We start from the raw sequence: 115,343 nt of genomic DNA on the forward strand, positions 1-115,343 counted from the left end.
CCAGTTCGCCAACAAGATCAATGAGCCGGTCGATTTTTTCAGTAGCTACACGGATTGAACTGGATTCACCGTTTGCACTTGGAGCCCCGGCAGTGCGTTTGGCCGTGCCGTGCTTCTCTGCGGTTGCCAGAGACTTGGCAGGATGCACCTCGGGCGGCGCGCCTGCAACAGACTCTGTCGTACTTGCATTCTGCGGGCGCAATTCTTCTTCAGTATCAATGCGCTCTATCTTGATCTCGGCAAGATGCTCCACAAACTCGAAGACCTCGCGCAGCTCTTCTTCCTGCTTGCAAGAGACCATTTCGATTGTCCAGCTCAGGTAACACTGCAATGGATCAAACGCACTGAATTCCGGCAAATTTTCGTGATGCAAGTGCGTAACACAGGCCGATCCTAACTGCGCCAGATTGCGCAGCAATACAATCGGATTTGTGCCGCTTGAAAACATCTCACGATCAGGCCGGAACTCAATCCGGTACATCTTCAGATCGGTGTCACTGCAATCAGCATCGCTATCAGAAGGACGGTCGTCGCTTTCGGCCGCATCCGCTGCCGGGGTGCATTCCTGCTCCGCAAGCGTCTGCAGACTTTGCAGCAAGTCCTGCGCACCTTCAGGCAGCGCCTCTTCAGGGCCAGCATGCAACAGAATGCGCAACACATCCACCGACTGTAGAAGAAGCTCGATGGCCTCATCGGTTACTGGAATCGCGGCAGAGCGTAACTGCTCCAGCAGATTCTCCATGACGTGCGTAAACTGCATCAGGTGGTGGTAGCCAAACGAACCAGATCCACCCTTGATGGAGTGTGCCGAGCGAAAGATTGCATGCAAGGTCTCCTGGTCATCCGGTCGGTCCCGCAAAATCAGTAGGCCCGACTCCAGGATCGCAACATGTTCGGCGCTCTCTTGCAAAAACGTATCCCGAAATTGCGACAGGTCGATTTTCATGGCTTTATGGCAATACCTTTGCAATCGTGTTGAGCAGCTTGTCTGGGTCAAATGGTTTTACAATCCATCCCGTTGCTCCGGCGGCCTTGCCTTGCTCTTTTTTGGAGGCAAGCCCTTCCGTGGTCAGCATGAGAATAGGCTTGTTGCGCGTTGAAGGATTCTTGCGGAGATTCTGAATAAAGATGATCCCATCCATCACCGGCATATTAAGGTCCGTGATGATCAGGTCAACCGTGGTGCCGTTCAATTTATCCAGAGCATCTTGTCCGTGGATGGCTTCAATCACTTCGTAGCCACCCTGACGCAAAGTAAAATTCACCATCTGTCGCATCGATGCTGAATCGTCGACAACCAGAACTTTCCGCACGCTTGGGCTCCTCTTTCGCGTTAGTGTTTATCGATTGCAGTTTCAGGAGAGATTTTGAGTAGATCCGCAGCACCGGCCAGAGCGAACCACTCCTGCAAACTGGAGGAGATGTTTCGCAAGTGCAGGCTCTGTTTCCGGCGCACTTGTTCGTTCTGCATCACAAGCAGAAGCTGCAGCGCATCGGCTTCAAGATAATCAATGCCCTCAAGATCAACTGCCAGGTTTCGACTACAATTGCCATCCGGTCGGAATGTGGCATTCGTTGCAGAGGACTCCTCTGCAAAATAACCGGGCTGCTCCAACATCCACGTATGTATTAGGCCAGCTTCGAGCCACTCTCCAGCACGTGCTGCTTGTAGTGTGGAAACAGTGGCAGAGCCTGTATCCTTTGCGTAAATACTCTCTTCGGTTTTTTCCTGCTCCATCATTCACTCGGAACGCAGTATTCACACACCTAACCCCGGCGAAATCGGAGCGATTTCAGGGATTTGCTGTGCGTTGTACGGGGGTTATCGGCAAATGCAGGATTAAGATCAGTACATAATCGGAGTTGGATGAGCTTAGAGGTAAATAATCTTTTGCATTAAAGCATTGAGGTATAAAAACTTACGGGAGTATTTTATTTTTTTAATGTTTTCCAGAGTGGAGGGGATTGTCTGTACTGTGCGGGGTGGCTTCTTGCTGCGGCAGCTGGAGAAGTGCTCTTATCCCTGCGCCCGATGGCTGTCTGCCTGCAGCGGTGCTCCGAAAAAATTAAGGCTCAGAGTTTTTCTAGGCTTCTACGTCGATCACAGGCTGTGGCTGGCGAGCCAGTTCCCAGGCCTTTACGTACTTCCAGTGAATGTAAACGGAGTGGTTCAAGTGCTGCAGCAGGCCGCCGAGTCCGTCGAGAAATCCAAGCCGGACAATGTAGTTATAAAGGAAGGTTGCGGCCGGATTGAGGATGGCCTGCGCGAACAAGCCTGCAAGCGAACGCGGTGCGCGGCCGGAGGCAACAAGCTGGCGCGCGGCGGCTGAGCTGTAGCGGTTCATATGCTCCACGTACTCTTCCAGCGTGGGGTAGCAATGATGGATCAGATGGCCTTGCAACTGCTTCACTGAGCCCTGATTTTCTCCGGTCAATTCCATGCTTTCGTGCACGGCGCGCTCACGGAAGCAGGCTGTGCCCTTGCGGAAGAGGCGCAGCTTGGGGTCGGGCCAGTAGCCGCCATGGCGTAGTGGCTGGCTGAGGAAATGATTGAGGCGCGGAATGCGATAGGCCTGCGAGGGAATTTCGTCCTGCTGCAGTAACTGCTGAATCTCGCTTTGCAGCGCGGGGCTTAGTTCTTCGTCAGCGTCGAGCGAAAGCACCCAATCGCAGCTGGCGCGGCGGATGGCATTGTTTTTCTGTGCGGCAAAGCCGTGCCATGGCTCGGTGAAGAAGTGCGTATGGGCCTCGATTGCGATCTGCTCGGTTCCGTCGGTGGAACCGGAGTCCACGACGACGATCTCGTCGGCCCAACGAACGCTAGCCAGCGTGCGGGGCAGGTTGGCGGCTTCATTGAGCGTGATCAGAACGACGGAAAGGCTCTTGCGCATAGCTCCAAGGCTAAGATCTTTTGGCGGCGCGGGCAAGTTTTCTCAGGAGAAAAATTTTGCGGCGGCTTGCGCCGCCTGCTGAATGTGGCCAGGACCAATGCGACAGCAGCCGCCCACAATTTGTGCGCCAGCGTCGAACCATGCTTCAGCCTGTGTGCCGTAGTCCTCGGCGTGAGTTTCTCCGCTCCAGCAGCGGTTGGCTGCGTCCCAGCCCTCGCCGGAGTTGGGGTAGACGAGCACGGGCAGGATGGATGCGTGCTTGAGTTCGGCAATGAGCGAGGGAAGCCAGCGTGCGGGAATGCAATTTACGCCAACAGCAACGGTCTGCGGAAGGCTTGCGACCAGGGCGGCAGCTGCGGCGATGGGTTCGCCGTGCGCGAGGTGCTGTGCATCGCGGCAGTTGAAGCTGAACCATGCTTTGAGCTGCGGAAAAGGTTCCAGTGCAAGGCTAGCGGCGCGGGCTTCTTCAAGCGAAGGAAAAGTTTCGAAGGCAAGCAGGTCGGGAGCTTCATCGCCGGTTGCGTGGGCAAGAACTTCGATGCGTTCGCGATGAAAACGGACCAGAGTGTCGAAGCTGCAATCGTAGTCGCCGGTGTACTCACTGCCGTTGTGCAAGGCAGCGCCGTAGGGGCCGAGCGATGCTACTACGAGCACATACTTTTTCGGGAACTCCGCTACTACCTCGCGGGCCAGACGCACGGCGCACAGCAGTGCTGCATCGGCCTGAGAGGCGCTCAGACCCACTTCCGCATAGCCCATGCGAGAGACCTGATAGCTGCAAGTGGCCAGCACTTGTGCTCCGGCCTCAATGTAGGCGCGATGCACGGCCTTTACGCGCTCCGGTTCTTCTTCGAGCACGTGTGCTGACCACAGCGGTCCATCGATGCGTGCGCCTCTGGCCTCAAGCTCCGAGGCCAGTCCGCCGTCGATTACGTGGATGCCGTCAAGAATGTTTTCCGCCGTTTGCATGGGCAGCCTCCTGCGACGATGTTACTCAGGCAGCAGAACGCGGGTCCAGTCCCTGGCGGAGTCGACCCAAACGTCGGGGCTGGCTTCAAGCAGGTTCTGCGGGCCAAAGCCGAAGAGGCAGCCGAGGCTCCATGTGCCGGCATTGCGGGCTACCTGTACGTCGCCCTTGCTGTCGCCAACCATCACGGTGGTGGTGGGTGTTGCGCCGGCTTCGGCAATCAGCTTCAGCAGGCCTTCGGGATCGGGCTTGCGCGTGGCAAAGGTATCTCCGCCGTAGACGCGCAGAAAGTAGCCGTCGATGCCGAGCGCTTTGCAGATTCCCACCGAATGCTTCTCGGGCTTGTTGGTGCAGATGGCCAGCGTCTTCTTTTTTGCGCCGGGCTTTTGTCCCGCTGCCTGCAGGGCTGCCAAAGCTTCGGCGGCACCAGCATAGAGTCGGGTGTTTTCCAGCATGTGCTGCTCATAGTAAGGCAGAAAGAAGCTGAGGGCGCGCTCGAAGAGTGCGGCGTCCACGGTGTCGGGCTTTTGATCGAGTACGCGGCCAAGCGCACGGCGCAGCAGCAGGGGCACGCCGTTGCCCACAAAACTAGCGCCCACTTCTACCGGTAGTGTGCTCATCTGCAGATGGGTGAGTGTCGCGTTGACGCTATTCGCAAGGTCCAGTGCGGAATCGACCAGAGTGCCGTCCAGATCAAAAACGTACAGTTCAATCTGGTCGACCGGAATGGATTGAAGAGTGTGAATCATACTTCGATTGTACGAGGTGGGGTGGGGGATCTGTGAGACGCGGGAGCGCGCTTAGTGTGTGCGCTTTTGCGCTACGGCCACGCGGGGAATGCCCTGCAGGTCAGCGGTAAAGCAGATCTGCGCAAAGCCGCTGGCCGCCAGCAGTGCGGTGATTGGCTCACTCTGGCCGTAGCCGATTTCCATCAGCAGCCAGCCGCCGGGAAGCAGAATTTTGTGAGCTGCGGGAATCAGGCGGCGATAGATGGAAAGGCCGTCTGCGTCGGCGAAGAGCGCCAGTGCTGGTTCGTAGTCGCGCACTTCCACCGAGAGCGAGTCACGATCCGTGGTGGGCACGTACGGCGGATTGGAGACGACAAAATCGAACTGCTCTTCGGCGACAGGGGCCAGCAGATCGCCTTCCAGAAAGCGCACGGCAACCTGAATCAGTGCGGCATTTTCGCGGGCAATGGCGAGCGCGGCCGGGGAAATATCGATGCTGCTGATCTGTGCCAGCGGAAGTTCCGCAGCCAGCGTGATGGCGATGGCGCCGGAGCCGGAGCCTACATCGACGATGCGCGGCGCGGGGAAGGCGGGCGTAAGTTCGAGGGTCTTTTCTATGAGGTGTTCAGTCTCGGGCCGGGGAATGAGCACGCCCGGATGGACACGGAAGACGCGGCCGTAGAACTCGGTTTCGCCGGTAATGTACTGGATGGGCTCGCCCTGCAGACGGCGTTCGATCAAAGAGGAATAGCGTGCTTCCTCCTGCAGGGATTCGTTCGAGTGGGCAATCAGCCATGCGCGGTCACGGCGGAGCAGATGCAGCAGGAGTGCTTCAGCATCGCGTCGTGCACGCTCGGAGTGCGGCCCGTCAAGGAGCCGCACTTCAGCTTTTTTGAGCCACTCGGAGAGCGTCACGTCTTAGTCCCGTTCGCTATCGGCCTTGAGCTGCTCAGCCTGGTAGTAGGTGACCAGCGCATCGACGGTGGGCTGCAGGCGGCCTTCCATTACCAGATCGAGCTGATGGATGGTGAGGCCGATGCGGTGATCGGTCAGGCGGTTCTGCGGGAAGTTGTAGGTGCGGATCTTCTCGCTGCGATCGCCGGAACCCACCTGTGACTTGCGGGCCGCGGAGAGCTCGGCGTTCTGCCGTTCCATTTCCTTCTCGAAAAGCCGCGAACGCAGCACGCGCATGCCTTTTTCGCGGTTCTTGATCTGCGACTTTTCATCCTGGCAACTGACCACGGTGTTAGTGGGCAGGTGGGTGATGCGCACGGCCGAATAGGTGGTGTTCACGCTCTGTCCGCCGGGGCCGGAGGAGCAGAAGGTGTCAATGCGAATATCCTTGGCCTCGATCTTGACGTCCACGTCTTCGGCTTCCGGCAGCACGGCCACGGTGATGGCGGAGGTGTGCACACGGCCCTGGGTTTCAGTGGCCGGCACGCGCTGCACGCGGTGCACGCCCGACTCCCACTTGAGCTGCGAGTAGACGCGTTCGCCTTCGATGATGGCGATCACTTCCTTGTAGCCGCCTATGCCAGACTCGCTGAGGTCGGTAACTTGCACCTTCCAGCGCTTCTGCTCGGCAAAGCGGGTGTACATGCGGAAGACCTCAGCGCAGAAGAGCGAAGCTTCGTCGCCGCCTGTGCCGGCACGGATTTCCAGCACGACGTTCTTTTCGTCGTTGGGATCCTTGGGCAGGAGCAGGATCTTCAGCTGTTCTTCCAGTTCGACGATGCGGGGTTCGAGCGAGGCCATTTCTTCCTGCGCCATTTCACGCAGGTCGGCATCGGACTCTTCAAGCATCAGCTTGGCCTCGGCCAGGGCCTGACGGGCCTGCTTCAGCGCGCGGTACTTCTCCACCGGCTCTTCGATTTCGCGCAGCGCCTTGGCGGTCTTCTGGTATTTTTCGTGATCATTGATCACCTCGGGCAGCGCGAACTGAGACTGCAGTTCGTTCAAGCGCTGCTCCATCTGTTCCAAGCGGTCAAGCATAAGCCCCCTCCGGGGTTTTAAATTTTGTGGGGTGATTTGAAAAAAGGCGCGCGGGGTCGTAATAGCGGTGGGAACCGCTAAAGAAGAGCCGGGATGGGCTGATGAAGAACCACGCTGTTTTTATTTTAGCGCGAAACGGGAGGGCTGCATGAGCCAGCCGGAAGAGCTTTTGTGCCGTTCCTCCAGGCCTGAAGGCGCGGAATCTGAGTCAGATCTGGCATTCAGGGGCCTGAAGGCCCCTGCTCTCTCCGTAAAAGCCCTTATGAAAAACAACCCGTTGGGATGATTTTGAGGCAGTTTACGTGTGATTTTTTGCCCACGAAGTCGAAATTCTACTGGCTGACGACCGGCAGAATCAGTCTGGAGTTGTGGCTGGGGCCGCTGACCAGGGTGATGGTGGCCGGTTTGTAGTCGGTGGGTTTGGCTAGCATGATGTTCTTCACAAAGGTCTGCGGATTGCGATCGTAGAGCGGGAACCAGCTGCTCTGGATCTGGATGAGGAGGCGGTGGCCGGGCTGGAAGACGTGGTCCACGTCATGCAGCGAGAAGCGGTACTCGCGTACTGCGCCGGGCTTGAGGGCTTCGGCCTTCTGGAAGCCGTCCAGGTAGCGGCCACGGAAGATTTCGGCGTTCAAAATGCGCTGATAGCCGCGCATCTTGGAGTCGGGATCGTTGCCGGGGTACTCGTCGATGAGCTTGACGACCAGATCGCTGTCACTGCCGGTGGTGGAGGCGAAGATGTCGGCCACAACCTCACCGGTGAGCGTCAGCGGGGCGGTCAGTGCAGGCAGACGGAAGCTGACCACGTCGCTGCGGTCAGCCACAAAGCGCTGATCTTCCGTGAGCCAGTTGTACCAGTGCGAGCCCTCGCTGTAGGTGGGTTGAATGGGGCGGGGACGGTACGGAACCGGGTTGGCCGGATCGCTCACATAGCTGGCGTGGGCTTCGGCCGTGGGCGCAGTCCAGTTGAGCGTGTTGCCTGCCGCCAAATAGAGGTTGGTGGATTGCGAGGCCTGCGGGGGGAAGTGGGTGTAGCTCTTCCATGTGTTGGAGCCGGTTTGGAAGCTGGTTGTATCGTCCAGTTTGAAGTCAGGCGCGTTCTTCAGATAGTGCGCGAAGAACCTGGCTTCAATGTTGGCGCGGAATTCCTTGCCGATGGGTGCATCATAGTCGATGTTGCCCAGGTGGCGGGAGGAGGAGTTCCACGATCCATGCCGCCAGGGACCGAGGACGAGGTAGTCCTTGTGTTCGCTGTCGTGCGGTTCCAGCCGGGCGTACTCATGCTGCGGGCCGTACATATCTTCCTGATCGTAGGTTCCACCCACGCTCAGGGTAGGAACGGCGACGGTGGTCAGGGCCTGCTCCACGCCACGGGCGGCCCATTGCCGGTCGTAGGTGGGATGTTCAAGGAAGAGCTTCCAGGTGGGCAGCAGGCGGGCCGGAGCGTGGCGCACATCTTCCACAAAGCTGCCGCGTTCGAGGAAGAAGTCATAGCCGTCAACGTTCTTGCCTTGGGCGTCGTGGCCGTAGCTGACCTCGGTATCTTCCTTGCTGGACTCCATGGAGAGCACGTAGTCGTAGCCATAAGACTGACGGAATGCGCCGTTGTGGAAGAAGTCGTCGCCCAGCCAGACGTCGATCATGGGAGCCTGCGGCGAGATGGCTTTCACAGCTGGATGCGGGTCAATGCCGGCCATCATGGCCAGAAATCCGGGGTAGCTGGTGCCCACAAAGCCGGCTCGGCCGTTGTTGCCGTCCACGTTGCGCACCAGCCAGTCCACGGTGTCCCAGGTGTCGGTGCTTTCGTCGAAGTTCTTGCGGCTTTTGTGATTGGTGAGGGGGCGCATCATCACGAACTGGCCCTCACTCTTGTAGCGGCCGCGAATGTCGCCGCAGACGTAGATGTAACCATCGCGGGCCAGCTCCGGGCGTCCGGCCACGAAGGCCTCGCGGCTGGTTCCATCGCAGCCGTAGGGCGTGCGCTGGATGAGGAACGGCAGCGGAGTGTGCACGTCGGAGGGCTTGAGGATGACCACATGCAGCTTAACGCCGTCGCGGGCCGGGATCATGGCTTCGCTGCGCACGTAGTCGTGGAAGAGGTGATGCACGGGCGGACCGGTGCGGGTGTACTCCTGATTCTGTCCCTCGCTGAGGGTGAAGGAGGTTGCGTGGCCCTGGGCGTCGAGCTTGAAGCGGAGAGTGGGACGATGGCCGGTCAGACTGAATTCGGTGGGGCCGCTGGCGCGCAGCAAGGTGGGCGTCATGCGCTCGTTTTCAATGTAGAGCTGGCCGTTGCTGGCATAGATGCTGAAGGGCGTATCGGGTTCGTCGGCATTGGTGTACTCGCCCTCCATAGCCTGCATCTGGGTGGGTGTAAGCACCACCTGGATTTCAACCGTAGTGGGAGCCTTGTCCTGATGGCCACGGCGCGAGGAGGCCGCGCTGCTGGCGGTGGAAAGTGCAAGCGAAAAAAAGAGTGCGGCAACCCAGGCGCGGGAAAAGGACAAAGGGAAACTCCTCGAAAAAGGCAGAATGAACAGACTAGTGGGCGTGGCCGTGATGGTGACCGTGCTCGTGTTCGTGCGCACGGACCATGGCTTCCGGGGGCACGACGCAGCCCTCCAGAGCGCCGCAACCGATGTGCTCGAATTGTACGGTAGTGTGGCTAATGTCGAAGTGTTCGTGCAGGACATGATTGAGCCGGTCAAGAATCACGGCGCTCTCCGACGGTGGAATGTCGGCGATGGTCACGTGGCAGGCCAGGGCGCTGGAGTTCGAGCCAAGGCTCCAGACGTGCAGGTCATGGACGTTGACCACGCCCTCGACGGCCTCCATCTCTTTACGTATTTCGCAGAGCGAGATGCCGGCGGGCGCGCCTTCCAGCAGAATATTCAGGGTTTCGCGAACGATGCCCAGGCTGGACCAGAAGATGAGCGCGGCAATCACCAGGGAGAGCGCCGGATCAATCCAGTTCTGGCCAGTGAAAAGAATGCCGAAGCCACCGGCGATGACGGCGGCGGTGGAAAGTGTGTCGCCCGCCATGTGCAGGAAGGCGGAGCGCAGATTGACGTCGCGGGCCACACCCCAGAGCAGGGCGGCGACCAGGCCGTTCATCAACACGCCGGCAGCGGCTACAACCATCATGATGCGGGGTTGCACGGTTACCGGGTAGGCTAGGCGATGGATGGCTTCAAAGGCGATCCAGAGGGCGATGACGAGCAGGGAGGCGGCGTTGATGAAGGCGGCCAGTACACCGGCGCGCTGGTAGCCGAAGGTACGGGCGTTGTCGGCCGGGCGCGACTGGAAGTAGACCGCCACAAAGCTGAGAGCCAGGGCGAGGAAGTCGCTGGCGTTGTGGCCGGCTTCGCCCAGCAGGGCCAGGGAGTGGGCGCGGAGGCCCGCAATCAGGGTCACAATCACGTAGGCCAAGGTGGCCAGCAGCGAGATGCGCAGTACAGAATGGATTTTGCCGGAGTCTTTACCTTCGGGGGCTGCGTGAATGTGCATAACCGAAGTGTAAACGGGGGCACCGTAGGAACCCATAAAAAGTGCCCCCGTTGCGGAAAACCAGAGTGGCTTACCGGGGTAACTGCTGTGTACGCCAGCCGCCGCCCAGGGTGCGGACGAGTCCTACACTGGCCACGAATTGACGGGTGTTGATGCCGATGGCGGTGCGCTGGTTGTCCAGCAGGGCCGATTCGGCGGTGAGCACCTCAAGGTAGCTGGCTACGCCGCCCTTGTAGCGCTGGTTGGAAAGCTCCAGCGAACGCTGGGCTGAATCGACCGCCTTCTGTTCGACTCCCGCTTCCTCTTCCAGCACCCGCAGGGTGGAGAGCTGATCCTCAACGCTGTTGAAGGCGTTGAGCACCGTGGAGCGGTAGGCATCGGTCTGGGCCTGATAGTTGTGGCGGGCCTGGTCGGTGAGGGCGCGGCGCTTGCCGCCATCGAAGAGCAGTTCGGTAGCTCCAGCGCCCAGTGACCAGAATTCGCTGGGGCCTACCAGCCAGGTTCCGCTGTGATTGCTTTCAAAGCCACCGGAGGCGGAGAGCGCAATGTCGGGATAGTAGGCGCTCTGGGCAATGCCGATCTGCTCGTTGGCGGCGGCTACGCGGCGCTCGGCGGCGGCAATGTCGGGTCTGCGTTCCAGCAACTCGCTGGGCACGCCGACGGGAATCTTCGGCAGAGCCTGTTCGAGTGGCGCGGGAGCGAGGGCAAAGCCGGCCGCGTTCTGGCCGGTGAGTGTGGCGATGGCATGCTCCAGCAAGGCGCGCGAAGCAGACAAATCAACAAGTTGGGCGCGGACGGTTTCCAGCTGGGTGCGGGCCTGTTCCACGTCGGCTTCGGTAGAGACGCCGCCCGCCAGCCGCTGCTCGGTTAGCTCCAGCTGGCTCTGCAGGTTGGCTACAGTGGCCGTCATCATCTTGACCTGGCTGTCGAGTCCGCGCAGCGAGAAGTAGTCGCTGGCCAGCTCCGCATGCAGGCTCAGATTGAGGGTGGCCAGGTCGGCGGCGTTGGCCCGGGCTGTGGCGTGGGCGGCCTCCACGCTGCGGTGGATGCGACCCCAGAAGTCGGGTTCCCAGCTAGCTTGACCGCCCAGTACAAAGTCGTTGTAGTGGGTGTAGCTGCTGTCTTCGGGCCGGTTGGCGGAAAGATCCGTGCGCCCCATGGAAGGTCCGGCGGAGATGGTCGGGAAGAGGCTGGCGCGGGCGGCCCGGGCCTGATCGTGGGAGGCCAGATAAACTTCATTGGCCTGCTTCAGGTCGTAGTTTGCCTTGGTCAGCGCTTCTTCCAGCTCGCTCAGCTTGGAATCCTGATAGACCTCCCACCATTTGCCGCGAGCCTGATCGTCAGTGGGCGTGGCTGCGCTCCATGCGCCGTCCTTTGGCGCGGGCGGAGGAGCGATGGCGGAAGCGCCCAGCTCCTTATAGGCTGCTGGAGCCTGATAGGCGGGTGTGGAGTAATTGGGCCCGACGGGTTTGCAGCCGGTGAGCAGGGCAAGGGCGATCAGCCCCGGCCCTGCAAACGCAAGGGAAGAATACGTGCGGTCGATGCCCATGGTTAGCGGCCTCCAGCGGGATTGGCGGAGGGTTGAACGATGGAAACGGCTTCGCCGTTGAAGAGCGAATCGGGCGGATCCTGAATGACCTTGTCGCCTGCCGCAAGGCCGCTGATGACCTGCACGCTGGAGCCGTCGTCTTCGCCGATGACCACCTGAGCCAGCCGGGCCTTGCCGTTCTCCACTACGCCAACCGTTGTGCCTTCATGGCGGAAGAGCACGGCGGGGGAGGGAACCACGAAGACCGGACCGGCGCTGGGTGCGTTGAATTGCACCTGGGCGAGGGAGCCGGGCAGCAGTTCGCCGCTCTTGTTGTCTACGTCGATTTCCACCAGCAGGGTGCGGCTGGTGGGGTCAATGGCGTCGGCGGTGCGGACGAGCGTTCCCTGGTAGATTTTGCCCGCGTGCTCGGGGAAGCTCAGGTTAATCTTCACCCCGCGCTTGGCGCTGCCGGCGTAAGCCTGGGGCAGGTTGGCGTAGACGCGCAGAGTCTGGATGGCCTGCAGGTGGAAGAGTTCCTTGCCCGCGCCGGAGTCGATCAACTGTCCCACATCGACCGTGCGGGCGGTAATGACGCCGCTGAAGGGAGCGTAGACCTTTTCGAAGGCCTGTAGTTGATGCAAACGGTCGACGTTGGCCTGCGCGGAACGAACCCCCGCCGCCGTGGCGCTGGCCTGATTCACGAAGGTATCGGTGTCCTGCTTGGAGACGGCGTTGGATTTGACCAGGCCGGAGTAGCGGTCGGCCTGGATGTGGGCGTTGCGGGCGTTGGCCTGGGCGGTGGCCAGGTCGGCTTCGGCCTGGGCCAGCTGCTGATCGACCTCAGGGCTGCTGATGATAGCTAGCAGCGCACCCTTCTTTACTTGCGCGCCAATGTCGTAGTACCAGCGGGTCAGGTAGCCGGACGAGCGGGCGTAGATGGGCGAATCGGTGAAGGAGGTGACGTTGCCGGGCAGGGTAAAGGTGCTGACCGGTGCGCCAGCTTTGGGCAGAGCCACCTCGACGGTAGGCGCTGCCAGAGCGTGGGTGCGTTCGGCCAGCACTGTCTGTTCATGCAACTGGCGGACAATGCCCATGCCTGCGGCAACAATGGCTGCGGTCATCAACAGGCCCATGCCGACCACAGCCTTGCGGGGCGAAAGCGAGGCCTGCGCAGGGGCGGTTTCAGGGGAATTATGCGGCTGAGTATGATTTTCCTGGCTCATCGTGTTTACTCCGGAATCTGGTCGAATTCATCGAGTGTGGCGGCTCCTGCACTGGTGCGCATATGCTTGCGGCGGCGTTCCAGATGGCCGTGAATGAAGCTGAAGAAGACGGGGACGAAGAAGAGCGTGGCGATGGTGGCCATCAGCAGGCCGCCGATGACGGCGCGGCCGAGTGGCGCATTCTGCTCACCGCCGTCACCCAGACCAAGCGACATGGGAACCATGCCGATGATCATGGCGAGGGCGGTCATCAGCACCGGGCGCAGGCGGACAAAGCCGGCTTCGAGTGCGGCACGGCGGGCATCGCCCACCAGCGCATCCAGCCGTTCCCGCGCGAAGCTGACCACCAGAATCGAGTTGGCTGTGGCCACGCCCATGCACATGATGGAGCCGGTCAGGGCCGGTACGCTCAAGCGTGTATGCGTCAGGAAGAGGAGCCAGACGATGCCGGCCAGTGCGGCTGGCAGCGCTGAGATGATCAGGAACGGATCCAGCCATGACTGGAAGTTGACCACGATCAGCAGGTAGACCAGCAGGATCGAGAAGATCAGACCGATGAGCAGGCCCTTGTAGCTGGCAGCCATCGTCTCACTCTGACCGCGCAGGGTAAAGTGCGAGCCGCGGGGCAGATCCTTTTCATGTGCTTTTTCGATCTTCTCCAGGGCGCGGGTCACGCTGCCCAGATCGGAGCCGTCAACGTTCGAGTAGATGTCGAGCACCGGCTGTACGTCATAGTGGCTGACCGTGCCCATTTCGGTGGAGGGGCTCAGGGTTGCCAGGTTGCCAAGAATCTGGGATGGAGCCGTCGCGCCGGGTGCGCCCGTGGTCGGACTCATACTGGTGCTGGTTGCCGCAGAGGATGCACTCGATACCGGCATCGCCGAAAGGGCCGCCAGCGAGTTCATTGAGGACTGCGGCGTCTGTACGGCAATACTGTAATCGACTCCATTCTTCGGATCCAGGTAGAACGTGGGATTGGTCTGGAAGCTGCCGCTGAGCGAGATCAGCAAATTCTGGGCAACATCCTTCTGGGTCAGGCCGAGGTTGGCCGCACGGGTTCGATCCACATTGACCTGCATGGAAGGCAGATCGAAGGGCTGCTGAATGCGCGTGTCGACCGCGCCGGGCACGTTGCGGACTTCGTTGAGCATATGCTCGGCAAGAATCCGGTTGCTTTGCAGATTAGGACCAAGGATCTGCAGATCGATAGGCGCGCTGAGGCCGAAGTTCAAAATCTGGGTGACGATGTCGACCGGCAGCGTGTAGAAGGTGACGCCGGGGAACTGAACGGCCAGCGAATGACGCAGGTGATTCACATAGTCGTTGGTCGGGTGGTGGTCCTTGCTGAGCTGAACCAGAATGTCAGCGTCAGCGCTTCCCACGGGAGCCGAGTTGGAATACGACAGGTTGATGCCGGAGGAAGGAATGCCAATATTGTCCACAATATTGACGACTTCGGCGGGCGGAATCTCCTGGCGAATGGAAGCCTCTATGTGGTCGCAGAGTGCGGCGGTTTCTTCAATGCGGGTTCCAGTGTGGGCGCGTACATGCAGTTTGAACTGTCCGCTATCGACGGCAGGGAAGAAGTCCTGACCAAGCCATGGCGTGAGCAGTCCAACAGAGGCGATGGCGAAGCCCAGGAAGGCGATCAGAAAGACGCCGGAGTGGTCAACACAGAGTGTGAGCACGCTCAGGTATCCCTGACGGAACTTCTCAAAGCTGGCATTGAAGATGCGCAGGAAGACGTGGAATGGGTTACGGCTTGTCTGCAGGGTGGCGGCGTCTGCGTCTGAGTGTTCCTTGAGCAGATATTTCGCCATGGTCGGCACCAGGGTGCGGCTGAGCAGATAGCTGGCCAGCATGGCGAAGACCACGGCCTCGGCCATGGGTACGAACAGGTAGCGGGCCACGCCGGTCAGCAGGAACATCGGCACGAAGACGATGCAGATGCTGAGTGTGGAGACGAGGGCAGGAACGGCGATCTGGGCAGAACCGTCCAGAATCGACTGCTCCAGCTCGTGTCCTTCTTCCAGGAATCGGTTGATGTTCTCGATGGCGACGGTGGCGTCGTCCACCAGAATGCCGACGGCTAGCGCCAGACCGCCCAGCGTCATGATGTTGATGGTCTGCCCGAGGGCTGACAGCATGATGATTGAACAGAGAATCGAGAGCGGAATGCTGACGGCGATGATGATGGTGGAACGCCAGCTGCCCAGGAAGACCAGAATCATGATGGCCGTCAGGCAGGCGGCAATGATGGCCTCGCGGACCACGCCATCAATGGCGCTGCGCACGAAGATCGACTGATCGCTGAGGGCGTGAATCTGCAGTTGCGGCGGGAGCTGACCGCGGATCAGTTCGACCTTGGCGCGGATGCCGGCAATAATGTCCAGCGTGGAGGCCGAACCGGTCTTCATGATGCTCAGCAGAATGGCGCGCTTGCCGTCCACGCGTACGATGTTGGTCTGGGGCGGATAGCCGTCCCGCACATGGGCCACGTCGCGGATGTAAATCGTCGTGCCGTTGACCTGCTTGACGGGCATATCGTTCAGCTGATCGACGACCGAGGGCGCGGAATTGGTCTTGACGTCGTATTCAAAGCGGTTGATCTTCATTGTGCCCGAAGGCGCAATGTAGTTCTGTGCCGAGATCGCATTGACGACGTCGATGGGCGAAAGACCATGGGCCTGCAGGGCCTGCAGATTCAGGTCGACCTGAACCTGGCGGGTTTTGCCGCCATAGGGAAAGCCAGACTGGGCGCCTTCAATGGTGGCCAACTGGGTGCGGACCGTGTTCGAGGCCAAATCGTTGAGCTGCTGCTCGTTCAGGCCCTGACCGGAGAAGCCCAGCTGCAGTACAGGTACGCTGGAGGCACTGAACTGCAGAACCAGCGGTGGAGTGGCGCCTGGAGGCATCTGTTTGAGCAGCGTCTGGCAGATGGCGGTTACCTGCGCCACGGCGTTACCAATGTTGACGTGAGGCTGAAAGTAAACCTTGATGACCGAGGTGCCGTTGAGCGTCTGTGACTCGACGTGCTCGATGTCGTTGACCGTGCTCGTAAGAGCTCGCTCACTGGGGGAAGTGATACGGTTGGACATCTCTTCGGGAGAGAGTCCTGTGTAGCTCCAGACGATGGACACGACCGGGATATTGATGTTGGGGAAGATATCCGTCGGCATCGAAAGGATGCTGAACACACCAAGGATAAGAACCAGAAAAGCAGCGACTACGAAGGTGTAGGGCCTACGCAGTGCAAGCCGGACAATCCACATAGGGCAAAAATCCGTTCCGGCACCGGGATCTAAGAAACGTCAATCTCTCCGACAGAGCGCCGTGCGCGCCAGTAGAGCAAGGTGAGCAGGGATCCGTGGGGAGGACTTTCTCCGGCAGCCAGGATTTGTATGCCGGGCGGAGGGCCGCTCGGCAGGGGTGACGCGATTGATAAGGTCCAAATAGCAGCAGGTACCATTATGGTAGACGAAGCTAGTCTGGCCCGAGACGCCGCAATGCAAACGATTGCAACCTGCCCAATCAAACACATCTTAGGGCAGAAAGCATTCGGAAACGATAAAAAGGTTCTGAAATCAATGCATTAGAATTTTCCACTGGCCGCTTCCGGAAGATTTTTCCAGGCCGTGCGTTTTTTCATACCCCGTTGTGCAATTTTTCAAGGACGCTTGCAAGCTTTTCCGGCTTTGTTGCCGGAGAGTAGCGGGCAACCACCCGGCCGGAACGGTCGACCAGAAATTTGGTGAAGTTCCAGCCAATGCGTCCGCCCAGCAGAGGCCCAAAGATGCCGGGCTTCTGGCGCTTCAAAAAACGGTAGATGGGGTGGGTTCGGGGACCGTTGACTTCGATTTTGGCAAAGACGGGAAAGGTGACGCCAAAATTTTTTTGGCAAAAAGAACCAATTTCGGCGGAGGAGCCAGGTTCTTGTGCACCAAATTGGTTGCAAGGAAAGGCCAGAATCTGGAAGCCGCGGGCTTGATAACGGCGGAAAAGCTCCTCCAGGCCTGCATATTGTGGGGTAAAGCCGCAGTGGCTGGCGGTGTTCACCAGCAGCAACGTCTGGCCCTGGAAGGCGCGTAAAAACTGCTCTCGGCCGTCCAGTAAGGGAGCGGAAAGCTGGTACAGCGGAGAAATATTATTGTCCATGACAGGAAAACCTCGGCCGGAGACAGTGCCAACCGGCAAGTGTATACGTCAAAAAGGATGCTACCGGTAACAGAGGGGATTCATGCAAGCCGTAACCCGGTTTGTTCCGGTAGACTGTGGAGTGGGTCCCTCAAGGGGGCCGGTCCGACTGCGGAGAACCTCTGCGGCCGGGAAAACGAGAAGGAAGATTCGGTTCGCGGATGGCTGGTTGCTCTGCCTGTTTGGGCGGGGGGACCGTGGTCCAATATAATCAATCTTTCCTTTCGCAGGATCTGATTTTTCAGCAATGAGGGTGTGCATATTCTTCCCGTGAAGCCGAACTTTGGAACGCACCAGAATTTTCGCTCGCCGCTGGACGCCAGCCCGGTGAAGCCGCAGCGCACCTCTTTCCGGCGCGCGTTGCACAGCGCCGCCCGCTTCGCGCGGACGGTGGTGTTGCTGGCCCTGGCAGTCACCGCTGTTTCGCTTCAGGCGCAGCAGCAGACGATCGAGCAGATCCGCGTGATCGGCAACCGGCGCATCCCTAAAGAGACCGTGCTGGCCCGTCTGTTCACACATGTGGGCGACGCCTACGATCCGATCTCGATCGAGCGCGACTTCAACTCGCTGTGGAATATGGGCTACTTCGAGGACCTGCGCATGGAGCGCGAGGACTCGGAGAAGGGCATCATTCTGAACATCTTTCTGCGCGAGAAACCGACCATCCGTGAGATCAACTACAAAGGTCTGAACGCGGTGTCGAACTCCGACGTGCTCGATCGCTTCAAAAAGGAGAAGGTCGGCCTGTCGGTGGAAAGCCAGTTTGACCAGACCCGCATCAAGCGCGCCGAGACGGTGATCAAGACCTTGTTGGCTGAGCACGGTCACCAGTTTGCCACCATCAAGACCGAAGTGAAGACCATTCCTCCGGCCTCGGTGCAGGTGAACTTCAATATCAAGGAAGGCCCGGTCGTCAAGGTTGGCGAAATCAAGTTCGTCGGCAACGAGCACATGAGCGGTCTGGTGCTGCGCCGCTCGATGAAGAACTTGAAGCCGATCGGCATTCCCTATTCGATCATCTTTGAAGATCTGTTCAGCCAGACCTTTGATGCCACCAAGCTCGAAGAAGACTCGGAGCGCGTGCGTCAGGCCTACCGCGACAAGGGCTATGCCAATGCCGCCGTGGAATCGCCGAAGACGCAGATCCGCGATCAGGGTGGTCTGAACTGGTTCACCTTCCGCCCCAACAAGGGCAAGCGCATCGATATTTTGATGCCGATCGAAGAGGGTGGCCGCTACCGCCTGCACAAGATCACCTTTACCGGCAATAAGGCCGTGACCAACGAGCGGGCGCTGCGTTCTACCTTTGCGGTCAAGGATGGCGACTACTTTAACGCCACCATGATCGGCAAGGGCCTGGAAAACCTGAAGAAGGCCTACGGTCAGCTGGGTTACATCAACTTCGGCGCCATTCCGAAGATGAGCTACGACGAGCAGAAGAAGACTGTCTCGATGGATGTGGACATTGACGAAGGCAAGGCCTTCCATGTGAGCCGCATCGAGTTCCAGGGCAACACCATCACCCGCGACCGCGTCATCCGCCGCGAACTGATGCTGGACGAAGGTTCGGTCTACAACTCCCAACTGTGGGAGTACAGCCTGCTGCGCCTGAACCAGCTTGAATACTTTGAACCGCTGAAGGTGGATCAGGATTCGGAAGCCCATCAGGATGCCGACGCTGGCACGGTCGAACTGCTCCTGAAGGTGAAGGAAAAGGGCAAGAACTCGATCGGCATGAACGGTGGCATGAGCGGCAGCTCGGGAGCTTACATTGGCCTGAACTATCAGACCAACAACTTCCTGGGTATGGGCGAAACGCTCAGCCTGCAGGCCAACATGGGCAACATGAACCGGCAGTTCCTCTTCGGTTTCACCCAGCCCTACATCAAGAACCGCCCGATCAACGTCGGTTTCCAGATCTTCAACAACAAGCAGGACTACAACGCGGCCAAGGGCATGCAGACCACCAGCGGTGCTTCTGCCAACCTGACCTCGGCTGAAAAGTCGCTGACGCAGAACTACAATCAGGCATCGACGGGTATGAACTTCTCGCTGAACTACCCGCTGCGGCGTCACGCCTTCCAGCGGGTGGGCATGACCTACTCGTTGACCCGGTCCTCCATTACTGCATTCAGCACGGCGTCGCAGACCTTCTTCCAGACGATCAGCTTCCGTTCCGGCATTCAGAGCAGCAACGCCCTGAATGGCATTGTGAACAGCTCGCTCTCGGCTTCGTACACCTACAACACAGTCAGCAATCCGCAGCGGCCCCGTTCGGGCAAGGAATATACTGCGGCCCTGCAGTTTGCCGGTTTGTGGGGCAACGTCCGCTACTTTGCGCCGGAAATTGCGGCCAAAAGATACATTCCGATGCATTACCTGATTCCGTCGGAGAATGGCCGGAACATTCTGGCCATGCGTGCCCAGCTAGGTTACGTGCAGGGCTACGGCGGCGAGGTGGCACCTCCGCAGAACCGCTTCTACGGCGGTGGTGAGAACGAACTGCGCGGCTTTGACATGCGCAGCGCTACGCCCTACGGCTACGTGCCCACCCGTACCACGGTGGAGTTGATGAACCCGGATGGCAGCTGCGTACCGCGTGACGCTTCGAATGCGCAGGAGAACCAGTGCATCTCGGTGCCGATCCCGGTCTACGGCATTGCCTCGATCGGTGGCGATACCAACCTGACCACCAACCTGGAATATCGCATTCCGGTCGTTGGGCCGCTGATGTTCGCTCTCTTTGACGACTTCAGCCTCAACGCGGCCGTGAACAAGGGACAGTTGCAGCAGAGTGTGGAAGGCTTCGACTCACTGCTTGCGGCGCAGTATGGTTGCCCGACGGTGGACACCATCAACGGCGTCTGCATCGACGGCATCTCGGGCCACAATGTAGGCTTCAAGCGTGACATTCGGCCGATTTCGGGCACCAACTTTGTGCCCCGCATGTCGACCGGTGCTGAGGTGTCGATGATCATGCCGATCGTCAACGCTCCGTTCCGCCTTTACTACGCCTACAACCCGCTGCGCCTGTATGAACAGCCGTATTGCAACTCTGCTCTGGCCATTGGCAAGAATCAGAGCAACTGCAATACCAGCCTGATTACGCGTTCGATGTTCCCGACGGGTGGCGCGGGTGATTACACCTACGACGAAGTTAGCTCGGCGTATGGCAGCCGGTATGTGTATCGCGAGCCGCGCAAGACTTTCCGGCTTTCGATTTCCACTACCTTCTAACGCTTTGCCCTCCGGCAGAGTCCAGAAAAGGCCGCTCCCAGGGAGCGGCCTTTTCCATTGCGTGCGCCGGGATAGCAAAATCGCAGAAAAGCGCGAATTTACTGCATGAATTCACCACGGAATGGTTTGACGCTCCCACCCCGGCCCCCTATAATCCTTCTAGTTCCTGCTGACGTCTCCGATCGCGTCTTTTTTGTCTGCTCACGTTGAGTGTGTGGAAGAATCCAAGAAACGTGAGGTTGCTCAGGGGCGCGGGAGTGCTTGAAGTGCGCCCGCAACAGCACAGGAATTCCGAAGGAGCTTTTGAATCACATGAAGCGTACGCTTGCACTCATTGTCACGCTGGCCTCGGGACTGGTCCTGAGCGCCTCTGCTCAAACCCCGGCCGCAGCCCCTGCTGGTCCCGCCAAGGTGGCTGTGATCGCCTTCCAGATGGCCGTAGCCCAAACCAATGAAGGCCAGCGCAACTTTGCCGACCTGCAGAAGAAGTTCGAGCCCCGCCGCGATCAGCTGAAGAAGCTCAATGACGAAGTTGAGGCTCTGACCAAGCAGCTGCAGGCTGCCAGTGACAAGCTGGCTCCGGGCGAGCAGCAGAGCCGCGCCGCCGCCGTCGAAGTCAAGAAGAAGCAGCTTGAGCGCGACGCTGAGGATGCCCAGAACGACTACCAGCAGGCGATGCACGAGGTCTACAACAACCTCGCCAGCAAGGTGTACGACGTTCTGCAGGGCTACTCTGAGCAGCAGGGCTACACGGTTGTTCTGGATGTCTCCCTTGAGCAGCAGCCGGTTCTCTACGCCGCTCCCTCGACCAACATCACCAAGGCTGTGATCGATGCCTACAACGCGAAGTCGGGCGTGCCCGCTCCGCCGGCTGCCCCCGAGGCGCCGAAGCCCGCTGCCAAGTAATCGGCACTGAGGTTGCAAAGGCCCCGCCTGAAGGCGGGGCCTTTGTTTTTGTGTTTGAGCAGATTATTTCGCCGGGCAGGGCTTCTGCAGACTACTTACCCTGTAAAAGCCAAGGATTTCATGGGGTTCAGGCGGGGTGCAGCCGGTAAAATTCCACAACGTGGATCAGGGAGCAAAAAGAGGGCGAAAAAGCAGGCCTGAAGCTCTGAAACTGTGGATATTTCTGTGGATATAATTTGGAAAGCCTGGCGAAAAGTTGGGGAATATGCGTTTGCACTATAAGTGTATGTTTTGTTATATGGGGTAAGTCACTCTATATCAATGTGATGTGAATCCTTGATCGGTCCGTAATGGCTATTGACAAGCTGGAAATTTCCGCGAAAGTATCCAGAGGCTTTCCACAGGTGTATGGAAATGCAGCAGGATCAAGGGATGTAACAGAAGAATGTAACAAGCGGAGAATGCCGGGCGTCTTCAGGACAAGAAGACGCCCATGAATGCTATTTCTGTTCTTCGCCGATGCGCAGTACAGCCAGGAAGGCTTCCTGCGGAATATCGACCTTGCCGATGCGTTTCATGCGCTTCTTGCCTTCTTTCTGCTTTTCAAGCAGCTTGCGCTTACGGCTGATGTCGCCACCGTAGCACTTGGCCAGAACGTTTTTGCGCAGGGGGCTGACGGTTTCACGGGCCACAACCTTGGCTCCGATGGCAGCCTGAATAGCCACCTCGAACTGCTGGCGCGGGATCAGCTCACGCATCTTGGAAACCAGGGCGCGGCCGCGTTCGTAGGCAAAGTCGTGGTGGACGATGAGGGAGAGCGCGTCAACCGGCTCACCACCCACCAGAATATCCATCTTGACCATGGGGGAAACCCACTCGCCAGCTAACTGGTAATCGAGTGAGGCGTAGCCACGGGAGACGCTCTTGAGGCGGTCGTAGAAGTCCAGAACGATCTCGTTGAGCGGCAGCTCGTAGGTGAGCAGCACGCGGGTTGGCGTGACGTACTCAAAGTTGACCTGCTTGCCGCGCTTTTCTTCGACCAGTTTAAAGATGCCGCCAACGTATTCTTCGTTGGTCAGAATCTTGGCCGTGATGACCGGTTCGCGAATCTCATCGATGTTGGTCGGGTCGGGCCAGCGCGAGGGGTTGTCGATTTCAAGTACCTGGCCGTCGGTGAGCTTGATGTGGTAACGCACGCCGGGGGCGGTGGTGATCAGATCCAGCTCGTACTCGCGCTCCAGGCGCTCCTGGATGATCTCCATGTGGAGCAGACCCAGGAAGCCGCAGCGGAAGCCGAAGCCGAGGGCGGCCGAACTTTCTGGTTCAAAGAAAAAGCTGGAGTCGTTCAGACGCAGCTTTTCCAGTGCGTCGCGCAGCAGGGTGTGCTCGTGCGAGTCCACGGTGTAAAGGCCACTGAAGACCATGGGCTTGATGTCTTCAAAGCCGGGTAGCTGATGCGCGGCCGGAGCGGCGGCATCGGTGACGGTGTCGCCAATCTTGGTGTCGGCCACGGTCTTGATGGTGGCGGCAAAAAAGCCAACCTCACCGGCGCGGAGTTCCGCAATTTCAACCGGCTTGGGGCAGAGCACGCCCATGGAGTCGACTTCGTAGTTTCTGCCGTTCGACATGAAGCGGATGCGCTGGCCCTTGCGCATGACGCCCTGCATCACGCGCACCAGCACGATGACGCCACGATAAGCATCGAACCACGAGTCAAAGATGAGCGCCTGGAGCGGCGCTTCGTCTTCGCTTTTGGGCGGAGGCAGACGATGCACGATGGCTTCCAACAGCTCAGCGACGCCGATGCCGCTTTTGGCGCTGACGGGAATGGCATCGGTGGCGTCGAGTCCGACGGCCTGCTCGATGGCTTCCTGAGTGCGCACAATGTCGGCCGAGGGAAGATCAATCTTGTTGATGACCGGAATGATCTCAAGGCCGTGATTGATGGCCAGGTAGGCATTGGCGAGAGTCTGCGCTTCCACGCCCTGGCTGGCATCCACCACCAGCAGAGCGCCCTCGCAACTGGCGAGCGAGCGCGAAACCTCATAGCTGAAATCGACGTGACCAGGTGTGTCGATCAGATTCAGCTGATAGGTGATGCCATCTTTTGCCTTGTACATCATGCGTACGGCATGAGCTTTGATGGTGATGCCGCGTTCACGTTCGAGGTCCATGGCGTCAAGCACCTGGGCCTGCATTTCACGCTGGCTAAGCGCGCCGGTCAACTCCAGAAGACGATCGCTGAGCGTCGACTTACCGTGGTCGATGTGGGCAATGATGGCGAAATTTCGTATGTGATGGGTGTCCATGCGGGCAAGGGGAGAGGGAATGAGCGATTTGAACGCGCAAAGCCTCCATGGCATAGCTTATCATCGGCATAGTGCCTTTCGTGAGAAACTCCTCATCGTTGTCGTCGCGTGCGTTCCCAGTACGGAGCGCGAGTTCCCTGTTGCCTGCCGCCAGCACGTTGCTGGGGTTGTGGCTGACAGGCTGCACGCCGACCAGCCGGCAGGCTGTGCCCGTTGCGGAAAAGCCCCAGGCCACGGCCCCGGCGTTGCCGGTTGCAAGTGGTCCTGTGGCCGTGCATCTGACGCCGAACGAGCTGCAGCAGCAGCGCGTGCATGCGCTGACGGAGCAGGTGGAGCAGGCCTACAAGCGCGGCGCAGTGGCCTATCAGAAGGGACGCCTGGCAGAGGCCAAGGCCGAGTTCGATATGGCCGTTGACCTGATGCTGCAGTCGAAGATCGACATCAAGACGACGCCGCAGTTGCAGGATGAGTTCAACCGCATTCTGGATCAGGTGAACGGTCTGGAGATGGAAGTGCTCAAGCGGGGCAATGGATTCACTGCGCAGGAGGAAGAGACGCCGGCGGAAGCTGCCGCGGACGTGACTTTCACCGTGGATCCGAACCTGGTGGCCAAGGCGCGGGCAGAATTGGCCACGACCAAGTCGGATTTGCCGCTGGTGGTGAACGATTACGTGGCGGGGTATATCAACTTTTTTGCCAACACCAAGCGCGGCCACTACACGCTGCTGCACTCGATGCAGCGCGGTGGCCGTTACAAGCCGATGATCGAACGCGTGCTGGCCGAGGAAGGCGTGCCGCAGGATCTGATCTATCTGGCGGTGGCCGAGTCGGGCTTCAATCCACGGGCCATGAATCCGGGTTCTCATGCCGGCGGCATGTGGCAGTTCATGCCCAACGACAAATTCTATGGACTGGCGCGCACGGCGTACGTGGACGAGCGCTTTGATCCGGAAAAGTCGACCCGCGCCTATGCCCGCTACATGAAGTTCATCTATAACCAGCTCGGTGATTGGTATCTTTCCATGGCCGCCTACAACTGGGGCACGGGCAATGTGCAGCACGCGGTGCAGAAGACCGGCTATGCCGACTTCTGGGAGCTTTACCGCCGCAACAATCTGCCGGCGCAGACCAAGGGCTACGTGCCGGAAATTCTGGCCGCAATCATCGTGGCCAATCATCCCACGGAGTACGGACTGGACGAGCTGGCGCTGGATCCTCCGGTGCTGACCGATACGGTGACCATCAACTACTCGGTAGACTTGCGGCTGGTGTCGGATATTGTGGGCGCGCCACTTGAAGAGATGCAGGCGCTGAACCCGAGCCTGCTGCGTACGGTCACGCCGCCCGATACGAGCTTCGATTTGCATCTGCCGGCTGGTACCGCGACGCTCTACGAACAGCGCATTGCGCTGGTGCCGGAGTCGCACCGCAACGGCTGGCGCTATCACCGCATCAGCAGCGAAGAGACGCTGGCCTCGGTGGCAGCCAAGTTCCATGTGAGTTCGAGTGCACTGGCAGAAGCCAACCAACTGCAGGCCGATGCGGACTTGAAGGGCGTTGAGGCGCTGGCGATTCCGCAGGCAGCAGCACCGGCGGTGCGGCAGCGTGGCGCGGTTGTGGAATCGCATTCGCAAAGCTACACAACGCGCAAGGGAGATACGCTGGTAACGATCGCCGATCGCTTTGGAGTTTCTTTGGCTGATCTGCGCCACTGGAACAAGCTGAGTGGAACGAGCGTGAGGATGGAAGCGGGCCGCAGACTGCATGTATCGGAACCGGCTACGGCATCGACCGCAAAGCACGAGAGCGAACATGCGAGCAAGGAAGAGGCCGCGGGTAGCACGGGCCAGACGCCATGCAAGGTGCACAGAAGTTCGCGCCATGCGCATGGAAGCTGCGTAAAGAGTGAACCCAAGGCTGATGGAACGGACAAAAAAGCCGATGTAGCTGAGAAGAAAGAACCGTCGACGAAGCGTTCGGAATCTTCTGCGAAACGTTCAGAAGAAGCCGCGAAGAAAACGGAGCCTGGAGCGAGAGCCGAGACTGGATCGAAGACCGAGACGAAGGCCGGAAGCAAGGCTGAAACGAAGACCGAAACCAAGGCTGAAGCAGGGACGCATCACGCGGGCAGGAGAAGAGCCAAGAAGAAGTAGGCGCAGAAAGAACAAAAAAATGGCGCGGATCGAAATACATACTTGTCATCTGCCCTTGTTTGGTTGCAAGCTATAGCTACAAAGTTTCCCCGTGCAGAGATGGAATGTATTTCGAGCAGGGTGGAAGCGGGATCTGGACAGCGGCGAGCCGCTGGAGGCAAATCGGATGGAAGAAGTATTCGGTATGTACGCCATGAGTGACGGTGAGCCGACGGGCGAGCCGCAGGATCTGAATCTGGTCGAAGACTTTGCCGACGACGACGCGGTGGAAATCGCAGGAATTCTGACGGACTCGGACGATGATGAATTGATCGAAGATGCCGAGATCGTGATGGTCGTTGAGCCGGAGATCGTACCGGTAAAAAAGAAGAAATCTTCGGGCAAGAAAGTAGCCAAGAGGGTTCCGGCCAAAAAGGCCGTAGCCAAGAAGGCAGCCGCGAAGAAGGTTGTGGCCAAAAAGGCCGCGAAGAAGTCCGCCCCCAAGAAGAGCAGCACTGGCGCGAAGGGCGGAAAGGCAGTGGCCAAGAAGGCCACCGCGAAGACAGGCGCCAGCAAAATCACCAAAAGAGGTACTAAGTTGGCAGTTAAGAAGGCAGCAAAGAAGGCGCCCGCCAAGAAGGCAGCAGTGAAGAAGGCTCCTGCAAAGAAGGCGGTTGCGAAGAAGGCAGTGGCCAAGAAGGCTCCTGTGAAGAAGGCCGTCGTCAAGAAGGCAGTTGCCAAGAAGGCAGTTGCCAAGAAGGCTGTAGCCAAGAAGGCTGTTGCCAAGAAGGCTGTAGCCAAGAAGGTAGTTGCCAAGAAGGCTCCCGCCAAGAAGGCTCCTGCGAAGAAGGCAGTCGCCAAGAAGGCTGTTGCGAAAAAGGCTCCTGCCAAGAAGTAGTAAGGCAACGAACCAACCCAGGCAAGCAAAAGAGCCCGGCATTGCGCCGGGCTTTTTTGCGTCTGTTTTCTGGTTCTTCTTCGGGCTTTGGTCGAGAGCCGTGCTACTGCAAAGAGGCCAGAGTGGTGAGCACATCGCTGGACGCCGTGGCCGGACTTACCTTCGTCCATGCGTGTGCGATTTTGCCCTGCGGGTCAATCAGGAAGGTGTTGCGCTGGGCGATGGTCATGCCCAAGAACGAGCCCAGTGAGCCGTAGGCCTGAGTGACGCTGTGGCTGGTGTCGGCCAGCAGACGAAAGCTCAGGCTTTCTTTGGTGCAGAACTTCTGGTGGCTTTCCGGTGAATCCACGCTCACGCCCAGAACCACGGCGTTGCGTGCTTCAAAGAGCTTGAGGTCGCGCTGGAAGTTGTGCGCTTCGATGGTGCAGCCCGAGGTCATGTCCTTGGGGTAGAAGTAGAGCACGACCCACTTGCCGTGAAAGTCAGCGAGTGAAATCTGTTTGCCGTCCTGCGAAGGCAGGCTGAAGGTGGGCGCAAGTTGCCCCGGCGCAGGCAGAGTGGGTGTGGTTTGTGCGTGCAGTGCAACCGCTGAAAGCAGGATGCAGGCGGCAACGATGCGGGAGAAAAACTTCATGAAAACCTCCGGGGAGTCACTCGTACAGTCATTCGATGCGCGAGCTGGAGGAACGGTGGACTATTCTCCGCGGGGGACGGCGACGATGGCAATGCCAGCTTCACTCGCGCGGGTCAGAATCGCCTCGCGGTCGAAGAGCAGGGTGCGACCGGCCTCGACGGAAAGGCAACTGGCTCCGGCGTGGATCATGGAATCGAGGGTGCGCATGCCGATAACCGGAACATCGAAGCGCATATCCTGATTGGGCTTGGCTACCTTGACGACGGTCAGCGCCCGGTCGAGCGTGCTGGAGTCGCCTTCGAGCGAGCCCATGAGCTGGCCAGCGCGGTCGATGGTGGCGTCGGTGCCTTCCATGGCCTCTACGGCGACGCAGGCCTGGGCGGCCACAACGACGGTCTGGCCGATGTCGAAGCCCGCGACGGCCTTGGCCACGCCCATGCCATAGGAGACGTTACGCAGCTCGTCCTCGGTGGGCTGGCGCGCGCTTAAAACGCCTTCCTGTGCCAGCAGCGGCTCAAGATAAGCTGTAGAACTGATCAATTCAATGCCTTCATCGCCGAGCACTTTGGCGACCGCGCCCAGCAGCATGTCGGTGGAGCGGGTGCGCAGGCTCATCAGCAGTTTGGCCAGCTTCCAGTCGGGCCGGATGGAAGAAAAAATCTGCTTGTGCTTGACCTGCCCGGCCATCACGGCTTTGGTGACGCCTTCCCTGTGAAAGGTGTCGATCAGCTTCGAGAGTTCGCCAAGCGAGAGCCAGTGCACGACAATCTGCGGGTCAGCGGCGGCGCGCGCTTCAATCTCAAGGTCGGTTTCTTCCTTGATGGCGGCTACCACCACAGAAATGCCTTCGGCGCGTGCGGCGTCAAGCAGCAGAAAAGGAAAACGGCCGTTGCCAGCGATCAGGCCCAGCTTGTGGTTTGAATGATGTGTCAAGAAAATCCTCTTAGCGAAGAACCCATTCGCCGGTCTGGCGAATCTCGCGGTACATGGCGTCGGGTGCCAGGTCGATCTCGCCCGGCCAGCAAACGGCACCGCTCTCGATGTGAGCCTGACGGAAAACTTCAGGGTCTTTGAGTGTGGAGAAGATGCCAGTCAGATGCGTGGATTCAAAGCGAACGGTGCCCTCGGTGCCATCGGCAAAGCGGACGGCAAGCGCAAGGGGCAGTATCGGTTCGATGGAAACAACATTCCAGTGCATGATCAGTGGCGCTATGGCTTGCGGAGCCAATTTGCTTCGGCACAGTTCCCAATCGGTCATTAGCTCGCCCTGATGCAACTGTGCCGCAGGCCAGATTCAATGCGCGGGCGGGCAGTGTGCCTTCCAGCACGGTCAGGGAATCGATTGCGATTGCGGCTTCATGCTCTCCGTAGATGGCATGAAAGTGTGGAGGGGAATGGTCGTTGAAGTACATGCGAATCAGAATTCCGAAGAAGATGCTGATCGTTGGCATTGATCATCCTCCGCTGTCCAAAAGCATAGCGCGAAGTAGGTTGGGTGGGCAGTTGAAAAAGCCCCTGGGGCTTCAGTTGTTGAAAACAACCCCAGGGGCAGAATCAGGCAACGGAAACGTTACTTGATCACGCCGCGTTGGCTGCTCTCGATGAACTCGGCCAGAAGGGCGGTGTCGTCGCCTTCCAGTTCCTTGATCTTTTCGATGGCCTGCGTGGTGTTCATCTTGCTGGCAACCAGGTAGCGGAAGGCCTTCTGCAGGGTGGTTAGACGTTCCGCAGAGAAGCCGCGCCGGCTGAGGCCAACCTTATTGATGCCGAAGGCCTTGTTTTCGCGTCGTGCCGAGGTCAGGCTGAAGGGCAGCACGTCCTGCGTGACGATGGTGCCGCCGCCGATGAAGGCGTACTTGCCGACGGTGCAGCCCTGATGCACAGGGCAGAACGCACCTACGGTCGAGAAGTCCTGAACGTGGACGTGGCCAGCCAGCGTGGCGTTGTTAGCCATAATGACGCCATCGCCCACGTGGCAGTCGTGGCCGATGTGGGCGCAGGTCATCAGCAGGCAACCGGAGCCGAGGGTGGTAAGGCCGCCGCCGCCCACGGTGCCGCGGCTGATGGTAACCGACTCTCGGATGGTATTGCCATCGCCAATGACCGTCTGGGTTGGCTCGCCCTTGTACTTCAGATCCTGCGGCGGAACACCGATGGAGCAGAAGGGGTAGAGCGTGTTGCGCGCGCCCAGACGCGTGTGACCGTCAATGACCACATGCGAGATCAGTTTGCAGCCTTCGCCAAGTACGACGTCCGGCCCGATGGTGCAGAAGGGACCGATCTCGCAGGATTCGGGAACAACGGCTCCTGGGGCGATGATCGAACTGGGATGAATGCTCACTGGGCAGGCTCCGCAGGAGCTGCAGCAGATTCGGCCGGCTTCTTGGGCACGATCTGGCAGGTCAGCGTGGCCTGGCAGGCCAGCTTGCCATCGACGTAGGCGCTGGCTTCCATGCGGCCCACGCGGGGACGGAAGTTGAGTACCTTGACCTCGATGCGGATCTGGTCGCCGGGCACGATCTGGCGGCGGAACTTGGCCTTCTCAATGCCGGTAAAGACGGCCAGCTTTGAATCGCGGTCTTCGAACTCGCTCATCATCAGCACGGCGCCGGCCTGAGCCATGGCTTCAATCACCAGTACGCCGGGCATGATGGGCACGCCAGGAAAATGCCCCTGAAAGAAGGGCTCGTTGATGGTGACGTTCTTGATGGCAACCAACCGCTCTTTGGGGTCGAATTCGACCACACGGTCGATGAGCAGAAAAGGGTAACGATGCGGCAGGAGATTCATAATCTCCTGAATGTTGAAGATCATTCTCGCACTCCAGGGCGCGGCCCGGTGGGCGTGCGCGCTCGTTCTATTATAAATTGCGCGAAGCTGAGCGTGAGGTTTCAGCTTCCAGCCTCTAGCTTCCATCCTCTAGCACCTAGAACCTCCGTTCAAACTCCCGGAAGCGCCGTTCCAGCTCCCATTCGGCGGCGGCTTTTTGGCTTTGGTCGAGCAGAGCCTTGCAATTGCTCGACGGCTTGCCGCTGCCGGGTTGGTCGGCCTTGCAGGCGGCGGTGAGTGTGGTGAAGACGTCGGGGCTGGCCCACAGGTCCGTGCCGGGCAGAAAGTCGTGCGCCATGCCGGTGCGGGCCAGCTGCTTCAGCTCGTTGTAGCTCAGTTTGTAGTCGAGCGCGGCGCGCACGTACTCATGGGTAATGTCGATGCGGCTGACGCCCTCGTCGTCGGTGGAGAGCGCGACCGGCACATGGGCGGCGCGATAGAGCGGGAACGGGTGCGCCGCGCCCTGGACGCCGAGAATGCCTTCGTTCGAGCTCAGGTTGACTTCCACCATTACGTGCCGGTCGGCCATTTCCTTGAGGAGCTGGCTGGCGTTGTCTTCGTGCATCACGTCCACGCCATGGCCAATGCGCTGGGCGTGGCCCAGTTCGACGGCCTCACGGATGTGGAAGCGCATGCCCTCGGGTGGCACCAGGTCGCCGGCCAGCTCTCCAGCATGCAGGGTGATGGGAACCTGTGGGTAGACCGAGTGCAGGTAGTCGAGCATGCGCATCTGCAGGGTGTAGTCGCGCATGGAAAGATAGCCGTCTTCGGGCATGACAAAGTTGATGCCGACGAAGGTGTCGTCGTGGGCGGCCATGGCGGCGGCGATGGTTTCAAAGCCGAGCAGCGTCTGGGCAAAAACCTGCTGGGGCGGATTGCCGCGCAGAATCTGATAAATGAAACGCACCTGCACCTGACAGGCGGGCGCGGCCTGCGGACTTGCGCAGTGCTCCAGCTGGCGGCGGCCGGCTTCGGCGGAGCGCATTTCTTCGCGTCCGGTGGCAATGTCTTCGCGCAGGCCGCTGGCCAGCATCTGTTCACGGAGGTTGGCAAAGTCAGGCTCCCCGGCAGGCCAGCCAAGCATTTGGGCGGCTGCAATGGCGTGGCTGAAGGGCGGTGTTTGCATCAGCTCAAGATATTGCTGGTTCTGGGCGGCGGAGCGGCTGGCCACTTCGTCGACCCATTCGGCGGCATGGCCTTTTTTCAGCCCGGAAACCCGACCAAACGTGGCAAAAAACTGGTCGTGGCCGCTCCAACTGGCGCTGGACACAAAGCTGCGCATGGAGAGGGCGTCAACGAGCTTGTCGTAGAGCACCTGCGCAGAGGCGCTCAGGTTGCCGCTCAGCTCAGTGGCAGGCACCTGCTTGCCTGTGCAGGGAGCTTTGACGATGGCCAATGCATCGGGATCAATGCAGGCACCGTCTTCGGCAGCTTCGCGGAGGAAGGTTTCGGCGTAGACCGCGCCGCTCAGGTGGACGTGCAGGTCAGCGCCCTTGGGAAAGCCGACGAGGAAGGCGCGCAGAGCTTCGGGGCCTTGTGCGGCGTCCTTCTGGTAGGCGTGATCGGCGCGGAGCTCGGCAGAGTGCTGGGGCGCGGGATTCTGGGCGGCAGCGGTGACTGCAAGGCCAAGGCAGAGAAGCAGTGGGGTGGCGTGTTTCATGATTGTTCCCCAGTGTAGAGCAGCCGGCATGCGGGGGAAATGACTTTACAAAGAAGTTTTCCACTGCCCGAAGCGGTCAGGTTTGGCGTTCTGCCGCTTGCTTGCTATACTAAGAAAGTTGTTGCAGGACGTTGCTCGAGGAAGTCTCCTACCCGCCCGGGTTACACGGGGAACCAGAGAGAAGATGCAGCAAAATTTGCACTGAGGCCAGATAGCTCAGTGGTAGAGCGCGGCCCTGAAAAGGCCGGCGTCGGCGGTTCAATCCCGTCTCTGGCCACCACTCATTTTTCTTTCCTGCAAAAACATTTTTTCTTTGAGGCAATTGCCGCGCTCGCGGATTTGCGCAGAGGTGCAGTGGTCTGGTCCGCGGCCCTGAAAAGGCCTGCTGTCGGCGGATCAATCCCGTCTTTGGCCACCACTTCTTTTTCTTCCTTTTTAAATTCTTCTTCCCCAAGGCAAGCTCCGCGCTCGCGGAGTTGCGCGTGTTTTTCCAGCTTCCAAAAGCGGGAACGGGGGGCACCCCCATCCGGCAGGGTTGCGATAGATCTTCACTCGTTTAGCCACAGGAGAACGTAACCTCGATCAGGTTACCTGGGCGGTTTTTGACTGCGACCAAACTTACGCCGCCTTCATCCAATCTGTGTATTCTTGGCATAGGAGTTTATCGAGAGACTTGCAAAGGCTGCTTCCTAAACGGCTCCGCTTTACCGGCTTTGGCTGGAAGGCGGTGTTGTGCCTGGCGCTGATTGCGCTGTTGGCCTTTGCGCAGGTCGCTCACGTCCACATTACCGAGACCGATCTGGATCATTGTCCGCTCTGCGTTGTACTGCAGACGGCGGCTCCGGTGGCCTTTGCCGTGATGTTGATCGTGCTGGTCGAAGTTGGCCGTCGCACGCCGCGCTATGAGCGCATCGCTGTAGTTTCGCGTTGTCGTTCGCGCCAATTTATACGTCCCCCGCCAGAAAACCGCTAAGCGTCCTCAGAACCGTAAAAATTCCTGCGTCCTTGTGACGCGCGTATGGGCCTGTATCTTGTGCGGTCCTGTCTGGACGTTTCCTCATGCATCGAGGCGCGACGGCATGCTTTGCCGTTGTTGGTGAATTGTATTGATCAGGGTTTCAAGGAGCACTTCATGCCGACCATTTACGGCAAAATCTTTCGTCTTTTTTCCCTTTTTGTAGTTGTTGGTGTTGCACTTCAGGTCCATGCCGCGCAGGGCGGAAACGCCGGTTCGGTGCGTGGTTCAGTCACTGATCCCAGTGGGGCGGTGATTCCCGGTGCCAGCGTACACCTCAGCAGCAGCATCAGTGGTCTTTCCCGCACGGCTACCAGCGGCGCCGACGGCCAGTTCGAGATTGCCAACATTCCGTTTGCCACCTATCGCCTGAATGTATCGGCGGCCGGTTTTGCCGCGACCTCACAGAGCGTGGATCTGCGTTCGGTGGTGGGCAGCACGGTGAAGGTGATTCTGCAGATTGCCTCCTCCAGCACCACGGTTACGGTGGAGTCGTCCGGCGATCTGGTGGAGAACGATCCCACTTTTCATACCGACGTGGACCGCGACCTGTTTTTGAAGGTGCCGCTGGAAAGCCAGTCCTCTTCGCTCAGTGCGCTGGTTACGCAGACTACACCGGGCGTTGCGGCGGATTCCAATGGGCTGTTCCATGGTCTGGGCGATCATGCTTCCAACTCGTTCTCGGTCGATGGCCAGTCCATTACCGATCAGCAGAGCAAGGTTTTCAGCAATCAGATTCCCTCGGACTCGATTCAGTCGCTGCAGGTGATCAGCGGTGCTCCGCCGGCGGAGTACGGCGGCAAAACCAGTCTGGTGATTGTGGCCACTACGCGTTCGGGGCAGGGAATCAACGTACCCACCGGCTCCATCGGCACTTCGTACGGCTCATTCGGTTCCACCAGCGGCAACTTCGATATTTCCTATGGTGGCAAGGACTGGGGCAACTTCTTTGAGGCTGACGCGCTGAACACCGGCCGCTTCCTCGATCCGCCGGAGTTCAAGGTCTTCCACGCCAAGGGCAATGAGCAGAACTTCTTTGACCGCATTGACCGCACGCTGACGCAGGTTGACTCGATGCATCTGGACCTGAACTTCAGCCGTTCCTGGTTCCAGACGCCAAACGCCTACGACAATCTGAACGTGCAGAATGTGGTGAGCGGCGGCACGACGGCCGATCCAGTCTATGCGAATGTGGGCAATACCGATCAGCACTCCGAGATCAAGACCTTTAACGTTTCGCCGACGTACACGCGCATCGTCAACGACAGCTCGGTGCTGAATGTGGGCGCGTTTGTGCGCCGCGATGAGTATCACTACTACCCCAGCGGCAATCCGCTAGCCGACCTTGGCCCGACCAATCTGCAGACCTCGTCGATCAAGCAGTCCCGCACCCTGACCAACGCCGCCGTGCATGCTGACATCAGCTATGCGCACGGTATTCATAGCGTCAAGGCAGGCGTGCAGTACGGCCAGACTTTCCTGCGGGAAAACGACTGGCTGGGCGTGGTGGATGCCGAACTGAACGCGCCCTGTGTGGATGCGAGCGGTGCTTCGGTGGCCGGATTGTCGTCCACGGCGCAGTGCGCCACCTATGGCTACAGCGTGAACAGCGCCTATCTGACGGTGCTTGCACCTTACGATCTGACGCGCGGCGGCAGCGACTACTACTTCCACGGTCAGACCGACGTGAAAGAGCTGGCGCTCTATGCCGAGGATCAGATCAAGGCTGGTAACTGGCTCTTCAATCTTGGCCTGCGTGAAGACATCTATAACGGACTGACCAAGGCCAACCAGCTTGAGCCGCGCGTGGGCATTGCCTACAACGTCAAGCCCTCGGCCACGGTGCTGCGCGCCAGCTATGCGCGCACGCTGGAAACCCCGTTCAATGAGAATCTGGTGCTGTCGAGCAATGGTTGCGCCGACGCGGTGCTTTCGCCGCTGCTCAGCTGCAGTTCGGGTGTTTCCAGCACCATGGCTCCCGGCTATCGCAACGAGTTCCATGCCGGATTCCAGCAGGGCATTCACGGCTGGGCGGTGGTCAGCGGCGAGTACATTTGGAAGTACACCCACAACGCCTTTGATTTCAGCGTGCTCGGCAATACGCCTATTACCTTCCCCATTGACTGGCACAACGCGAAGATCCCCGGATGGGCGATGAACGTGAGTGTGCCGGAACGGCACAACTTCAGCGCTTATGTGGTCATGTCTTCGGTGGCCGCCCGCTTCTTCAATCCTCAGGTGGCTGGCGCGGGCGCTACGGTCGCTACATCGAACTCGGCCTTCCGCATCGACCACGATGAAAAGTACAACCAGGACACCCACCTGCAGTATCAGTTTGGCCGTCGTGGTCCGTGGGTGGGCTGGAACTGGCGTTACGATTCGGGCATGGTGTCCGGTTCCGTGCCTTATGCCACCAGCAGCAATGGTACGGTGGACCTGAGCGGCTTGACCTATGACCAGCAGGCGCAGGCCGGGTTGACCTGCGGCGGTGTGGAGGCTACGCGCACCAAGGGCTTCAGCTCCTGCGCGGCCTCGCAGTATGGTTCCACGCTGGTTTCGATTCCCGCGCCGGGTACCGAGAATGACGACAAGAATCCGCCGCGCATTGCGCCGCGCAACCTCTTCGACGCCTCACTCGGCAAGCAGAACATCTTCCGCGCCAACCGCTACAAGGTGGATTTGACGCTGACCGCCATCAATCTGACCAACAAGTACGCGCCTTACAACTTCCTGTCGACCTTCAGCGGCACGCACTATGTAACGCCGCGTGACCTGTCAGCCAAGGTTTCGCTGAACTTTTAGTCGCTGGGAGCGCAAAACCTAAAAAGGGTCTTCCTCCGGGAAGGCCCTTTTTTGCAGGCTCCGGCTGTTACACTGGCGGGCAGGGAGGTCGTCGTCAGGACCTATGGTAGAGCTGCTTCCGTCAATTCTTTCTGCTGATTTTGCCCGTCTGGCCGAGGATGTGGCCGCGGCCGAGCGTGGCGGCGGCACGGTGATTCACGTCGATGTGATGGACGGACACTTTGTGCCCAACATTACGCTGGGTCCGCCGGTGGTCAAAAGCCTGCGCAAGGCGACCAAACTGCCGCTCGACTGCCATCTGATGATTACGGACCCCAACGATTATGTGACGGCCTTTGCCGATGCCGGAGCCGATTGGCTGAGCGTGCATGTGGAGGCTTGCCCTCACCTGCACCGGACGCTGGAGCTGATTGCCAGCCACGGCATGAAGCCGGGCGTGGTGCTGAACCCCCATACACCGGTCGATTCGCTCCGCCTCATTTTGCCCATGGTTCACCATGTGCTGGTGATGAGCGTGAATCCAGGCTTTGGCGGGCAGAAGTTTATTCCCTTTTCTTTGGACAAGATCCGTCGGCTCCGTGAGCTGCGTCAGGAACTTGGCTTGAGCTATAAAATCGAGGTGGACGGCGGAGTGGCTCACGATACGGTGGCTTCCATCGTCCAAGCAGGAGCAGAGCTGCTGGTGGCTGGCAATGCGGTTTTCGGCGGCGGCAAGGCCGAAGAGAACGCCCGGTCGCTGCTTCAGGCAGCCCGTACCGCAGCCGGCGAGTGATTTTTCCTGTTTTGGTGGGCCTCCGCGGCCAATCAAAAATACGGGATAGGGTCCGGCAAGGTAGAATTTTACCGATGAGCAAGTTAGGGGCGGGAGTGTGTTTATCGGCTCCCCGACCCGCATGAGGTGGTATGAACCGGTTGTCAAAAAAGATCGCAGCGGTGGCGCTGGCAGTTCTCGTACTGGGCTCGGTCTCTGGCCAGGCTCGCTCGCGGGAGCGGCTGAAGCATAAGCATAAGAAAAATGAGGATTTGAGCGCCAATCCCCTGGGGAACGTGCAGTCCAAGCAGCCGGATAAGGAGCTCTACGACAAGGCTATGATCGCCTTGAAGAAGGGCCGCTTTGACGTGGCCCGGCTCGATCTGCAGACGCTGCTGAACACCTACCCGGACTCCGAGTACCGCATGCGCGCCAAGCTCAGCGTGGGCGACAGCTGGTTCAAGGAAGGCGGCACGGCGGCGCTGACCCAGGCCGAGGCCGAGTATCAGGATTTCATCACCTTCTTCCCCGACGCGCCCGAAGCGGCCGAGGCCAAGATGAAGGTGGCCGACATCTATTACGAGCAGATGGAGAAGCCGGATCGCGATTTCAACAACGCCCAGAACGCCGAAAAGCACTACCGGGAGATGATCAATATGTTCCCGGATTCGGCCCTGATTCCGCGCGCCAAGCAGAAGCTGCGCGATGTGCAGGAGGTTCTGGCCGAGCGTGAAGCGCAGATCGGTCTTTACTACAACAGCCGCGACAACTATAACGCGGCCATCGCCCGCCTGCAGACCGTGGCTGACGCCTATCCGCTCTATTCCAGGAGCGATGAGGTGCTGCTGGGCATTGGCGACGCCTACTCCGGCATGGCCCGCAATGTGCAGATTGCCCCGAACATTCCGGCCAAGCTGAAGGAACGGCTGACCGCGATGTATCAGGAACGCGCAGCCGCAGCCTATACCAAGGTGATTACCCGTTACCCGATGGCAGCGCACGTGGAAGACGCACGCGACCGTCTGGTGGCCATGAACCGCCCGGTTCCTGAGCCTACGCAAGAGGCCATTGCCGAAAGCGAAGCCGAGGAGCAGAGCCGTCAGCCGCTGCACTTTACCGAAAAGACGCTGGGCCTGATCAAGCATGGTCCGACGGTGGTGGAAGCGGTGCACGTGGGCGAGCCCACACTGACCGATCCCAAGCGTGTTCTGGCCTCTGACGTGGCCAAGGACAACATGGAGATCTTCCAGCAGGCGATCAATGCCGAGCATCCGGCGGCGGCGGCTGCCAAGCCGACCGGCGTGAACGAGCCTCCGCGCAGCGATGCTCCTTCACAGGCTCCGCTGCAGATGGCTGCCCCCGAGGGTGGTTCGGGCGTGGGCGTTTCGATCGTGAGCGCGCCGAACTCCGACCCCAATGCGGTGGTCAAGCCGGTGGGCGACAAGACGACGGCTCTGCCCGCCGCCGACAAGCCGACCGAAGCTCCGGATCAGGTGAACGAGATCACCAAGCCGCAGCAGAGCTCCGCCACGGCCGACAACGGCAAAAAGAAGAAGGAGCCCAAGGTGGACCAGAGCGACGAGTCCTCCAGCAAGCACAAGAAAAAGAAGGGTCTGAGCAAGATCAACCCGTTCTAGCCTTCTTTTGCGCAGAAATACAAAAGGCCGCTTCCTTTGGGGAGCGGCCTTTTGTATTTCTGCTGGAATATTCATCTGACGTCGCAGTGCCGGGCCACGGAGTCACGGTAAGTTGTTTTCCAGATACCAGCCACGCGAAGCAGTTAGCCGCACCGCAGGTGCCCATCTGGTAAAGTGAAGGGTGGTCCCATTACTGGGAAATGCTGCATTTTGTGTGCATTTTTTGCCAGAATCCCAGGAGCCCTCCAAAAAATTATGTCCCACGAACTGCCGAAGACCTACGATCCGACTGCCATTGAAGACCATTGGGCCGAGTATTGGGTGCGCGAGAATCTTTTCGCCGTTTCCAGTGCCGCAAGCCACGTTGATGTCGCTGCCGGAAGCGAATCGCCCGCGAGCGCAGCGAGCAATTGCCTGGACGGCGCCTCCTTTACGATTTTGCTGCCGCCGCCGAATGTGACCGGCCGCCTGCATATGGGCCACATGCTCAATCAGGCGGAGATGGACATTCTGACCCGCTGGCGCAGAATGAGCGGACGCAAGGCGTTGTGGGTTCCCGGAACCGACCATGCCGGTATTGCCACGCAGATGATGGTGGAGCGCCAGTTGGCCACCGAGGGCAAAAAGCGTCAGGATCTGGGTCGCGAAAAGTTTGTGGAGCGCGTCTGGGAGTGGCGGGCCGAGTACGGCGGCGCGATTCTCGGGCAGATGAAGCGTCTGGGCGCGTCGGTGGACTGGAGCCGCGAGTACTTCACCATGGACGAGCGTCTATCGGTGTCGGTGCGCGAGGCCTTCGTCAAGCTCTATGAGCAGGGCCTGATTTATCGCGGCGCTTACATCGTGAACTGGTGCCCGCGCTGCCAGACGGCCATCAGCGACTTGGAGTGTGTCCACGAGGAGCAGAAGGGCCATCTGTGGGAGATCAAGTACCCGGTCATCGACGCTGCGGGTGTTTCCACGGGAGAATTCCTGACCGTGGCAACGACGCGGCCTGAGACGATGCTGGGCGACGTGGCTGTGGCCATTCATCCCGAGGACGAGCGTTACCTGCACCTGCACGGCAAAAAGCTGCGCCTGCCGCTGGTGGGCCGCGAGATTCCCATCGTTCTGGACGAGTGGGTGAGCCGCGACTTCGGTACCGGTGCGGTGAAGGTGACTCCGGCGCACGATCCCAACGATTTTGCGCTGGGCGAGCGGCATCATCTGCCTTCGATCAACATCATGGACGACCGCGGCCACATCAATGAAGATGGCGGGCCGTATGCGGGTCTTGATCGTTACGAAGCGCGCAAGAAGATCGTGGCCGATCTGGACGAGCAGCATCTGCTGGCCGGCATCAAGGACCACACCAACAACGTAGGCCACTGCGACCGTTGCAAGACGGTGGTGGAACCGCGTCTGTCCACGCAGTGGTTCATCAAGATTCAGCCGCTGGCCGACAAGGCCAAGCAGGCCGTGCGCGAAGGCCACATCAAGTTCACGCCGGAGATGTACGAGAAGACCTACTTTGAGTGGATGGACAACATCCATGACTGGTGCATCAGTCGTCAGCTCTGGTGGGGTCATCGGATTCCGGCCTGGCACTGTGCCGATTGCCACAAGATCACCGTGGCCAAGGTGGATGCGGCAGCCTGCTCGCATTGCGGTTCGACCAAGATCACGCAGGAGACCGACGTGCTGGATACATGGTTCAGCTCGGGTCTGCTGCCGGTTTCGGTCTTTGGTTGGCCGAACATCACGGCGGAAAACCGCGCCGACTTCGACGCCTTCTATCCCACCAGCCTGCTGGTGACCGGCTTTGACATTCTCTTCTTCTGGGTTGCGCGCATGATCATGCTCGGCTGCTGGTTTGCCGAGGATGTTCCCATGCCCGACGGATCGAAGCGCTTGCTCAAGGATGCGGTTCCGTTCAAGGAAGTCTATATTCATGCCCTGGTGCGCGACGCCAACCGCGAGAAGATGTCGAAGACCAAGGGCAACGTGATTGACCCCATCGAGATTGTGAAGCAGTACGGTACCGACGCGGTGCGCTTCACGCTGGCTTCGATGGCCTCGCCCGGCACAGACATTGCGTTTAACGTGGCTCGTACCGAGGGCTATCGCGCCTTTGCCAACAAGATCTGGAATGCTGCGCGCTTCCTGTTCATGAACGTGGACCGGGCCGCCGAGATTGGCATTACGGTCGATCTTTCGACGCTAGGCAAGATGCCTCAGGTCGAGGAAAAAGCTCCGCTTGAAGCCCGCTGGATTGTGGCTGAGCTGGAAGCTGCCGCCGCAACCGTCAATAAGGAACTGGAAAACTACCGCTACGACAATGCGGCCAACGCGATCTATCAGTTTGTGTGGGGCGGCTTCTGCGACTGGTATTTGGAGGTCGTGAAGCTGCGGCTGGACTTTGATGCCAGCCAGCGAGACGGCGAGTCGGCTAGTCAGCGCGATGAGCGCATGGCCGGCACACGCGCTGCGCTTACCACGCTGGTACAGGTCTTTGAGGCCGCGCTGCGTCTGCTCTCGCCCTTTATGCCCTTCCTGAGTGAAGAGCTGTGGAAGGCTGTCTACGACGGCAAGACGCCGGCCAAGTCGATTGCGCTGGCGGCCTATCCGCAGGCGACGGGCGCGGCAGACAAGGCGGCGCTCGCAGAGATGGCCACGCTGCAGAGCCTAATCGTGGAGATTCGTGCCCTGCGCAAGGAGATTGGCGTGGAAGAAAAGGTGGCTGTTCCCGTCGAAATTCGCGCCTCCGATCCGCTCCATGCCATGATTCAGCGGAATGCGGCGATTGTGGAGAAGATGGCGCGGGTGTGCGAGATCCGTCCGGTGGCGGAGATTTCTGCGGGACTTTCGAATCACTCCACGGCAGAGTTTGACGTGGCGGCGATCTACGAAAAGAAGGTGGACGTAGCAGCCGAAACCGAGCGCCTGACCCGCGACATTGCCAAGTACGAAAAGGGCCTGCAGGCTGCTGAGCGTCAGCTGGGGAATGAAAAATTCCTCGCAAAGGCTCCGGCAGAGGTGGTGGAAGGCCTAAAGAAGCAGGAGGCCGAAACGCGCCTGCTGCTGACCAAGGCCAAGGAAGCGCTAGCAGCGTTGTCGAAGAGCTAGGCCATGTTTTAGCCGTCCATAGTTGTGGTTTCCCGGGTCCCCAAAAGCGAGGGACCCGGGAAACCCGGTTTATTGCTGGTGTTCACTTACGACGGACTACATCCTCTGATCTCTGTTCTCTGTCCCCTGTACTCGGTACCCTGATCTCTCTTATGAATTGCCATACGCCACAGATTGATTCGCTTCTTCGCGAGGCTCTGATCGAAGATCAGGCCACGCACGACGTGACCACGCAACTGACCGTGGACGCAAACTTGCGCGGCACGGCGCGGATTCTTGCCCGGCAGGAGATGGTTGTCTGTGGCCTGGGCGTGATCGAGCGTTTTTTTGAGCACTTTGCCGAACTCGGCGAGAGTGAAGCGGCGCGGGCCTGCTACAAGGTGGAGATTCAGCCGGGCATTGTCGACGGTGTGCGCGTGCAGGATGGGCAGGTACTGGCGGTCATTCATCATCGCGCGGCCACCTTGCTGAGCTGCGAACGCGTGATCCTGAACCTGATGCAGCACCTGAGCGGCATTGCTACCGAGGTGCGCCGCTACGTGGATGCGATCGACGGAACAGGTGCGCGGCTGCTCGACACCCGCAAGACGATTCCCGGCCTGCGCGTGCTGGAAAAGTACGCCGTGGCCTGCGGTGGCGGAACGAATCACCGGCTTGATCTGGCCAGCGGCATTCTGATCAAGAACAACCACATTGCGCTGGGCGGCGGTGTGCGTGCGGCCGTGGAACATGCGCTGGCTGGCCGCGCGCCGGGCCTGCGTGTGCAGGTGGAAGTGCGTACGCCGGAGGAGTTGGAAGACGCTCTGCTCGCAGGAGCCGAGGCGGTTCTGCTAGACAATATGACGCCGGAGCAGGTGCGTCGTTCGGTAGAGCGGATTCACGCGGCTACGGAGGGCAAGGCGCCCGTTTCGACCGAGGCTTCAGGCGGCATTACGCTGGCCAGCATCCGCAGCTACGCCGAGGCAGGCGCGGACTTCATCAGCGTAGGCGCGCTGACGCACTCGGTTCCTGCGGCAGATATTTCCATGCGCATTGAGCTGGAGAATTAGCCCCGTGTTTGACCTTGCTCAGGCGGAAGCTCTGCTGGCGGGAACTCCGTATACGGGGCTCCTGCACTTCCAGCCCGAGACCGGATCGACCAACAGCGACGCCATGGAAGCGGCACGCCTGGGTGCTGCGCATGGCGCGACGTTTGTGGCCGATGCGCAGATTGCTGGCCGGGGACGCGGCGATCATCGCTGGCACTCGACGGCGGGCGAAGGTCTGTATGTGAGCGTGGTGCTGCGGCCGCAGATTGCAGAAAAACACTGGATGCTTCTGCCGTTCTGTGCGGGGCTGGCGGTGATTGCGGCGGCAGGCGAGGCTGCGGGCTTGCAGGCCGACTTGCGCTGGCCAAACGATGTGTTGCTGGCCGGGCGCAAGGTCTGCGGGATTCTGGTGGAGTCGGGCCGGGACGAGCGCGGTGAGCGGTTTGCCGTGGCGGGCATTGGCATCAACGTGCATCAGCGGATGTTTGCGCCGGATTTGGCCACTCCAGCGACGTCGCTGGATCTGGCGGCGGGCCGTACCGTTGAGCGCGAGCTGTTGTTTGTCTGCCTGCTAAAATTTTTGCAGCAGGAGGTGGATTGCCTGGCCCGTGAAACGGCCGCGCCCACGCTGCTTGCCCGCATTGAACGTTCTTCCACATGGGTGCGCAATCGCCGCGTGGAAGTGCATGGCCCCCAGGCGTGTTCTGGTGTGACCGCAGGACTGGATGAGCACGGATTCCTGCTGGTGGACACGGGGGCTGGTCGAGTTACCGTGCAGACTGGCGGCGTGCGTGCCGCAGAAGTGGATTGAAAGACAATGTTGCTCGCAATCGACGTTGGCAATACGAATACGGTTCTGGGACTTTACAATCTGGACGGCGACAAGCCGGAGCTGGCGGCGAACTGGCGTGTGACCACGCATCGCACCCAGACGGTGGACGAATACGGCGTCTTTTTTGTGAAGCTCTTTGAGATGAAGGGCCTTGCGCCAAGCCAGGTGACGCACATCATCATCGCGTCGGTGGTGCCGCCGATGGATAGCACGCTGCGCCAGGTCTGCGAGGAGTACTTCCACATGGAGCCGATGTTTGTGGAGCCGGGCATCAAGACGGGCATGCCGGTGCTGGTCGATAATCCCACTGAACTGGGCGCGGACCGTTTGTGCGATTGCATTGCGGCGTATGAGCTCTACGGTGGACCGTGCATTGTGGTGGACTTTGGCACCGCAACCAAGTTTGAAGTGATTTCGGCCAAGGGCGAGTACCTGGGCGGTGCGATTGCGCCGGGCCTGGGGCTGAGCGCCGAGGCGCTGTTTGGCCGCGCAGCCAAGCTGAGCCGCGTGGACATCAAGCGCCCCGCCAAGGTGATTGGCACGAACACGGTGGGCCACCTGCAGAGTGGTCTCTACTTTGGCTACATCGGACTGGTGGACGGCATTCTGGACCGCATTCTGGAAGAGTTTGGCGAGAAGCCGCGCATCATTGCAACCGGCGGACTGGCCCGCATGATTGCTGCCGATTCACGCTACATTCAGGAGATCAACGAGATGCTCACACTGGAGGGATTGCGCATACTGTTTGAGCGCAATCGTCAGCCACGGCAGCGCAATCGCGCCCACTAGATTCTGCAAAGATTCCTGTGTTGTTTTCTTGCGGGCTTCATCCTCCCTTGAGGGATGAAGCCCGTTTTCACTTTTTTGTTTTACGGATAGGTGGCTTTCCCCAGTGCGGAATTACTTCAACTACTTCACGGAGATCGAAGAGCGCTTTCAGCAGCGGCGGGGCGGCATTCTGCTGCTCTCCACGCTGGATTGGGCGCTGATTGAAAGCTGGCGCGAGGCGGGCATTCCCCTGGATGCGGCGCTGCGCGGCATAGATAACGCCTTCGACAAATACGAGGCGCGGCAGCAGCGTGGACGCGTGCGCAGAATCAACGGGCTGGCGTGGTGTGCGCAGGCCGTGATGGAAGCCTCCGAAGAGTTGCAGGAGGCGGCGGCGGGAACTGCTGCTCCAGCCACGGGCGAAGGCGAATCTGGCTTTGAAAATGAGCGCATTGCCGCGCATCTTGAGTCGTGTGCTGCCGTGTTGGAAGCTGCCAAGATCGCGCCGGAAGCCTGCGCTGTACTGGCCGTGCGGTTGCGGGAACTGAGCGCGGATGCGCATGCGGCGGCCAAGCTCGATACAGAAGTTCTGGAGCGTTCGCTTACCGTCTTCGAAGAGAAATTGTTTGCGGCGTTGACCGCAGCTGCGCCGGAAGAATTACTGGTAAAGCTGAAGGAGCAGGCGGTGCACGAACTTGCTCCGTACCGCAGCCGCATGGGCGCGGTGCAGATGCGGCAGGTGGAGCTGCAGTTCACGCAGAAGCAGTTGCTGGTGGAATACAATCTTCCGCGACTGAGTTTGTTCTACATGAGCCACAGTTGAGCTGTGCTCTTTCAAAACCATTCCACAAGATTTGGACGAGAAGAAAAAATGAAGCGCGAAGAACCATCCAGAGCGGCAGAGTCAATGCTGGTGCAGATCGAAAAGCCTGTGTACGGCGGAGCGTTTTTGGCGCGCGTCGAGGGCAAGGCTGTTTTTGTGCCGCTCACGTTGCCCGGTGAGCAGGCGCGTGTGCGCATTGTGGAGGACCGTCGCGGCTACGCGATGGCCGAGGCCGAGGCGATTGTGTCGGCCGCGCCCGAGCGCACGGAACCAGCCTGCCCGCACTTTGCTGCCTGTGGCGGATGCGCCTACCAGCATGCGCCCTACGCGCAGCAGCTCAACTTCAAAGAAAAAATTCTGCGTGAGACGCTGGAGCGTGCCGGAGTGCAGCCGCCGGAGCAGATCGATGTGCTCTCCGCTGAGCCGTGGGGCTATCGCAACCGCATTCGTCTGGCCTTTGATGTGACGGGCAACGTAGGCTATCGCGGCCGGCGTTCGCATGCGGTGATTCCGCTGACGGAGTGTCCGATTGCCGCGCCCCTGCTGGTGAAGGCTGCGCTGATTGCGGCGGAGCTGCTGCGTACGGAAACACCCTCCCTGAAGCCGAGCGAGATTGCGCTATTCCTGCGTGGCGACGAGGCGGCGCTGTTGGTGGGCCTGACTGTACGTAATGGCTCAAAGAAGATCTTTGAAAAATTTGCCCAGGCGCTCAAGGAGCGTGTGCCGGAGCTGGCGGGAGCCGAGCTGCTGGTGGAAGAGATTGCGCGGGGTCGCCGTCCTGCCGGACCGCCGCGCACCATGATGAGTTGGGGCTGGCCTTCGATTCTCTACTCCGCCGGTGGATTCGATTACCGCGTGGATCAGGGCGCGTTTTTTCAGGTGAATCGCTTTCTGGTGGACGCGCTGCTGGAGCGTGTGACGGCTGGGCACAAGGGCCGCGTGGCGTGGGATCTGTTTGCGGGCGTGGGATTGTTTGCGCGGCGGTTGACGGAAAACTTCGCCCAGGTAGTGGCGGTGGAATCCGCGCCGCTCTCGACGGCGGCACTGAAGGAAAATCTGCAAGGAACCGGTGGCCGCGCGGTGGCTGCTTCGACGCTCGAATTTCTGCGCCGTCCCGAAGGTCGGCAAACGCCCGACCTGATCGTGGTGGACCCGCCGCGCATGGGGCTGGGCGCTGAGGTTGTCGAGTGCCTGGCGGCCGTGGCTGCGCCCGCCGTGGCCTATGTATCGTGCGATCCGGCCACGTTGGCACGTGACCTGAAGGCGCTGCTGGCTGCGGGCTACACCATCCAGTCGGTGGCCGTCGCGGATCTGTTTCCGCAAACCTTTCATCTGGAAACTGTGGTTCAGTTGCGCAAGGCCTGATAGGCTGGATCGCCAGGGAAGTTTTTCGCACTTCCGTGGCGATGCAGACTGTACCTTCAGCGACGAGCAGACCCACGACGAGCAGTCTGGGCGCGCCGCTCTTTCATGCCGCGTGTCTGTTTGCGCTGGGCATTGCGCTTACGCATGCGGTGAACCTGCCGCCGACGGTATTGCTGGTGGGTGCCATCGCCGTGGCCGTGCTCTGTGCCGTAGCAGCGCTGTGCGCTCAGCGTGTGGCCGCTCTGCCGGTGGCATTGTTGTGGGTTCTGCTGGGCGCATGGAGCGCTCAGATGGAGCCCCAGCCAGCACCTTCCCCCTCCATCCATGCGTTGAGTGACGGCCTGCTGCGTCAGGTGGAAGGCACAGTTGTGGCTGCCGCGCCCATGCGTACGGAAGCCGAACTGCACGTGAATGAGGATCGTGGCGAAGCCGCGCCGGAACCCGCAGCGCAACGCTTTCCTGGCCAGCGCATCGATGTGGAAGTGGCCAGCATCGAGGTGGTTGACGATCTGCGCGATCAGCAGGAGGCTGCCAGCGGACGCCTGCGGTTGGTGGTGCGCTGGCCCGACGCGGCCCAGGTTGCCCCCTTCCATTGTGGCGACCGCCTGCGGGCTTCCGTGCAGTTGCTGCCCACTGTTGACTATCGCGATCCCGGCGCATGGAGTCGCAGTGCCTACCTGCTCGATCAGGGAGTTACAACCACCGCCACGGTGAAGAGCGCATTTGTGGAGCGCCTGCCCGGCGGTGCAACAGCCAGCTGGAGCTGCCGCCTGCGTACTTTGCAGAGCGCGTCGGCTGAGCGCCTGATGATGCTGCCGCAGGCTATGCGCGGGCTGCCTGCGTGGATGCGCATTACGCCGGACGATGCGGTGATGCTCTCTGCCATGGTGGCAGGCGACCGCACCTATCTGACGCACTCCTTGCGCGTGGGCTTTGAGCGCACAGGCTCTTTTCACATGCTGGTCGTCGCCGGTTTTCATCTGGCCATTGTGTCGGGCTGCATCTTCTGGATGGCGCGCAAACTGCGCCTGCCGCGCGTTTCCACTACGCTGCTGACGGTGGGCGTCTCTTTCTGCTATGCGCTGTTTAGCGGCTTTGCCCTGCCTGTGCAGCGGGCCTTTTGGATGGTGACGCTCTATCTGCTGGGGCGCATGATCTATCGCGAACGCAGCGCCCTGAACGCGCTGGGATTTGCCGCGCTTTGTCTGCTCGTCTTCAGTCCGCGGGCGCTTTTTGACGCCAGTCTGCAAATGACGTTGCTGGCGGTGCTGGCCATTGCCGGAATGGCCGCGCCGCTGCTCAGCACCACACTCCATCCTTACGTGCGTGCCATCAGCAAGCTGGAGGTGGTGGCCATCGACAGCCAGATTGAGCCGCGCATGGCGCAGTTTCGTGTGTTGCTGCGCATGCTGGCACAATGCATCAGCAGTCTGGCGGGCAAGTGGATCGGCAGGAAGTGCATGCCGTGGATGGTGCGCGCTGCACTGCACGGGGGCGAGTATCTGCTGGCAACCTGCTGCGTGGAGTTCGCGTTGGCGCTTCCCATGGCCATCTACTTTCATCGCATCACGCTCTTTGCGTTGCCGCTGAATCTGATTGTGCTGCCGGTGTTGGTGGTGTTGCTGCCGCTGGCCTTGCTGACTCTTTTGCTCTTGGCGCTGTGGCCACCGGCAGCGGTGCTTCCCGGTGCGGCAGCGGGAGTGGTGCTGCACGGCAGCGTGTGGCTGGTGCGCTGGTTTGGCGCGCTGCGCTGGGGCGATCTGCGTACGGCAACGCCGGTCGTGTGGCAGCAGATCTTCTTTTACGCTCTGTTGGGCGCGGCGGTGGCGGCGGCGCTTGGCAATGTGCGCTGGCAGAGTCGCCGTCTGCGCTGGGCAAGCCTGTGCGCTCTTCTGCTGGCGGTGTTCTTTGTCGTGCTGCCGCGCCCCGTTGAGCACCCCCCGCATGCGCTCTTGATGGAGACTATCGACGTGGGGCAGGGTGATGCGCTGTTGCTCATTACGCCCAGTGGAAAAACGCTTCTGGTGGACGCGGGCGGCTTTGGTGGCGGTCCGCGTCAGGCCGCGCAGGATTTCGACATTGGTGAAGAGGTGGTTGCTCCGGCGCTGTGGGCACGCGGCATCCGGCATCTGGATGCGGTGGCGCTCAGCCATGCGCACTCCGACCACATGGGCGGCATGCCTGCGATTCTGCGCGACTTTCATCCGGATGAGCTGTGGGTGGGCAAGAATCCGCCCGCGCCGGCCTATGTGGCCTTGTTAAATGATGCGGCGCAACTGGGCGTGCGGGTGCGCGCGTTCCATGCGGGGCAGAGCTTCGAATTTGGAGGCGAAGCGGTGCGGGTGCTGGCTCCCATGCCGGAGTACACGCCGGGCGATGAGCCTGCCAACAATGATTCTCTGGTGCTGCGCGTGGCGGAAGGGAAGACTGCGGTGCTGCTGGAGGGCGATGCGGAAGCGCCGGTGGAAGAGGCCATGAGCAAGGAAGATGCGATTGGCAGCATGCTGCTGAAGGTGGGTCATCATGGCAGCAAAACTTCCACCTCGCCACAGTTTCTAAAGCAGGTGCACCCTGCCTGGGCGGTCATCTCCTGCGGCTTGCACAATCACTACGGCCATCCCAGCGCACAGACGCTTGATCGCCTGCAGGAGGCGCATGTACACACCCTGCGCACCGACCTGCTGGGGGCAGTCTGTTTTGCGCTGGATGGAAAACAGGTGACGCCCGAGGTGGGCTGTGGCTTGCGGTAAAACAGGCGGGGAGGGAGCGGGGGCATTTATGCCTCCGAAACGACGAGGGTCGAAGAGCGCGCCTTCAGGCACGGGTATTTTCCGTAACCTTTTCCCCGCCACAAAACAGCTGACAGCTGAAAGCCGATAGCTCTCAGCCGTCCGCTGTTTCCCAATTACTGCTTCACTACGGCGTGAATGGCCAGCAACTGTTCGAGCAGGGGCTTCAGGTTTTTCAGGTCGAGGGCATTGGCGCCGTCGCTCAGGGCCTGGGCGGGATTGTCGTGCACTTCAAGGAAGAGGCCGTCGATGCCAGCCGCCACGGCCGCCCGTGCCAGCAGCGGAATGAACTCCGGCTGACCGCCGCTGACGCCGCCTGCCGCCGAGGGCTGCTGTACGCTGTGGGTGCCGTCAAAGACCACCGGAGCGGTGCGGCGCATGATGGCCAGCGAACGGAAGTCCACGACCAGATTGTTGTAGCCGAAGCTGGCTCCGCGCTCGGTCAGGAAGATGCGCTCATTGCCGGTGGAGCGAGCTTTTTCAACCGGGTGGGTCATATCCCAGGGGGCAACAAACTGGCCCTTCTTGATGTTGACGGCGCGGCCAGTTTTGGCGGCGGCCACCAGCAGGTCGGTCTGGCGGCAGAGGAAGGCCGGAATCTGCAGAACGTCAACGGCTTCAGCCACGGCGGCGCACTGTTCGGATTCGTGTACATCGGTCAGAATGGGCAGGCCGGTGGCGCGGGCCAAGCCGGAAAGAATGCGCACGCCCTCCTTGAGGCCGGGGCCGCGAAAGCTCTTCACGCTGGTGCGGTTGGCCTTGTCGAAGCTGGCTTTGAAAATGTAGGGAATGCCAAGGTCGCTGGTAACGCGCTGAATGGCGTCGGCCATGGTGCGCACATGGGTTTCGCTTTCAATGACGCAGGGGCCGGCGATCAGGAACAGCTTGCCCTCGCCAACGTGTACGGGTCCGATTTCAAAGGAAGGTCTCACGAGGCGATTGTAGAGCATTCGGTGCTTCGTCGGAGCTGTGGGAATGGCTTCAGAGGCGGGAGAAAAACCAGAATGGTCGCGGCTGCATGGGCCCGAGGATGGGGGGCGACCACTCTGGTTTTGCGACCGGCTAGGGAAGCCGGGAAGCTTGTCAGTTGCCCTGGTTGCGGGCCCACTGCCAGAGCGCGCGCTCCATGGCGTGCAGCGGGGTGGGGCCGGGCAGGTTCGACTGCGGATGGGTTACGCCGTGCTCCACCAGCTTCTGGATAAAGCGGTTGTACTCGGCATAGAAGGTGATGTCGTGGCGGGCGTGGCCCAGTGCTTCCAGCGCCCGGCAGTCCAGCACGGCATAGCGCTCGGGGTAGATGGCGGCCAGAATCGCCGAGGCGATGGCAATGTCGACTCCGCGCAAGCTGGTGAGCGCCTGAACGGCGGTTTCAGTGACCGTCTCCGGGGCCGCAACCGTGGACAAGGCCGCGCGGATGCTCTCGTCGCTGTTGCCGATCAGGTAGGGAACCACCCGTTCTGCCTTCCAGCGTACGATGATTTCAAGATTGGCGAGGGTGAACTCCCCCTGACGGATGGCGCTGCCAGCCTCGTAGGCGGAAGCCTCCAGTTGATGTTCCTTCTCGTCGGCACTTTGCCAGTACTGTTCAGCCAGATTTTGCAGATCGGTCTCCGATGGCTGCAGGTTGAAGTTTGTGAGCATTTGTCCCTCCTGGGTGCAACAACGCTGCGAAAAACGGAGCCCATCTTCGTCCCGATGAAATTGAGTTGTCAAGTGCATAATGTGAGACGATGGAGGCGCGAGTCCGTCGGTGGTACGCGTACCGTACTTGATTTTGCTCGGGGAAGAGTGCCGCATCCGTAGTCTGCCCGAAATGAACCCGCCCTGCTGTCTGAGCAGGTTCACCTTTCGCAGTGCGGCACCGCAAGGCGGGCAAATGCGGTAGGCTGAGGCTGAAGCTGGATCAAGCAAAAAACAGGGTTGCTGTGTCTCGAAGCCGGGAACGGCGTACTGTCGTGCCTTTCTGGGAACGGCCGTATGGTGGTTGTGCTTCAGGACATACCCACGCTGTTTTTGCTTGGGCAGCCAAACTCTTACAAAGGCAGATTCTCCTTGGCTGTTCGACCCCCACAGCCCCCTGATTCCTCCGACTGGCCGCAAGGTATGGGCCGGAGCCACCGTCTTGTTGATCCGCCCGGGCTGGGCCGTGCGGGCCGTCCGCTTGAGCCGTTGAGCCGTGCCCGCCTGAGTGCTCGGCTGGAGGAAGAAGAGGACGAGCCGCCCAGCCGCCGCCGCAAGCTGGTTGGTCGTTCGGCTCTGGCTGCCCTGGTTGTTCTGGCCATCATCACTGGCTCGCTCTCCGGGCTGATGCTGGTCTATTCGGTGGACCTGCCGCAGATCAGCGAACTGGAGCGCTATCGCCCGTCAGCGACCACGGATCTGTATGACCGTAAGGGGCGGCTGGTAGGCTCATTTGCGCTGGAGCGGCGTGAGGTGGTGGGCTACAACGACTTTGCGCCGGTGCTGCGTCGGGCCGTGATCTCCATTGAAGACAAGGACTTTGAGTCCCACTGGGGCATCAATACACTGCGCATTGGCGGTGCTCTCTGGCATGACCTGCGCACCCATGGCCGCGCCCAGGGCGCATCCACGCTGACCATGCAGCTGGCGCGCAATCTGTTTCTTTCCGCCGACCGCACGGCCAGCCGCAAACTGCAGGAAGCCTATCTGGCGATTCAGATTGAGCGCACCTTCACCAAGCAGCAGATTTTTACGCTCTACGGCAATCAGATTTATCTGGGCAGCGGCATGTATGGCTTTGAAGCCGCCAGCCAGTTCTACTTTTCCAAGCACGCCAAGGATCTGACGCTGACCGAGGCAGCGCTGCTGGCCGGTTTGCCCAAGGGGCCATCGGCCTATTCGCCTCTGATCAACCCTGACAAAGCTCTCCGCCGCCGCAATCTGGTCATCAGTGAGATGGAGCAGGACCGCGCCATCAGCCACGAACAGGCTGAGCAGGCGCGGAATACACCGCTGGGGCTGCACATCACCCAGCCGCAGAGTCAGATCATCGCGCCGTGGTTCCAGGAAGAAATCCGCAAGGAGCTGGAAAAGCGCCTGGGCGAAGACACGATGCATGAGGCCGGTTTGCGCGTGGATACCACGCTCGACATGGATCTGCAGAAGGTGGCCAACGCCGCCGTGCTGGATGGCCTGGCGGCCTACGAGCGTCGCCATGGCTGGAAGGGCAAGCTAGAAAACGTGCTGGCGCAGGGCGTGTCGCTGGAGGCATACCGCCATTCTGACTGGGCCATTGATGCGAAGCCGGGCGACTACGTGCATGCGCTGGTGACGCGCGTGACGCCGCAACTGATCGAGGCGCGCATTGGGCCGCCAAATCACGCGGACTACCTGATTGCTATTCTGCCCGACGATTGGAAGTGGACCGGCTGGAGCAAGGCGGACGCGGCGGTGAAGCCCGGCGATGTGATCTATGTGCATCTGACCGCGGCCATGGCAGGTGGTGCTCGGCGCGCCGCGCTCGAACAGGATTCGGGCGTGCAGGGTGCTCTGATGGCCATCGACAACACCAGTGGCGATGTGCTGGCCATGGTGGGTGGTCGTGACTTTGCCGTCTCGCAGTTCAACCGCGCCACCCAGGCCGAGCGCCAGACGGGATCGAGCTTCAAGCCCTACGTGTATACGGCGGCGATGGAAGCTGGGGCCAAGCCTACCGATACGGTTGTGGATGGTCCGGTAAGTTTTGGCAGCTATACGCCGCACAATTACGAGAACGACTACAAGGGCACGATGACGCTGCTCGATGCTTTCGCCGAGTCGCGTAATATTCCGGCTCTCAAGCTGGCGGCCAAGGTGGGCATTGAAAAGGTGATCGAGGTGGCGCATCGCTTTGGTGTGACCTCGAATATCCCTGCCTATTTGCCCACGGCGCTGGGCGCGGTGGAGATTTCGCTTACCGAGCAGGTGGCTTCGTACTCGGTTTTTCCCAACGACGGCCTGCGCGTGACGCCGCACCTGATCCGCAAGGTGACCAACGCCGATGGTGTGCCACTGTTTGAGGACAAACCCGAAGTGCGTGAGGTCATCAGCCAGCCGACGGCGCGTTCGATGATGACGCTGCTGCGGGCAGTGACGCATAGCGGTACCGGTGCGGCGGCAGCGCAACTCAACCACCCGCTGGGCGGCAAGACCGGAACCACCAGCGACTACACCGATGCCTGGTTCATGGGCTTTTCGCCGTCGGTCACCTGCGGCGTCTGGGTAGGTTTTGACAGCCGTGAATCGCTGGGCGAAAAAGAGACCGGCGCCAAGGCTGCGTTACCCATCTGGATGACGTGGATGAAGGCGGCGATTGCTGCCAGCCCTTCCGACGAGCGCTTCCCAGGAGATGGAGATCCTGCGTCGCCAACTACGGCGCAAGGCGCGAATCCGCAGGCTGCGACGCCTCCGGCTGGGCCACAGAAACAGCCCGTGAATCCGGCACGGCAGGCGAAGCCGGGCACGGCGCAAACGGGCCAGAAGCCCGTGGCGCAACCCTCAAAGCCTGCAGCGAAGACGTCGGCAAAGCCAGCTTCCTCTGTCCCCCGAGCTGCGGCAAGTGCGTCTCTGTCGGCCAAGCCTGCAACGGGGGCAGTGGTGAAGCCTGCGCTGCCGCAACAGCCTGTTGCCGCACGCACGCAACCTGCAGTTAAACCAGCATTGGAGCAATAACTTTTGAACCCAGCGTGAAACATTCCACACTGGGAATTTTGCAGTGCAGAAATGAATCAAGGGTTCAGGTTGAATGTTTTGTTCCTGTTGGAGCATATGGGCTCTTGCGATGCGCAGTCTGGTACGGGAGAATGGTAATCATGCGAAATCGCCTGCGGGCTCGCTTCCTGCTGAGCCTGTTTCGGTTGGGGGTTTTCTCCTCAACATGGAATTGGCAGAAAATTATTTCTAAGAATGGAATGTATGTTCTTGGAAGGCGCCTCCAACAAAATAAGAAGGTGAGTGTATATGCCTAAAATCAGTTCCCCCCTTGGTCGCTGGCGAGGAATTCAATCCATCTTTATTGCAGGCATTCTGGCTTCTGCCTTTTTGAATGCCTCTGCGCAAGATACAAATCTTCCCGCCCAGACGTTGTCGGCTACGCCATCGTGTTCTTCGGCAAAAAGCGATACTGCCTATATCCCGGTCGATAGCTGGGTGTACCCCGCCATTCTGCGTCTCTATTCGATGGGCTATCTGCAGACTGTATACATCGGCGAGCGTCCCTGGACCCGTGCCGCTGTGGGAAGCATGCTCGACGAAGCGGCGCGAACAATGGAGGAGGCAAGTGATTACGATGTGCCTTCGCTCGATGAGGCGCAGAAGATCTATCAATCCCTGGTCGAGGAACTGCACTATAGCCCGGCGAACCACTGCCTGTTGAAGGAAGAAAATCTGCACGTCGAATCCGTGTATTCCTCCACCCGGGTTCTGACGGGAACTTCGCTGCGTGATAGCTTCCACCTTGGCTCTACCATGATCAACGACTACGGCAGGCCCTATGCCAATGGCGTAAACAACTATTCGGGCTTTTCTGGCTACGCCACGGCCGGCCGCTTCCTGGTTTATCTGCGCGGAGAATTTCAGGAGACGCCATCGACGGAAGGCTATTCTTCCACGCTGGCGCAAAGGCTTGCTACGTCGGTGGATGGCCTTGCCTACACCAATTCTGCAACCGGGGTGCCGTATTACCAGGCGACTATTCCAGCAGGAGAAATCGCCGGGCACAGAAGCTTCAACCCGCTGGAAGCCTACGTTTCCACGCACCTCTGGAATCACGAGATTTCTTTCGGACGCAAGGATGAATGGCTCAGCCCGGCGCAGGGTGGCGCTTTTGCCTACTCCAACAACGCACAGAATCTGTATGCCTTGCACATCGACCGCCAGAAACCCCTTTATGTCCCGGCTCTTTCGCGTCTGACAGGACCGTTTCGCTATGAGTTTCTGGTAGGTGAAGTGCAGGGCCACACCTACATGGCAGCTACCCCAAACAACTGGGTGAATCCTGGCAAGCCCTGGATTCACGTTGAAAAGGTTTCTTTGAAGCCGACCAGTGATTTTGAGGTGAGTTTTGAGCGCACCGTTATTTGGGGTGGCCAAGGGCATGAAGGCATCAACCTGCATTCCTTTCTCCGCAGCTTTTTCAGTGTAACTGCGCCTCAGCCGCCGCAAAAGAACAGTAATCGCGATCCGGGTTCGCGTTATGGCGCATTTACACTCTCTTATCGCTTGCCCTTTGTTCGGAATTGGTTGACGTTCTATGCCGACGGCGAAGCGCACGACGATGTCTGTTCTTGTGACTCGCCCCGCCGCGCTGCCTGGCGCCCTGGTTTTTACCTGTCTCATCTACCCAAAGCGCAAAAGTTTGATCTGCGTACGGAATTTGTCTGGACCGATCCGCCCATCACGAACAGCCAGAATGGGCAATTCATGTATTGGGAAAACATGGATCGCCAGGGCTATACGAACAAGGGACAAATCTTTGGAGACTGGATCGGACGTGAAGACAAGGGTGGGCAGGCGTGGGTGACCTACCACCTGAGTGGCAATGAGATGATCCAGCTGGCTGCGCGTCATCAGAAGGCAGACAAGGATTTTATCTCCGGCGGAACCACGCTGAATGATTTTGGCGTTCAGGCCGTGAAGCGTATCGGCAAAGACTTTGAAGTGAATGGAACCTTGACGCGGGAGCAGTGGAAGGCCCCAATTTATATGCCCGGGGCGCAGAGCGTCTGGGCAACCACGGTTCAGTTGACCTGGTTCCCCAAAAAATAACTGTTTGAGCGGGAGCAAGTTTGTTGGAATGGGCAGTGATTTCTTTTGTGCTGTCTATGCGCAGGGGGAATCGCTGCCAAGCGGTACATTCTTGTGGGAAGCAGCAGCCATCAAAACAGTCACCAAACGATACTGGCCTCTCCGTTCTGGAGGGGCCAAATTTATTGAAAGGATTTGTTTTGTTGGTGCCGGGAGGGGGGGTCGAACCCCCACGACCTTGTGATCGGCGGATTTTGAGTCCGCTGCGTCTGCCAGTTCCGCCATCCCGGCATGGGGTGGGTACTTGCTTCAAGTATCGCACAGGCAGAGCTTTGCCGCCAGAGCCCCGCTGTCTCTTTAGAGAGGATATTGCACCATAGCTGCTGCACTTTGCTCCATCGCCGCTGCAGATGGAACCAATGTAAGCTTCCTCCTCTTGCAATGCTCTCCACTTTCGCACTCTACTCATGAGAAAATGAAGGTACCGTGAAAACCACTGCCACCTCTGCAGTTGTTCCCGAGCCAGTCTCCATCACCCCGCAATTGCTGGCCCAGCACAGCATTACGGCGGAGGAGTACGAACGCATTCATGCGGCTCTGGGTCGTGTTCCATCGCTCACCGAGCTTGGAATTTACTCCGTTATGTGGTCCGAGCACTGCTCCTACAAGTCTAGCCGCGTGCATCTAAAGCGGTTACCGACTGAAAGCGAGCTGGTTGTCCAAGGTCCCGGAGAAAACGCCGGCATCATCGATGTTGGTGATGGCTGGGCCTGTGCCTTCAAGATCGAGTCGCACAACCACCCCAGCTACATCGAGCCCTTTCAGGGCGCGGCCACGGGCGTGGGCGGCATTCTGCGCGACATCTTTACCATGGGCGCTCGGCCGCTGGCCGTGATGGACTCGCTGCGTTTTGGCCCCATTGACCCCACCGACAAGAGCGAAACGCCCGATCTGATCAACAAAAATCACTCGATTGTTGAGGGTGTGGTCAGCGGCATTGCCGGTTACGGCAACTGTTTTGGCGTGCCCAACCTGGGCGGCGAAACCAAGTTTGAGGCCTGTTACTCGGGCAATCCGCTGGTGAATGCTTTTGCACTAGGTTTGGTGCGTATTGACGAAATTTTCTACGGCAAGGCGACTGGCGCGGGCAACCCCGTCATTTATGTAGGCGCCAAGACCGGACGCGACGGCATTCATGGCGCGACCATGGCCAGCGAAGAGTTCCACGAGGGCTCGGAAGAGAAGCGGCCCAACGTACAGTGCGGCGATCCGTTCATGGAAAAGCTGCTACTGGAAGCCTGCCTGGAAGCCATGCAGACCGGTGCCATCGTCGGCATTCAGGACATGGGCGCGGCCGGACTGACCTGCTCCACCTGTGAGATGGGCGCCCGTGGCGGCGTCGGACTCGACGTGGAACTGGATCTGATTCCGCAGCGTGAGACGGGCATGAGCTCCTACGAAATCATGCTTTCCGAGAGCCAGGAGCGCATGCTGCTGGTGGCCGAAAAGGGCCGTGAAGACGAAGTTCTGAAGGTCTTTACCAAGTGGGGCCTGGACGCGACGATCTGCGGCGTGGTGAAGGACGAACCCCGCCTGCGCATTCGTCACCACGGCACTCTGGTCGCCGACATTCCCAACACTTCGTTGACCGACGATGCGCCGCTTTATCACCGCCCGGTGGGCGAGTGGAAGGCTCCGGTTGAGCCGCTGCCGAGCGAGCGTGTGCAGGACCTGCTGGCCGAGGATCGCAATCTTACCGCCGATCTAAAGGCTCTGCTGGCCAGCCAGAACGTCTGCTCGAAGACCTGGGTTCATCAGCAGTACGACTCCATGGTGCAGACCAATACGGTTATTGGACCTGGCGGCGAAGCTGGCCTGATGCGCATCAAGGGCACTGGACCGAAGGATCAGAACTCCACCGATCCGACGTCCGCCAAGCCCGAGCGTGGTCTGGCAATGGCTCTCGACGGCAATGGCCGTTGGGCGTATCTGGACCCGAAGCTGGGCGCAATGCATGCCGTTTCCGAGTCCGCCCGCAAGGTAGCCATGAGCGGCGCAAAGCCGGTAGCGGCCACCAACTGCCTGAACTTTGGCAACCCTGAAAAGCCCGAGATCATGGCCCAGCTTTCGGCGGCCATCGACGGCATCTGCGAGGCCTGCACGGCTCTGGGCACGCCGATTACCGGTGGCAACGTCTCGCTGTACAACGAGACCAGGGGCGAAGGCATTTATCCGACCCCGGTGCTGGGCATCGTGGGCATTCTGGACGATGTGACCAAGGCTGTGCCCGATCACTTCCAGCAGGCTGGCGACGCCGTTTTGCTGCTGTGGCCGATTCCCTCGGGAGAAGAACCCGATCCGACGCTGAAGGTGCCCTTCCACGGCGCACCGACCGACGCTGCCAGTGAAGTTGCTCCCGGCGTGTTGGGTGCGGAGCCGGCTCTGGTTGCAGAAGATGCGGCTGAGACCGAGCTTTCCGCCGCGGAAGAGCTTGCGGTCTTTGGTTCGTCGGAGTACGCCCGTGCGATTCTGGGCGAGCTTTGGGGTCAGCCTCCGGCGCTCGATCTGGAGGCGGAAGCCGATCTGCACACGCTGCTGCAAGTGCTGGCGGAACGTCAGTTGATCCACTCGGCGCGCGACATTGCCGATGGCGGTATTGCCGTGGCGCTGGCTCAGGCCTGCTTTCCCAAGGCGATTGGCGCAAGCGTTGAGCAGGATCCGTCGTTGCTGGCCCATCCGCTCTTTGGCCTGTTTGCCGAGCCGTCTTCGACCGTTCTGCTTTCCGCAAACCCCAGTCAGCTGAATACCATTACGGATCTGGCCGACGAGTACGGCTACTTTGTGGAGCACATTGGCTCGACCGGCGGCAGCAAGCTGGAAATCGGCGTCTACCGCGAGAAGATGATCTCAGCCGAACTTGAAGAACTGCGCGCTCCCTGGGCTTCGGCTCTGGAAGCCACACTCCATGGCGAGGTACACGCATGATGCAGCGCCTGCTTTTTCAGGGCGTCCCCGGTGTGAAGGATCGTTCCACCGAACTTGTTTCCGAACTTTCTGCTGTTCCCACTTCCGTGCAGCGTGAGGCCGAGGCCGACACGCTGCACGAAGAGTGCGGCGTTGCAGCCATCTATGCGCATCCCGATGCGGCGCGTCAAATCTATCTGGCGTTGTACGCTCTGCAACATCGTGGGCAGGAGTCGGCTGGCATTGCCTCGGCGCACGATGGCAGCCTGGCCAACATCAAGGGCATGGGCCTGGTGAGCGAAATCTTCACGGAAGATGTGCTGGCCAAGCTGCCCGGCTCGATGGCCATTGGCCACACCCGCTACTCGACAACCGGCGACTCGGCTCTGCTGAACGCGCAGCCCATTCGCGTGGATTCCACCAAGGGCCTGATCGCGATTGCCCACAATGGCAATCTGATCAACCTTGGCAACATCCGCACGGCGCTGGAGCGCGAGGGTGCCAACTTCCAGACTACCTCGGACAGCGAGATTATTGTGCAGCTGATCGCACACTCACCGGCCGCCTCGCTGGTGGATGCAATTGCCGGTTCGCTCAAGCAGATCGATGGAGCTTTTTCCATCGTGATGATGACGCGCGACCGCATCTTTGCCGCCCGCGATCCGCACGGCTTCCGTCCGCTCTCGATTGGCCGCATTCCGGCCACTGAGCCGGGCCAGCCCGACACCATCGTTTTTGCCAGCGAGACCTGCGCCTTTGATCTGCTGCACGCCAAGTACATTCGTGACGTGGAGCCGGGCGAGCTGGTGATGGTGACCGAAGACGGACTGACCAGCCGTAAGTATTCCACCGGTGTGGCCCAGTCCAGCTGCGTTTTTGAGCACGTCTACTTTGCCCGCCCCGATAGCCGCATCTTCGGCCGCTGGGTGCAGGAGTCGCGCGATGAGATGGGCCGCCAACTGGCTCGCGAATCGCACGTTCCGGCAGATGTGATCGTACCGGTTCCTGACTCGGGTGTGACCGCTGCTCTCGGCTATGCCGAAGAGGCTGGCGTGCCCTTCCGTCTGGGCCTGATTCGTAATCACTACGTGGGCCGCACCTTTATTGAGCCCGAGCAGCGCGTGCGCGATTTTGGTGTGCGCCTCAAGCTCAATCCGGTGCGCAATCTGTTGGAAGGCAAGCGCGTCATTCTCATCGATGACTCGATCATCCGCGGAACCACGTCAAGGAAGATTGTGCGCATGGTGCGCGGCGCTGGAGCCAAGGAAGTTCACTTGCGCATCAGTTGCCCGCCGACGATCTCGCCCTGCTTTTACGGCATCGATACGCCGGACAAGCACGACCTGATTGCCGCCAACCAGTCGGTTGCCGAAATCTGCCGCTACATCGAGGCCGATTCGCTGGCTTATCTTTCGCACGATGGCCTGCTGAAGGCTGCCTGCGGCGATCAGAAGATCGGCTACTGCACCGCCTGCTTCACCGGCAACTACCCCACCGAGTGGGTAGATGCAGATGCGATTCTGCCCGCCGTTGCAGGGGCATAAACGCCGCATGAAGCCACACAAAACCAAAAGCGCCGCTCCGGGAAATACCCGGGAGCGGCGCTTTCTGTTTTTGCATATGTGCAAAGCGCCAAAATATTTACAAATTTGCTACCAGTTTGTATTCCTGTGCCACCGGCTCAACGAGCTTCATGCGGCCATGACCAGGATTGTTTGCATAGCTGGTCTTCACTAGCCCGGCTTTTTCCAGCAGAAGAACATCGCGGCTCACGGCACGCACTTCACGCTTCAGCGAACGCGCCAGTACGGAAATCTGTTGTGTTTCCTGCTTGATCTGCTTGAGCAGGCGCAGGCGTTCCACGGTCAGTACAGAGAGCATCTCCAGCGGATCTTCGAAGCTGATGGTAATGCCAGTGGGGAGTTTTCCCCCACGATCCATAGCACGCGCATGCGAACGCAGGCGGTCAAAAAATTGCTCCGTTGATTCGCTCTTGATTTCAACCTTGGTCTTTTTCATCTTCAACACTCCAGATCTCATGCAGTTCACGAAGAAAGCGCTCGTAGATGGCTTCGTAGGTTTGTTCTTCAACAGGCTCAACCTTGCCCATGAAGTGCCGGTGATGAAAGCCATGGCTATTGTCAAAGCCAAGAACGCGACCATGATCCACTCGGCAGAGCTTCAGGTTGATATAGGCAAGGTTGTAGGCGGTTACCCGACCATCTTCCCACCAGACTTCTTCCTTGAGCACAGCTCCCTTACGCTTGCCTTTCAATGCATGAACTTCAACGGTATAGTCATCGACCGGCTTCCGCTTCCGATTCACAGGGCAAGTGTAGCACAGGGGGGATCTTTGACGTCCTGTCTGTGCGCAAGAAAAAGCGGCGTGCCCCAAAGAGGAACGCCGCTTTGTTTTTCGCCGCACTGCAGGTGCTATTTTTCAGCTAGTTGCCGCAGCACGTAGAGCAGAATGCCGCCGTGCTCGTAGTACTCGATCTCCTGCGGAGTGTCGATGCGGACGTTGGCCTTGAAGCTCTTCTTCGAGCCGTCGGCGCAGGTGGCAACCACTTCGAGTGCGTGGCCGGAGGCGAACCTTCCCTTGAGCAATTCAGTCAGTCCAAGAAAAGAAAAAGATTCTTCGCCGGTGAGGCCGAGCGATTCGGTGTTCTGGCCCGCCGGGAACTCCAGCGGCAAAATGCCCATGCCGACGAGGTTGGAGCGATGGATGCGCTCAAAGCTTTCGGCAATCACAGCGCGCACGCCCAGCAGCTTCGGTCCCTTGGCGGCCCAATCCCGAGAGCTGCCCGAGCCGTATTCCTTGCCAGCCAGAATGATCAGCGGCACATTGCGTTCGGCGTACTTCACGCTGGCGTCAAAGATGCTCATCTGTTCACCCTCGGGCAGCAGACGTGTGACTCCGCCTTCGGTTCCCGGGGCCAGCTTGTTGCGCAGGCGTACATTGGCGAATGTTCCGCGCACCATCACTTCGTGATTGCCACGGCGCGATCCGTAGCTGTTGAAGTCAGCCTGTGTCACGCCGTTCGCCGCCAGATACTTGCCTGCCGGACCATTGGCTTTGATGGAGCCAGCAGGCGAGATGTGGTCGGTAGTGACTGAGTCGCCCAGCACCGCCAGTACGCGGGCTCCGGCAATGTCGGTGACCGGCGCGGGCGTCTTGGCCATGCCGTGAAAGTAGGGCGCCTTGCGAATGTAGGTGGAATCGGGTTCCCACTGGTAGACGTCGCCGGTGGGGAATTTGAGTCCCTGCCAGTTGGCATCGCCGAGTGAAACCGTGGCGTATTCCTTGCGGAAGCCTTCGCTCGACAGTCCCTTGTCGACCGCAGCGGCCACCTCGGCCTGGGTGGGCCAAAGATCCTTCAGGTAGACGGGCTGACCGGCCTGATCCTTGCCGAGCGGCTCGGTGGCAAAGTCGTGGCCGATCTTGCCAGCCAGCGCGTAAGCCACCACCAGCGGCGGGCTCATCAGGTAATTGGCGCGCACGTCCACGTTCACGCGGCCCTCAAAGTTGCGATTGCCACTGAGTACGCTGCATGCCACCAGACCGTGCTCGTCGATGGACTTTTTTACGTCTTCCGGCAGCGGGCCGGAGTTGCCGATGCAGGTGGTACAGCCGTAGCCGACGACGTTAAAGCGCAGCTTGTCCAGATAGGGCAGTAAACCTGCCTTCTGGTAGTAGTCCGTCACCACGCGCGAGCCGGGTGCCAGCGAGGTTTTCACCCACGGCGGAACGCTCAGACCCTTCTCGACGGCCTTTTTCGCCACGAGTCCGGCGGCCATCATCACCGAGGGGTTGGAGGTGTTGGTGCAGCTGGTAATAGCGGCAATCACCACCGCGCCGTGGTCCAGATACTTGTCCGGCTCTACGCCAAAGCGTTCCTTGACGGTGGTGGTGCGGTGCAGCGGCGAGGCCGAGGTGGCAAAGGTGTCCACCAGCGGCTGCGGGGTCCAGGGCTCGGCCGTGCGGGCACCCAGCGGCTTGGCGGTGGGGGCCAGCAGGTTGGGCAACTGCTCTTTGAAGCTGGGAGGTACATTCTTCACCAGCATGCGATCCTGCGGGCGCTTGGGTCCGGCCACGCTGGGCTCTACCGTCGCCAAGTCGAGTTCCAGCGTATCGCTGTACTCGGCCTCGGGCGTTTCGGCGGTGTGGAACATGCCCTGCGCCTTGTAGTAGGCCTCCACCAGCGCCACCTGCTCTTCGCTGCGACCAGTCAGACGCAGGAAGTGCAGAGTCTCGGCGTCCACCGGGAAGATGCCGCAGGTTGCGCCGTACTCGGGGCCCATGTTGCTGAGGGTGGCGCGGTCGGCCAGCGCCAGCTCGGCCACGCCGGGTCCGTAAAACTCAACGAACTTGCCCACCACGCCCAGCTTGCGCAGAGCCTGCGTCACGGTCAGCACCAGATCGGTGGCGGTAGCGCCCTCCGGCAGCTGGCCCTTCAGCTTGAAGCCGACCACCTGGGGCAGCAGCATGGAAACCGGCTGGCCGAGCATGGCCGCCTCGGCCTCGATGCCGCCCACGCCCCAGCCCAGCACGCCCAGGCCGTTGATCATGGTGGTGTGGGAGTCGGTACCGACGCAGGTGTCGGGGTAGGCCACCTGCTCGCCATTCTGCTCGGCGGTGTAAACCACGCGGGCCAGATACTCCAAGTTCACCTGATGGCAGATGCCCATGCCCGGCGGCACGGCGGAGAAGTTGCGGAAGGACGACTGCCCCCACTTGAGGAAGGCGTAGCGCTCACGGTTGCGCTGGAATTCGAGGAAGGAGTTGGCGTCAAAGGCTCCTGCCGCGCCGTACTCGTCCACCTGCACCGAATGGTCAATGACCAACTCGGCCGGGATGAGCGGATTGACCCGCGCCGGATCGCCGCCGAGGGCCACAATGGCGTCGCGCATTGCTCCCAGATCCACCACCGCCGGAACGCCGGTAAAGTCCTGCATGAGCACGCGGGCAGGCATGTAGGCAATCTCGCGGCTGGGCTTGGCTTTGGCATCCCACTTGGCCAGGAACTCAATGTCGCCGGCCGTCACATTCACGCCGTCTTCGCGGCGGAGCAGATTTTCGAGCAATACTTTCAGGCTGAAGGGCAGACGGCTCAGGTTGAATCCGCGGGCTTCAAGTGAGGGCAGGCGATAGATGGTGTAGGTCTTGTTACCGCTCTGGAGCGTGGAGCGGCTCTGGAAGCTGTTCATCGGTGAAACCTTTCTATCCGCCACAGGGCGGATCGACAGAGTTCTTCCGGCCGGCGTGGGGGCAGGCCAGGAACGGTTCAAGCGCATGTGCAGGTGTGCGGCCGTGAACCGGAGAAACTATTCAACGTGGATAGATTACTCAGCAGACGGGGCGGCGTCCACGGTCTGGTCGACCATGCCGAAAGCGCTTGAGTCGAGCGAAGGCAGAAATGGGAAAACTATGATGCATAAGCTTAGAGGGAATTTTAGAACATTTGTATTGGATGAAGCTCATCTTTTAGTCGCTGGTCCGGCACAAAAGCAGTGGATGCAAATGGTTGCGGGCGGGCACGTGCTGAAGCTGACGGGGCAAAGGGGGGACGCCTGTTTGTTGGTTGTTGTCGTAATGGGCCCATCAGAAGACGATGGGGAAAGGGAAGTGATTAATTCCCAGGAAAATCCGATAAACAATCTACTTGTCGGCTTTAAGGTTAGGTCCGCAACCTTGTTCGTTTTGCGCAGATTGCGGCTTCGAAGGAGCAGGGATGTTTAATAATCTGGGTTTGTCTCAGAAGTTTTTGGGAGCATTCGGCGCAATCTGTCTGCTTTGCATGATTCAGGGAGGCACGACACTGATCGGCCTGCGCCATGCCAACGGTCTGACCAAGGATCTGACGGTGCATTCGCTGCCTGCCGCGCAGGCGGCCAGCGAGATGGGGAGCCAGATGCAGGCGGCGCGGCGCATGGAACTGGCTAGCCTGCTTTGTTCCGATTCTGCTTGTTTGGATGCGTACGACAAACGCCGTGCAACCGCGCTCGACAAGTACGATGCCGCCAAGGCCAAGTTCATGGCGCTCGACATTACGCCCGAGAACAAGGCGGAGTTTCAGTCGGCGGAAGACGCCTTTGCCACCTATCGCAACCAGAGCGATGAGATTATGCGCACCAACGCCACGAACACGAAAAAAGACATCATGGATCTGGGGCGTCAGGAACAGCAACTGCTGGGCAACTTCAATACGGCGTTCAATACCATCGTGAAAATTTCTGACGAGTATGGCACCGAAAGCAATCAGAACAGCACCCGCATCAATTCCGCCAATGACATGCTGTTCTGGATGTCGGCGTGCGTTATCACGCTGGTGATAGCGCTTTGCATCGTGGTGGGCATTACGTTAACCCGCATGATTGTTCCGCCGCTTCTGAATGCAACCGGCGCGCTGGAAAAGCTGGCGCGTAAGGATCTGACCGCACATGTGGATGTGGTGAGCGGGGACGAAGTGGGACGGTTGTGTACGGCCACCAACACCTGTGTGAGCGAGATGCAGGAGGTGATCGAGACGTTGACGCAGGGTGCTCAAACGCTTTCGGCTGCAGCCGAACAAATGAGCCAACACTCCTCGCAATCGCATGCCAACACCGCCGCACAGTCGGACAAGACCAACCAGATTGCCGCTGCGGCACAGCAGATGACGGCCACTATCGGCGAGATCAGTCACAACGCCGAATCGGCCGTGGCTTCCAGTGGAGAGTCGGCGGAGTTGGCCAGCCAGGGCGGGCAGGTGATGAAGGCCACGGCTGTCACCATGGAACGCATTGCTGCTGCGACCGGCACGGTGGCCGGGAAGATGAATGTACTGGCAGAGCGCTCGATTGAGATTGGCAAGGTGGTCAACGTAATTCAGGAGATCAGCGAGCAGACCAACCTGCTGGCCTTGAACGCCGCCATCGAAGCTGCCCGTGCCGGCGAGCACGGTCGCGGATTCGCGGTTGTTGCCGGTGAGGTTCGCCGCTTGGCCGAACGCACCAACAGCGCCACCGGTGAGATTGCCGGAACCATCCATGCCATTCAGGAGGAAACTCGCGGAACGGTGGAAGTGATGTCGAAGAGCCGCGAGGCCGTCGAAGCTGGCATCAGCGAAACCGACAACGCACGCAGCAGCCTGGAGAAGATCATCGAGTCTTCCAAGCAGGTGGAAAGACAGATCTCCATGATTGCCACGGCGGCTACCGAGCAGACTGCGGCATCGCATGAAATCTCCGAGTCGGCGCACGAAATCTCGGGCCTGGCGGAGGAAAACTCCCGCGCTGCTGATGAGGCCTCGCAGGCCAGTCGCAATCTGTCCTCGTTGGCCAACGAACTGGATGGCGTCATTCGCCAGTTCACTCTGGCCTAAAATATTCCCGGGGATGTTCTCGTCAGAGTGCGTCGCTGGCGCGGTAGCAGTCGAGCACGGCGCGCAATGTCACCACGCCCTCTAGTTTGCCTTCGCCCACACGGCTGACCACGGGCACCAGCGGCCATTGATCGGCAAAGTGCAGCGCCGTGGCTAGCGGCTGATCAGGATGCAGCACCGGCATGGGCTCCTCAGGCAGAAGAGCTTCCAGAGTTGATTCTTCCCCAGTCACAACCGTGCGGGCTTTCAGATCACTGGAACGCAGGCAGCACCAGCCTTCGGGCTCCATGTGTACCAGCAGTGCGTGAAAGCCATCCTTGCGCAGTGCGGTCCGTGCCTCATCGAGTGGCGTTGCGGGGGTGAAGATGCGGCCGCGATAGGCGCGCATGGCGTCTTCCACCTGCAGAATGCCAACTTCGCGCTCCTCTTCCATGGAAGGCAGTTCCAGACCGTCCTGGCGGGTGAGCGCGTCAAAGATGGCTACCGGCTGCAGCGTGCGCGCCACCAGATAGGAAACCGTATTGGCCACGATCACCGGCAAAATAATGGCGTAGTTGCCGCTGACCTCCAGGATCATGAAGACCGAGGTCATGGGGGCGCGCAGAAATCCTGCAAACAGCACACCCATGCCCACCAGCGCGTAGGTTCCGGGTGAAACGCTCAGGTGTGGCAGCAGTGCATGCTCGGCCTCGCCCACGGCTGCGCCCAGCATGGCACCTACAAAGAGCGTGGGCGCGAACATGCCGCCCGGCGTACCGCTGATGAACGAGAGCAGTGTGGCCACGATCTTGAGCACGGCCAGCAGCACCAGAAACTGCCAGGTAAAGTGTCCGCGCATGGCAGAATCCATGGCCTGATAGCCAGCGCCCATCACCTGCGGCGCACCCAGCACACCAATCATGCCCACCAGCAAGCCCGCTGCGGCCGGCTGCAGATACTGTGACCAGCGTGGCAGTTGCTGAAAGCGCGGGCGCAGCGCGGTGGCGCTGCCCGCAAAAGCTACCGAGAGCAATCCGCCTGCCAGCCCCAGCACAATGTAGGCGATCAGTTCGGAGGGGCGCTGTACTTCGACTACAGGAATGCGAAAGAGTGGTTCCGCGCCGAGAAAACTGCGTACCACCACCACGCTTGAAACAGCGGCCAGCACCACTGAGCCAAGAATGCCCGCCGTCCAGCGGCCAATCACTTCTTCAATGACGAAGAGGACAGCAGAGATGGGCGCATTGAATGCCGCAGCCAGACCAGCCGCAGCGCCCACTGGGGCAAGCAGTCGCAGACGCTCACGGGAAAAATTCACCCAGCGGCCCAGGAACGACGCGATGCAAGCACCGATCTGCAGCGAAGGATCTTCTGGGCCAAGCGAAAAGCCGCTGCCGATTGCCATGGAAGCCAGCAGAAACTTGCCTACGGCGGTCTTCAGCGGAATGTAGCCGTTGAAGATGTAGAGCGCGCCCTTGGTCTGGTTTACGCCACTGCCGCGTGCCGCAGGAAAGAAGCGCAGTGCAAGAAAGGCAATGATCAGGCCGGCCAGCGCAGGCATCGCGAGCATGCGCCAAACGGGCGGTGTGGCGGCGGTGCCTAGAAACCACAGACGAAAGAGCGCCATGGCGTAGTGAAAGCAGACAATCGCCAGTCCCGAGAAGATGCCGATAAAAACTGAGAGCAGCAGGAAAAAACGGTCTTCGCGAAACAACATCTCCAGCACCGTCTGCAGCCGCGAGGTTCTTTCTTCCATCTCAGTTTTCCTCTCCGGCGTTTTTACTTGCCAGTGCGGCCTGGGCGCGTTCCACGCCAAGGTGTGCCGCATCGTTGTGGCGATTCTGGTGCAGCAGTTGACGATAAAGCGCCAGCGCATGGCCCGGATCTCCGGCCAGCATCAGCAGATCAGCAACCTGCAGACGCAGCGCCGTATTGTCTCCGGCATTGGCGTCCAAAGACATCAGTTCGGCCTGCGCTTGTGGTTTTCTCTGCCGGCTCAAAAGATAGCCCACCAGCTCCAGCCGCGCCTGCTGGCGCACGGAAGCCAGTGAGTCCGGCCACGTGGCGTAGATTGCGCTGTGATAGTACTGCTCGGCGGCATCGGTGTTGTTCTGGTGTACGGCAATACGCGCCAGTTCCAGATTTACCTGCCCGTTTTCCGGCTCATGCTCGCGCAGGCGCTGCAGGGAGTTGCGCGCCTCTTCGATTTTTCCCATGCCCAGCAGCGCTTCGGCCAGGCCCAGCGAATCGTTTGCGTTCTCGCGTTCATAAAGCAGAGCGGTCTGGAAGTCTTCCAAGGCTGCAGCGGAATGCCCGGCATGCAGTTCGTACTGTCCGCGCGCGGCGGCCTGCGCTTCCAGCCGTGCATCCTGACGCTCAACCAGATGCGTTAGCCCCAGCACGCACGCCCACCCTACAGCAGCGCCAATGACCAGCAGCACGGCCGTCACGGAGCGTTTGTTCAGCTCAGCAAGCGTTGGCCCAATTGAATCTTCTTTTTCCATGGCATGAGGGCGGAAGGCAGAGTAGATCCTTGGTTTCCGCTCTTTCCAGTGTAGCGTCACCTTCGTTGCAAAATACCGTATTTCAACGAAGTGCATGCAAAAGCCCGCCGCTTCTGCGACGGGCTTTCTGGTGAGGACTACTTCGGAACTGAGCTACTTTGTTGCCGGGTCTCGCATGGCCTCGATCTTCTCTGTCAAATTCCGGGCCAGAATCTGCTGTTCATCTTCGGTCAGCTTGATTCCCTGGCGGGTCAGATAAAAGACGTCAATGGCGGTCTCGCCTTCGGTGTCGATCAGTGCTACCTTGATGGAGCAATCATGCGCATTGAAGTTGAGCGCAATCTCGCGCAGCAGGCCGGGTAGATCCTGCGCCACCACCTGCATCAGCGTCGAGTGCGACGACGATGCATTATCGAACTTGATCTTGGTGGGAACTTCCACCTTGAAGTTCGACGGATGGTTCATGTGACGGCGGGAGGCCAGCAGCGTCTGCACATCCACCTTCTGTGCCACCACGTCGTGCATGTTTTCGAGGAAGCGCTCACGCTCGCTCGGGTTCAGCTCCAGGGTGCGGAAGCTGTCAGTGAACTGGAAGCTGTCCACGATCACGCCCTGGTCGTTTGAGAATGCTCCGGCGCGCACAATGTTCATGCCCCAGGAAGCCAGCGCTCCAGCCACGTCGGCAAAAAGCCGGGAGCGGTCGCGCGTAATCACGGTCAGGTCGAGCAACTGGCGGTTGGGCCGCAGGTCCAGCTGTACCGCGTCTTCGTCCAGGCTGAGCGCCATCTGGAAGTGATTGCGGATCTGCTCGGGCAGGCGCGTCTGCAGGTAGCGTTGCGGCAGACCTTCCAGAAACTGGCCCAGCGCATCGTACTGGCTGGCCGGCACCATCGAACGCAGACGGTTGAGCAGCGTGGGATCGATGGCGGCGCGATAGCGCACCTCGTCCACAGAGCTATCCATGAAGTTCGAGGTAGCCATGTAGAACTGCCACAGATTCTCGGCTTTCCACGGCGTCAGTGCTTCAGGATTGACGGCCTTGATGTCAGCGAAGGTCATCAGCGTGAGCATCTTCAGAATCTGCGGGCTGGCGATCTTCTCGGCAAAGTTGCGCACGTTCTCCATGTCGAAGATGTCGCGGCGCATGGCGGCTGACATGTCCAGATGGAGGCGGATCAGGCTGAGCACCGCTTCGCGTTCCTCGGTGTCAAAGTCCAGACGGGCCAGAAAGCTGTCGGCCAGCTCCACCGACTGTGTGGCGTGTTCGCCTGCGCGACGGGCCTTGCCGGTATCGTGCAACAAGAGCGAGAGCAGAAAGAGGTCCAGACGATCGACTTCGGGCAGCAGTTGTGCCAGGCGCTGCTCGAACTCATGCTCCGGCTGGCGCAGGTTGTGCACGTTGTCGATGGTCAGGAAGGTGTGCTCGTCCACCGTGTAGCGGTGATAGCTGTCGCGGATCACCAGTGCATCAATGCCGTGGAACTCGGGGATGAGCATCTCCAGCACGCCGAGGGCGTGCATGGTGCGCAGGGCGTGGGCCGCATGGGGTCCCATCAGCACCTCGCGCAAGGCGTTCCACAGGTACGGACCCTCGGGAATGTGAATGGCCAGCACCGGCAGAGCGTCGGTGATGCGGTCTTCAGCTGCCTGCGAAAGGGTGTAGCCGTGGGTGGCCATCAGCGAGAAAACCCGCAGAATGGCAGCCGTATCGTTGAACTGTGCTCCGGGCTGAATGTCGATGCGGCCCTGGTCGAGCATGAAGTCGGTGCCGGCAATCGGCGTACGACGACGGCGGAACTGGCGATAAAAACTGACCGGTGCGGGCAGGTGCTCCATCAGCAAGGCGGCGCGGCGATAGACCACGCGGGCATGCCGGTAATAGGTGCGCATCCAGTAGGCCGGATCGGCCGTGCCGCGCGTTTCCAGGCCGATGCTGAGCGCTGCGGCCTCATCCTGCGACTGCCAATCCAGCGCATTGTCATCGCGGCCATGGCGGAAGTGCAGGAAACATCGGGCGGCAGCCAGAAAGTCGAAGGCCGCCTCGGCGTCGCCGCGGGCACTCTGGAAGACGCCGCCACGCTGGCGGGGCCACTCCCGGTTCTCCTTCAGATGGAAGAGCACCGCAAACCAGACCGAAAGCGCGTAATCGCGCAGTCCGCCCGGGCAATCCTTCAGATTCGGTTCCAGATGGAAGATGGTGTTGCTGAACTTACCGTGGCGGGCGCGGGCAATCTCGCCCAGCTTCTGGGTGATGGTGTTCCACTCGCTCAATACCATGCCGGGCAGCACCTGCTGGTGCAACTGCTGGTAGAGCGGGAAGCTTCCAGCCAGAAAACGCCGGTCGAGCGTGGCCAGGGTGAACTCAAGATTGTCGGGGTCGAAGCGGCCGGCTTCTTTTACTGTTCGGGCTGCCGGACTGGCGCGTAGACCAATGTCCCACATGCCCTGAATCATGCCCCGCACCGCTTCCCGGGTTTGCTCTTCCGTCTTGTCGTCGGCAAAGGCGAAGAGCACATCAATATCGGAAAAGGGGAAGAGGTCCTTGCGTCCGTAACCGCCCAGGGCCAGCAGGGCCGCGTTGGGTACGGGACGGTCAGCAAAGGTCCGACGCCACATTTCAATCAGAATCCGGTCCACAACCGCAGACCGTCTCCGGATGGCGGCTGTGCCATCACCGGTGCGTTCAAAGGTCTGGCGGACCAAAGCCATCTCTTTGAGATACTGCTCCCGAAGATCGTCTACTGCGATAACGACTGGATCCATAATTGATTTTTGGCTGTGAGATGCCGAAGCAAAACAGGTATTAGGGAAAGCATAAGCGAACTGGGCGCGGAAGTGAAATCCAGGGTGCAAAGGATGGCGGAAAATTGCACCTGAAACCCGAAAAGCTGTGCGAAAAAAGAACAAAACTGCCCATCAAGGCGGAATCTGTCTCTCTATTTGGTCAATCTCTCTACAAAAACCTTGCCGTACGCCTGCAATTTTTCTGCATTTCATTGTTTTTGAAGTTTTTTTAGGAAGATTTCGGATCGAACCCTCCGGCCTGAATATCCAAAGTAAACCAGCACCGGACGAGCATTCCGCCGGCTCTGCAACATCCACCAAGGAGCGCCGATGGCCTATTTCCTCTTCAAAACCGAGCCCGACGTCTACAGCTTCGATGATTTTCAGCGTGACCAGGAGACGGTCTGGGATGGTGTCCACAACCCGCAGGCCGTGAAGTATCTGCGCGAGATGCGGCCGGGAACGGAGTGGATTTTTTACCACACCGGCGACCAGCGCACCGCCGTGGGCAGCGGCAAGGTACTCAGCGTGGACCCTGCCGACCCCAAGGTTCCCATCGTCCGCGTCAAAGCGGGCAAAGCGCTCAAAACTCCGAAGACTCTGGCCGCCATCAAGTCCGAGCCGATCTTTGCCGATTCTCCGCTGGTCATCATCGGCCGTCTGGGCGTGGTGCCGCTGAGTGAAGCGCAGTGGAAGTGGTTCCTCGGATGAGTTGCACAACTCATGAGGCACTTCAGCGACGAAATCCATCCATTTGCAGGAGCGGCGGCAGCGGGCACAGGGAGGGAACGGCATTGTTTATGAACAGATTGCAGCTAGCAAGCTGGCACAGGCGGTGAGCCGCAAGGCGGGAGCAGCATTGACCCTCCCCCGAAATTCCTCTAAACTAAAAGACTGCGAGGGATGCGGCTCGAGTTGCATTCCGACTCCGCATCATTTCCCCCTGAAAACAGGGCAGATTAAGGAATAATCATGGCAAACCATGTATCGTCGCTCAAGCGCGCTCGTCAGACCGTGACCCGTACCGATGTGAACCGCGCCAATCGCAGCCGCGTGCGCACCAGCCTGCGTGCCTTCCGCGAAGCATTGGCCAAGGGTGATGTGGCTACCGCCCAGACCCAGTATCGTGAGACATCTTCGGCGCTCGACAAGAGCGTGCAGAAGGGCATCCTTCACGCCAACACCGCTTCCCGCTACAAGAGCCGTCTGAATGCCCGCCTGAAGGCGCTGGCCACGGCCAAGTAACTCTTTTTTAAGCCGCGCGGAAAAAGCAGCGCTGAGGAAACAGAAGTTTTCTCTGGGAGAGTGCACCACTTCTTGTGCATTTGTCTGCGCCGGCATCAAGAGTTCCCCGCAGCGGAGTTCGCAAATCCAACCTAAAGCACGCATTCTACCGGACCCATGATTCCGGGAATGCGTGCTTTTCCTTTTTGCGATAGTTTTTGCGGAATCAGTCGGGTAGTTCGAGCAGCGTCCAGTGGCCGTTGACAAAGAAGTGGTAGCGGGTGCGGCGCTCCAGAACGGAGTCGGCCAGAGCGTCATGATCCAGGCGGGTTGGGCGGGGCTGCAGGCCGGTCTGTGCCTCGTGTACCTGTTCGGGCGTGGCCGGATCAATGCCCCAGTTGAAGCCGAGGGTGCTGCCCGGATCGTGGGGCTGCAGGCGGTCGGTTTCCGGCGCGTTCGCCAGCACAGTCGGAACCGGGCTGTCTCCGAAAAAGACCAGCAGGGAGACAGTGCCGTTGACCGAGCAGAGAACCGCCCAGTCGACCGAATCGGGCTGGCGCAGGCTGGCGCTGACCACGTTTTCGGGCTGGTGGGCTTCGTAGGTTTGCGGAATCTGGCAGCCGCGGTGCTCCAGCTCGGAACGGACGGCGGCTGGAAGCTCGGGAAATGCATTTACCGGCAGATGGCGAATCACGTAGGCCGTGGCGTGGCCTTCATAGAGAACCTGCCCCGTGCGCAGGAACGGATCCTGTGCGCAGAGCTGCGCCACGCTGGCCAGCATGGTCCAAAAAATAAGTTTTATTCTGCACGGTGAGTGTTTCATGGTCAGTTCCGCAGCGGTTTTCCCGTCTTCAGCGTATACGCAATTCGTTCCTGTGTCTTGCCTTCGCCAGCCAGAGAAAGAAAAGCCTCGCGTTCCAGGTCCAGAATGGTTTGTTCGGCGAGGAGTGTGCCGGGGGCAAGCGTGCTGGCGGTAAGAACCTCGGCAATCTTGCGGGCGACTTTGGCGTCGTGGTCGCTGCACGGGCCCGTTTCGCGCCCTGCCTCATTCATGGTGCAAATTGCCCTTTCTAGCGTGGCAAAAGCTGCCTGACCGGGGGCGGGAAGGTTGGTGCGCGGCATGGGCGGCGCGTAGCCGACGGCGGCCAGAGCGATGGCCTGCAGCTTGGCGTCTTCCAGCTGCCGTTCGCGATTCATGGTGATGCGGTCAGCGGTGTTGAAGAGGCCGAGCCTTCTGCCGCCGGCTGCCGAGGTGGAGACTCTGGCCTGCGCGATGGTCATGAAGGCGCGGTGCAGGGCAGAGTGCAGGGCGATGGACGGGGCAAAGTGCTCAATCTGGTTTTCCAGCGGGTTTGGGGGCGCAACCGCCGCAGCATTGTCGAGCGCGCGCAGCAGCATCTCTTTGATGCCGCCACCGGAGGGGAGCAGGCCGACTGCGGCTTCCACCAAACCGATGCAGGTTTCGGCATGCGGCTGGCAGCGGACGGCGTGCAGACAGATTTCGGCTCCGCCGCCCAGCGTGTGCCCGAAGGGAGCCACTACCACCGGACGGGGACAGAACTTGAGGGCGGAGGTCATCTGCTGGAAGCTGCGCAGGTAGGCGTCCAGTTCCTGCCAGTCGCCCTGCCGGGCAAGCAGCAGAATTTGCAGCAGGTTTGCGCCCACGCTGAAGTGGTTGCGGTCGCCCGAGAGCACAAAGGCGCGGAAGCGGCGGACGGCTTCGCCTTCAGCGTCCAGTATGGCCAGCAGCAGTGAGAGCACATCGCCGCCGATGGCATTCTTCAGGGAGTGCAGTTCAATGCCGCCCACGCCATCGCCCAGATCGACGAGCGAAGCTCCGGCGTTTCTGCGGACTACACCAGAGGAGCTCACTAGGCCAGAGGAGCGGCGATAGTCGGCCACGCGGCGGTGGCCTGGGGTGCGGGCGATCAGCAGCAGATTGCCGAGGACGGGATCAAAGCAGGCGCGGCCTTGCGCGGCGTACCAGCCAGTTTGCCCGGAGGCCAGCAGCGCCAGAGCCTGGCGGTAGGCGAGCTGGTTTTGGGCTTTCAAAAACTGGAGGCTGGCTTCAACCCCAGCCGCATCCCACAGCTCAAAGGGCCCCAGCTCCCAGTGGAAGCCGGCCCGCATGGCGCGATCCACGTCATAGACGTTATCGGCAGCTTCGCCGATGCGGGCTGTGGCAGAACTCCACAACTCCTCCAGAAAGGGGCGCAGAAAGCGGGCCGCCTGCGGAGTGGCCTGCTGGCTGGCTTGTTCGGCTGAAAACAACGACCGCACATACTCGGCGGCGGTGAAAGCTTTTGCGGCAGGCACGGGTTTTTGCGGCGGACGGTACTCCATGCGAGCAAGGTCGAGCACATCGTACGCAGGGCCTTCCGGGGTAGTGCGCTGGCGGTAAAAACCCTGGCCCGCCTTGTCGCCCAGCCAGCCATGAGCCACCATCTGCTGTAGGAGCAGGGCAAAGTTGTGGCTTGCGGTCGAGGACGTCTGGTGGGCTGCCATCAGGGCAAGCGCGTCGATTCCAATCTGGTCAGCAAGGTGGAAGAAGCTGGTGTGTGAGCGCCCGAGCACTGCTGTGGTGAGCGAGTCCACCTCCTCCAGGCTCAGGTCCTGCTCCAGCATGAGGCGGCCCGCGGCAAAGAGCGCCTCGATCTCAATACGGTTGGCGATGAAGTTGGGCGTATCGCGAGATTCGACCACGATCTTGCCCAGGCGCAGATCGGCAAAGGCGGCAAAGCCGGCTACCAGCGCCGGATTGCTCATGGAAGTGGGAATCAACTCCAGCAGGCTCTGCGAGCGCGCCGGCAGGAGAAAGTGCGTGCCGAAGAAGCGTCGCCGTCCCTCCCCCAGACCTTCGCTCAGGGCGGCAATCGACAGCCCGCTGGAGTGAGTGGTGAGCACGGCAGAAGGTTTCAGAACAGGCAGAATCCGCTGGTAGAGCGCGGTTTTGAGCTGCAAGGGGCCGGTTACGGCCTCCAGAACCCAGTCGCAGTTGGCTAGCTGGACAAGATCGTCGTCGAGGTTGCCAGGGGTGATGAGAGCCGGTCCGTCGGCGTCGTGGAAGGGCGTTGGCTGGAACTGGGCCAGCGCCTTGAGCGCGGCGCGAGCAGATTGCGGTTGTTCTCCAGGCAGGTCGAGCAGCAGGACGGGAATGCCGGCATTGGCCAGCTGGGTGGCCAGCAGCGGTCCTGCGAGGTCGGTTCCCAACACGGCGGCGCGGCGAACCAGCAGCGGCGCGGCGGGAGCAGGCATCTGGATCAGGGTCTGCGGTTCAACGTTACGCATCCTTGCTCTTTCTGGGAAGATTCCAATACAAAACCGGCAAAACCAGAGTATTGGATGGGCTCAGTTTCTGCACACTGCAATTTTTTTCTCTTTGCAATCGACTCATATGAAAGGCGATAGGAATAGGCAAGAAACGAGCGTTTGTTTGAATTGCTCGTCAAAAATCAACCTATAAATGCAGCATTTTCATTAATATAGCCAGTAACATTACTCTCGGATGGTTACTTCACAAGTAGTAACGGCTTAGGGTTACTAAATCTCATGTTTCAGGCTGAACGGACGAAATAATGGACAGCCAATCCAAATACAAGGTTTCCGTTTATTTTCCGGTATTCCTTGGTCGTGACTACCGTAGCGATGTCGGTCTCGTATCCGGGGTCCGCTCGCCCATGATACCTGTCTCTTTCATCTTGATTCTATGGCTTTCCTCAAGAGGAAGAGCACAGCGTAAGGGGTTAGAACAATGTTCAATTCTCTTCGCAATCTCAAACTCTCTCGCAAATTTACTTTTGCTTTCGGGTTGATTTGTCTTCTCAGCTTGCTGCAGGGCATAGCTGCCATCACAGGATTGTACCGGGTCGATCGTCTGACGCACGACCTAACCCAGCGGACCCAAGCGGCGCTGGTGCAGAGCGGAGAAATGCGTCAGCAGATGCAGGCGGGACGGCGCATGGAACTGGCCATGCTGTTGTGCGCTGACCAAAACTGCGTGGATCGCTATATTGCGCGACGCAAGGCCGCGCATGACAGCTTCCAGACCCTGCAGAGCAGTTTTCAGCAGTTGGCGCTTACGCCTGCCGAGCAGAGCGAGTTTGAAACGGTTGCCAATAACTTTGCTCAGTATGAGAGCAGCAGCGAAGCGATCCTGAATGACTTTGCGGCACAGACGCACAAGGATCCATCTCAGCTGGGCGGACGTGAGCAGCAGTTGCTGGAAAGCTTCAATCTTGCCATGAACGGCATGGATGCGCTGGGTCAGCACTTTGCCGAAGAGAGTGGCAAGGATACGGAGCAACTGGACTCCGCCAATAGCATGGTGCGCTGGGTGGCGTTGGGGGTGATGGTGCTGGCGGTGGGGCTCTGCTTCCTGATCGGGCAGGTTCTGACGCAATTGATTGCGCCGCCCATTGAGCGGGTTACCTCTGCGCTGGAAGCTGTGGCGCAGAACGATTTGACCGTGATGGTGGAGGTGCATGGCGAGGATGAGACCGGCAGGCTTTCGGCGGCATTGAATGCCACGGTGGCTTCGGTGCGATCCATTTTGCACTCCGTGAGGGAAAACGCCGATGCTCTTTCGGGTGCCGCCGAAGAGTTGAACCAGCGCTCGACGCGCACCAGCGACAACACCCGCCTGCAGAGCGACAAGATCAACCAGATTGCGGCGGCGGTGCAGGAGATGACGGCCACCATCGGAGAGATCAGCAACAATGCCGGGTCAGCCTCGGACGCCAGCCGCCACTCGGCCGAAACCGCCGGGCAGGGGGGTGCCGTAATGCAGCGTGCCGCAGCCACCATGGAGCAGATTGCCACGGCTACCGGCTCGGTGAGCGAGAAGATGGATTCGCTGGCCCGTCGCTCAGAAGAGATCGGCAAGGTGGTGGGTGTGATTCAGGAGATCAGCGAACAGACCAACCTGCTGGCGCTGAATGCTGCCATTGAAGCTGCTCGTGCCGGAGAACATGGCCGCGGTTTTGCGGTGGTGGCTGGCGAAGTGAGGCGTCTGGCGGAGCGCACCAAGGGCGCAACCGAAGAGATTGCCAGCACCATTCGCGCCATTCAGCAGGAGACGCTGGATACGGCAGCCGTGATGACGGAAAGTGGAGCCACCGTGCAGAGTGGTCTGCATGAGACGGCCCAGGCGCAGTCAAGTCTGGAATCGACCATCGCGGCTTCACAGGAGCTGGGGCAGATGATCGATCTGATTGCCACCGCGGCCCAGCAGCAAAGTTCGGCGTCGAGCGAAATCTCGGAGAGCACTGGGCATATTTCTCAACTGGCGGAAGAAAATACGCAGTCTGCCGAAGAGATTACTTCGTCCAGCCAGCATCTATTGTCCTTGGCCTCGAAACTGGAGCAGATCATTCAACAGTTTCATCTGGACGACGCGGGAAAGCAGGGCCGCGCGTCAGCCAGGCAGCTTCAGCGTGGCTGATGTGGATGCAGAACACGCCGCCGGTCAACACCGATTCTGAAGATGCTGCAGCTTGGCAAGGACAGAGATTGCATGGATGTATTGCAGCATTTGTAGGGCGGCATTCGCGATGTGGAGTGCCGCATTTTTTGTGTTTGAAAAAACGACGGACGGTGCACAAATTTTTGAGCAATCTTGATTCCGATGCCGGAATCGTTCTGTTTCAATTTGGTTCGGAAGTTTTCTGAAACAGGCAATTTCGTCATCTAGCTTTCCTGTAGATTGCCGAAGCTAATAGAGACAAAAGGCAGGAATTGGGCCTGGAGTTCCGCATAGACTCAGGCCAACTTTCGGGAGGCAACGCTATGAACATGTATCCTCTGCATTGCCTGCCATTCTTGTTCTCTCTCACTCCTCCGCAAGAGGCATCTCTCCGAGGTAAAACACAATGCTGAACAGTCTGAAAGATGTGAAACTGTCACAGAAATTTTTTTATGCATTTGGGTCCGTCTGCCTGCTCTGCCTTGTGCTCGGCGTCGGTGATCTGGTGGGCATTCTCAAAGTCAATGGCGAAGTCAACGACATTGCCAGCAACACACTGCCTTCGATTGGCCAGCTTGGTCAGGTGACTTATTCGATTGCCGCCATCCGGCGCACGGAACTGCTGGCGGCCAACTGCCAGGATGCAGAATGCCTGCAGACCTTTAAGAGCCGCTACGACAAGTTTCTTGATCTGTACAAGACCAGTATTGCCAAGTATGACTCTCTGGCCAGCTATCCAGGGGAACGCGAATATCTGCAGACCATTCGCAGCAATATGGATACCTACCTGGAAAGCAGCGCGAAGATCATGGCTCTGATTAATGCGGGCCAGAAGGAAGAAGCCGAAAAGCTGATAGGCGATTCAGCGCTGCGCAAGGTTTATAACGCGGCTGCGGATGCCTCTGTTGCGGATATGGCATTGAACTTGAAATACGGGAACGAAGATGGTGCACACGCCATTCAGTCCGGCCATATTCTGGTGATAATCTCCACCATCCTGATGATCGTGGTTCTCGCGGTTTGCCTGTGGATTGGCTATACACTTACCAAGATGATTGTGCCTCCACTGGAGAATGTGACCGAAGCGCTTGAGAAGATTGCGCACAAGGATCTGACGATTTCTGTGGAAGCCGAGGGTAGTGACGAATTGGGCCGGTTGGCGAATGCCCTGAACGAGACAGCCGCGGCTATCCGCAAGGTAATGATGACCGTGGCGCAGGGCTCGGAGACGCTTTCTTCAGCGGCTGAAGAGCTGAGTGTGCGCTCCACCGAGACCAGCGGCAACACCCAGACGCAGACCAGCAAGATCAACCAGATTGCGGCGGCGGTGCAGGAGATGACGGCCACCATCGGCGAGATCAGTCACAACGCAATGACCGCCTCCACTGCCAGCCGCCGGTCGGCGGAAACTGCCAATGAGGGCGGCGTAGTGATGCAGCGCGCCTCATCCACCATGGAGCAGATTGCCACGGCTACCAGTTCGGTAAGCGAAAAGATGGATTCGCTGGCCCGCCGTTCGGAGGAGATCGGCAAGGTGGTGAGCGTGATTCAGGAGATCAGTGAGCAGACCAACCTGCTGGCGCTGAATGCCGCCATTGAAGCTGCCCGTGCCGGTGAGCATGGTCGCGGTTTTGCGGTGGTGGCTGGCGAAGTGCGGCGTTTGGCCGAGCGCACCAAGGGTGCAACCGAGGAGATTGCCGGTACTATCCGCGCCATCCAGCAGGAGACGCGCGACACTGCGGAAGTCATGAGCCAGAGCAACTCAACGGTACAGACCGGCCTGACCGAAACCTCACAGGCGCAGTCGAGTTTGGAGGCCATCATCTCTGCCTCACGTGAAGTCGAGCACATGATCGACCTGATTGCCACGGCTGCCAGCGAACAAACGGCGGCCTCCAATGAGATCAGCGAATCGGCCGGACACATTTCGCAACTGGCAGGCGAAAACACGAATGCCAGCGAAGAGATTGCCATGGCCTGCCAGAATCTGTCCTCTTTGGCCAACGATCTGGATGGAATCATTCGCGAATTCCACTTGGACGAAAAGATGCAGAAGGGTGCATTGCTGTCGTCTGCTGCTAGAAAGCACAGTTCCGCCTTTGCCCAAGGGCATAGAGCTTAAAACAGGAGACAGAAAGCAGGGAGCAGGGCCAGCCAACAAGGTGGCATGTTCCCTGCTTTTTTGTGGCTGAGGATGGTGGCATGGTTCTGAGAGAATAGTTCTGTTGGGGAAACTCATGCAGACCTACTCTCACGATGCCTTGCTGATCATTGATGTGCAGAATGATTTTTGCCCGGGCGGTGCGCTGGCCGTACCGGACGGCGATCTGGTGATTGCTCCCATTCTGCGCGTAGCGCCACGCTTTGAGCATGTGGTGCTCACACAGGATTGGCATCCGGCAGGCCATGCCTCTTTTGCCACATCGCATCCAGGCCGCCAGCCCTTCGAGCAGATCCAGCTTGCCTATGGCTCGCAAACACTGTGGCCCGAGCACTGCGTACAGGGCACAACGGGCGCCGGGTTTCATGCCGCGCTCCAGTTGCCACGCATTGACCGCATTCAGCAGAAGGGCACGCATGCGCAGATCGACTCCTACTCGGCATTTTTTGAGAATGATCGCACCACTGCCACGGGGCTGGGTGCGTATTTGCAGGATTTGGGCGTATGCCGCATCTTTCTGGCCGGGCTTGCCTATGACTACTGCGTAGGCTATTCGGCGCTGGATGCCTGCCGCCTTGGCTTTGAGGTCCTCGTGCTGCGCGATGGCTGCCGGGCCATTGATCTGAACGGTTCTGTGGCTGCCATGGAGGCGGAGTTTGCCCGGGCAGGCGTACAGCTTCTTACCACGGGAAACCTCTAGGGTCTGTTGACGTTCCGCAGGCGCCACCGCCTGAGGAACGTCAACAGGCCCTAGCCGTCACGTCTTCAGCGGATCGCCTCTTCCGAATCCCTTCCCGGTACAATAGAGGCAACGGGATGCTTCCCGCACGGAATCGAGCTGCCCACGATGTATGAAGTCACTGTGGAGGCCGGATTCAGCTCCGGCCACTACCTGCGCAACTACCGCGGCAAGTGTGAGAACCCGCACGGCCACAACTACAAGGTCCGTGTCACTTTGGCCGGCGCAACTCTCGATGCTACTGGAATGCTGCTGGACTTCAAGCTGCTCAAGCAGGTGATGCGTCCAGTCATCGACCGCATCGACCACCAGATGCTCAATGATCTGGAGCCGTTCACGCAGATCAATCCCTCGGCCGAGAACCTGGCCTGCTACTTCTACGGCGAGACGAATGTTCAACTGGCGGAAATGACCCAGGGGCGTGTTCGCGTCAAGGATTGCACGATCTGGGAGACCGATACCACCACGGCCACTTACTTCGAGTAGTCGTGGGTCGGTTGCCGGTCATCCTGAAGAACGCTTCTCCATACCAATTCAATTTGCACTGTTCCAGGTGCTCCGGGTCCCGTGATTGGGACCTGGGAGCCCTGTCCTTTTTTGTGGAGGATGGGCGTCTTTGGTGGTGCTTAGAGATGAGTAATGTTTATACGCTGCCATAAATAGATTTGTGTATAATGGCGACTCAATGAGCGAAATAGCGACCAATGCGGCGTCGGCGCTATATCCACTTCCTGCGTTTTACTTCAAGGTTATCTTTACTGCGATTTTGGGAGTTACGGACACCTCTTTTCAAGAGGTTCACGGCATTGGCAGTGAGATGGAAACCGAAGAAGTTGTGGAAGGTGGAGAAAACCGCTTTGTGCACCGTTTGCCCACGGTCATGAAGCATCCGCAACTCGAATTAAAGCGCGGTATTGCGCCCATCGGTTCTCCACTGGCATTGTGGTGCAAGTACACGCTCGAGTCTGGCTACAGTCTTGGTGTCGTACCTTCTCTGGTTATGGTTTATCTTCTCAATGCCGACGGGCAGGCGGTGCGCTGCTGGTCCTTTTCCGATGCCTACCCGGTCAAGTGGGAGGTGGATGAGTTCAATTCCACCAAAAATGACGTGGCAATCGAAACCATCACGCTGAATTACACATGTTCGAATCGGATTTTCTAACATGGCCATCGAGATCAGGCAGTTAACTATAAAATCATCCGTTGCCGTTGAGAAAGAGAAGGGAGCAAGCCTCTCTTCCAAGCAGGAACGGGAGCGGCTGAAAAAAGAAATCCTCTCTGAATGCCGACAGATGATGCTCGATATGATGCGTCAGGAACGGGAGCGATGAATGATGGCCGATGCGCTATTTTTCGATGCTGGTGGCAGTAAAAAGCTCTCCATTACTTCTTGTTCGGTGGACGCTCAAGGTGTCATTCATGCAAGCGGGTCCACATTTGAAGTGATGATGAACCCGTCTCAATATACGCATCAGCGCAACATCAACTATTCCGAAGAGGCGAGCTATGGGTCCACCGGTGCGCACTCCATCTTTAATAAATTCGAGCCGGAAACGGTCTCCTTTAACGAACTCGTCATCGATGGGACCGGCGCGGTTCCTCCTGCTACGGCCAGTGGAGTCACGCCGAGCGTGATGGATCAGATTGAATCTTTGACCAGCATTATCTATGCTTACTCGGGAACCAATACGGAACCACCGTGGTTGAAACTGCTGTGGGGGACGCTGATTTTTTATGGCCGCCTGAAGAGTATGAAGATTAACTACACCCTCTTCAAGCCAAGTGGTGAACCGTTGCGGGCCAAGGTCGATTTGGACTTTATTGGCGCCATGAGCCCGCAGGAAGAAGCTCTTCGTGGGACGTCTACTTCATCGAACTTGAGCCAATATGTGATGGTAATTGCTGGGGATACACTTCCCATGCTCTGTTACCGCGTTTACAGCGACAGCTCTTATTATCTGGCTGTGGCTTTGGCCAACAACCTGACCAGTTTTCGTTCTCTGACCCCAGGCACTGTGCTTTATTTTCCGCCACTCATGTAAACCTATGTCCTCATCTCCTACTGTCGATTCCGGATCTCTGCTTCAGTTTTGCATCACCAGTAATGGTGCTGCGCTGAGCGATACAATTCACGTCATCTCTATTGCCGTGAATTATGCAATCAACAAAATCCCCCTGGCTGAAATCGCCATTCTGGATGGGGATATGGCTAACCAGACGTTTCCGGCCAGCGATGGAGATGCCTTCAAGCCGGGCGCGGAAATTACCATCGAGGCAGGTTATGGGGGAAAACTCGAAACGATTTTTATCGGGATCGTTATACGTCACGGCCTGCGCATCACCGGCGATAATGATTCCCGTTTGGTTGTGGAGTGTCGCGATCTGTCCGTGAAAATGACGATAGGTCGCAAGAATGTCAATTATGTGGACATGCTGGATAGCGACATCTTCAGCAAACTTATCGGTAATTATTCGGGACTTACCGCGGATGTAACATCCACTGAAATCACGCACAAGGAATTGGTACAGTACTATTGCACCGACTGGGACTTTCTTGTTTCTCGCGCCGAAGTCAATGGCATGATTGTTCTGCCCGGCCAGAAGAAGATTACGGTGCAGGTTCCACAAACCAGCGGTACCGCGCGACTAAACGTGGATTACGGTAAAGACTTATTCAGCTTTCAGGCTGAGATTGATAGCCGAACGCAACTGACTTCCGTCAAGGCTGTTTCCTGGGATCCCTCCAGCCAAGCCATCGTGGAACAGACTGCAGCACCGCAAACCTTGAATGCACAGGGCGATCTAACTCCCGCCGATTTATCGAAGGTTGCCAGTCCGGATACCTTTCGTCTGCAGACGCCTGCCGGTATGGTGCAGAGCGAAGTGAAAGCATGGGCAGACGGTCAACAGTTGAAGGCAGGTCTGGCTCGCATACGCGGCCGAATGAAGTTTCAAGGCAGTGCCACAGCTACAATCGGCACTTTGATTAAAGTGAATGGCGTAGGAAATCGCTTCAGTGGAGACGTTTTTGCTTGCTCGGTGCAGCATACCATTGCAGACGGCAACTGGGGCACGGAAGTTGAGTTTGGCTTGCCCCCGCAATGGTTCGCGGAGCAGCGCGACCTGCTTGCCCCACCCGCCTCGGGGTTGTTGCCTGGAATCCATGGTCTGCACCTGGGGGTGGTGAAAAAGCTGGATGCGGACCCGGCGGGTGAGATGCGCATTCAAGTTTCGATTCCAATTCTGGAGGCGGATACAGATGGCGTCTGGGCCAGGCTTTCGAACTTTTATGCCTCGAATACGGCGGGGGATTTTTTCCTTCCAGAGATCGGCGACGAGGTCGTTCTTGGCTATCTGAACGACGACCCATCCAGTCCTGTTATTCTGGGCAGTTTATATAGCAGCAGCCGGACGCCTCCCTATGATTTGACAGCAGAAAATAACACCAAGGCGATTGTCACGCGGAGTAAACTGCGTCTTATCTTTGATGAGGACAAAAAAGTAGTAACCGTCATTACGCCTGCCAATAATCAGATTGTTGTGAGTGACGATGGGAAGTCGATTCTGCTTCAGGATCAGAATAATAACAAGGTCGAGCTGAGTCCAAGCGGCATCCTGCTGGATAGCCCCAAGGACATTGTGCTGAATGCAACGGGCAAGATTACCTTGTCCGCAACCAGTGAGATATCAATCACTGCACAGTCGGACGTGAAAGTTACTGGTCTGAATGTAACAAACACCGCGCAGGTTGGATTTACTGCCAAGGGAAGCGCCACGGCGGAATTATCCGCGTCTGGACAAACAACTGTAAAAGGCGCGCTGGTCATGATAAACTGACCGCGTTTTCGGATAGTCACATGGGAGTTAAGCCTATTCCTCCCGCAGCCAGAATTACCGACATGCATGTTTGCCCGATGGTGACACCGGGATTACCTCCCGTGCCTCATGTAGGCGGTCCGGTGGTTGGGCCTGGAGTGCCTACGGTGCTGATCGGCAGCCTGCCTGCTTCGGTGGTCGGAGACAGTTGCGTTTGTGTTGGCCCTCCCGATGCAACTGCCATGGGCTCGGCAACCGTGATGATTGGCGGAAAACCAGCCGTGCGCATCGGAGATACAACCGCTCACGGGGGAAGCATCGTTCTTGGATGCTTTACGGTGCTAATCGGAGGTTGAGAAGCTCAATGAGAGATCGCTCGTTTCTGGGTACCGGCTGGGGATTTCCTCTGGAGTTTGGCACGTACGGAAAGAGGGTCCGCATGGCTTCCGCTGACGAAGACATTCGCGAGAGTCTGCGTATTCTTCTGTCCACTGCGCCCGGAGAACGCGTCATGAATCCATCCTTTGGCTGTGGCCTTCGTACCCGGGTTTTCAGCTCGATCTCTGAGGGAATGCTGACCGAAGTGAAGGATCTGGTAGAGCGGGCAATTCTGTTTTTCGAGCCGCGGATAACACTGAACGGCATCCAGGTTGTAGTTAGAGATAGAGCAGAAGGTATTGTCGACATCGACATTCGTTATACCGTGCGCAGTACGAATTCGCGCAGTAACATGGTTTATCCGTTCTACTTTCGTGAAGCTTCGAATGCGGATCTAGCACTGCCGCTTCCTTCGGACATGCCATGAGACAGCGTGAGTTTTCGGAAATCACGGATGGAACGGCGCAAGACGGTCGCCAGGCTCCGGCTCTCGGCGATCACTACTTCGACGTGGATGAGCGCTCGTTTGAAGATCTTGTGGTGCAGGCCGCTGAATTTTCCAAGTCCATACGCTACTTCAACGCCCAGAATATTGCCGAGGAAAGTTGGAGGGATCTGTTTGCCCACGATGAAGCCGTCGTCATGGCAGAGATTCTCACCACGGACTCGGCGCGTATGGAAGCCGAGTTTCTTCCTTATTTGCAGAGTCCGCCCGCCGCCGCCAATTATCTGCTTCGCTTCAGTCTGCGCATTGATCACTGGTACCAGCGCCTGCTCCAAGGCGAAGACGAGTCTGCCCATGTGCTCAGCCGCCAGATCCGAGTCGTCATTGAACAAAAGCTCAAATCTGCAATTCAACAGGTTGCCGTCTATTTGCCGGTAACCGAGCGGATGATAGCGTCCTCCCCAGCGAAGAGCAATCCCTTCTCTGTTTTTGATCCAATGTGGGGGCTTATGCTGACGGGCCGCCATCCAGCTTCTAATTCCGCAGACGCTGAAGCTGTTTTGCGCGTTGGGCTATATTCTCTGGTCAGCGCTATCTCGTATCTGAAGCCGATCACCGCCAGCCAACTTGCACTCAATCTTAAAGGGGGCAATCATAATCCGGCGCTGGCACTTTTCCTCGCCTTTGCCCGCCTGCTAGGAAAAACTCAAGAGAAGATCAATACGTTCACTGCGCGGCATCGCGATTTTTATTACAGTGATGTTCTGCATATGACCGCCAAGGCGCAGGTTCCTGACAGCGCGTTTCTTGTCTTGAAACTGGATGCCTCACGATCTTCGCTACTGGTGCCGGAAGGAACTACATTCAGCGCGGGAAAGGCGGGAGGCGCAGTCGATCTGATCTACCAGTCCGATGCTGCCCTGCAGGTAACGGATGCATTGGTGCAAAGCGTACGCACCCTGCATTGCCCGCGCGATCCGCAGATTTCTCCCGAGGTCGAACTGGATTATGTAAATGGCTTGCGCACCGCCGAAATTCTTTCTGCAGCACCCGCTGAAAGCGACGTGCCCACGCAATCGTGGCCTGTCTTCGGAGCCGATCGTCCTGGCACTAACATGAGCCTTGGCAGCGAAGCATCCATCGGTTTTGCGGTTGCCAGTTCGGCACTCCTGTTGAGAGAGGGTGACCGTAAGATCGAGTTGACTGTTTCGTTCCGTCTGCCTGTCGGCGAAGCGAACATCAAATCACCTACCTTCGGGCAAAGATTTCGCCACCTCATCCTCGGATATACGCACGCTACCCGGGACGAGAAAAAGGCATTTGCCCAGCAGGCCGCGAAGCTCGGCTTTACCAGCAAAGACCTTCTTGGACAGGGTTTAGATCCCAAGTACATCTTCAACTCCGTAGTAGGGACCTGCTTTAACATTGCTGTTACTACTGCCTCCGGTTGGTATGCGATCAAGAGTTATGGCGTATCTATTCCGTCCACTTCCTTGCCAGATCATTTGTACCAGCTTGTCTTTCAAATCACACTGGGTGCCGATGCTCCGGCGCTCTGCCCCTGCAGTCCGCAGATTCATGGCAATAGCTTCGCTACCAATTTGCCGGTCTTGCGTTTTTGCTTGAATCCACAGGCCACCATCTATGGCTATTCGCTTTTTCAGGACCTGAACGTAGAAGAGATTGACATTGAGTCCAAGGTTTCCGATGCCTCGCGCATGGTTGCCTGGAATCAATTCGGGCAGCTCGACCCATCCAAGCCATTCATGCCCTTCGGCCCACTGCCGAATACCAATTCCTATATGATCTTCGGCAATTACGATTGCGCTCGCATGAGCCTGACCTATCTCAGTGTCAATATCGAATGGGGCGATCTTCCATATGCGCCGGAGGGGTTCGGTGAATATTACCGGACTTATGGCAAGGGCTATGAGAACGACGCTTTTGTGGGACGCCTCTCAGTGCTGCGCGATGGACGCTGGTCTCCTTCGCAAGAGGAGAACGAGGCTGTTGTCCGCCTTTTTTACGGTTCCAACGGACAAAGCGTATCAGCCACACGGCATCTGAAGATGAACATCCTGCACTGGTTTAAGCATATTGATCTGACGCTGACGGAAGAACAGTATCGCTACGATCAGAAAGCACGTGGTGGATTTTTTCGCATCGATCTGGCTGGCCCGGAGTGCGCCTTCGGCCACCGCGATTATCCTCTTCTGTTGACCACCACACTTACCGAAAATGCGCGTGCTTCGCGCTTTAAACGCGCTGCCCGCTCTCTTCCTCCTCCTCCCTATACACCCCTCATCAACCGGATCTCTTTCAGCTACACGGCAATCGCCAACATCAGTTTAAGCACTGGAAACGAAACGAGCCTATTTGCCGAGAAGGCTTTTCTGATCCATCCTTTCGGCGTCGAAGCGGTAGCCAGAAACAAAGCATGGTCGTTTCTTCCCAGGATCGACTTCGACGGCAATCTCCTCATCGGTTTTTCCGCCTCCGATCGATGCGGAGTACTGACTTTGCTGTTCTACCTGCGCGAGGATTCAGCCAGCACCCTTGCTACCGCACAGGAACCGGTCTACTGGTTTTATCTCACCTCTGATAAGTGGCAGCTACTCGATGCCACTCGCATCCTCTCTGACACTACCGACGGATTCCTGACCTCCGGGATCGTGACTCTGGATTTGCCTGCTGATATCGATCGCAACAATACCGTAATGCCTTCGAATCTGTACTGGCTTCGGGCTTCGGCTCACCGCAAATTTACCTCTTTCTGCAGTTTGTATACGGTGCGCGCGCAAGCTCTTACCGTCACTCGCAAGCTCACCGATCAAGCTCCGGTAGTTCTGCCCACGGCGCTGCCGCCAGGTTCGATCAAGGGCCCGGTCAATTCCATTCCAGGTCTTCGTTCTGTAGTGCAACTGCGTCCTTCCAGCGGCGGGCAGGAACGCGAAACTGCTCTCCAGCAAAGGACACGCTCTGCCGAACGCCTGCGCCACAAAGTGCGCGCGGTCACACCATGGGACTACGAGAGGCTGGTTCTGGATGCCTTTCCCGAAGTCTTCAAAGTGAAGTGCTTTCCCGCCATGACTTCGAAAACAGGAATGCTGCCGCAACCCGGTTCGGTGCTCGTAGTGGTCGTGCCTCGTCAACCTCAGGGATGCCTTTCGCCTATCTTCGATCCACTGCTCGACGTCATCACGCTCAAACGAATACGCGATTATCTACGCCTCTGTTCCTCGCCCCAGGTCAGCATTGAAGTGCGCAATCCCGCATATGAGCGCGTCCTGATCCGGGGCATCGTGCGCCTCAAGCCTGAAGCGATGCGTCAGCGTGGCGTCTGGTTGGACAACCTGAATCAGACGCTCATGGAGTACATTTCTCCTTGGAGCAAGGCAGGACCTACACCTCGTTTCGGATGGAGTTTTCAAAAGGACGAGGTGGAAGCATTTATTCGCAAATTGCACTATGTCAGCAGCGTAACTCAATTCTCCATGCTGCACTTGACACAGGATGAGAAAGGCCTGTACCGTCTCGATGACACGGCCCGACCTGATCTTGGTAGCGTGCAATCCGGAGTGGACAGCATGGGGTGCCGCAAGGATTTACAGAGAGTTTCACCGCTCTATCCATGGAGTATTGCGATACCGAACGCAACGAACATCATTGAAGCAACCGGTGCTGTAAATGACACGGAACTCCCTCCAGTAGTTACTGGAATCGGCAAACTCGTTATCGGTAACACTTTTGTGGTAATCAGAAGGGACGATGGCCAGACGTAACCGGAAAACCCTCAAAAACTATTTTGCTCTTGGTGCACTGCCTACGCAGTCTCATTTCGAGGATCTGGTGGACTCCACGCTCAATATCATGGAGGACGGCTTTTCCAGATCTGCAGCCAACGGCATCGAGATCTCCCTCGTAGGCGAGCAATCCCGCCTGCTGAGCTTTTTTCGCGATGCGCAGCAGGAGGACCAGCCCGATTGGTCGATCACATGTGAACTTCAATCCGGCAATTTGAACTTTGTCCAAATTGCTGGGCAGACGGAAGAGGAAGCTTCCAGCTCGGCACAGGATGCGCTTGACCCAGATCAGAATGCTGAGAATCCACTGCTTACTCTGACCGAAGGAGGCAGGGTAGGCATCAAGTCGACCAGTCCGGCCTTCGACCTTGATGTGAATGGCACGATACGCTCGACAGGCCGCTTCGGACGCTCCGGCGTGGTTCCCGCCGATGGAGAGTGGTACGCCGTTACGCCGAAACTCGATGGTTGCCACGCACTCGAAATCATCGCCGGTGTCGGACTCTCCGGCAAGAAGAAAGGACGCTATGCCTTTCTGCACGCCATAGCCATGAATACGTACAATCCCACGGGATGGTTCTTCAATTTTCTCAATCAGAAAAAGAAGATCCGCTGTACACATGCCTGGTATCTGTCGCGTGCAGATCGCATGAAACTTCGCTGGGTCAAAGCCGACGCCGAGCTTTCCCACGCTTATCAGCTTGAACTGAAAACCCTGACCAGTTACGGCGATGAAATCAACGTTCAATTTTCGGTTACCGAACTCTGGCCAGATTGGTCCATGGAACACTCGCAAACAGATTCGGGAGGTAACAAGACATAGCCATGCCAGGCACCGCTTACATTCCGAGGCATAAGGGAAAAGTTAGCGAGTACTGCTACGACAGCCTGCGCAACATGGGGATCGCGCGCATTCAGGAGATGGCTGCCCGTCTATGGACCGACTACAACGAGCATGATCCCGGCGTCACCATCCTGGAGCAGGTCTGCTATGCACTTACTGACCTGATCTATCGCACCGAATTTCCGGTCCCAGACTTTCTCGCCGACGAGCAGGGTGCAATTCACTGGGAAGAGCAGTGCCTGCTTCCTCCCGAAGTAGCCTATCCGGCCAGGCCGACCACCGAACTTGACTATCGTCAAGTTATTCTCGATGCGGTTCAGGAACTAGAGGATGTGCGGCTCGAAGTTGTCTCCAACCAGGATGGAATGCCCTCGGGCCTCTACCGGATACTGTTGCGGCCACGCGTTGAACCGGCCAGCTCCAGCAACGAAACTGCCACGACTGCGCCGAAGGTCAAGCAGTGTAATCACGAACAGCAACTGCAGCTCGTCAAAGCTGCCCGCCGTGCCTTCTATGCAGCCCGCAATCTTTGCGAAGATATCGACTCCATCGTTATTGAATCGGCGGTCGATTTCAAGTTATACGCATCGGTCGAAATCAGCGAAGGTTTCGATCCTGCCACGATTCTGGCTCAAATCTACTATGCGTGTGGAATGTGGCTTGCAGCGGGCATTGAGTCTATCTCGTATGAACACGCGCTAGCTCAGGGCGTCGATCCTGAAGTGCTTTTTCGCGGCCCGCTCGTCCATTCGGGAATGATCGTAAGCAACCGCAGCGCATCGCGCAAGGACTTTCCTTCGTCAGATATTTACGCGCTCATCAAGGCCATACCCGGCGTGGAAAGTGTGTGTACCTTTCCCAGCACAACCAGCGCGACGGCGGCCTCGGATAGCGTTCTGCGCCTCTATTGGCCACAAAGTGACGAGGAGATCGGGGTAAAGCTCTTCCATAACCACCGGGATATAAAAGTTTCGCTGCATGATCTGACGATGCGTTATGAAGAACTCGACTTTGCCACGCGCAGCATGCGATCCGACAATTGCAATTCCATTGTGCCGCGTCCGCAAGGCAAGTCGCGTCATCTTCAGGAATATCTTTCCATCCAGCACCAGTTTCCGCTCATCTATGGCGTTGGGCCGCGAGGTCTTCCTGCCTCCGCTACAGCGCGCCAGAAGGCACGTTCACACCAACTCCAGGGCTATCTCCTCTTCTTTGATCAATTCATGGCAGACCAGATGGCAACCTTGGGAAATATCCGGCAGTTGTATTCCAGCGAGATCGACAAATACAAAACGTATTTTTCTCAGCTTCTTGATCAAGATAGTTTTCCTGAATTTGAGGAAGTTTGTGACCGCGACGGTCTTTCTCATTTGCAAAAAGCCATCGCATCTCGCCAGTATGTCAGCCGGTCCACGCGACTGCTTGACTATCTTCTAGCGCTTTACGGTGAGGCTTTTTACGATGATCCGCTGATCCAGTGCGCACAAAACCATATGGCCAAAGATACGGACGCGATCATCGAAGCCAGGATTGCGTATCTGAAGAGCATTGCCAGCATTACACGAGATCGTGCCGCAGCAGTGGACTATATTCAGCCTCCCGGAGATCGATCCAATCGCTCGGGGCTCGAAACCAAGCTCAATCATATTCTTGGGTTCGAGCAGATCTATTTGTCTACCGGCGAAGGCTTGCATGTTATCGAATATATTCTGCTTCGCCCCGCGCAGTGGACCAAGAGCAGCGATTCCACACTCCGTTTTCGGGTTTGCCTACTCTTCCCGGATTGGCTACTCCGCTGCAAAGAGCCGGCCTTTCGCAAGTATGCAGCGGCGGCGGTTGACTCCTGCTGCCCGGCGCATATTCATGCCGATATTTTCTGGCTTACACGCAAGTGCATGGATATCTTCGACAGTCTGTATCATGCGTGGAGGTTGTCCGCGAGAGAGCAGGCAAAAGCTGATTCATTGTTGGCGTTTTTAACCCGTCTCAACAACAAGGAACAAGGCGAGGGATGCTGACGACTCACCAGGTGTGGGATTTCGGTTTCAATGTCTCCTTTGACTCAGAGGCTGAGGCATTCGGGCAGCAATCCCGTCTCAGGTTGTTTGTCTCTGAGCGTCTGGTGGAAGCCGCAGGAGAAGTCCTTGCCAAGTTGGACCCTGCCGATGGTTGCATCCTGCGCTTGGATGAATTGCAGATTGATCTTGGCAGTCTTCCGATGCACGGCTATTACGATAAAGCCGAAGCGCGCTTTCGCGAACAACTGGAAAAGCAGATTCGCCACTCTCTGCATTCGCTTCGTCCTATTGTTGACTCCGAAAAAAATCAAGCATCTGCGTCCCTGATGACTGCTGCGCAAAATGAATTCGACATTGTGATATGGACGCTCGAACGCGGATATCTCCCCTGGAACGTTCGCAGCCTTAAATCAAGCATCTTCGAGGAGATGCTTCGGCGTGTGATTCAGCAGGATGGACCACGCCTATCTGCTCGTCTGCTGCAATCACAGAGAAAGCGAAGTATTGCGCGTCGGATCGCATGGCGAGTGCCGCCTGATTTACTGGATGCTCTGGCTGGATTGCTCGGCTCAGACGCTCGTACTCCAAATAAGCCGGAAGAATGGGAATCTCTATTGCTTTGCTCTATAAGCGAGGAAGATGCTGCGGAAGAGCAAAGCGTGGAGGATTGGCACAGCATGGCTGGGATGGCTTTGGCCACGGGCGATGAGGAATGGCTCAGTGCGCAATGGGAAAGTATGGTGGAGGAAGATGCCCTAGGCATCGAATCTATCCTTCGCAATTATGGTAGTCGTTCCGACGCCTGTGCGGCCATGGCTTCCCGATTTACTGATTCTCTTCTGGCAGGCATTGTTCATCTGCTTGAACCGCAGGAAACAGATTTTATCGAAGCTACAACCTGCAGGCCTGAGATCTTTCGCGCCGCTGCGGCAAAGCAAAGTGAAAGCATCAAGGAGACAAGAGAACATCTGTGGGAGTTCACGCTCTCTTACCTGCTTACTGCGCGCGGCAGCCACTTTAATCGGCGCGCCTATCTGGAAAACACAATTCGCCGTATGGCTGCGCACGTTAACAAAGACTACGCAGAACTTCTCACCTCACTCACCGAAGTAGTGAAACGAATCGACGCATCCAGCGCACTCAAAACAGAGTTGCTCGTGCTTCTGGCAGAGATGCCGCAACCTCTGGAAGTTCCTCCACTGCAATCTAATTCCATCGATATCGCCTCGGTAGTCACGCAGGTGACGGAGGATCTTGAAGCGCAGATCGCTCATTGCACAGGTATGCACGGGATCAGTAAACTCATTTCTGCTTATACGCGCAAATATATCCTCGATGAGAGTGGCGATCCACACAATGGACACTTTTATGTAGCAAGCCTGCTTCGTCAGGCATCCGCACAGTATAAAGTCGACGCCCAGTCCATGCTCTTCGGCGTTCTGGGCGCACTTCGTGAAATCGAACTCCCCGACACTCTCGCAGAGGAGTTGAATTCAATTCTGTACAGCCTACATACACCATGGAGGATGGCTCATACCGAGTCGCAACTTGCTGAAGAGGCACGTCTGCATCCTAGCTTGCTGGAGGTCATCGAGCGCGTTGAACCTGCGAGTCCAACACATTCTGCAGCGCTCCAGAACTCCTCTGTGACGCTCTTGCATGGGGTAGAGCATTTTGCGCATGGTGCCCCCGATGAGTTTGTCTCGGCGCTCCTGCAGTTGGCCAAAGAAGTCCAGGATGCTCTCCACGACAGAGCGGAGCTACATAGGCCTGAAGATTTTCTGGCGGGATTCACTCGTAGTTATCTCGCCAATGGAAGACCATTCAATCGGCACTTTTACATCGCCAGCTTGCTTCGTCAGACCGAGCATCATTTTACAATCGACCGCAATTCCTTGTTGCGGGGAATTTCGAAGGCACTTGCTCAAATCAATACGCGTGGAATGGCGGCTCACGAACTTATTCAGATCCTGCGTGACCTAGAAGCGCCATGGACCGATAGCGTGAAGCAGACTCTGCTTACCGGTGAGCTGCAGTTACTCCGGCGTATTGCTGCGGATGAAAAGGCGCGTTGGACGATGATCGAAGATCTTCCTCTGGATGTATTGCGCGATCTTGCTCAGGCGGCCGAGCCATCCTCTGCGGCTCTCATGCGAGAGATCGCGGACCAGCCGCAATTCTTCGAACCGGCACTGCCACAAGCAAATCCATCTACAATCCGTCGTCTGCTTTGGGGCTTCACTTTTTCCTATGCCATGAGTGACCGAGGCAGTTCATTCAATCGTCGTTCGTATGCTGCAAGCACAATCGGCAAGTTGGCTGCACATAACAACATACGCTACGAGGATCTGCTTGCTGCATTCTACGCATTGGTGCAGCAGTCGCATCTTCCCTCATCCATTAAAGCCGAGTTTGTCCCGCTGTTTGATGCTGTCGAGAAGCAGAGGCCGAACGATGATTCGCATTCCTCAGCTGCTCCGCAATTCACTGCTACGCCATCCAGCCCATCCCTTCCCCAGCTTCTGGACGATGCCAAAGGGAAGATAGCGCCAAACCTTATTCCACAATTGCAATCGCAACTGGCGATATGGCTAACAACTCCTGCTTTGCTCTCCCATGCAGAGCAGGAGAAGGTAATCGGCGCTCTGGATTGTCTGATCGATCAATCGCCGGAGTGGTTCCCTCTTCTGCTGCGTAACACGCTCGCAGATCCGATTGCCGCGTCGCATCTAATCGAACGCCTTTCCGAAAAGCAATTGGCCCGCATTCTGTATTTGATCGCGCCACAGAACTCTCAGGTGCTGCTGCATCTGGCGGATGTGATTACCAATTTAGTTGATCACGCCACGCCCGCAATGAAGTGGAGATTTCTTTTTACATATCTAGTACAACACCGCTCTTTTGCATCGGAAAAGATGTTCGTTCGCGAGTTTATCGCATGGCTCGCCGCTCGCTCCAAATCGCAAAGTTCCAGTGAGCTAGCCGCGCTCACCGCAAAGCGTTTGCGTAGTGCCAATCATTCCATGCATGAAGCAGACCACGACGTTATTGCTGAAATCCTGGAACAAGTCGTCCGCAGGTCAACTACGATCAAAGATAAACCTACTGACTTCACGGCGCAGGCTATCTTTGTTTACAATGCTGGCCAAGTGCTGGCCGGTCCATTTCTGTCACGCCTTTTCTCGATGACAGGCCTGCTCGAAGCAAACAAGTTTCGCGATGATCTGGCAGCATGCCGTGCGATTCACCTGATTCAATATCTGGTCGACGGCACACAGTGTTCTTCCGAGCATTTTTTGCCGCTGAATAAAATTCTCTGCGGATTGCAACCAGATGAACCCATACGATGCGATATCGAGCTTACCCAAGCCGAGAAGGATACTGCAGACATCTTGCTGCAAACGATGATTGCGCACTGGACGGCTCTCGGCCATACCTCACCACAGGGCCTGCGCGAATCGTTTCTACAACGCGAAGGCATGCTCAAATTCACCAACGATGCGTGGCAATTGCAGGTTGAGTCGCGCACCTTTGATATGTTGCTCGACAAACTCCCCTGGAGCTATAAAGTTACGAGGTTTCCATGGATGCACGCAGCTCTTTACGTGGAATGGCGTTGATGACAGGTAGATTCTTGATCCTCTCCGCACTCCTCGTCCTTGGCTTGATGGGCGCGGCAACGCCGGGACATGCCGCCGACGCCTGCTCGTCTGCGGCGCAGAAAAACCTCAGTTCGCTGAACTCTACGCAGATCGTTAGTCAGGTCGCGACAATTAGCCACTTTGGCAAAGCCACTATCAAGGATGTGCAAAGCTGCCTCAGTATGCGCGGCTGCTATGCTAACGATCCTCACGATGTAGATGCCATTGTTGGTCCCTATACAACAGCCGCTATCTTTCGTCTTGTATATGGCCACTGCGCTACGGCTCCAGTTCCGGTCGACGAATGCGGCGATGGCCACGAGCCTGTTACTTATAGCCTCTCTGGCGTCGACATCAAGGGCCTGGAAGCGCCGCCTCAGGAATCCGATTCGGATCAGCCCCCTGATGCAACCCCCGATGAGAAAGAAGAGAGTACTGATCTTCCAGAGGACAAAGCCAGTGCTACGCAAGCGAGTCAGCCAGCGATGAGTCCACAACTAATGGCCGGACTTTCGGCTATGCAGGACATTGACTATCCAACACGCAAGCTCTTCGAGAATGCTCTGGACTTTTTTACCACGCAACCACTCAGTAACCCCAAGGACTATGCCTCCGTTGCCAAAGAACTGGATGAATACAAACAGGCAATTCTGAGCCGGGCTTGCAAAGCACATGCACTCACTGGTGCAGTTTCCAGTTGGATTCCCGATTGGGACGCGAATATGTTGTACTCGCTCTCCGATCCGGTCTATGGGATTTCCCCCTTTTGGCTCTCCAATCCCTCCGCGCAGGTCGGCAGTGTGCCGAATGCAACGGCCTCTGCAGCAGCGAAGTTAGTTGATTTTGGTAATTTCGATCGGATCGGATGGATGGGAGTTACCTTTTCTCGGGAGGGCGCTCTGAATCTAGCCACCATCAGGCAGAATGCATCTGTAATTGCGAAACAGGTTGAGACTGCCCGGCGATTTCGTACTAGCGTTGATCTGATTGTTTACAAGAAGCTATCTCGCGAGCAATGGATCGATATTATCTACAGCGGGTCAGACACTTTTACGCAAAATCTTGCAGGCAACATTGCCAACACGGTTGGCGAGCCATTGACAGGGTTCCTTGATCGCTTTCAGCGCTGGGCGATGCCGAGCCTGCTCACTTCACCCACTACTGCATGGGATGGAGTAACTCTGGATCTTCAAGGCTACCCTTATGACGATCCTAGAGGCATGCAATTCCTTCTCCGATTTCTTACACGTCTACGCCAAGACTTGAATCAGAAAGAGCGCCTCAAGACTGTGTGGGGGGCTGCGCGCCATCGCCTCAAACTGAACCTGATCGTGCCTTACGATGTCTTTGTTCCTGCAGAGAATGCTTCACTAGACGATGCCACTACCGTGACTCAATTGGCGGAATTGGTTCCCAAGCAGAGAGGCGATAGCAGTGTGTCGAACGCCAGTTCCGATGTCCCTGGTAGCATCGTAGACGAATTCATCGTCTTTCTTCCTCAGTCTACTAATGACACTAAAAAGCAGCTGCGTCTTGCCGTTGAGTCGGCCTTTAATCGCAATCAGGAAGTTTTGCAGTGGATCAAGACGGATCCATCCTTCTCTATAGCAGCATGGCGCTACCAGATGCTACGACGAATCACCTGTGTCCTTGCTCCTGGAACATGGCAATATCTGGGCGTCTACAGCAAACCTGGCGGGCAATTTTACGACGACATGCTCTATTCCTTTGATAACTTCGGCGCGGTCGGTTTTTGGCCGTTTTCCGAAAGTGCGGGCAATAATACCAATCTATCGGCACAAATCCGGGAGATCTTTGATCGAGAGGGAAACGACTTTGTGGATACCAAGGTTGCACCCATCTTCTATAAGCTCTTGGGAGCGCGCGTTGCTAATTTCTTCTGTGGCTGGCGGCGGGAACTGTTTCTAGCGGTTGAAGTCACGCTTGGCTTGTTTGTAATTTACTTTTCCGGTAGCTTCTGGATCTTCGAGCTACGTAACTTCTACAGCAAATATCAGTGGTGGTTTGCACTGTTGATAGCAATTGCTCTTGCGGTGATTGTCTTGCTCTGTATCTTTGATCGCAATCTGCGGGAGTGGGCGTTGCTCATCTTTATTGGTCTTTTTGTTGCCATGATCGCCGCTCTCTTTGCACGGCAGTACTTCTTGCGCACCATTGAAAGGGATCTGCCATGAGCACTGCAGTATTGGATCCCATGCTCACAGAAAATGCCGCAGTGATCGAACGGGAACTGCAATGGCTGTCCAGCGTGATTGACGCAGCGATTTGCATCTATCTGGGCAATGAATGCGCCTATCAGGATGTGCATGAGATCAATGCACCCGAGATTGATCTCCTATCTTCTCCCTACGCTGCGGCAGTCTGTCAAAATGCCTTGTCTTTCGATGAACGAGTCATTCTCGCTCTTGCGTTGTCGCCCCATGTGCGTCCTCAATTATTGGACCCATTCCTCATTAAGAATCCGAATCTTGATCGCAATTTTACCGAATTCGGTGGCGTACTCAACGGTACGCATTCCGGTTTTATGCCCACCGCGCAAACTGCGGCCTTCGTCCTTTCTGGCACCAGCCTTGCGCGCCGTTTTGAGGTGCAAACGGCGCTCGATGCTGGCAGTAGGCTGCGCCTTCGCAACCTGATACACCTTGAAGACGGTCTTGAGCTTTTTGACTCTCCGCTCACTCTAGCAAAGGAATTCCTCGGCCCGTTCACAACCGGTGCCGAGTATCATCCCGCCTTCAGTAGCGCATTCCCCGCACGTCGCATAACCACGCTGCGCGAGTGGGGTGACCTAGTACTTGCGGACAGCACCATGAACGATGTCGAAGAGATTCGTGCCTGGGTCGAACATCGCCACGCACTGCTCAACGAATGGCAACTTGCATCCAAAATCAAGCCTGGCTTTCGTAGCCTCTTTTACGGGCCGCCCGGTACAGGAAAGACCTTCACCGCTTCGCTGCTTGGCAAATCCTCTGGCCTTGATGTCTATCGCATTGATCTCTCGCTCATGATCTCCAAGTGGATTGGCGAAACCGAGAAGAACCTTGCCTCGGTCTTTGACGAAGCCGAAAAGAACGACTGGATACTCTTCTTTGATGAGGCTGATGCTCTTTTTGGAAAACGCACCTCGACCTCCAGCTCGCATGATCGCTATGCCAACCAGGAGGTCTCCTATCTGCTGCAACGGGTGGAGGAATTTCCTGGCGTGGTGATTCTTGCCTCCAACCTGAAGGGCAACATCGACGAAGCCTTTGCGCGGCGCTTTCAATCGATGATCTACTTTCCCATGCCTTCGCCCGCAGAACGGCTTCGCCTTTGGTGTGGCGCATTTTCTGTTGCGTCCCGGATGGACGAATCGGTTAACTTCGAGCCGTTGGCCGCAGAGTTCGAACTCAGTGGCGGTGCCATCATGAACATCCTTCGCTATGCTTCGCTGATGGCTTTGCGCTGCGGCATGGAGCGGATTCGCATGCAGGATATTCGTCAGGGCATCCGTCGCGAGTTTCGCAAAAATGGCAAGACACTTTAGAGGTTCCATCGCATGATCGATAAAACCATGATCTATTTGCTCGGCGAGTTGAACGGATTTATCGGCACCGTCTTCCCGTCCAGTGAACCGCAGGCGGTACTCTCCAGCCTGGCCTTGCACGATGGCACGTCGCCACGCGAGATAGAAAACAAACTTGTGCTGACGCTGACCAATGTGGAGCGCGAGTATGCTGCCCAGTCGCGGGAAGTTGCATCGTACACGCAGGGTAACTCAGCTTTGCGCGTGGGCCAGTCTCTCAATTTGAATCTCTATTTCCTGCTCTCCGCCAACTATTCCTCCGACTGCGCACAAGCCTTGCGCCTGCTCTCTGCCGCGCTAGGCTTTTTGCATGAACGCCCGGTCCTCACGCCGCAGGATTCTCCGGCCTTTCCCCGTGGTCTGCAACGGCTTACTCTGGAGATGGTCAACCTCAGCATTGGCGAGTTACACAATCTATGGGCCAGTAATGGTTCCAAGTATCTTCCCTCCGCTTTCTATAAGGCGCGTATGATTACCCTCCAAGATGGATGGATCACCGAGCGCGTGCCTGTTGTCACAGGCGCGGCCACCAGGACGTCCACATCATGAGCACGCAATACAACGCGATCTTTGAAGTGCAGTGCCGCCACGCTTACTTTGCCAGCGGCATCTGCCCCGCACTGCAATGGATTCCAACCAGCGATTGCCAGCGGCTGCTTCAGCGGTACGGTTGCCTCTTCCGCAATACCTCCGGAGGCGGAGTCGTCTTTCGCGATGCCAATTCTCCCTGGCAGAATCTCAGCGAACTCGCACCACTCAACTTCGCGTTGATGGATACCGGTGGCCAACTTACGTCGTGCACAGAGATGGGCAGCGCTCCCTCCGTTGCGCCTGACCTGAACGTTTACGCTTTCAGCAATGCCGCCGATTACGGCACAGAAACCGTGGACGGCAACGCTTTGCAACTCCTGCATTCGTCCGGCGATGCCTTCACCGGCAACGCGATTCCCGCGCACCCTGCGCGATTTGTCTATCCCCTTGCCCAGCCTATGACTTCTGCTCTGGTGCAGATCGTCGATCCGTTGGGCAACGAAGTATGGAAGCTGCAAACGAGTGCCCTCGCCGCGCTTTCGCTGGACCTGCGCGAGTTGAACGAAGGCCGCTATCAGTTGAAGATCAACAACGCAGATCCTTATGATTTTTATCTGACTGGCACGGCTCCCGCAGCAGTGTGGGGATACGTCACTATCTATCCCGCGCGCCTTACGAACACCGACGCCGGTCCTGCTAGCTTTCTTCTTTCGCTTGCGTCGCGACAATCCTACTGGCGTTACTACATCGTCAGTCAGTCCCCGACTGATCGCAGCTATGAGAACTCATCGATCACGCTGGCTCCGCCCAAAGGCGGAAAATCGAGTGGCAGCGCGACGGTTTCCTTCTCCGCGCCCACCAGCCAAAGCCTCAACGGCCCGCCCGCCTGGATCTTTGAATCGGCAGACCCCATTGCCCTGTACGAATACCCCGCGGATCACTACGAAGTGACATTGCGGAACAACAGCCAAAGCAGTGGAACCGCGCTACCATATGCACGCGCAAATACCACGCGATTGATGAAAGATGCCAGCGGAAACGTGCGATACTGCTCGGAGATATTTGTCTATCTCTGACGTTGCACGTTCCCGGGAATCATGATCAGGAGGAACAGAAGATGCAAGCAGTGAGCCAGCAAGTAGCGAACAAGAAGAAAACTGCCACCACCGCCCAGCGTGCCAGCCGCTCCACTGCTGCAGTTCCATCCTTCCTCGCCGACAGCCCCCGCATTACCGCCCAGCGTCAGCAGATCGGCAGCGCCTTTGGTAGCGCGCTGCAGGCGAAGCCAAAAGAGAAACCAAAACAATTGATGGAAAATGCGGAGACTCTTCAGGCTAAACCCAAAGAAAAGCCGAAGCAACGGAAGGCAAGCGAAGATACCTTGCAAGCCAAGCCCAAAGAGAAGCCCAAGCAGTTGATGGCGGCTTCGCAGGTGCTACAGGCACAAGGAGAAGGACAGAGTGCTGCGCGCAAGAACAACACCGGACTGCCAGACAATCTGAAGAGCGGAATCGAATCGCTCAGCGGCATGTCGATGGATAGCGTGCGCGTCCACTATAACTCTGCCCAACCCGCACAGTTGAATGCATTGGCTTATGCGCAGGGAGCGGACATCCATGTTGCTCCAGGACAGGAACAGCACTTACCCCACGAGGCATGGCACGTTGTGCAGCAGGCGCAGGGACGCGTTCAACCAACGATGCAGATGAAAGGCGGGGTGCCGGTCAATGACGACAGAGGGCTGGAGCATGAGGCGGACGGAATGGGAGCAAAGGCCATGCAGAGAGCCACAGTTGAGTCGAATGCACACATGCACAAGAGCCAAGTCTCCATCAAACATGCGCAAAATGTCAACCCCTCTTTTGCTGGACAGGGCGCGGTGCAATTGACGGCATGGATGAAGCAAGGCGAAGAGTGGAAGCGCAAAAAACAGACAAAGTTCGGTGACAGCATTAACTGGGAGCGTGATACTTCCGGCGAAAATACTCCTCCTGCCTCCAGCATTGGAGAAAATGGGTGGGTGTACAGCTCGAACAGAATTAAGTACTTCACTAAGTACTCAGACTATCGCAACGAAGTCCTGTTAGATCGGCCGAGTAAAGACAGTGGGGAGATTGAAACAACAAGCGTTGGGTCGGAAGAGAAATTCTTAAAAGGCAGCAAGGAAAAACTTAAATTTAAAAAGGATGTAACCCATAATTATCTGTTGTGGTCTGTGCCGAAATATACCGGCAAACAGATGCTGCGTGAGCCAGAAGGAAAAGGTATGCACCTTGCAGATGTTTCTGGTGAGGCAAAAGCCGAACAAAAAGCCAACCGCGGCAAAGGGTACATGATGAAGCAAACGCTCGAGCATTTCGAAGCGCTTACCGCTCTAAAGGCCAACCTCGGCAACGAGAGCGACTTGAAATCACGTGTGGTTTCTCAGTATGGGAAAAGAATTCCTCCTTCTCAATACGATCCAAAAAAGGTTGATGCCTTGCATTATCCTCGGGATCCTCAATATCAAAGCGACTTAATCGATACTTTGAAGAAGATAGATTCTTTTTGGGATGTAGATCAGGCAGCAAGGGGAAATAAGATTGCGGAGATAAATAAGACCATCACGGAGGCAGCAAGCGCCCGCCTAGCCACTGAAATCACACGCCTATTGAAAGTGCATCAGGGGGATCAAAAACGCAAAAATCGCAATAAAAAGGAGAGTGAACCATCGAGTGGGCGTGCATTTAATAAACAGTTCTATGGGAGCGGGTTCCCGCAGCGGTTGATGCAGTCAATTAAGGCGAAAAAGGGCCTAGATGGCGCAATCGGAGACCGAGACGGTACAGAAGAAGTAACAAGAGCACCATTAGTGGATCGAACAAAGAGAGACAAGAAGTCTGGGGAACTGATCGGAGGAAGAAATGCAGTCTTCGAAACGATTTGGGGACCAAAATCCACTAAGGTTGTCAACAAAGCTGCCATGCGCAAAGACGCAGTTGTATCCCATGGATTGAAATATCATTTTTCACCAGCTAATACGGTGCAGGCCAAGTATGAGTTTCCTCCCTATAAAGTACTCGTGGAAACAACTTTGGATTGGATAAAGAATGAAGGCACGAAGCAGGAGATGAAATACTACAAAAAGGCGATTGAAGCGCTCAATAAAATCCTGGATAACATTGCAGGCCTCAACGCCAAGACGCAAAAAGATTCGTTGAAAACTCTGGGAGAGAAAAGGGCTCCGAAAATCAAGGAAATTCAAAATAGCAATAATGATCTAGTCATTGCGATGGCGAATCTACGCGGAGAATTGCTCAAAGGTCAACAAAAGTAGGATGCTTTTCAGTTTGGCAGACTATGTGTGTCTAGTTAGAAATATGCCCCAGGTCTCTAATCCAAGACCTGGGGCGACAGAACGAATGAAATATCAAGCATTCGCGATGGTAAGCCCTTCATGCGCGATCTCAATTGTTTCGACGGCGACTTCGTTGCCATCCGATTTGAGATCGGTACCAGTGATTTTAGTGGGCCAGGCATTGGCCAAGGTCCAGGTCATGGTGGCGGCACCGGCTTCATCCAACAGGCTGATAGTCACCGGTACGCGTTTGATGGTGTTCATCTTGATCTGGTTGAACCAGACCCAGAAGTTATTGTCTGACTTGAAGACGCCCTTCTTCATGGTCACGTTGCCAGTCTTCTTGATGCCCGGCATCTTGATGACTGAGAATTCTGGACTGTCTCCGTGGCGATACTCGATAGGCTGCGCCTCGATGTCGAGTCCGGAGACTTCCTGAAAGGACATCACGGTGCTGTCCCACTTCACCTGAAAATAAAATTTGGGAAGCGGCCAGACGGTTTTTGATTGTGCCGATCCGTCATCTGCCATTACATATCTCCTTTTCGGTTATGGGTGCACGCAATACTCAAAGCAGTTCTCCAATCGGTGTCGCCCTTGTCCGCATTGCAGCAGGTTGCCTTTCCTTGATGAAAAGCAACTCTGCGGCATGGGCTCTGGCGTAGAGCAATTGGAGAACGGCTCTAGGACTTCTGCATCTGCTGCTGGAAGGTGATTTCGATAAACTCGGCAGGCCGCGTGACGGCTACCAGCACCGTTACGCGCAGAATACCTTCGAGAATATCGTCGGCCGTCATGGTTTCGCCCAGTCCACAGAAGACGGCAAAGGCATCGTCGGGAATCGCTCCCGCAAGTCCTCCGCGCTTCCAAATTCCGGTAAGAAAATTACGAATCATGCTCTTGATCGTGACCCAGGTGGTCGAGACATTGTTCTCGAAGACGTAGGCCTTGGTGGCCAATTTGATGGACTGCTCAAGCATGATCATGGTGCGGCGCACACTGATGTAGCGCCAGTCGAGGCTGTTGCCATCAAGCGTTCTGGCTCCCCACACCAGCACGCCTTCTCCGATAAAGGAGCGAATCGCGTTGATCGATTTTCCCTGCACGTCTACATTGAGCCCTTCCTGATCGGCACTCGATATGTTGACGGTAGGGGCAATCACGGAGTTTAGGCTGACATTCGCGGGGGCCTTCCAAACTCCCAGCGTGCCATCCACCATGGAATAGACTCCGGCGATAGCCGCCGAGGGTGGCAATAGATTCACTTGTGCCACGGCTTCAGACATCACCTGAACAAAGATCGGGCTGGTGGCCACCAGCGTCTTGTTCAGTAAGTCGGCAGTGTATTTGCTGAGCGTGGTGATCTCCTGGAGGATGGCGGGTGGCACCGTGCCTTCCGTCGTCAACAGCGTCGTAAGGCTTGCCTTGTCGATGTTCTGATAGGTGATGTCCTTGTCGCCCAGAATGCTGGTTTTCAGCCAGGGATAGTAAGCGGCAGCATAATCCAGATAATTGATGCCAACATCGTTGCGGAAGGGCTCCACACTATCTTTAGGATCCTGGAAGCCGTCGTATACATCGAGAATGGCAACCCGGCTCTGCATATCCAGGCCACAATGCTGGAGCGCGGCTTGTTGTACTTTGATGCACAAGGCTTCGCTGGGCAGATGCACGGCGTCAGGAATGACCACCATGGTGGGTTCCTGTTCCTTCAGGAGGAGAGCAATGCCACCGGTTAAATCGCCATCGTCGATGGTTTTGTCATATCCACCGACAGAAACGATATAGCAAGGTCCACCGCCGTTCTGAAAGAACAAAAGCATGCTGCTGTAAAGCAGAAACTGCTGTTCGAGTTTCAGCGTGCTGGCAACATGGTAATCCTTGCCTTGCAAGGTAAAAGCTTTGGATGGCAGCGGAGGAGCAGCGGTTGGATCTATTGCGGCGACATTGAATATGGCGGGCGGTGCGCCACCGAAGTAGAACTGATATTCCGCCATGGAGCTAATGCGCCATGGCACATTGAGAAGCGATTTTCCCTTGTTATCTGCCGTCTGTGTGTATCCGATAAAGGCCGGCACGGCCGTCGCGACTTCGACAACCGAATTAGGAAAAGCTGGCTTCTCGACGATGTAAACACCTGGAGTCTTCATTACAGGCATCGAACCCTCCGTAGACCTATGCAGACTGCGCCCGCATGATAGCACGACACACAAGCCAGATGCTATATGCCTAAATCGTTCTTTGTGCATCCGAATAACGATGCCGCGGCAAGGCAAATATTTCTCTAATTTATAAGGCAAAGTCGTAATCGTAACAGGATTGCAATGACGAGGGCCGCCCTCTTTCGGGTGCAGTGCGGCGTGCTGAGGCTTCATCGCTGCATGTCTTCATCATCCCCGGCGTGCTACTCGGCTTGGACGTGGAATGAGGTTCGTGCGGAAGGGGTGGCTGAATTGAGGTTTTGCGACGGATTTTATGCCCCAATAAATCAACAGGTAAGCTATTTCTCTCCGTCCGAGTAGAGCGTTGTTGAGGCAATAGCGAGCCAGATGATGTCTCCCATCCTTTAGCGCGCTAGTATATCCATCCTGTCTCATCGGAAGGTAAGCTATTGCGAAAGTTAAATGATTGGTCGGGTGGGCAGGTTGAACGGTAACTGAGTGAAGTAGAGTTGCTGGGGGGGGGCAGTATGGCGGTGGAAGGTACAGTGGATCGGTAAAACCTTTGTGGGGTCAAAGCTTCATCACAATTCTAGCTATCAAAAAAACAGTCCCCGACACTGTGTGCCGGGGGCTGGAAGATTGATTTCATTTACTGTGCCAGTGTGATCGTGACGTTGCCAGACGCTGTTGCATAGTTTGTGCCTCCGGCATACGTTGCGGTGATGGTATGACTCCCTGCGGAGAGACTGGCTGTTGAGAAGCTGGCAGTTCCGCTGCCATCAACAGCCGCGGTTGCCAGCAGTGTCGATCCATCGTAGAAGGAAACGGAGCCGGTGCTGTTGGGTGCTCCTGCGCTCCATGAGCTTACTGCTGCCTGAAAGGTAATGCTGCTTCCCACTGACGTGTACCAGGTGGAAGGCGTCAATGCAACCTGCACAGGTGCGGAAGCTATGGTGAAGCTTTCCGTCTGCGATGTGGCAGCCGCGTAGTTGGTCTGTTGAGCATAGCCAATGACCACGCTGTGTGCACCAACCAGGGGCTTTGCCACGGAGAACTGCGCATTGCCGTTGCTCAGCGCCACGGCCGTGGCAGCACCACCATCGTAGCTGTAAGTAATGTTGCCCTGTGCTGCTCCGGCATTGGAACTGGCTGTAACTGTGCACTGATAATCCGTGCCATAGTCATAGTTGGACGTGCTCCAGCAGGACGCAGACAGATTCACCGGAACTGGATTGACGGTTAGTACAGTCGGAAGAGAAGTTCCGGCCTGATTATTCGTATCGCCTGAATAGACCGACGTAATCGAGTGAGTCCCTGCGCTGAGTCCTGGAGAAATATACCAGTAACCACAGCCATTGCCCTGCAGAGAGATGGTTGTCAGTAGCGCGCCACCATCCATCACCTGAATGGTTCCGGTAGTCGTTGCGCTTGTAGCTCCAGTTACGCACACCGTCAGATTGGTTGCACCTGGATAGACCAGTTGCGTTCTGTTGAAAGTTTGAATGATGGCCGCATCGTAGACGCTCAGGGATAGGCTTGCAGACGAAGCGAGGTGATTCGGGTCGCCCTGATACTGCGCTGTAATCGAAAGTGCGCCGGAAGCCGAAGGCGTAAAGGAGCAGGTGGCAACTCCGGAGGCATTGAGCGTCGTTGTGCACAGCGTATTGGAACCGGAAAGGAAGATCACCGTACCGCTGGGTGTTCTCGCACCTGTAACCGTGGCTGTGAGCGTGCCAGTTGTTCCCTGCATCGCTGGGTTTGGATTAGCAACAAGCGCTACACTGGTTGTTGCTTTGTTCACCGTCAGTGTTGTTGTGGCGCCGATGCTTTTGTAGTCCGTCGAGTCGTTTGGAACGAAGGCTACTGAAAGCGTCTGTGTGCCTGCATTCAGCACCGTACCTGAGCCGGGAGTGTACGTGTAACCGCCAGCCAGAGTGGTGCCTGTTACTCCAGTTGCCACCGCATCCAGTTGTGTGCCGCTCAGGGCCGTGCCATAAGAAATCGGTGCTGGCGTTGGCCAGGTGAGCGTTGGTGTTGCCTGATTGACAACCTGTGTCACCGAAGCAGAAGTCGCCCCGCTCCAGTTATCGTCACCACTATAAACAGCGGTGATTAAATGCGATCCTGCCGTCAGTAACGAAGTCGAATACGTGGCGCTTCCGTTGCAGACTGTGCCAGTGCCCAGCGCAGTGCTTCCATCCATAAAGGTGATTGTGCCGGAGGTAGGCGTTGGCAGTGTGGTGGTGAAGGTCACCGTGTCACCATAGGTGGAAGGATTTTCCGATGAAGCGAGTGTAATCGTTGGTGTTCCCTTGTCGGCGGTTCCACTCAACGTGATTTGCTGCGTCTGCGTGACTCCGTTGTTTGTAATTGTGACTGTGCCGGTGCGCGTTCCGGCTTCTGTGGGCTGGAACTCCACAGCCAATGCGCAGCCTGCGCCTGCGGCCAGCGTCGAGCTTGCAGTACCGCATGTGTTACAGCTGGCGATTACGAAGTCTCCACTTACCACTGGATCCGCGTTGAAGGTTAGTGTCTCTGTTCCAACGTTGGTAATGGTAGCGGAGACCGCGCTTCCGGTTGTCCCCACAGCCTGTTCCGCAAAGCTCAACGCGCCGTTGAAGCCGAGGGTGCGAATGCGCGCATTGCCCGCGTCCGCCAGATACAACGTTCCCTGGCTGTCGATCGTCACGCCCTGAACGCCGTTGATCTGTGCCGCTGTATCCGGCCCTCCGTCACCGCTGTAGCCTGCGGTACTGGTTCCGGCGATGGTATTGATGTTGCCGCCCGTTGTTACTTCACGAATCCTGTAATACTCTGACGAGACCTGCCGGGCAGTTGCGGAAGAGATGGTGACTACCGGTGTAATGAGCATGCCCGTCGTGGATCGAGAGAGTGGACTCGTCATTGGAAGTATCAGTGCTCAGGAGCTATTGTCGGGGCGAAGGCATGCAGTCGTTCGAGAGTCGGAACGCAGTCGATCTTTTCAGCTTCAGGCGCGGCGTAAATAGCGTCTCAAGGTTGTGTCGGGTCCGGTGCGAGTTCACTCTTCGTTTTTTTGATGGAGCCGTTTGTCGAGAAACTCCTTCAATGCAACGGCATTGTTGTGCTCTGGATCATGGGAGCTATAGATCAACGTGACTGTGCCGCGGCTTGCTGCTTCGAGGATTGGAAGCCACGAGCTTTGATTCTCCTTGAGCTCTGCAAAATAGCGCTTGCGGAATTCATTCCACCGCGCAGGATCGTGGTTGAACCACTTCCGCAAGCTGACACTGGGAGTAACGTCTTTAAGCCATGCCTGAATCTCCAGCGACGATTTCTTGATGCCTCGCGGCCACAAACGTTCAACGAGAAAACGCGATCCGTCTGCGCCAGATGACGCTTCATATACACGCTTGAGCTGAATCCGCTCTGCAAGCGGTGCCTGTTGATCAGCTTTCATGAGATTCAATGGCCTCCTGTCTTGATCTGGACAAGTAGCATTCTGACGGGAGATTTAGCCGAGATGCCATGTGGTAGCATCGCCGGCATATGGATGAAGGAGCCGGCTTGAGCACTGACCTTGTCGTTGCCAAGCTGGACCTCAGCATTTCCCTCAAGAAAATAGAGAATGGCGGGTGTCGGCGCTGAATGTGCGGAGAGTTCCTCTCCCGCCGCGAAGCCAAAGAGAGTCACGTTGGCGTAGTCGTCCTTATGCAGGACGTGGCTCAGAATACCCTTTTCCGGCAGGGTGAGTTCATTTTGCAGGTTGGCAAGAAATGTATAGTCCATGAGTCCTCCGTGCTTGCTGTTCGATGAAACCACCAGCGGCGCATTCCGAAGAAAGTGCCGCTGGGTACATCGCGGGCTGATCAACGTCCCGCGGGTTCAATGTTGCGGTTCTTCGCGTCGACAGAGCCAGATGTATTTCCACTCTCAGGCACCGACTTGTCGTACGAGTGACCGGTCAACAACCCGAGAACAAACCATGCAAACAGAGCCGCTCCAATCGAGAATAGGATGTCTCCCGGAACGCGCATCCAGCGCAGGGTCTGCATGGTGCCGGACTGCATGAACTCCGCTGAACGCGCATACCATGTACCGTGCTCGACCGATGCCCACGCTTGCAGAAGGCCCACCGGCAACATGCTGAGGACAACCATGAAGATCAGGCCAAAGTTGAGGGACCAGAAAGACAACTTCAGAGGCCCTTCCTTCCACTTGTGACCTGGCTTCAGTGCGCGCAGGCAGAACAGAGTAAGGCCAAGTCCCAACATTCCATAGACACCGAATAACGCCGTGTGTCCGTGAACCGGTGTGAGGTTCAGTCCCTGCACATAGTAGAGGGAGATGGGCGGATTGATGAGGAAGCCAAACAAGCCGGCTCCGACCAGATTCCAGAACGCAACCGCGACAAAGAAGTAGATGGGCCACTTGTAGTTGGCAATCCAGGGCGATTTCTTGGTTGGCTGTGCGAGACGAATATTCTCCCAGGCCTCGTAGCCGATGAGCGTGAGCGGCACCACCTCGAATGCGCTGAAGATCGCTCCCAGGCCGATGACCGCGGGAGTCGCACCGGCAAAGTAGAGATGATGAAAGGTGCCAATGATTCCTCCGGAGAGGAAGATGGTTGTCGAGAACAGTGCTGCCTTGGTCGCAGTACGGATCTCGATCAGCTTGAGCCGCGTGAACAGGAACCCTATGACCACTGTTGCGAATACTTCAAAGAAGCCTTCAACCCAGAGGTGAACTACCCACCAGCGCCAGTACTCGGCAGTAACGAGGTGACTGCGCTGACCATACATCAAGCCAGCCGAATAGAAGAGCGGTATGGCGATGCTCGAGATGAGGAACAGAATGAGCAGCGACCGGTCTTCACTCTTGCGGGCAAGCGCTGGCTTGAGAGCGGCAACCATCAGGACTAACCACAGAACCAGGCCAATGAACAGCAGGATCTGCCAGAATCTTCCCAGGTCGACGTATTCGTATCCCTGGCTGCCGAACCAGAACCATGCATTACCGAGCCGCTGCTGGATTCCAAGCCACTCGCCGGCAAGCGATCCGCCGACCACGAGAATCAGCGCACCAAAAAGCACATTCACGCCGAGCCGCTGATACTTTGGTTCGTAAGCGCTGACGGCGGGACCGACGTAAAGTCCGGTTGCCAACCATGACGTAGCAATCCAGAAGATCGCAATTTGCAGGTGCCATGTGCGCGTGACTGCGTAGGGCAGATACTTATCGAGAGGAAAGCCGTAGAATCCGTGCCCCTCGACTCCGTAGTGAGCTGTGAGGACGCCCATCAGTATCTGTACGCCCCAGAGGACGACCACGATCAGGAAGTATTTGAATGTCGCGCGCTGCGAGGGAGTCGGCTGGAAGGCGAGGAACGGATCTTTCTCCGGATACGGGCCGTGAACGAGTTCCTTCTCCTGCGAGGCGTACCACCAGACCAGGCCACCGATACCGGCCAGAAGACCGACAAAACTGAGGATGCTCCACAACACCGAGCCAGAGGTTGGCACGTTATCGACCAGGGACTCATGTGGCCAGTTGTTGGTATACGTGGCATCGGAACCCGGACGCTCGGTGCTGGCTGCCCATGAGGTCCACCAGAAGAACGCCGCGAGTTGCTGCTGCTTGGCAGGGTTTGTCAGTGCACCCTGCGGAATAGCATACTCCGACCGGCCCGTGGCAAACACATCGGTGTAGTAGGCCTTGAGTTGCTCAAAAGCCGCAGCGCGATCCGGATCGATCGTGACACGATTCCGAGCAGCGTCGTAGGTGTTGGTGCGCATATCGCGGATCAGGCGGGCCTTGAATACAGCCTGTTGATCCGGGCTCAAAGCGGCGAAGTTTGGCGAGCCTGATCTGACGGCCCAGATGTTAAGAAGAATTTCGGACTCGCGGTGCAGCCAGTCGGCGCTCCAATCGGGCGCAACGTAGGCACCATGGCCCCAGACGGTGCCGATCTCCTGGCCGCCGATCGATTGCCACACACCTTGCCCGTCCGTGATGGAGCTTCCGGTGAAGAGAAGCTGCCCATCCGTGGTGTAAACGTCGGGAATGGGTGGAGCTTCGCTGATCATCTTCCTGCCCACGCCTCCGAGCACGGCAAACGATCCGATGATGACGATGGCCAGAGCCACCCAATAGCGCTTATAGGACATGGTTACCTCTCGACTGAGAATGAAGATCACTGTGCGTTTGCTTGCTGTCGGCGAATGGAATCAGACGCACTCGTCTCGGTGCCGATGATCCTCCCGAAAACGAAAATCAACTTGGGTAAAGCTCATGGGAGCCTCCTGCCTGAGTACTGCAATGAACTCACCGTAGAGGTAAGTCAGGCGTCGATGCAGGGACTTAAGTCACCAGGAGATCAATCTCCTGCTCTTTTCCTGCTGGGAGGGCTTTCTGGGGACAGGCAAAACGAAATCAAATACTGATTTCAGTGACTTAAGTCGCTTTCAGGGGCAAGTATTGTCACCTAGATTTGCTAAGGGTACGGGAACCTCATTCATCCACCGTCGTGTTTTACGAAATTGATGCGTATCAGATCGTCAGGCTGATACAGTTCCACTATTCTGTCTTGTTCGGTTTAGCCGATGCAGAATGGATTTCGCTTCTCCCTCCCCCTGGAGTTCGAGCCTATGTCCTTTCGTTCTGTGTTTTTGGCCGTTGTCGTCGCTTTTGCGCTGATTCTGTCCGCCTTTCTCATCAACCGACAGCGGCCGCGTGTCGAGACCGCGCAACCCACGGCGGATTTCGTGCGCGCCTCGGGCAAGTGCGCTGAGTGTCACGCGCGGCTGCAATACTCCGTGGTCCATGAGTACGAGATGTCCGCGCACGCGAAGAAGGGCGTCAACTGTCTTGACTGCCATCAGCCTGGTCCCGGACAACAGAAGGTCGATCACCACGGCTTTGTCATCAGCACGCATCTGACTGCCGGAAACTGCCGTTCCTGCCACGAAGGCGTCTACCAGGAGTTCTTGCGCAGCCGACACGCCGCTCCGAGCTGGGCAGCGGTTCACGGAGAGAAGGGGCTCAGTCCCGAACAGGTCTCTTACAGCGAACAGTTCCAACCGGGCGGCACCAAGCGTCCGCCCAACCCACTCACCATCCCTGAGGGGCATCCGGCCATCACCTCCGGCTGCGAACAGTGCCACGCGATCGGCAAACCCAACGACGACGGCACCATCGGCAGTTGCACGGAATGCCACTCCCGGCACACGAGTTCGGTCGCACTCGCACGGCTTCCCTCAACTTGCGGGCAATGCCACATGGGCCCGGACCACTCGCAGATCGAGATCTATAACGAGTCCAAGCACGGCATCATGTTTGCTGCACAGCGCAATCTTTTGAACCTTGACGCGAGTCCAAAATCGCTGACCACGCGCGATATGTTCGTCCCGACTTGCGCTACCTGCCACATGTCAGGGATCAATGGTCTCAAGGTGACGCACAATCCATCCGACCGGCTCGGATGGTATCTGGCCGATGCAGTCACCACGCATCGCCCCAACTACCTGCAGGCTCAAATCAACATGAAGCAGGTCTGCACGCAGTGCCACACGCAAGCTCGCATCGACCGCGTTTATGCACAGGGCGAAGAGGTCATCAACAGCACCAACGCCAAGGTCCTCGCTGCCAAGGACATCATGGACGGACTGCACAAGGACGGCACGCTGACCGGTCCACCCTTCACGCACACCATCGACTTCACATACTTCAATCTCTGGCACTACGACGGCCGTACCAGCAAGCATGGCGCATTCATGGGCGGCGCCGACTTCGTCCAATGGCACGGCAATTATGAACTGCTCTCAAAGACCATCGAGCTGCAGCACCAGGCCGACGAACTGCGGAGAGAGCATGCACATAAGTAAACTGCTCTCGCGCGTTCAGAAAATTGTTATTGATCCACGCTTGCACTGGGCGCACGATCCTCAGCTGTGGGTGGAGCTATTTGTCACAGCGAATCTCGCGATTCTCGCCGCAGACATCTACCTCGCGCACTCGGTCAATCACTTTCAAAAGGCGGCGGAATATATCCCACTCTACTTTTCTATCGGAGCACCCTTGGTGCTGGGAACCTTGATTGCGCTCCGGTGGATCTGGGGGCTTCAATCGGCGTGGCGCGACGTCGGCTACTTGGTTGGAGGGCTGGCAGTTCTTGTGGGACTTGGCGGCGTTCTCTATCACCTCGAGAGCCGGTTCTTTCTCGATCGAACCCTCAAGAGCCTCACCTATGCAGCGCCATTTGCAGCGCCGCTTGCATACACGGGACTTGGCTTCTTGCTGCTCATGAACCGCATGGTGGCAGCACGCAGCGCGGAATGGGCTAGATGGGTGATCCTGCTCGCACTCGGCGGCTTCTTCGGGAACTTCGTTCTCTCATTGACCGATCACGCCTCAAACGGCTTCTTCGCTCGCACGGAATGGATCCCCGTCATCTCGTCTGCCTTCGCCACCGGTTTCCTTCTCATCCCTCTTGTCATCGCAGTGACGCGCCGCTTTCTCGACGTTTGCCTGGTGGTCATGCTTGGTCAGGCCTTCGTCGGTGTACTCGGTTTCTGGTTTCACATGCGCGCCAATTTGATTGAGCCGGGAGCGGGGATCTTCGACAAGCTCGTGAACGGTGCTCCACCGATGGCGCCGCTGCTGTTTCCGAATCTTGTGGGGCTGGCGCTCATCGGGCTGTGGGCGCTGATTCCGCATGTGCCGGAGACTGAACCCAAGACTTCCTTGCTGGGAGCAGCATATGCCTGGGCTCATCCGGGAGATGAAGCGGACGCCACCAATTAAATAGTGCCCGGCACTATTGCCAAGGGAGAACCCCCGGCTCTGCCGGGGTGGCAGTAGAACTTTGAGAATTCCGGGAGTATGTTCTCCCCCGAATTGTCAGTGCTGCAGCAGTGAAGACAGCAGCACAAGGTTTTTGCTTTTGTTCTTGCTTTTGCTTCGGACGGCTGCGAAAAGGCCCCTTTGAGGGGCCAGCAACCGTAAAGCCACCGGCTCTGCCGGTGGATACTTACTTGATATGAATCAGCATGAATTCTATGCCGAAACGTTTTCGTTCGCGTTCTTCGCAGCGAATGCGGAGCGACCCAACAGAAGCGTCAGCGCAAGATTCGTTGCGAACAGCAGCACGCCGCCAAGCTCGAACATCCCGGAGATGGGAAGAGTCTTCCAGGCAAAAGCGAAGATGCCCTCGTAAGCCATGGGCTCGGATAAAACGCGCAGCGTGCAGCCAACTTGCAGCAGAAGCAGGCTGAGAAACATGAGGCGTTTGCTGAAGATGCCCTGGACACCTGCAAAGTGCGGCAAGATGCGGGGCCCAATAGCAAACACCATGGTCGCCGCAAAGCCGACGGTCAGCGCATGACGGGATGCGCCCCAGATGCCTCCATGTTGGTCGGCAAAGGCAGCCCACACGCTCATTGTCCCGGCTACGATCAACCATGCGTAGGCGATGCGGATGAAAGACGGAAAGCTGGGGTGAATGCCCTGCACTTTGGCGAGTCCGTGGGGCTGTTCACCGAGGTGCAGCGCGAACCCAATCACGATTGCACTTGAGGCGAGAAGGATCGTTGCTGGCTTGCTCCACCCACAAACGCCGCAGAGCACGCCTATTAGATCTAGAGCCAAGGCTACTCGAAAGGCGCGAACGCTGGGTTTGGCAATCGCCAGAAACGCGGGCAGCCAGCGCGCCGAGAAACCCCAGACGACGGGGACAAGAAATCCCCAGCCAAGCAGCACGAGGTACTTCTGGTCGAGTGCATGCGGAAAAGACCGCAGACCCCCATGGATCGCGAGTTGCAGGCACTCAATGAAGTTGAAGATTACCGCCGCTGCGAGTCCCGAGGTTCCCAGCAGCACTGAAACCATCCAAAGTTCCATCGGCGATTTCTTCTCTTTACCCGCGGCAGACTCAGGCAACTTGTGGTGAGATGCGGCTGAGATAAACAACAGCACTGCGATCAGTTCAAATCCAGCCGAGACCGGCAAGAGAGTGCGCCAATGCCAGCCGTAGATGTTGGCAGACCAGCGCATTGCGACGCCCGATGTCCACAGCGCGAAGCACAATAGCGGCAGTCTCATCGCAGACCGACCCCGCGCCGGTTGCGAGTAGAAACCGATCCCCAGGATGAAGCTGCCGATCCAGCCGAACATCTGCGCGTGACCATGGCCTTCCAGCCACGCGGCTGGCAAAGCCCCAAGGCCGTGGTTGGTACTGATCGCCATCAGGTTCGAGAAGCCGAGCAATGTTCCCGGCAGAGCCATAAAGAACAGGCCGCTCAGAATCCAGGCACGGAGCATGAGACTCTTCTG

Annotated in this window: 82 protein-coding genes, 2 tRNA genes and 1 pseudogene (2 of these 85 cut by a window edge); 45 read left to right on the forward strand and 40 right to left on the reverse strand. The window is 58.0% G+C overall.

Annotated features, from left to right (window positions below):
- The 14 genes from ACOBR2_RS00510 to ACOBR2_RS00575 all read right to left on the reverse strand — a co-directional run.
- Window positions 1-946, reverse strand: partial view of a chemotaxis protein CheA gene (locus tag ACOBR2_RS00510; protein WP_420238126.1) — the 5' portion only. The gene continues 1,235 nt to the left of window position 1, outside the view; 946 of the gene's 2,181 nt are visible here — the first part of the coding sequence; its start codon is at window positions 944-946; the stop codon falls past the left edge of the window.
- Window positions 947-950: 4 nt separating this feature from the next.
- Window positions 951-1,313, reverse strand: a complete 363-nt coding sequence (locus tag ACOBR2_RS00515; protein ID WP_420238127.1) for a response regulator — start codon at window positions 1,311-1,313, stop codon at window positions 951-953.
- A 20-nt stretch (window positions 1,314-1,333) separates the two neighbouring features.
- Window positions 1,334-1,741: a hypothetical protein gene (locus tag ACOBR2_RS00520; RefSeq protein ID WP_420238128.1), complete on the reverse strand. Its 408-nt coding sequence runs from the start codon at window positions 1,739-1,741 to the stop codon at window positions 1,334-1,336.
- A gap of 343 nt (window positions 1,742-2,084) precedes the next feature.
- Window positions 2,085-2,891, reverse strand: a complete 807-nt coding sequence (locus ACOBR2_RS00525; RefSeq protein ID WP_420238129.1) for a glycosyltransferase family 2 protein — start codon at window positions 2,889-2,891, stop codon at window positions 2,085-2,087.
- Window positions 2,892-2,933: 42 nt separating this feature from the next.
- On the reverse strand, window positions 2,934-3,860 hold the full coding sequence (gene mmuM / locus ACOBR2_RS00530) for a homocysteine S-methyltransferase (protein WP_420238130.1): 927 nt from the start codon (window positions 3,858-3,860) through the stop codon (window positions 2,934-2,936).
- Between the two features lie 21 nt (window positions 3,861-3,881).
- Window positions 3,882-4,607, reverse strand: a complete 726-nt coding sequence (locus ACOBR2_RS00535) for an HAD-IA family hydrolase (protein WP_420238131.1) — start codon at window positions 4,605-4,607, stop codon at window positions 3,882-3,884.
- A gap of 51 nt (window positions 4,608-4,658) precedes the next feature.
- Complete coding sequence (prmC, locus tag ACOBR2_RS00540) at window positions 4,659-5,501, reverse strand: peptide chain release factor N(5)-glutamine methyltransferase (RefSeq protein ID WP_420238132.1); 843 nt, start codon at window positions 5,499-5,501, stop codon at window positions 4,659-4,661.
- Between the two features lie 3 nt (window positions 5,502-5,504).
- Window positions 5,505-6,578 (reverse strand): peptide chain release factor 1, encoded by a 1,074-nt coding sequence (gene prfA, locus ACOBR2_RS00545; RefSeq protein WP_420238133.1) that lies wholly within the window; start codon window positions 6,576-6,578, stop codon window positions 5,505-5,507.
- A 332-nt stretch (window positions 6,579-6,910) separates the two neighbouring features.
- Window positions 6,911-9,085: a CocE/NonD family hydrolase gene (locus ACOBR2_RS00550; protein WP_420238134.1), complete on the reverse strand. Its 2,175-nt coding sequence runs from the start codon at window positions 9,083-9,085 to the stop codon at window positions 6,911-6,913.
- A gap of 34 nt (window positions 9,086-9,119) precedes the next feature.
- Complete coding sequence (locus tag ACOBR2_RS00555) at window positions 9,120-10,085, reverse strand: cation diffusion facilitator family transporter (RefSeq protein WP_420238135.1); 966 nt, start codon at window positions 10,083-10,085, stop codon at window positions 9,120-9,122.
- A 70-nt stretch (window positions 10,086-10,155) separates the two neighbouring features.
- Window positions 10,156-11,634 carry an efflux transporter outer membrane subunit gene (locus ACOBR2_RS00560; RefSeq protein ID WP_420238136.1) on the reverse strand — a complete coding sequence of 493 codons (1,479 nt, stop codon included), beginning with the start codon at window positions 11,632-11,634 and terminating at the stop codon, window positions 10,156-10,158.
- A gap of 2 nt (window positions 11,635-11,636) precedes the next feature.
- A complete protein-coding gene (locus ACOBR2_RS00565; protein WP_420238137.1) occupies window positions 11,637-12,839 on the reverse strand; it encodes an efflux RND transporter periplasmic adaptor subunit in 1,203 nt (400 codons plus the stop codon).
- 5 nt (window positions 12,840-12,844) lie between these two features.
- Entirely contained in the window at window positions 12,845-16,111 is a 3,267-nt protein-coding gene (locus ACOBR2_RS00570) for an efflux RND transporter permease subunit (protein WP_420238138.1), read from the reverse strand.
- Between the two features lie 373 nt (window positions 16,112-16,484).
- A complete protein-coding gene (locus ACOBR2_RS00575; RefSeq protein WP_420238139.1) occupies window positions 16,485-16,994 on the reverse strand; it encodes a glutathione peroxidase in 510 nt (169 codons plus the stop codon).
- A gap of 309 nt (window positions 16,995-17,303) precedes the next feature.
- On the opposite strand from ACOBR2_RS00575, the gene bamA reads away from it, so the two are divergent.
- Together bamA and ACOBR2_RS00585 are read left to right on the forward strand one after the other, a co-directional pair.
- On the forward strand, window positions 17,304-20,270 hold the full coding sequence (bamA, locus tag ACOBR2_RS00580) for an outer membrane protein assembly factor BamA (protein ID WP_420238140.1): 2,967 nt from the start codon (window positions 17,304-17,306) through the stop codon (window positions 20,268-20,270).
- A 312-nt stretch (window positions 20,271-20,582) separates the two neighbouring features.
- A complete protein-coding gene (locus tag ACOBR2_RS00585; protein WP_420238141.1) occupies window positions 20,583-21,176 on the forward strand; it encodes an OmpH family outer membrane protein in 594 nt (197 codons plus the stop codon).
- 500 nt (window positions 21,177-21,676) lie between these two features.
- On the opposite strand, the gene lepA is transcribed toward ACOBR2_RS00585, so the two are convergent.
- The gene (gene lepA, locus ACOBR2_RS00590; RefSeq protein WP_420238142.1) at window positions 21,677-23,485 is read right to left on the reverse strand and encodes a translation elongation factor 4; all 1,809 of its coding nucleotides are present in this window, start codon (window positions 23,483-23,485) and stop codon (window positions 21,677-21,679) included.
- A gap of 140 nt (window positions 23,486-23,625) precedes the next feature.
- Between lepA and ACOBR2_RS00595 the strand changes: the two genes are divergently transcribed.
- Both ACOBR2_RS00595 and ACOBR2_RS00600 read left to right on the forward strand, forming a co-directional pair.
- Window positions 23,626-25,638 (forward strand): transglycosylase SLT domain-containing protein, encoded by a 2,013-nt coding sequence (locus ACOBR2_RS00595; RefSeq protein WP_420238143.1) that lies wholly within the window; start codon window positions 23,626-23,628, stop codon window positions 25,636-25,638.
- Window positions 25,639-25,804: 166 nt separating this feature from the next.
- A complete protein-coding gene (locus tag ACOBR2_RS00600) occupies window positions 25,805-26,515 on the forward strand; it encodes a histone H1-like repetitive region-containing protein (protein ID WP_420238144.1) in 711 nt (236 codons plus the stop codon).
- A 103-nt stretch (window positions 26,516-26,618) separates the two neighbouring features.
- Here ACOBR2_RS00600 and ACOBR2_RS00605 read toward each other — a convergent pair whose 3' ends face one another.
- The 7 genes and pseudogenes from ACOBR2_RS00605 to ACOBR2_RS00635 all read right to left on the reverse strand — a co-directional run bounded on the left by ACOBR2_RS00605 (window position 26,619) and on the right by ACOBR2_RS00635 (window position 31,638).
- A complete protein-coding gene (locus ACOBR2_RS00605; RefSeq protein WP_420238145.1) occupies window positions 26,619-27,149 on the reverse strand; it encodes a peroxiredoxin in 531 nt (176 codons plus the stop codon).
- A 60-nt stretch (window positions 27,150-27,209) separates the two neighbouring features.
- A complete protein-coding gene (locus ACOBR2_RS00610) occupies window positions 27,210-28,082 on the reverse strand; it encodes an LpxI family protein (RefSeq protein WP_420238146.1) in 873 nt (290 codons plus the stop codon).
- A gap of 10 nt (window positions 28,083-28,092) precedes the next feature.
- On the reverse strand, window positions 28,093-28,407 hold the full coding sequence (locus ACOBR2_RS00615) for a DUF2442 domain-containing protein (RefSeq protein WP_420238147.1): 315 nt from the start codon (window positions 28,405-28,407) through the stop codon (window positions 28,093-28,095).
- Between the two features lie 40 nt (window positions 28,408-28,447).
- A pseudogene (locus ACOBR2_RS00620) lies at window positions 28,448-28,600 on the reverse strand (DUF4160 domain-containing protein); the annotation flags it as partial.
- A gap of 119 nt (window positions 28,601-28,719) precedes the next feature.
- Window positions 28,720-29,490 carry an acyl-ACP--UDP-N-acetylglucosamine O-acyltransferase gene (lpxA, locus tag ACOBR2_RS00625; RefSeq protein WP_420238148.1) on the reverse strand — a complete coding sequence of 257 codons (771 nt, stop codon included), beginning with the start codon at window positions 29,488-29,490 and terminating at the stop codon, window positions 28,720-28,722.
- Window positions 29,487-29,963, reverse strand: coding sequence for a 3-hydroxyacyl-ACP dehydratase FabZ (gene fabZ, locus ACOBR2_RS00630; protein WP_420238149.1), 477 nt, complete (start codon window positions 29,961-29,963; stop codon window positions 29,487-29,489). Before fabZ ends, lpxA begins: the two co-directional genes overlap by 4 nt.
- Before the next feature lie 112 nt (window positions 29,964-30,075).
- On the reverse strand, window positions 30,076-31,638 hold the full coding sequence (locus tag ACOBR2_RS00635; protein WP_420238150.1) for an adenosine deaminase family protein: 1,563 nt from the start codon (window positions 31,636-31,638) through the stop codon (window positions 30,076-30,078).
- Between the two features lie 205 nt (window positions 31,639-31,843).
- Here ACOBR2_RS00635 and ACOBR2_RS00640 point away from each other — a divergent pair.
- The 12 genes from ACOBR2_RS00640 (at window position 31,844) to ACOBR2_RS00695 (ending at window position 48,511) form a co-directional block, all read left to right on the forward strand.
- Window positions 31,844-31,918: transfer RNA gene (locus tag ACOBR2_RS00640), tRNA-Phe, on the forward strand.
- Between the two features lie 393 nt (window positions 31,919-32,311).
- Entirely contained in the window at window positions 32,312-32,611 is a 300-nt protein-coding gene (locus ACOBR2_RS00645; protein ID WP_420238151.1) for a hypothetical protein, read from the forward strand.
- A 159-nt stretch (window positions 32,612-32,770) separates the two neighbouring features.
- Entirely contained in the window at window positions 32,771-35,455 is a 2,685-nt protein-coding gene (locus ACOBR2_RS00650; RefSeq protein WP_420238152.1) for a carboxypeptidase regulatory-like domain-containing protein, read from the forward strand.
- A gap of 103 nt (window positions 35,456-35,558) precedes the next feature.
- Complete coding sequence (gene rpe, locus ACOBR2_RS00655; RefSeq protein ID WP_420238153.1) at window positions 35,559-36,227, forward strand: ribulose-phosphate 3-epimerase; 669 nt, start codon at window positions 35,559-35,561, stop codon at window positions 36,225-36,227.
- A 131-nt stretch (window positions 36,228-36,358) separates the two neighbouring features.
- Window positions 36,359-37,843 (forward strand): outer membrane protein assembly factor BamD, encoded by a 1,485-nt coding sequence (gene bamD / locus ACOBR2_RS00660; RefSeq protein ID WP_420238154.1) that lies wholly within the window; start codon window positions 36,359-36,361, stop codon window positions 37,841-37,843.
- 255 nt (window positions 37,844-38,098) lie between these two features.
- Complete coding sequence (locus tag ACOBR2_RS00665) at window positions 38,099-40,945, forward strand: valine--tRNA ligase (RefSeq protein ID WP_420238155.1); 2,847 nt, start codon at window positions 38,099-38,101, stop codon at window positions 40,943-40,945.
- 152 nt (window positions 40,946-41,097) lie between these two features.
- Window positions 41,098-41,994, forward strand: a complete 897-nt coding sequence (nadC, locus tag ACOBR2_RS00670) for a carboxylating nicotinate-nucleotide diphosphorylase (RefSeq protein WP_420238156.1) — start codon at window positions 41,098-41,100, stop codon at window positions 41,992-41,994.
- 4 nt (window positions 41,995-41,998) lie between these two features.
- Window positions 41,999-42,784 (forward strand): biotin--[acetyl-CoA-carboxylase] ligase, encoded by a 786-nt coding sequence (locus tag ACOBR2_RS00675; protein ID WP_420238157.1) that lies wholly within the window; start codon window positions 41,999-42,001, stop codon window positions 42,782-42,784.
- Between the two features lie 6 nt (window positions 42,785-42,790).
- Window positions 42,791-43,594, forward strand: a complete 804-nt coding sequence (locus tag ACOBR2_RS00680; protein WP_420238158.1) for a type III pantothenate kinase — start codon at window positions 42,791-42,793, stop codon at window positions 43,592-43,594.
- Window positions 43,595-43,697: 103 nt separating this feature from the next.
- Complete coding sequence (locus tag ACOBR2_RS00685; RefSeq protein WP_420238159.1) at window positions 43,698-44,396, forward strand: hypothetical protein; 699 nt, start codon at window positions 43,698-43,700, stop codon at window positions 44,394-44,396.
- Window positions 44,397-44,444: 48 nt separating this feature from the next.
- The gene (gene rlmD / locus ACOBR2_RS00690; RefSeq protein WP_420238160.1) at window positions 44,445-45,761 is read left to right on the forward strand and encodes a 23S rRNA (uracil(1939)-C(5))-methyltransferase RlmD; all 1,317 of its coding nucleotides are present in this window, start codon (window positions 44,445-44,447) and stop codon (window positions 45,759-45,761) included.
- A gap of 41 nt (window positions 45,762-45,802) precedes the next feature.
- Window positions 45,803-48,511, forward strand: a complete 2,709-nt coding sequence (locus tag ACOBR2_RS00695; protein WP_420238161.1) for a ComEC/Rec2 family competence protein — start codon at window positions 45,803-45,805, stop codon at window positions 48,509-48,511.
- A 155-nt stretch (window positions 48,512-48,666) separates the two neighbouring features.
- Here the strand turns inward: ACOBR2_RS00695 and kdsA are convergent, their stop codons facing one another.
- Both kdsA and ACOBR2_RS00705 read right to left on the reverse strand, forming a co-directional pair.
- A complete protein-coding gene (kdsA, locus tag ACOBR2_RS00700) occupies window positions 48,667-49,500 on the reverse strand; it encodes a 3-deoxy-8-phosphooctulonate synthase (protein WP_420238162.1) in 834 nt (277 codons plus the stop codon).
- Window positions 49,501-49,633: 133 nt separating this feature from the next.
- Window positions 49,634-50,191 (reverse strand): hypothetical protein, encoded by a 558-nt coding sequence (locus ACOBR2_RS00705; RefSeq protein ID WP_420238163.1) that lies wholly within the window; start codon window positions 50,189-50,191, stop codon window positions 49,634-49,636.
- Between the two features lie 411 nt (window positions 50,192-50,602).
- On the opposite strand from ACOBR2_RS00705, the gene ACOBR2_RS00710 reads away from it, so the two are divergent.
- Window positions 50,603-53,221: a PBP1A family penicillin-binding protein gene (locus tag ACOBR2_RS00710; RefSeq protein WP_420238164.1), complete on the forward strand. Its 2,619-nt coding sequence runs from the start codon at window positions 50,603-50,605 to the stop codon at window positions 53,219-53,221.
- 288 nt (window positions 53,222-53,509) lie between these two features.
- Window positions 53,510-55,315: a capsule assembly Wzi family protein gene (locus ACOBR2_RS00715; protein WP_420238165.1), complete on the forward strand. Its 1,806-nt coding sequence runs from the start codon at window positions 53,510-53,512 to the stop codon at window positions 55,313-55,315.
- A 183-nt stretch (window positions 55,316-55,498) separates the two neighbouring features.
- Here ACOBR2_RS00715 and ACOBR2_RS00720 read toward each other — a convergent pair.
- Window positions 55,499-55,585 (reverse strand) — tRNA-Leu (locus tag ACOBR2_RS00720).
- 195 nt (window positions 55,586-55,780) lie between these two features.
- On the opposite strand from ACOBR2_RS00720, the gene purL reads away from it, so the two are divergent.
- Window positions 55,781-58,279: a phosphoribosylformylglycinamidine synthase subunit PurL gene (gene purL / locus ACOBR2_RS00725; protein ID WP_420238166.1), complete on the forward strand. Its 2,499-nt coding sequence runs from the start codon at window positions 55,781-55,783 to the stop codon at window positions 58,277-58,279.
- Entirely contained in the window at window positions 58,279-59,802 is a 1,524-nt protein-coding gene (gene purF / locus ACOBR2_RS00730; protein WP_420240049.1) for an amidophosphoribosyltransferase, read from the forward strand. The genes purL and purF overlap by 1 nt, the downstream gene beginning before the upstream one ends.
- Window positions 59,803-59,899: 97 nt before the next feature.
- Here the strand turns inward: purF and ACOBR2_RS00735 are convergent, their stop codons facing one another.
- The 3 genes from ACOBR2_RS00735 to acnA all read right to left on the reverse strand — a co-directional run bounded on the left by ACOBR2_RS00735 (window position 59,900) and on the right by acnA (window position 63,466).
- A complete protein-coding gene (locus tag ACOBR2_RS00735; protein ID WP_420238167.1) occupies window positions 59,900-60,277 on the reverse strand; it encodes a hypothetical protein in 378 nt (125 codons plus the stop codon).
- Complete coding sequence (locus ACOBR2_RS00740) at window positions 60,258-60,584, reverse strand: hypothetical protein (RefSeq protein WP_420238168.1); 327 nt, start codon at window positions 60,582-60,584, stop codon at window positions 60,258-60,260. The genes ACOBR2_RS00735 and ACOBR2_RS00740 overlap by 20 nt, the downstream gene beginning before the upstream one ends.
- Window positions 60,585-60,691: 107 nt before the next feature.
- Window positions 60,692-63,466, reverse strand: a complete 2,775-nt coding sequence (gene acnA, locus ACOBR2_RS00745) for an aconitate hydratase AcnA (protein WP_420238169.1) — start codon at window positions 63,464-63,466, stop codon at window positions 60,692-60,694.
- A 524-nt stretch (window positions 63,467-63,990) separates the two neighbouring features.
- Between acnA and ACOBR2_RS00750 the strand changes: the two genes are divergently transcribed.
- On the forward strand, window positions 63,991-65,622 hold the full coding sequence (locus ACOBR2_RS00750; RefSeq protein ID WP_420238170.1) for a methyl-accepting chemotaxis protein: 1,632 nt from the start codon (window positions 63,991-63,993) through the stop codon (window positions 65,620-65,622).
- 22 nt (window positions 65,623-65,644) lie between these two features.
- On the opposite strand, the gene ACOBR2_RS00755 is transcribed toward ACOBR2_RS00750, so the two are convergent.
- From ACOBR2_RS00755 to ACOBR2_RS00765, 3 genes are all read right to left on the reverse strand, one after another.
- Window positions 65,645-67,357: a chloride channel protein gene (locus ACOBR2_RS00755; RefSeq protein WP_420238171.1), complete on the reverse strand. Its 1,713-nt coding sequence runs from the start codon at window positions 67,355-67,357 to the stop codon at window positions 65,645-65,647.
- A 1-nt stretch (window position 67,358) separates the two neighbouring features.
- Window positions 67,359-68,105 (reverse strand): tetratricopeptide repeat protein, encoded by a 747-nt coding sequence (locus tag ACOBR2_RS00760; RefSeq protein WP_420238172.1) that lies wholly within the window; start codon window positions 68,103-68,105, stop codon window positions 67,359-67,361.
- A gap of 153 nt (window positions 68,106-68,258) precedes the next feature.
- Complete coding sequence (locus tag ACOBR2_RS00765) at window positions 68,259-70,868, reverse strand: HD domain-containing protein (protein ID WP_420238173.1); 2,610 nt, start codon at window positions 70,866-70,868, stop codon at window positions 68,259-68,261.
- Between the two features lie 351 nt (window positions 70,869-71,219).
- Here ACOBR2_RS00765 and ACOBR2_RS00770 point away from each other — a divergent pair, with 351 nt between their 5' ends.
- Both ACOBR2_RS00770 and rpsT read left to right on the forward strand, forming a co-directional pair.
- Window positions 71,220-71,600, forward strand: coding sequence for an EVE domain-containing protein (locus ACOBR2_RS00770; RefSeq protein WP_420238174.1), 381 nt, complete (start codon window positions 71,220-71,222; stop codon window positions 71,598-71,600).
- A gap of 261 nt (window positions 71,601-71,861) precedes the next feature.
- A complete protein-coding gene (gene rpsT, locus ACOBR2_RS00775; RefSeq protein WP_420238175.1) occupies window positions 71,862-72,134 on the forward strand; it encodes a 30S ribosomal protein S20 in 273 nt (90 codons plus the stop codon).
- A gap of 205 nt (window positions 72,135-72,339) precedes the next feature.
- On the opposite strand, the gene ACOBR2_RS00780 is transcribed toward rpsT, so the two are convergent.
- Both ACOBR2_RS00780 and ACOBR2_RS00785 read right to left on the reverse strand, forming a co-directional pair.
- On the reverse strand, window positions 72,340-72,936 hold the full coding sequence (locus ACOBR2_RS00780; protein WP_420238176.1) for a hypothetical protein: 597 nt from the start codon (window positions 72,934-72,936) through the stop codon (window positions 72,340-72,342).
- Window positions 72,937-72,938: 2 nt separating this feature from the next.
- Window positions 72,939-75,401, reverse strand: coding sequence for a 3-hydroxyacyl-CoA dehydrogenase NAD-binding domain-containing protein (locus ACOBR2_RS00785; RefSeq protein ID WP_420238177.1), 2,463 nt, complete (start codon window positions 75,399-75,401; stop codon window positions 72,939-72,941).
- Between the two features lie 463 nt (window positions 75,402-75,864).
- Between ACOBR2_RS00785 and ACOBR2_RS00790 the strand changes: the two genes are divergently transcribed.
- The 20 genes from ACOBR2_RS00790 (at window position 75,865) to ACOBR2_RS00885 (ending at window position 102,852) form a co-directional block, all read left to right on the forward strand.
- Window positions 75,865-77,553 (forward strand): methyl-accepting chemotaxis protein, encoded by a 1,689-nt coding sequence (locus tag ACOBR2_RS00790; protein ID WP_420238178.1) that lies wholly within the window; start codon window positions 75,865-75,867, stop codon window positions 77,551-77,553.
- 5 nt (window positions 77,554-77,558) lie between these two features.
- Window positions 77,559-77,780: a hypothetical protein gene (locus ACOBR2_RS00795; protein WP_420238179.1), complete on the forward strand. Its 222-nt coding sequence runs from the start codon at window positions 77,559-77,561 to the stop codon at window positions 77,778-77,780.
- A gap of 200 nt (window positions 77,781-77,980) precedes the next feature.
- A complete protein-coding gene (locus tag ACOBR2_RS00800; protein ID WP_420238180.1) occupies window positions 77,981-79,696 on the forward strand; it encodes a HAMP domain-containing methyl-accepting chemotaxis protein in 1,716 nt (571 codons plus the stop codon).
- 115 nt (window positions 79,697-79,811) lie between these two features.
- The gene (gene pncA, locus ACOBR2_RS00805; RefSeq protein ID WP_420238181.1) at window positions 79,812-80,435 is read left to right on the forward strand and encodes a bifunctional nicotinamidase/pyrazinamidase; all 624 of its coding nucleotides are present in this window, start codon (window positions 79,812-79,814) and stop codon (window positions 80,433-80,435) included.
- Between the two features lie 147 nt (window positions 80,436-80,582).
- Entirely contained in the window at window positions 80,583-80,960 is a 378-nt protein-coding gene (gene queD / locus ACOBR2_RS00810; RefSeq protein WP_420238182.1) for a 6-carboxytetrahydropterin synthase QueD, read from the forward strand.
- Between the two features lie 199 nt (window positions 80,961-81,159).
- The gene (locus ACOBR2_RS00815) at window positions 81,160-81,636 is read left to right on the forward strand and encodes a phage tail protein (protein ID WP_420238183.1); all 477 of its coding nucleotides are present in this window, start codon (window positions 81,160-81,162) and stop codon (window positions 81,634-81,636) included.
- Between the two features lies 1 nt (window position 81,637).
- Window positions 81,638-81,805 (forward strand): DUF5908 family protein, encoded by a 168-nt coding sequence (locus tag ACOBR2_RS00820; protein ID WP_420238184.1) that lies wholly within the window; start codon window positions 81,638-81,640, stop codon window positions 81,803-81,805.
- A complete protein-coding gene (locus ACOBR2_RS00825; RefSeq protein WP_420238185.1) occupies window positions 81,806-82,516 on the forward strand; it encodes a hypothetical protein in 711 nt (236 codons plus the stop codon).
- A gap of 4 nt (window positions 82,517-82,520) precedes the next feature.
- Window positions 82,521-84,311 carry a type VI secretion system tip protein VgrG gene (gene vgrG, locus ACOBR2_RS00830; RefSeq protein WP_420238186.1) on the forward strand — a complete coding sequence of 597 codons (1,791 nt, stop codon included), beginning with the start codon at window positions 82,521-82,523 and terminating at the stop codon, window positions 84,309-84,311.
- A 20-nt stretch (window positions 84,312-84,331) separates the two neighbouring features.
- On the forward strand, window positions 84,332-84,646 hold the full coding sequence (locus tag ACOBR2_RS00835) for a PAAR domain-containing protein (protein WP_420238187.1): 315 nt from the start codon (window positions 84,332-84,334) through the stop codon (window positions 84,644-84,646).
- 8 nt (window positions 84,647-84,654) lie between these two features.
- Complete coding sequence (locus tag ACOBR2_RS00840) at window positions 84,655-85,095, forward strand: GPW/gp25 family protein (protein WP_420238188.1); 441 nt, start codon at window positions 84,655-84,657, stop codon at window positions 85,093-85,095.
- A gap of 83 nt (window positions 85,096-85,178) precedes the next feature.
- Window positions 85,179-88,895 carry a hypothetical protein gene (locus ACOBR2_RS00845; RefSeq protein ID WP_420238189.1) on the forward strand — a complete coding sequence of 1,239 codons (3,717 nt, stop codon included), beginning with the start codon at window positions 85,179-85,181 and terminating at the stop codon, window positions 88,893-88,895.
- On the forward strand, window positions 88,882-89,739 hold the full coding sequence (locus ACOBR2_RS00850) for a hypothetical protein (RefSeq protein WP_420238190.1): 858 nt from the start codon (window positions 88,882-88,884) through the stop codon (window positions 89,737-89,739). Before ACOBR2_RS00845 ends, ACOBR2_RS00850 begins: the two co-directional genes overlap by 14 nt.
- A 2-nt stretch (window positions 89,740-89,741) precedes the next feature.
- Window positions 89,742-91,778 (forward strand): hypothetical protein, encoded by a 2,037-nt coding sequence (locus ACOBR2_RS00855; RefSeq protein WP_420238191.1) that lies wholly within the window; start codon window positions 89,742-89,744, stop codon window positions 91,776-91,778.
- Window positions 91,772-95,398: a contractile injection system tape measure protein gene (locus ACOBR2_RS00860; protein ID WP_420238192.1), complete on the forward strand. Its 3,627-nt coding sequence runs from the start codon at window positions 91,772-91,774 to the stop codon at window positions 95,396-95,398. The genes ACOBR2_RS00855 and ACOBR2_RS00860 overlap by 7 nt, the downstream gene beginning before the upstream one ends.
- Window positions 95,362-97,614, forward strand: coding sequence for a hypothetical protein (locus ACOBR2_RS00865; protein WP_420238193.1), 2,253 nt, complete (start codon window positions 95,362-95,364; stop codon window positions 97,612-97,614). Before ACOBR2_RS00860 ends, ACOBR2_RS00865 begins: the two co-directional genes overlap by 37 nt.
- Complete coding sequence (locus ACOBR2_RS00870) at window positions 97,611-98,966, forward strand: ATP-binding protein (RefSeq protein WP_420238194.1); 1,356 nt, start codon at window positions 97,611-97,613, stop codon at window positions 98,964-98,966. Before ACOBR2_RS00865 ends, ACOBR2_RS00870 begins: the two co-directional genes overlap by 4 nt.
- Before the next feature lie 12 nt (window positions 98,967-98,978).
- Window positions 98,979-99,554, forward strand: coding sequence for a DUF4255 domain-containing protein (locus tag ACOBR2_RS00875; protein WP_420238195.1), 576 nt, complete (start codon window positions 98,979-98,981; stop codon window positions 99,552-99,554).
- A complete protein-coding gene (locus tag ACOBR2_RS00880) occupies window positions 99,551-100,612 on the forward strand; it encodes a hypothetical protein (protein WP_420238196.1) in 1,062 nt (353 codons plus the stop codon). The genes ACOBR2_RS00875 and ACOBR2_RS00880 overlap by 4 nt, the downstream gene beginning before the upstream one ends.
- A 41-nt stretch (window positions 100,613-100,653) precedes the next feature.
- Window positions 100,654-102,852, forward strand: coding sequence for a DUF4157 domain-containing protein (locus ACOBR2_RS00885; protein WP_420238197.1), 2,199 nt, complete (start codon window positions 100,654-100,656; stop codon window positions 102,850-102,852).
- 93 nt (window positions 102,853-102,945) lie between these two features.
- Here ACOBR2_RS00885 and ACOBR2_RS00890 read toward each other — a convergent pair whose 3' ends face one another.
- From ACOBR2_RS00890 to ACOBR2_RS00915, 6 genes are all read right to left on the reverse strand, one after another.
- Entirely contained in the window at window positions 102,946-103,404 is a 459-nt protein-coding gene (locus ACOBR2_RS00890; protein ID WP_420238198.1) for a phage tail protein, read from the reverse strand.
- Between the two features lie 152 nt (window positions 103,405-103,556).
- Entirely contained in the window at window positions 103,557-105,032 is a 1,476-nt protein-coding gene (locus ACOBR2_RS00895) for a phage tail sheath family protein (protein WP_420238199.1), read from the reverse strand.
- A gap of 652 nt (window positions 105,033-105,684) precedes the next feature.
- A complete protein-coding gene (locus ACOBR2_RS00900) occupies window positions 105,685-107,907 on the reverse strand; it encodes an Ig-like domain repeat protein (RefSeq protein ID WP_420238200.1) in 2,223 nt (740 codons plus the stop codon).
- A 168-nt stretch (window positions 107,908-108,075) separates the two neighbouring features.
- Window positions 108,076-108,474 carry a DUF488 domain-containing protein gene (locus tag ACOBR2_RS00905; RefSeq protein WP_420238201.1) on the reverse strand — a complete coding sequence of 133 codons (399 nt, stop codon included), beginning with the start codon at window positions 108,472-108,474 and terminating at the stop codon, window positions 108,076-108,078.
- 5 nt (window positions 108,475-108,479) lie between these two features.
- Window positions 108,480-108,803: a cupin domain-containing protein gene (locus ACOBR2_RS00910; RefSeq protein WP_420238202.1), complete on the reverse strand. Its 324-nt coding sequence runs from the start codon at window positions 108,801-108,803 to the stop codon at window positions 108,480-108,482.
- Between the two features lie 80 nt (window positions 108,804-108,883).
- Window positions 108,884-111,181, reverse strand: coding sequence for a nitric-oxide reductase large subunit (locus ACOBR2_RS00915; protein WP_420238203.1), 2,298 nt, complete (start codon window positions 111,179-111,181; stop codon window positions 108,884-108,886).
- A 480-nt stretch (window positions 111,182-111,661) separates the two neighbouring features.
- Between ACOBR2_RS00915 and ACOBR2_RS00920 the strand changes: the two genes are divergently transcribed.
- On the forward strand, window positions 111,662-112,897 hold the full coding sequence (locus ACOBR2_RS00920; protein WP_420238204.1) for a multiheme c-type cytochrome: 1,236 nt from the start codon (window positions 111,662-111,664) through the stop codon (window positions 112,895-112,897).
- Complete coding sequence (locus ACOBR2_RS00925) at window positions 112,884-113,816, forward strand: hypothetical protein (protein WP_420238205.1); 933 nt, start codon at window positions 112,884-112,886, stop codon at window positions 113,814-113,816. Before ACOBR2_RS00920 ends, ACOBR2_RS00925 begins: the two co-directional genes overlap by 14 nt.
- Window positions 113,817-114,068: 252 nt before the next feature.
- On the opposite strand, the gene ACOBR2_RS00930 is transcribed toward ACOBR2_RS00925, so the two are convergent.
- On the reverse strand, window positions 114,069-115,343 hold the 3' portion of the coding sequence (locus ACOBR2_RS00930) for a hypothetical protein (protein WP_420238206.1). It continues 54 nt past the right edge of the window; 1,275 of the gene's 1,329 nt are visible here — the last part of the coding sequence; the start codon falls outside the window, past its right edge — the gene reads right to left on this strand; its stop codon occupies window positions 114,069-114,071.

This window comes from Telmatobacter bradus (genome assembly GCF_048629425.1).
Lineage (GTDB): Bacteria > Acidobacteriota > Terriglobia > Terriglobales > Acidobacteriaceae > Telmatobacter > Telmatobacter bradus.

Bases quoted from the DNA above. Each gene is read 5' to 3' on its own strand.
- ACOBR2_RS00570 (WP_420238138.1), bottom strand. From the start codon at position 16,111: ATGTGGATTGTCCGGCTTGCACTGCGTAGGCCCTACACCTTCGTAGTC.
- ACOBR2_RS00790 (WP_420238178.1), top strand. From the start codon at position 75,865: ATGTTCAATTCTCTTCGCAATCTCAAACTCTCTCGCAAATTTACTTTT.
- prfA (WP_420238133.1), bottom strand. From the start codon at position 6,578: ATGCTTGACCGCTTGGAACAGATGGAGCAGCGCTTGAACGAACTGCAG.
- ACOBR2_RS00605 (WP_420238145.1), bottom strand. From the start codon at position 27,149: ATGAAGTTTTTCTCCCGCATCGTTGCCGCCTGCATCCTGCTTTCAGCG.
- ACOBR2_RS00735 (WP_420238167.1), bottom strand. From the start codon at position 60,277: ATGAAAAAGACCAAGGTTGAAATCAAGAGCGAATCAACGGAGCAATTT.
- ACOBR2_RS00715 (WP_420238165.1), top strand. From the start codon at position 53,510: ATGCCTAAAATCAGTTCCCCCCTTGGTCGCTGGCGAGGAATTCAATCC.
- ACOBR2_RS00785 (WP_420238177.1), bottom strand. From the start codon at position 75,401: ATGCGTAACGTTGAACCGCAGACCCTGATCCAGATGCCTGCTCCCGCC.
- rpsT (WP_420238175.1), top strand. From the start codon at position 71,862: ATGGCAAACCATGTATCGTCGCTCAAGCGCGCTCGTCAGACCGTGACC.
- ACOBR2_RS00890 (WP_420238198.1), bottom strand. From the start codon at position 103,404: ATGGCAGATGACGGATCGGCACAATCAAAAACCGTCTGGCCGCTTCCC.
- ACOBR2_RS00760 (WP_420238172.1), bottom strand. From the start codon at position 68,105: ATGGAAAAAGAAGATTCAATTGGGCCAACGCTTGCTGAGCTGAACAAA.
- ACOBR2_RS00585 (WP_420238141.1), top strand. From the start codon at position 20,583: ATGAAGCGTACGCTTGCACTCATTGTCACGCTGGCCTCGGGACTGGTC.
- ACOBR2_RS00915 (WP_420238203.1), bottom strand. From the start codon at position 111,181: ATGTCCTATAAGCGCTATTGGGTGGCTCTGGCCATCGTCATCATCGGA.
- ACOBR2_RS00680 (WP_420238158.1), top strand. From the start codon at position 42,791: ATGTTGCTCGCAATCGACGTTGGCAATACGAATACGGTTCTGGGACTT.
- ACOBR2_RS00920 (WP_420238204.1), top strand. From the start codon at position 111,662: ATGTCCTTTCGTTCTGTGTTTTTGGCCGTTGTCGTCGCTTTTGCGCTG.
- bamD (WP_420238154.1), top strand. From the start codon at position 36,359: ATGAACCGGTTGTCAAAAAAGATCGCAGCGGTGGCGCTGGCAGTTCTC.
- ACOBR2_RS00575 (WP_420238139.1), bottom strand. From the start codon at position 16,994: ATGGACAATAATATTTCTCCGCTGTACCAGCTTTCCGCTCCCTTACTG.
- mmuM (WP_420238130.1), bottom strand. From the start codon at position 3,860: ATGCAAACGGCGGAAAACATTCTTGACGGCATCCACGTAATCGACGGC.
- ACOBR2_RS00875 (WP_420238195.1), top strand. From the start codon at position 98,979: ATGATCGATAAAACCATGATCTATTTGCTCGGCGAGTTGAACGGATTT.
- ACOBR2_RS00635 (WP_420238150.1), bottom strand. From the start codon at position 31,638: ATGAAACACGCCACCCCACTGCTTCTCTGCCTTGGCCTTGCAGTCACC.
- nadC (WP_420238156.1), top strand. From the start codon at position 41,098: ATGAATTGCCATACGCCACAGATTGATTCGCTTCTTCGCGAGGCTCTG.
- lepA (WP_420238142.1), bottom strand. From the start codon at position 23,485: ATGGACACCCATCACATACGAAATTTCGCCATCATTGCCCACATCGAC.
- ACOBR2_RS00895 (WP_420238199.1), bottom strand. From the start codon at position 105,032: ATGCCTGTAATGAAGACTCCAGGTGTTTACATCGTCGAGAAGCCAGCT.
- pncA (WP_420238181.1), top strand. From the start codon at position 79,812: ATGCAGACCTACTCTCACGATGCCTTGCTGATCATTGATGTGCAGAAT.
- kdsA (WP_420238162.1), bottom strand. From the start codon at position 49,500: ATGCTCTACAATCGCCTCGTGAGACCTTCCTTTGAAATCGGACCCGTA.
- ACOBR2_RS00880 (WP_420238196.1), top strand. From the start codon at position 99,551: ATGAGCACGCAATACAACGCGATCTTTGAAGTGCAGTGCCGCCACGCT.
- ACOBR2_RS00825 (WP_420238185.1), top strand. From the start codon at position 81,806: ATGATGGCCGATGCGCTATTTTTCGATGCTGGTGGCAGTAAAAAGCTC.
- ACOBR2_RS00705 (WP_420238163.1), bottom strand. From the start codon at position 50,191: ATGCTCACAAACTTCAACCTGCAGCCATCGGAGACCGATCTGCAAAAT.
- ACOBR2_RS00815 (WP_420238183.1), top strand. From the start codon at position 81,160: ATGAGCGAAATAGCGACCAATGCGGCGTCGGCGCTATATCCACTTCCT.
- ACOBR2_RS00770 (WP_420238174.1), top strand. From the start codon at position 71,220: ATGGCCTATTTCCTCTTCAAAACCGAGCCCGACGTCTACAGCTTCGAT.
- ACOBR2_RS00855 (WP_420238191.1), top strand. From the start codon at position 89,742: ATGCCAGGCACCGCTTACATTCCGAGGCATAAGGGAAAAGTTAGCGAG.
- ACOBR2_RS00525 (WP_420238129.1), bottom strand. From the start codon at position 2,891: ATGCGCAAGAGCCTTTCCGTCGTTCTGATCACGCTCAATGAAGCCGCC.
- ACOBR2_RS00795 (WP_420238179.1), top strand. From the start codon at position 77,559: ATGCAGAACACGCCGCCGGTCAACACCGATTCTGAAGATGCTGCAGCT.
- ACOBR2_RS00835 (WP_420238187.1), top strand. From the start codon at position 84,332: ATGGGAGTTAAGCCTATTCCTCCCGCAGCCAGAATTACCGACATGCAT.
- queD (WP_420238182.1), top strand. From the start codon at position 80,583: ATGTATGAAGTCACTGTGGAGGCCGGATTCAGCTCCGGCCACTACCTG.
- ACOBR2_RS00900 (WP_420238200.1), bottom strand. From the start codon at position 107,907: ATGCTCATTACACCGGTAGTCACCATCTCTTCCGCAACTGCCCGGCAG.
- ACOBR2_RS00780 (WP_420238176.1), bottom strand. From the start codon at position 72,936: ATGAAACACTCACCGTGCAGAATAAAACTTATTTTTTGGACCATGCTG.
- ACOBR2_RS00865 (WP_420238193.1), top strand. From the start codon at position 95,362: ATGGATGCACGCAGCTCTTTACGTGGAATGGCGTTGATGACAGGTAGA.
- ACOBR2_RS00765 (WP_420238173.1), bottom strand. From the start codon at position 70,868: ATGGATCCAGTCGTTATCGCAGTAGACGATCTTCGGGAGCAGTATCTC.
- ACOBR2_RS00910 (WP_420238202.1), bottom strand. From the start codon at position 108,803: ATGGACTATACATTTCTTGCCAACCTGCAAAATGAACTCACCCTGCCG.
- ACOBR2_RS00925 (WP_420238205.1), top strand. From the start codon at position 112,884: ATGCACATAAGTAAACTGCTCTCGCGCGTTCAGAAAATTGTTATTGAT.
- rpe (WP_420238153.1), top strand. From the start codon at position 35,559: ATGGTAGAGCTGCTTCCGTCAATTCTTTCTGCTGATTTTGCCCGTCTG.
- acnA (WP_420238169.1), bottom strand. From the start codon at position 63,466: ATGAACAGCTTCCAGAGCCGCTCCACGCTCCAGAGCGGTAACAAGACC.
- ACOBR2_RS00555 (WP_420238135.1), bottom strand. From the start codon at position 10,085: ATGCACATTCACGCAGCCCCCGAAGGTAAAGACTCCGGCAAAATCCAT.
- ACOBR2_RS00665 (WP_420238155.1), top strand. From the start codon at position 38,099: ATGTCCCACGAACTGCCGAAGACCTACGATCCGACTGCCATTGAAGAC.
- ACOBR2_RS00600 (WP_420238144.1), top strand. From the start codon at position 25,805: ATGGAAGAAGTATTCGGTATGTACGCCATGAGTGACGGTGAGCCGACG.
- ACOBR2_RS00840 (WP_420238188.1), top strand. From the start codon at position 84,655: ATGAGAGATCGCTCGTTTCTGGGTACCGGCTGGGGATTTCCTCTGGAG.
- ACOBR2_RS00755 (WP_420238171.1), bottom strand. From the start codon at position 67,357: ATGGAAGAAAGAACCTCGCGGCTGCAGACGGTGCTGGAGATGTTGTTT.
- ACOBR2_RS00535 (WP_420238131.1), bottom strand. From the start codon at position 4,607: ATGATTCACACTCTTCAATCCATTCCGGTCGACCAGATTGAACTGTAC.
- fabZ (WP_420238149.1), bottom strand. From the start codon at position 29,963: ATGATCTTCAACATTCAGGAGATTATGAATCTCCTGCCGCATCGTTAC.
- purF (WP_420240049.1), top strand. From the start codon at position 58,279: ATGCAGCGCCTGCTTTTTCAGGGCGTCCCCGGTGTGAAGGATCGTTCC.
- ACOBR2_RS00870 (WP_420238194.1), top strand. From the start codon at position 97,611: ATGAGCACTGCAGTATTGGATCCCATGCTCACAGAAAATGCCGCAGTG.
- ACOBR2_RS00905 (WP_420238201.1), bottom strand. From the start codon at position 108,474: ATGAAAGCTGATCAACAGGCACCGCTTGCAGAGCGGATTCAGCTCAAG.
- ACOBR2_RS00520 (WP_420238128.1), bottom strand. From the start codon at position 1,741: ATGATGGAGCAGGAAAAAACCGAAGAGAGTATTTACGCAAAGGATACA.
- ACOBR2_RS00695 (WP_420238161.1), top strand. From the start codon at position 45,803: ATGCAGACTGTACCTTCAGCGACGAGCAGACCCACGACGAGCAGTCTG.
- ACOBR2_RS00850 (WP_420238190.1), top strand. From the start codon at position 88,882: ATGGCCAGACGTAACCGGAAAACCCTCAAAAACTATTTTGCTCTTGGT.
- ACOBR2_RS00750 (WP_420238170.1), top strand. From the start codon at position 63,991: ATGTTTAATAATCTGGGTTTGTCTCAGAAGTTTTTGGGAGCATTCGGC.
- ACOBR2_RS00615 (WP_420238147.1), bottom strand. From the start codon at position 28,407: ATGACCGATTGGGAACTGTGCCGAAGCAAATTGGCTCCGCAAGCCATA.
- ACOBR2_RS00860 (WP_420238192.1), top strand. From the start codon at position 91,772: ATGCTGACGACTCACCAGGTGTGGGATTTCGGTTTCAATGTCTCCTTT.
- ACOBR2_RS00565 (WP_420238137.1), bottom strand. From the start codon at position 12,839: ATGAGCCAGGAAAATCATACTCAGCCGCATAATTCCCCTGAAACCGCC.
- ACOBR2_RS00885 (WP_420238197.1), top strand. From the start codon at position 100,654: ATGCAAGCAGTGAGCCAGCAAGTAGCGAACAAGAAGAAAACTGCCACC.
- ACOBR2_RS00800 (WP_420238180.1), top strand. From the start codon at position 77,981: ATGCTGAACAGTCTGAAAGATGTGAAACTGTCACAGAAATTTTTTTAT.
- rlmD (WP_420238160.1), top strand. From the start codon at position 44,445: ATGAAGCGCGAAGAACCATCCAGAGCGGCAGAGTCAATGCTGGTGCAG.
- vgrG (WP_420238186.1), top strand. From the start codon at position 82,521: ATGTCCTCATCTCCTACTGTCGATTCCGGATCTCTGCTTCAGTTTTGC.
- ACOBR2_RS00650 (WP_420238152.1), top strand. From the start codon at position 32,771: ATGCCGACCATTTACGGCAAAATCTTTCGTCTTTTTTCCCTTTTTGTA.
- ACOBR2_RS00560 (WP_420238136.1), bottom strand. From the start codon at position 11,634: ATGGGCATCGACCGCACGTATTCTTCCCTTGCGTTTGCAGGGCCGGGG.
- ACOBR2_RS00820 (WP_420238184.1), top strand. From the start codon at position 81,638: ATGGCCATCGAGATCAGGCAGTTAACTATAAAATCATCCGTTGCCGTT.